This window comes from Pseudomonas sp. A25(2017) (assembly GCF_002001065.1).
GTDB classification, from domain to species: domain Bacteria; phylum Pseudomonadota; class Gammaproteobacteria; order Pseudomonadales; family Pseudomonadaceae; genus Aquipseudomonas; species Aquipseudomonas kilonensis.
Window position 1 is genome coordinate 230,686 of sequence record NZ_MUOA01000046.1, and the last position, 82,845, is coordinate 313,530.

General features: G+C 59.3%; 72 protein-coding genes and 2 pseudogenes (1 of these 74 only partly in view). 31 read left to right on the forward strand and 43 right to left on the reverse strand.

The genetic code is table 11. The features are described from left to right. The 3 genes from B0E42_RS08015 to B0E42_RS08025 all read right to left on the reverse strand — a co-directional run. Positions 1 to 646 carry the 5' portion of a response regulator gene (locus B0E42_RS08015; RefSeq protein ID WP_077506172.1) on the reverse strand. Its footprint begins 3,779 nt before the window's first position, so the window shows 646 of its 4,425 coding nt (coding positions 1-646); it begins with the start codon at positions 644 to 646; the stop codon falls past the left edge of the window. Between the two features lie 55 nt (positions 647 to 701). Further along, entirely contained in the window at positions 702 to 1,859 is a 1,158-nt protein-coding gene (locus B0E42_RS08020; protein WP_077506173.1) for a two-component system response regulator, read from the reverse strand. 148 nt (positions 1,860 to 2,007) lie between these two features. Then, positions 2,008 to 2,883, reverse strand: a complete 876-nt coding sequence (locus tag B0E42_RS08025) for a LysR family transcriptional regulator (RefSeq protein ID WP_077506174.1) — start codon at positions 2,881 to 2,883, stop codon at positions 2,008 to 2,010. Between the two features lie 143 nt (positions 2,884 to 3,026). On the opposite strand from B0E42_RS08025, the gene B0E42_RS08030 reads away from it, so the two are divergent. Then, positions 3,027 to 3,896 carry an NmrA family NAD(P)-binding protein gene (locus B0E42_RS08030; protein WP_077506175.1) on the forward strand — a complete coding sequence of 290 codons (870 nt, stop codon included), beginning with the start codon at positions 3,027 to 3,029 and terminating at the stop codon, positions 3,894 to 3,896. Positions 3,897 to 4,077: 181 nt separating this feature from the next. Here the strand turns inward: B0E42_RS08030 and B0E42_RS08035 are convergent, their stop codons facing one another. Beyond that, positions 4,078 to 4,851 (reverse strand): helix-turn-helix domain-containing protein, encoded by a 774-nt coding sequence (locus tag B0E42_RS08035; protein WP_053178983.1) that lies wholly within the window; start codon positions 4,849 to 4,851, stop codon positions 4,078 to 4,080. 108 nt (positions 4,852 to 4,959) lie between these two features. On the opposite strand from B0E42_RS08035, the gene B0E42_RS08040 reads away from it, so the two are divergent. Further along, positions 4,960 to 5,877: an EamA family transporter gene (locus B0E42_RS08040; protein ID WP_077506176.1), complete on the forward strand. Its 918-nt coding sequence runs from the start codon at positions 4,960 to 4,962 to the stop codon at positions 5,875 to 5,877. Positions 5,878 to 5,926: 49 nt separating this feature from the next. On the opposite strand, the gene B0E42_RS08045 is transcribed toward B0E42_RS08040, so the two are convergent. Then, positions 5,927 to 6,196, reverse strand: coding sequence for a YceK/YidQ family lipoprotein (locus B0E42_RS08045; RefSeq protein WP_018600423.1), 270 nt, complete (start codon positions 6,194 to 6,196; stop codon positions 5,927 to 5,929). A 454-nt stretch (positions 6,197 to 6,650) separates the two neighbouring features. On the opposite strand from B0E42_RS08045, the gene B0E42_RS08050 reads away from it, so the two are divergent. Then, entirely contained in the window at positions 6,651 to 7,883 is a 1,233-nt protein-coding gene (locus tag B0E42_RS08050) for a multidrug effflux MFS transporter (RefSeq protein WP_077506177.1), read from the forward strand. Here the strand turns inward: B0E42_RS08050 and B0E42_RS08055 are convergent. Then, positions 7,880 to 8,071 (reverse strand): hypothetical protein, encoded by a 192-nt coding sequence (locus B0E42_RS08055; protein ID WP_077506178.1) that lies wholly within the window; start codon positions 8,069 to 8,071, stop codon positions 7,880 to 7,882. The genes B0E42_RS08050 and B0E42_RS08055 overlap by 4 nt on opposite strands. Before the next feature lie 627 nt (positions 8,072 to 8,698). On the opposite strand from B0E42_RS08055, the gene B0E42_RS08060 reads away from it, so the two are divergent. From B0E42_RS08060 to B0E42_RS08075, 4 genes and pseudogenes are all read left to right on the forward strand, one after another. Further along, positions 8,699 to 10,180: an anthranilate synthase component I family protein gene (locus B0E42_RS08060; RefSeq protein WP_371915889.1), complete on the forward strand. Its 1,482-nt coding sequence runs from the start codon at positions 8,699 to 8,701 to the stop codon at positions 10,178 to 10,180. After that, positions 10,177 to 10,761, forward strand: coding sequence for an aminodeoxychorismate/anthranilate synthase component II (locus B0E42_RS08065; RefSeq protein ID WP_024618285.1), 585 nt, complete (start codon positions 10,177 to 10,179; stop codon positions 10,759 to 10,761). Before B0E42_RS08060 ends, B0E42_RS08065 begins: the two co-directional genes overlap by 4 nt. A 107-nt stretch (positions 10,762 to 10,868) precedes the next feature. After that, positions 10,869 to 11,033, forward strand: a pseudogene (locus B0E42_RS08070) (helix-turn-helix transcriptional regulator); the annotation flags it as partial. A 190-nt stretch (positions 11,034 to 11,223) separates the two neighbouring features. After that, a complete protein-coding gene (locus B0E42_RS08075; protein WP_077506180.1) occupies positions 11,224 to 11,712 on the forward strand; it encodes a hypothetical protein in 489 nt (162 codons plus the stop codon). 46 nt (positions 11,713 to 11,758) lie between these two features. Here the strand turns inward: B0E42_RS08075 and B0E42_RS08080 are convergent, their stop codons facing one another. Both B0E42_RS08080 and B0E42_RS08085 read right to left on the reverse strand, forming a co-directional pair. After that, positions 11,759 to 14,785 carry an EAL domain-containing protein gene (locus B0E42_RS08080; protein ID WP_077506181.1) on the reverse strand — a complete coding sequence of 1,009 codons (3,027 nt, stop codon included), beginning with the start codon at positions 14,783 to 14,785 and terminating at the stop codon, positions 11,759 to 11,761. Beyond that, positions 14,773 to 15,792 (reverse strand): substrate-binding domain-containing protein, encoded by a 1,020-nt coding sequence (locus B0E42_RS08085; RefSeq protein ID WP_077506208.1) that lies wholly within the window; start codon positions 15,790 to 15,792, stop codon positions 14,773 to 14,775. The genes B0E42_RS08080 and B0E42_RS08085 overlap by 13 nt, the downstream gene beginning before the upstream one ends. A 512-nt stretch (positions 15,793 to 16,304) precedes the next feature. On the opposite strand from B0E42_RS08085, the gene B0E42_RS08090 reads away from it, so the two are divergent. Together B0E42_RS08090 and B0E42_RS08095 are read left to right on the forward strand one after the other, a co-directional pair. After that, positions 16,305 to 16,667 carry a hypothetical protein gene (locus tag B0E42_RS08090; RefSeq protein ID WP_139353114.1) on the forward strand — a complete coding sequence of 121 codons (363 nt, stop codon included), beginning with the start codon at positions 16,305 to 16,307 and terminating at the stop codon, positions 16,665 to 16,667. Between the two features lie 269 nt (positions 16,668 to 16,936). After that, positions 16,937 to 17,671 (forward strand): EthD domain-containing protein, encoded by a 735-nt coding sequence (locus B0E42_RS08095; protein ID WP_018600401.1) that lies wholly within the window; start codon positions 16,937 to 16,939, stop codon positions 17,669 to 17,671. A gap of 98 nt (positions 17,672 to 17,769) precedes the next feature. Here B0E42_RS08095 and B0E42_RS08100 read toward each other — a convergent pair whose 3' ends face one another. The 20 genes from B0E42_RS08100 to B0E42_RS08195 form a co-directional block, all read right to left on the reverse strand. Further along, entirely contained in the window at positions 17,770 to 18,903 is a 1,134-nt protein-coding gene (locus B0E42_RS08100) for an FAD-dependent oxidoreductase (protein WP_077506182.1), read from the reverse strand. Positions 18,904 to 19,155: 252 nt separating this feature from the next. Beyond that, complete coding sequence (locus B0E42_RS31440) at positions 19,156 to 19,290, reverse strand: hypothetical protein (protein ID WP_256578280.1); 135 nt, start codon at positions 19,288 to 19,290, stop codon at positions 19,156 to 19,158. Then, the gene (locus B0E42_RS08110; protein WP_018600397.1) at positions 19,287 to 20,756 is read right to left on the reverse strand and encodes an NAD-dependent succinate-semialdehyde dehydrogenase; all 1,470 of its coding nucleotides are present in this window, start codon (positions 20,754 to 20,756) and stop codon (positions 19,287 to 19,289) included. The genes B0E42_RS31440 and B0E42_RS08110 overlap by 4 nt, the downstream gene beginning before the upstream one ends. A gap of 16 nt (positions 20,757 to 20,772) precedes the next feature. Further along, positions 20,773 to 21,789 (reverse strand): dihydrodipicolinate synthase family protein, encoded by a 1,017-nt coding sequence (locus B0E42_RS08115; RefSeq protein WP_077506184.1) that lies wholly within the window; start codon positions 21,787 to 21,789, stop codon positions 20,773 to 20,775. A 28-nt stretch (positions 21,790 to 21,817) separates the two neighbouring features. Then, the gene (locus B0E42_RS08120; protein WP_018600393.1) at positions 21,818 to 22,828 is read right to left on the reverse strand and encodes an ornithine cyclodeaminase family protein; all 1,011 of its coding nucleotides are present in this window, start codon (positions 22,826 to 22,828) and stop codon (positions 21,818 to 21,820) included. A 99-nt stretch (positions 22,829 to 22,927) separates the two neighbouring features. Continuing rightward, positions 22,928 to 23,842: a LysR family transcriptional regulator gene (locus B0E42_RS08125; protein WP_018600391.1), complete on the reverse strand. Its 915-nt coding sequence runs from the start codon at positions 23,840 to 23,842 to the stop codon at positions 22,928 to 22,930. Further along, complete coding sequence (locus B0E42_RS08130) at positions 23,839 to 24,624, reverse strand: cyclase family protein (protein ID WP_018600389.1); 786 nt, start codon at positions 24,622 to 24,624, stop codon at positions 23,839 to 23,841. Before B0E42_RS08130 ends, B0E42_RS08125 begins: the two co-directional genes overlap by 4 nt. Continuing rightward, positions 24,611 to 25,618: an NAD-dependent epimerase/dehydratase family protein gene (locus B0E42_RS08135; protein ID WP_077506185.1), complete on the reverse strand. Its 1,008-nt coding sequence runs from the start codon at positions 25,616 to 25,618 to the stop codon at positions 24,611 to 24,613. The genes B0E42_RS08130 and B0E42_RS08135 overlap by 14 nt, the downstream gene beginning before the upstream one ends. Then, positions 25,609 to 26,601, reverse strand: coding sequence for a fumarylacetoacetate hydrolase family protein (locus tag B0E42_RS08140; RefSeq protein ID WP_018600385.1), 993 nt, complete (start codon positions 26,599 to 26,601; stop codon positions 25,609 to 25,611). Before B0E42_RS08140 ends, B0E42_RS08135 begins: the two co-directional genes overlap by 10 nt. Further along, positions 26,598 to 27,170: a cupin domain-containing protein gene (locus B0E42_RS08145; RefSeq protein ID WP_053178958.1), complete on the reverse strand. Its 573-nt coding sequence runs from the start codon at positions 27,168 to 27,170 to the stop codon at positions 26,598 to 26,600. Before B0E42_RS08145 ends, B0E42_RS08140 begins: the two co-directional genes overlap by 4 nt. 64 nt (positions 27,171 to 27,234) lie before the next feature. Continuing rightward, a complete protein-coding gene (locus B0E42_RS08150) occupies positions 27,235 to 28,185 on the reverse strand; it encodes a PDR/VanB family oxidoreductase (protein ID WP_018600381.1) in 951 nt (316 codons plus the stop codon). Then, positions 28,185 to 29,222: an aromatic ring-hydroxylating dioxygenase subunit alpha gene (locus tag B0E42_RS08155; protein WP_018600379.1), complete on the reverse strand. Its 1,038-nt coding sequence runs from the start codon at positions 29,220 to 29,222 to the stop codon at positions 28,185 to 28,187. The genes B0E42_RS08150 and B0E42_RS08155 overlap by 1 nt, the downstream gene beginning before the upstream one ends. Before the next feature lie 48 nt (positions 29,223 to 29,270). Further along, complete coding sequence (locus B0E42_RS08160) at positions 29,271 to 30,473, reverse strand: MFS transporter (protein ID WP_018600378.1); 1,203 nt, start codon at positions 30,471 to 30,473, stop codon at positions 29,271 to 29,273. Positions 30,474 to 30,599: 126 nt separating this feature from the next. Beyond that, the gene (locus B0E42_RS08165; protein WP_077506186.1) at positions 30,600 to 33,128 is read right to left on the reverse strand and encodes an RND family transporter; all 2,529 of its coding nucleotides are present in this window, start codon (positions 33,126 to 33,128) and stop codon (positions 30,600 to 30,602) included. 4 nt (positions 33,129 to 33,132) lie between these two features. Next, positions 33,133 to 34,236, reverse strand: a complete 1,104-nt coding sequence (locus B0E42_RS08170) for a YCF48-related protein (RefSeq protein ID WP_077506187.1) — start codon at positions 34,234 to 34,236, stop codon at positions 33,133 to 33,135. Between the two features lie 72 nt (positions 34,237 to 34,308). Then, entirely contained in the window at positions 34,309 to 35,673 is a 1,365-nt protein-coding gene (locus B0E42_RS08175) for a DUF1329 domain-containing protein (RefSeq protein WP_018600369.1), read from the reverse strand. Positions 35,674 to 35,685: 12 nt separating this feature from the next. Further along, entirely contained in the window at positions 35,686 to 37,365 is a 1,680-nt protein-coding gene (locus B0E42_RS08180; RefSeq protein ID WP_077506188.1) for a DUF1302 domain-containing protein, read from the reverse strand. A gap of 128 nt (positions 37,366 to 37,493) precedes the next feature. Beyond that, positions 37,494 to 38,618 (reverse strand): FAD-dependent oxidoreductase, encoded by a 1,125-nt coding sequence (locus B0E42_RS08185; RefSeq protein WP_077506189.1) that lies wholly within the window; start codon positions 38,616 to 38,618, stop codon positions 37,494 to 37,496. 178 nt (positions 38,619 to 38,796) lie between these two features. After that, positions 38,797 to 39,159: a Rieske 2Fe-2S domain-containing protein gene (locus B0E42_RS08190; protein WP_053179363.1), complete on the reverse strand. Its 363-nt coding sequence runs from the start codon at positions 39,157 to 39,159 to the stop codon at positions 38,797 to 38,799. Positions 39,160 to 39,174: 15 nt separating this feature from the next. After that, a complete protein-coding gene (locus B0E42_RS08195) occupies positions 39,175 to 40,113 on the reverse strand; it encodes a VOC family protein (RefSeq protein WP_053178950.1) in 939 nt (312 codons plus the stop codon). A 327-nt stretch (positions 40,114 to 40,440) separates the two neighbouring features. On the opposite strand from B0E42_RS08195, the gene B0E42_RS08200 reads away from it, so the two are divergent. Then, positions 40,441 to 41,352 carry a LysR family transcriptional regulator gene (locus B0E42_RS08200; RefSeq protein WP_053178948.1) on the forward strand — a complete coding sequence of 304 codons (912 nt, stop codon included), beginning with the start codon at positions 40,441 to 40,443 and terminating at the stop codon, positions 41,350 to 41,352. A gap of 25 nt (positions 41,353 to 41,377) precedes the next feature. Here the strand turns inward: B0E42_RS08200 and B0E42_RS31700 are convergent, their stop codons facing one another. Continuing rightward, positions 41,378 to 42,241, reverse strand: a complete 864-nt coding sequence (locus B0E42_RS31700) for a methyl-accepting chemotaxis protein (RefSeq protein ID WP_371915890.1) — start codon at positions 42,239 to 42,241, stop codon at positions 41,378 to 41,380. After that, positions 42,236 to 43,297, reverse strand: a pseudogene (locus B0E42_RS31705) (HAMP domain-containing protein); the annotation flags it as partial. The pseudogene B0E42_RS31705 and the gene B0E42_RS31700, both read right to left, overlap by 6 nt. A 430-nt stretch (positions 43,298 to 43,727) precedes the next feature. Between B0E42_RS31705 and B0E42_RS08210 the strand changes: the two are divergent. Beyond that, on the forward strand, positions 43,728 to 44,885 hold the full coding sequence (locus tag B0E42_RS08210; protein ID WP_077506191.1) for a S9 family peptidase: 1,158 nt from the start codon (positions 43,728 to 43,730) through the stop codon (positions 44,883 to 44,885). A gap of 775 nt (positions 44,886 to 45,660) precedes the next feature. Here the strand turns inward: B0E42_RS08210 and B0E42_RS08215 are convergent. The 4 genes from B0E42_RS08215 to B0E42_RS08230 all read right to left on the reverse strand — a co-directional run bounded on the left by B0E42_RS08215 (position 45,661) and on the right by B0E42_RS08230 (position 49,421). Continuing rightward, positions 45,661 to 46,068, reverse strand: a complete 408-nt coding sequence (locus B0E42_RS08215; RefSeq protein ID WP_077506192.1) for a VOC family protein — start codon at positions 46,066 to 46,068, stop codon at positions 45,661 to 45,663. Positions 46,069 to 46,091: 23 nt separating this feature from the next. Further along, positions 46,092 to 46,517: a YciI family protein gene (locus B0E42_RS08220; protein WP_018600350.1), complete on the reverse strand. Its 426-nt coding sequence runs from the start codon at positions 46,515 to 46,517 to the stop codon at positions 46,092 to 46,094. Positions 46,518 to 46,682: 165 nt separating this feature from the next. Continuing rightward, positions 46,683 to 47,702 (reverse strand): substrate-binding domain-containing protein, encoded by a 1,020-nt coding sequence (locus tag B0E42_RS08225; RefSeq protein WP_024618072.1) that lies wholly within the window; start codon positions 47,700 to 47,702, stop codon positions 46,683 to 46,685. Positions 47,703 to 48,308: 606 nt separating this feature from the next. After that, positions 48,309 to 49,421, reverse strand: a complete 1,113-nt coding sequence (locus B0E42_RS08230) for a GNAT family N-acetyltransferase/peptidase C39 family protein (RefSeq protein ID WP_024618071.1) — start codon at positions 49,419 to 49,421, stop codon at positions 48,309 to 48,311. A gap of 92 nt (positions 49,422 to 49,513) precedes the next feature. Here B0E42_RS08230 and B0E42_RS08235 point away from each other — a divergent pair, with 92 nt between their 5' ends. Next, positions 49,514 to 51,100, forward strand: a complete 1,587-nt coding sequence (locus tag B0E42_RS08235) for a RimK family protein (RefSeq protein WP_077506193.1) — start codon at positions 49,514 to 49,516, stop codon at positions 51,098 to 51,100. A gap of 66 nt (positions 51,101 to 51,166) precedes the next feature. Continuing rightward, entirely contained in the window at positions 51,167 to 52,117 is a 951-nt protein-coding gene (locus B0E42_RS08240) for a magnesium transporter CorA family protein (protein ID WP_013692972.1), read from the forward strand. 30 nt (positions 52,118 to 52,147) lie between these two features. Here the strand turns inward: B0E42_RS08240 and B0E42_RS08245 are convergent, their stop codons facing one another. Both B0E42_RS08245 and B0E42_RS08250 read right to left on the reverse strand, forming a co-directional pair. After that, a complete protein-coding gene (locus tag B0E42_RS08245; protein ID WP_050585377.1) occupies positions 52,148 to 54,049 on the reverse strand; it encodes a potassium transporter Kup in 1,902 nt (633 codons plus the stop codon). Between the two features lie 302 nt (positions 54,050 to 54,351). Continuing rightward, entirely contained in the window at positions 54,352 to 56,343 is a 1,992-nt protein-coding gene (locus B0E42_RS08250) for a sigma-54-dependent Fis family transcriptional regulator (RefSeq protein ID WP_053187412.1), read from the reverse strand. A gap of 194 nt (positions 56,344 to 56,537) precedes the next feature. On the opposite strand from B0E42_RS08250, the gene B0E42_RS08255 reads away from it, so the two are divergent. From B0E42_RS08255 to B0E42_RS08265, 3 genes are all read left to right on the forward strand, one after another. Continuing rightward, a complete protein-coding gene (locus B0E42_RS08255; protein WP_077506194.1) occupies positions 56,538 to 57,560 on the forward strand; it encodes a Gfo/Idh/MocA family oxidoreductase in 1,023 nt (340 codons plus the stop codon). Then, the gene (locus B0E42_RS08260) at positions 57,557 to 58,348 is read left to right on the forward strand and encodes a TIM barrel protein (RefSeq protein ID WP_053178935.1); all 792 of its coding nucleotides are present in this window, start codon (positions 57,557 to 57,559) and stop codon (positions 58,346 to 58,348) included. The genes B0E42_RS08255 and B0E42_RS08260 overlap by 4 nt, the downstream gene beginning before the upstream one ends. 81 nt (positions 58,349 to 58,429) lie before the next feature. Then, on the forward strand, positions 58,430 to 59,356 hold the full coding sequence (locus tag B0E42_RS08265; RefSeq protein ID WP_077506195.1) for a sugar ABC transporter substrate-binding protein: 927 nt from the start codon (positions 58,430 to 58,432) through the stop codon (positions 59,354 to 59,356). 109 nt (positions 59,357 to 59,465) lie between these two features. On the opposite strand, the gene B0E42_RS08270 is transcribed toward B0E42_RS08265, so the two are convergent. Further along, entirely contained in the window at positions 59,466 to 60,341 is an 876-nt protein-coding gene (locus B0E42_RS08270; RefSeq protein WP_053178931.1) for a LysR family transcriptional regulator, read from the reverse strand. A 99-nt stretch (positions 60,342 to 60,440) separates the two neighbouring features. On the opposite strand from B0E42_RS08270, the gene B0E42_RS08275 reads away from it, so the two are divergent. Further along, complete coding sequence (locus B0E42_RS08275; protein WP_024618055.1) at positions 60,441 to 61,610, forward strand: mandelate racemase/muconate lactonizing enzyme family protein; 1,170 nt, start codon at positions 60,441 to 60,443, stop codon at positions 61,608 to 61,610. 101 nt (positions 61,611 to 61,711) lie between these two features. Then, complete coding sequence (gene dctA, locus B0E42_RS08280) at positions 61,712 to 63,019, forward strand: C4-dicarboxylate transporter DctA (RefSeq protein WP_024618054.1); 1,308 nt, start codon at positions 61,712 to 61,714, stop codon at positions 63,017 to 63,019. Positions 63,020 to 63,138: 119 nt separating this feature from the next. Here dctA and B0E42_RS08285 read toward each other — a convergent pair whose 3' ends face one another. Then, positions 63,139 to 63,720: a TetR/AcrR family transcriptional regulator gene (locus B0E42_RS08285; RefSeq protein WP_053179362.1), complete on the reverse strand. Its 582-nt coding sequence runs from the start codon at positions 63,718 to 63,720 to the stop codon at positions 63,139 to 63,141. 121 nt (positions 63,721 to 63,841) lie between these two features. Here B0E42_RS08285 and B0E42_RS08290 point away from each other — a divergent pair, with 121 nt between their 5' ends. The 3 genes from B0E42_RS08290 to B0E42_RS08300 all read left to right on the forward strand — a co-directional run bounded on the left by B0E42_RS08290 (position 63,842) and on the right by B0E42_RS08300 (position 65,955). Further along, complete coding sequence (locus tag B0E42_RS08290; protein ID WP_018605277.1) at positions 63,842 to 64,600, forward strand: SDR family oxidoreductase; 759 nt, start codon at positions 63,842 to 63,844, stop codon at positions 64,598 to 64,600. Positions 64,601 to 64,744: 144 nt separating this feature from the next. Beyond that, a complete protein-coding gene (locus tag B0E42_RS08295) occupies positions 64,745 to 65,188 on the forward strand; it encodes a MarR family winged helix-turn-helix transcriptional regulator (protein ID WP_018605279.1) in 444 nt (147 codons plus the stop codon). Positions 65,189 to 65,220: 32 nt separating this feature from the next. Continuing rightward, positions 65,221 to 65,955 carry an NADPH-dependent F420 reductase gene (locus tag B0E42_RS08300; RefSeq protein WP_077506196.1) on the forward strand — a complete coding sequence of 245 codons (735 nt, stop codon included), beginning with the start codon at positions 65,221 to 65,223 and terminating at the stop codon, positions 65,953 to 65,955. Positions 65,956 to 65,988: 33 nt separating this feature from the next. Here the strand turns inward: B0E42_RS08300 and B0E42_RS31055 are convergent, their stop codons facing one another. Together B0E42_RS31055 and B0E42_RS08305 are read right to left on the reverse strand one after the other, a co-directional pair. After that, complete coding sequence (locus tag B0E42_RS31055; RefSeq protein ID WP_156331360.1) at positions 65,989 to 66,132, reverse strand: hypothetical protein; 144 nt, start codon at positions 66,130 to 66,132, stop codon at positions 65,989 to 65,991. Positions 66,133 to 66,165: 33 nt separating this feature from the next. Beyond that, positions 66,166 to 66,495: a Luciferase-like, subgroup gene (locus B0E42_RS08305; RefSeq protein ID WP_018605284.1), complete on the reverse strand. Its 330-nt coding sequence runs from the start codon at positions 66,493 to 66,495 to the stop codon at positions 66,166 to 66,168. Between the two features lie 661 nt (positions 66,496 to 67,156). On the opposite strand from B0E42_RS08305, the gene B0E42_RS08310 reads away from it, so the two are divergent. Next, on the forward strand, positions 67,157 to 67,519 hold the full coding sequence (locus B0E42_RS08310) for a glyoxalase superfamily protein (RefSeq protein WP_018605286.1): 363 nt from the start codon (positions 67,157 to 67,159) through the stop codon (positions 67,517 to 67,519). A gap of 37 nt (positions 67,520 to 67,556) precedes the next feature. Here the strand turns inward: B0E42_RS08310 and B0E42_RS08315 are convergent, their stop codons facing one another. Both B0E42_RS08315 and B0E42_RS08320 read right to left on the reverse strand, forming a co-directional pair. Further along, positions 67,557 to 68,168 carry a class I SAM-dependent methyltransferase gene (locus B0E42_RS08315; protein ID WP_053178921.1) on the reverse strand — a complete coding sequence of 204 codons (612 nt, stop codon included), beginning with the start codon at positions 68,166 to 68,168 and terminating at the stop codon, positions 67,557 to 67,559. A 33-nt stretch (positions 68,169 to 68,201) separates the two neighbouring features. Continuing rightward, a complete protein-coding gene (locus B0E42_RS08320; protein ID WP_168188499.1) occupies positions 68,202 to 69,116 on the reverse strand; it encodes a DMT family transporter in 915 nt (304 codons plus the stop codon). 901 nt (positions 69,117 to 70,017) lie between these two features. Between B0E42_RS08320 and B0E42_RS08325 the strand changes: the two genes are divergently transcribed. Both B0E42_RS08325 and B0E42_RS08330 read left to right on the forward strand, forming a co-directional pair. After that, complete coding sequence (locus B0E42_RS08325; RefSeq protein ID WP_077506197.1) at positions 70,018 to 70,458, forward strand: hypothetical protein; 441 nt, start codon at positions 70,018 to 70,020, stop codon at positions 70,456 to 70,458. A gap of 31 nt (positions 70,459 to 70,489) precedes the next feature. After that, positions 70,490 to 73,420, forward strand: coding sequence for a DUF4132 domain-containing protein (locus tag B0E42_RS08330; RefSeq protein WP_077506198.1), 2,931 nt, complete (start codon positions 70,490 to 70,492; stop codon positions 73,418 to 73,420). Between the two features lie 20 nt (positions 73,421 to 73,440). Here B0E42_RS08330 and B0E42_RS08335 read toward each other — a convergent pair whose 3' ends face one another. Then, a complete protein-coding gene (locus tag B0E42_RS08335; RefSeq protein WP_038855938.1) occupies positions 73,441 to 74,355 on the reverse strand; it encodes a LysR substrate-binding domain-containing protein in 915 nt (304 codons plus the stop codon). Between the two features lie 186 nt (positions 74,356 to 74,541). Here B0E42_RS08335 and B0E42_RS08340 point away from each other — a divergent pair, with 186 nt between their 5' ends. The 7 genes from B0E42_RS08340 to B0E42_RS08370 all read left to right on the forward strand — a co-directional run bounded on the left by B0E42_RS08340 (position 74,542) and on the right by B0E42_RS08370 (position 82,586). Then, positions 74,542 to 76,062, forward strand: coding sequence for an ABC transporter substrate-binding protein (locus B0E42_RS08340; RefSeq protein WP_077506199.1), 1,521 nt, complete (start codon positions 74,542 to 74,544; stop codon positions 76,060 to 76,062). A gap of 104 nt (positions 76,063 to 76,166) precedes the next feature. Further along, complete coding sequence (locus B0E42_RS08345) at positions 76,167 to 77,084, forward strand: ABC transporter permease (protein ID WP_014338929.1); 918 nt, start codon at positions 76,167 to 76,169, stop codon at positions 77,082 to 77,084. Positions 77,085 to 77,093: 9 nt separating this feature from the next. Then, positions 77,094 to 77,996: an ABC transporter permease gene (locus B0E42_RS08350; RefSeq protein WP_014338928.1), complete on the forward strand. Its 903-nt coding sequence runs from the start codon at positions 77,094 to 77,096 to the stop codon at positions 77,994 to 77,996. Between the two features lie 15 nt (positions 77,997 to 78,011). Continuing rightward, positions 78,012 to 79,028 (forward strand): ABC transporter ATP-binding protein, encoded by a 1,017-nt coding sequence (locus B0E42_RS08355; RefSeq protein WP_077506200.1) that lies wholly within the window; start codon positions 78,012 to 78,014, stop codon positions 79,026 to 79,028. Then, positions 79,025 to 80,014 carry an ABC transporter ATP-binding protein gene (locus B0E42_RS08360; protein ID WP_053178911.1) on the forward strand — a complete coding sequence of 330 codons (990 nt, stop codon included), beginning with the start codon at positions 79,025 to 79,027 and terminating at the stop codon, positions 80,012 to 80,014. Before B0E42_RS08355 ends, B0E42_RS08360 begins: the two co-directional genes overlap by 4 nt. After that, positions 80,011 to 81,435, forward strand: a complete 1,425-nt coding sequence (locus B0E42_RS08365) for a M20 family metallopeptidase (RefSeq protein ID WP_003200498.1) — start codon at positions 80,011 to 80,013, stop codon at positions 81,433 to 81,435. Before B0E42_RS08360 ends, B0E42_RS08365 begins: the two co-directional genes overlap by 4 nt. Continuing rightward, positions 81,432 to 82,586, forward strand: coding sequence for a M20 family metallopeptidase (locus B0E42_RS08370; protein ID WP_077506201.1), 1,155 nt, complete (start codon positions 81,432 to 81,434; stop codon positions 82,584 to 82,586). The genes B0E42_RS08365 and B0E42_RS08370 overlap by 4 nt, the downstream gene beginning before the upstream one ends. Positions 82,587 to 82,845 lie beyond the last annotated feature (259 nt).

The window sequence follows — 82,845 nt, forward strand, 5'->3', positions numbered from 1 at the left end:
CCAGCCAGCAAAGCAGTAGCGCCAGCGCCAAGCCGCCGAGCAGCAACATGTAGGTCAGCGTTGTACTGCGCTCGGCAAAGTCGGCGATGTCCTTGGAGGTGTCGCGGATCGAGGCCTCCTTGACCTCAGCGATTGCGTGCAACAGGGCATCGGCCTGCCGATCGAGGCGTTGGAACTCACTGCTGTTGAGCAATAACATTGCCTGGCCCTGGCGGCCCAGATCGATCAACGCAAAGGCCCGCTCGCCATCGCTCATCAGTTGTTGCAGCAGCAGATCGAATTCGGCGAGGCGCGCCAGATTCTCTTGGCGCCTGAGGGTTGATTTGGCCTCGGCCAGCGACCGGTGCAGCCGGGTCTGGGTGTCACGCAATTGTTGCAGCGACTCGATGCGCACGTCCGCGCTGTCCGTACCCACGGCACGTTGCAGCGCCTGCACCAGATGCGGCAACTGCACCCGTGCCTCGTGCAGGTGTTCCATGCCCACCAGTTCCTGAGTATAGAGATTCTGCATGTCTCGCTTCAGCGACTCTTGAGTACGCAGGCTCTGCACGCCAAGTACCAGCACCAATAGCAGTAGCGTGGAAAAGCCGAGGATCAGTTTGTGGCGAAGCGGGAGACGCTCAAGCAACGTGTGTAATCTGAACATGACATGCCCCAATGGCCACGATAAGAAGTTAGAAAGACGGCTCGCAGTCGTTCGCTCAAGGTTTCTGGGCGATACGCTCCAGGGCGGCCGCCTGCTTGGCCATGTCCTGATCGCTGTCGGCGAAACGCTCGGCAATGGCCTGGAACTGTTCGACATGAGCCAGGAAGGCATCACAAATGTCTGGATCGAAATGCGAGCCTCGCCCCTGACGAATGATCTCGACGGCCTCCTCGTGGGGCATCCCTTCTTTGTAAACCCGTCGACTGATCAGGGCGTCATAGACATCCGCCACCGCCATCAGCCGGGCGCTGATGGGAATGTCGTCACCCGCCAACGCCTGCGGGTATCCACTGCCGTCCCATTTCTCCTGGTGGCTGTAGGCGATCTCCTTGGCCAGGCTGAGGAAGTCCACCGCAACACCCAGTTGGTCTTCGGCACGCTGGATAGCATCGCGTCCCAGCGTGGTATGGGTCTTCATGATCTCGAACTCCTCTGGGGTGAAGCGCCCCGGCTTGAGGAGGATATGATCAGGAATGCCGATCTTGCCGATGTCGTGCAATGGCGCCGACTTGAACAACAGGCGGATCGTTTCGTCGTTGAGAAAATGCCTGAAACGAGGATGGTCGCGCAGCCGCTCGGCCAGGACCTTCACGTAGTGCTGGGTCCGCCGGATATGGTTGCCGGTCTCGTTATCGCGAGTCTCTGCCAGTGAGGCCATGGCCTGGATGGTCACGTCCTGGATGGCCATGACCTCGCGGGTACGCCGCTGCACCTCTTTCTCCAGATAGTCGTTCTGATCACGCAGGAAGTCCGCCGCAGCCTTGAGCTTGAGCTGGGTATCCACTCGCGCCAGAACCAACGGTGGACTGATCGGCTTGGTGATGTAGTCGACCGCCCCCAGCTCCAAGCCATGGATCTCATCCTCGATCGCCGCCAGGGCGGTGAGGAAGATGATTGGAATGTCGCAGGTGCGCGGATCATGCTTGAGCTGGCCCGCCACCTCGTGACCAGACAGCCCAGGCATCATCACATCAAGCAGGATCAGGTCCGGTAGCGAGCCACCCTGCAGCACTCGCAGGGCCTTCTCACCGCTGTTCGCAGCCTTGACCCGGTAGCGATCCTTGAGCAGATCGGTCATCAACAGCAAATTATCAGGCGTGTCGTCGACCACCAGAATGGTGGCCTGGGGATAGTGGCTCTGTTCGGCACTCATGGCTAGCGGCTCCCTTGCCAGAGATGTTGGCATCCCTAGGGGGACTTTTTTTGTCCCCTCAATGGAGGTGAGCTTAGCGGTACTTCTGCGAGGCTGCCGCCCCCTTCACCGGCTCAGCGCGCACCTCCCTGCCTTTTGCAAAGAACGTCTATCCCTTCAGTACCAACGACATGTCCGGGTACCTGGCGCACATGAAATCGACAAATGCGCGAACCTTCGGCGCAGCAAGACGCCTGGACGTGTGCAAGACCCAGAGTTCGGCTTCTTTCCCCGATACCGTGCCCCACTGGACCAACTCGCCACTGGCCAACTGGTTCCATGCGATGGACTGTGGAATGAGGGCAGCCCCACCACCGGCGATGGCTGCATCGCGGATCATCAGGAACGAAGAGAAGCGCAGCCTGGGGATCGGCTCCAGAATCAGGTGACCGCCATCGAGTGCCCAATGGGTGGGCTCGAAACTGGACATCACAATACCGGGAACTGACCGAATGGCCCCGGGTGCAGGCCGAGGTAATCCCGGCGCGGCCACCACCACCAGGCGGTCCTTGGCGAAGCAGCGGCCGACCAAGCTGCTGTCCGGGCTGGGGTTGATCCGGATGGCGACATCAAATTGTTCCTCGACGAGGTCGACCACGCGATCCTCCGAAATGACCTCGATCGTGACGTCAGGATAAGCCGCACAAAACGCTGCGCCGATGCCGCCCATCGCAAGCTGCGAGAACAGGACCGGGGCAGCGACACGCAAGCGTCCGCGAGGCGTCGATACGCCCTCCTTCGCCGCCGCCATGGCTTCCGCCACCTCGGCCAACGGCCCTTCGGCCCTGCTCAGCAGCAGCTCTCCAGCCTCGGTGAGCTTCAGCCCACGTGCACTGCGCTCGATCAGCCTGACGCCCAATTGCTCCTCAAGGTCGGCAATGCGGCGCGACAAGGTTGCCTTGGATATTCCGCTCGCACGGCTTGCCTTGCCCAGCCCCTCATTCGTTGCCACGAGGGTGAAATCGACCAGCGCGTTCAGGTTCATGCTGTTCCACTTTTGAAACGGAGTGTCTACATCCTGGCGCCTTCGTTTTGTTTCTGCAACGGAATATCGTTTGATCATCGCAACGGGCCGACAAGGCCGTAGCGGACTTTTCCGGCTACCCACCCTTTTGCAGGAGATTCAACATGAGCATTCTCGTTACCGGCGCCACGGGCACCATTGGTTCACTCATCATCCAGCGCCTCGCCGACGCAGGCGCCGACGTCAAAGCCCTCGTGCGCCAGGCTGGCAAGGGAACATTCCCGGCGGGCGTGACTGAAGTCGTTGCGGACCTCACCGATGTCCCTTCGCTGCGCGAGGCGCTGGTATCGGTGCGTACGCTGTTCCTGCTCAACGCCGTGACGCCCGACGAGGTGACACAAGCCCTCATCACCTTGAACCTCGCTCGCGAGGCTGGCATCGAGCGCATCGTCTACCTGTCGGTGATTCATGCCGACAAGTTCACCCACGTACCGCACTTCACCGGCAAGCATACGGTCGAGCGCATGATCGAAAGCTTCGACATGGCCGCAACCATCCTGCGTCCGGCTTACTTCATGCAAAACGAATTGATGGTCCAGCAGACAATTCAGAACTACTCGGTGTACCCGATGCCGATCGGCTCGAAGGGCGTCTCGATGATCGATGCCCGCGACATCGCCGACATCGCCGCTGCCGAGTTGCTGCGACGCGACAAGGCACCTTCGGCCCTGGACCGTGTAACCCTGGAGCTGGTCGGCCCACAAGCACTGACCGGTGCCGCCGCGGCGAAGATCTGGAGCTCCGCCCTGGGTCGCGAGATCGCCTACGGCGGTGACGATGTGGCCGCCTTCGAAGCACAATTGGCCGCGTACGGTCCCGCCTGGCTGGCTTATGACATGCGCCTGATGATGTCCGGTATCCAGACATTTGGCATGCAGGCTGCTGAAGGAACCGTGGAACGGCTGCAGGCGATCCTGGGGCGTCCGTTGCGCACCTACGAAGACTTCGTCCGCGAGGCTATCGCCGGGGTTTGAACCGCCGGGGCAGTACTGTCAGGTCATCCTCGTCCAGCGTTGGGCCTCGGTCAGCGGATGACCGACCTGGCGTGCAACGAGGAAGTCTTGCTCCAGCAACGGCTACTCGCTAAGCCAGCTGGCGAACCCCGGAGACCAAGGCGCATTCTTGCCCAGAACCTTAACTGGCGCCCTAAGCCTGTCACACCGGGAAGTAGCGACTGGGGACTTCCCCCAGCAGCTGTTTGAAAACCGTTGTGAACGCACTTGAACTGCTATAACCCAACGCCATGGCGACCTCGGTGACCGGCTGACCTTTCCCCAGACGAACGATCGCTTCGAGCAGGCAGGCTTGCTGTCGCCATTGGAGATAACTGATTCCGGTGTGCAGTCGAAAATGGCGGGTAAACGTCCGGCGACTCATCCCCGCACGGCAGGCCATATCGTCGATACCAACCTCCAGCGAAGGCTGGGTCAGAAACTCGCGACAGACCATCGCAAGGCGTGGTTCTGCCGGCAACGGGGCATTGAGCGAAAGCGCAGGCATGCTGGCGATCTCATGGAGTAGCAGCCCCATCAAATGCCCATCACGTCCCTGGATGGCATATCGCGCGGGGACATCGATTGCTTTGACCAGCAATTGCCGCAACAACGGCGACACGTCCAATACCTGACACTGCCCCGGCAACCCCAGCCGCTGGGCCGCTTGTTTGCGGATATAGGTGTTGTGCAGGGTAACGGGGCCACGCATCTGCATGGAGTGGGCGAGTTGCGCCGGAACCCATATACCGCGTTGGGGCGGAACGACCCAGTTGCCGTCATCGGTAAACACGGTGATGACCCCGCTTGCGGCATAAGCGAACTGACCACGTGGATGGTGATGCATTGGGAACAGCGTTGCGTCTGCGTAGCCACGTTCGGTCACGACGGCATCGCGCGGTGTGTTCTGGTAGGTATGTAGGGTGGTTTCTCGCATGGCCCGATTCTAATGAATATTGGCCTGTGACTGAAAGCAGGCCAGGTCAATTGCTTGCATATTCTTCACGCACGAACACTTCCGTTCTGCGCTGGAGAAAGACTGACAATGCAAAAGAAGCATCTATTACTCGCCATTCTGGTGACGGCCGTCTGGGGGTTGAATTTCCCCGTGACAAAACTCGGACTTGCCGGCATTGATCCGCTGCTGTTGACTGCGTTGCGTTTCGCGCTGGCCGCCTTGCCTTGGGTATTTTTCGTGGAGCGTCCACGCGTTGCCTTCCGATGGCTGGCCGCCTACGGGCTGATTTTTGGCGTGGCCATGTGGGCGTTGATCAACCAGGGAATTGCCATGGGGGTGCCACCCGGTACAGCGTCGCTGCTGATCCAGTGCAGTGCATTCTTCACTCTGGGCTGGGGTGTATTTTTCTTTGGCGAACGCCTGGGGCAACCTCAACGGATTGGCAGCTTGCTGGCAGCCATAGGCTTGGGAGGGATCGTACTGTGCAGCCCTGGCGACTCGTCGAAGGCCGGTTTCGCACTCGTCATTGGCAGCGCAATGGCGTGGAGCATCGGCAACGTGATCATCAAAGTATCGAAGGTGCGTGAGGTCTTCGCTTTCGTGGTGTGGGCCAGCTTGTTTGCACCCATCCCGCTCTTGCTGTTGACGTGGCTGTTGCATGGCTCAGCGCCCTTCAACGCACTCCCTTCGCAGCTCAATGCAACGACGTTGCTTTCGCTCGCGTTCCAGGTCTACGCCGCGACGCATTTCAGTTACTGGGGATGGAATCTGTTATTGCGTGAATACCCACTGTCACGCGTAGCGCCGTTGTCACTGCTGATCCCGTTGTTTGGCATCTTCAGTTCAATGGCGATCCTCGGCCAATACCCAAGCCCCTCTGATTGGGGGCTGATCTTGCTGATTCTACTGGCGATTGCCTTGAGCTCAGGACAATTACAGGAGCTGCGTTGCGCCATCGTACGTGTTGATTGGACGAGGATGAAACGGCAGAAAACAGGCGATTAATGCGGTCGGCCGCCTTGGGTTTTGGATTCAAGCCGTCGAGGCACTACCACTACTCCTCGGCAGGCCTCATATGAAAAATCGTATAAGGCAGGATCAGCGTATCGGCGACGATGCTGAAAGGAAGATCAACGATTGCAAAAGGTGCCAGAGCACGCGCGTATACGTCGTTGTCGTTCGTCGAAGCCTTGATGATCTCGATATCGGTCGCCGCACCGCAGTAAGGATGGCGGCCACAGAGCTGTCCCATGCCAAAGGTTTCGTTGGCCGTGGCGCATCCACCCAGCAACGCCATCGCCAAAGCCATTACTACGATCCGCATGACGCGCCCTCCCCCAGGAAAGGCCGGACTGTAGCATCAAAGCCGCCACAACGGCTCGGCGCTCAAGGCAAGGCCCCAGCAGGGTCGCGAACCACTCGATGAACACCCCGAGCGCGGCTGCACCGATAGAAACGTTGTGGTGACTGTATTCAGACGGCCGTTTAGGGCATCGTTCGATCCGGACCTACCTGATACCGAGGTCACGACGCTTGAAAAGCGTCGATCTCACACCTTTCCCATCCGCTCTACCTCGCCCCCCACTTATTGGCAACAGTGAATCCTGCCTGCGCACGCCAGATATTTAACTTGACGCAAGAGATTACGATCATCATATTCATGAAAATATTATGAGCGTCATGTGCAAGCCTACGTCACGCCGCCGAGATCGCGAACCACAGTCTTGGCGTTTGGCAATCAACGTCTTTGCCCGCCAACCAAACACAGGAGAGGCTGTATGGAAGCCAGAACTTCATTGGCAATTGCCGCTACGCAACCGCACGCCTCCACCCAACCATTGACCGGCAAAGTCGTGGCGCTGCTTGCAGGCCTGGCGGCGATCAGCATGCTGTCTACCAACATCATTCTCCCGGCGTTTGCGGATATCGGCGAAGACCTGGGCGTGACCGCGCGCGAGCTCGGCCTGACGCTGTCCAGCTTCTTCATCACATTCGCCTTGGGCCAGTTGGTGGTCGGGCCACTGGCCGACCGCTACGGGCGGCAGAAACTGGTGCTCGGCGGCCTCTCAGTGTTCGTGGTCGGCACCGTCATCGCCGGCCTTGCCACCACCCTTGATGTGCTGATCGCCGGACGCGTCGTCCAGGCGTTGGGCGTGTGCGCAGCCTCGGTGCTGTCGCGTGCCATCGCACGGGATCTGTTTGAAGGCGAGACGCTCGCCCGGGCCCTGTCGCTGACGATGATCGCCACCGCCGCGGCGCCGGGTTTTTCGCCGCTGGCCGGCAGCGTCCTGTCCGTCACACTCGGCTGGCGTGCCATCTTCATCCTGGTGGGGCTGGCCGCCGTGGTACTGGCCTTTTTCTACGTGCGCGACCTCGGAGAAACCCATCCCGCCGATCGCCGGGCGCCGCACTCGACCAAGAGCGTGGTGCTCGCCTATGGCAGATTGGCGCTGGATAAGCGCTTCATCCTCCCAGCCCTTTCAATGAGCCTGCTGATGAGCGGCCTGTTCGCCTCCTTCGCGGCGGCGCCCGCCATCCTGATGCAAGGTATCGGCCTGACCTCGTTGCAGACCGGCCTGTATTTTGCCGCGACGGTATTCGTCGTGTTCGCAGCCGGCATGGCGGCCCCGCGCCTGGCGCATCGTTATGGCGCGCGGATCATCACGCTCGCGGGCATTGCCTGCGCCATGATCGGCGGCGGCCTGCTTCTGGTGGGTCCAGCCGCACCTGGTCTTGGGTGGTATGCCCTCTCGATGATCACCTTCCTGTGGGGCATGGGCCTGGCCAATCCGCTCGGCACGGCAATCACCATGGGCCCTTTCGGCAAAGAAGCCGGGATGGCCTCCGCGCTGCTGGGGTTTCTCTCCATGGGTGCGGCTGCGCTGACCACCTGGCTGGCCTCGGTCTTGAGCTTCGCGCCGGTCACGACGCTGGGTGGGATTCAGACGACGGCCTGCCTGGTGGCGCTGGTGTTGTTTCTCTTGCGGGGGCAAAAGAATGAATCGTCCTAAACCCTGGACGTCGCAATGAACCGTGTAATGGCCGCCACCACATCGGCGCCCCGTTCAAGATAGAGCACATACCCGCAGTCCTCGATGAACTCGCCGCGTGCATCGGGGAGTTGCTGGAGCAGGTTATCCAGGGTCGCCGGCAGGAACACCACAGGCCGAACCCCAGCAGACCACCATTTCAATGGCATGACAGTTATCCCTTCTGAAATTGAATGGGCCGCAGGACAGAACTTATAAATACCCAGCTGCGCTATCTCGCAGTTGTGCGCGCACGAGCTTCTTGTTAAAAGCACGCGCGGTTACATACGCGCAGGGATAGCTCTTCGCCTCGTCGACATTCAAAAGTGAATGAAAGATTAATATTCCCTCAGCAGTTGACAGCCCCAGGGCTCGCTGATAATTTCGCCGCACTGCCCATTATTCCCGCAGTGCTTAGCCAAGACTGGGATGTCTAAAAATGTACTATCACCTTTCTGCTATCAGTTCCTCCCACAGCTATCCCGACAGCTGTTCCCGGGCCATTCTGGCCATCTTCAAAAGCAATACCTGGCGTCGCTAATCTAGCGAAGACCGGAGCCTGTCTGCTGCCTGCCAGCAACGTCCTGATCTTTCCCCTCTGAAATCGAAGGCGCTCGCGCCTTGTGCCCTGCGCAACCATTGGCTGCAATCCATTGCAAGCTTTTTAGTGCGTGCGACATGAACAGCGTCCGCCCCGTCTATTCAGAATATCCGTCAACACGTATTTAAAGTGCCTGCGCGCTTTATATTCCCGTGGCGCTCTCTTAATCGAGCGCCTGAATCGTTACACCTTGAATATGGTATTAACCGTGAATAAAAATCTAATTGGCGTGAATGTTCTTCGCCGCGAAGAACGTCGACCTACGGATGCACTTCGCATATATGAAAATGCACTGGAACAACTGGGTCGTGAGTCTGTTTTCATTCTTGAATCACTGTCCGGCCCAAGCCGTGATCGCCGGGCGACGATCGTCGGGCTCGAACCGCTTTTCGAAGTGTGTATCAATGAGGGCCAGGCCCAACTGCGAGGCTGCGCCGCCCTGTGTGAACATTTGTCCGCCAGCCTGCGGCAAGCGGGCATGCAGGTCGACCAGGAACACAAGATCCATCTGCCCGACAGCGAGGCGGCGTGGAACCTTCTCCGGGCTATCCAGGCAACGTTCCAGCCTGCGTCCAATGCCCCTTCCAGCCTGGCCTTCTTCGGCTATTTCGCCTACGACTGCGTTCGCCTGATCGAGCGACTTCCCGATCTGGCCAAACAGACCTACGACTACCCGCTCATTGCCCTGTCGGTCTATCAGACCCTGGTTTATTTCCACAGCAATGGCATCGTCGAAACCCTGATCAACAACCACGATCTCTGGTCGCCCCGTACGTTGGAGGACTACCCCTTCCTGAGCACACCCCCGGCAGCCGAGGCGCTGGCTCCGCTACCCTACCCCGAGGCCTTCGAGGAAGAGCGCACGGTGACCCCGGAGCAATTCGTCGAGCGTGTCGAAGTGGCGATGGAGCACATCCGCGCCGGCGACGTCTACCAGATCCAGATCGGCCATGAGATTCGCATCCGCTCGCAGGTTTCGCCGTTCGATGTGTACCAGAACCTGCGCCTGCGCAACCCTTCCCCCTACATGTACCTGGCCCACGTAGGCGGCATCGACCTGATCGGCGCCAGCCCCGAGCTGTTCGTCAGGATCAAGGACGACTTGATCGAGATGCGCCCGATCGCCGGCACCGTGGGCAAGAAGCCTGGCGTCGATCCGACTCAGTTGGTCCTGGAGCTGACCCGCTCCGAGAAGGAGCGCGCCGAACACCTGATGCTCATCGACCTGTGTCGCAACGATATCGGTCGCGTGTGCCAGGCCGGCTCGCTGGAGGTCGATGAGTTCATGCTGGTGGAAGAGTACTCGCACCTCTACCACATGGTGTCGAACGTTCGCGGCTTGCTGCGCCCGGGCCTGGATGCCTACGACGTGATCAAGGCCTCGTTCCCCGCGGGCACCATGTCCGGCGCACCCAAGGTCAGGGCGATGGAGCTGATCGAGGGGATGGAAAGCAACCGCCGGGGCATTTATGCCGGGGCCCTTGGCCTGGTCGGTTTCGATGGCAGCGTCAACACCGCATTGTGCATTCGCTCGACGGTCTTCGACGAGGGCACGTACCACTTGCGTGCATCCGCCGGAGTGGTAGCCGATTCGGTGCCAGCGCTTGAGTGGAAAGAGACGCTGTACAAGATGGGTTCCGTCTATCGGGCAGTGACCGGCCAGGAGATCGCACTGTGAAAGTATTCTTGATCGACGCCTATGACAGCTTCGTCTTCATCATCAGCCAGTACCTGGAACAACTGGGGCTGGAAACCCACGTCGAGCGTCACGACGTACCGGATCTCATCCAGCGCATTGAAGCGTTCTCGCCGGATTTCTGCGTGCTGGGCCCTGGGCCTGGGCATCCGGCGGATGTGGGCTACATCGAAGTGATCAAGCACTTTCAGGGGCGTCTGCCGCTGTTGGGTGTGTGCCTGGGTCACCAGGCCATCGGCCTGGCCTTCGGTGCCCAGGTTTGCCGGGCCCCGCACGTGATGCACGGTAAGGTGAGCACGATCGAGAACGACGGCAAGGGCGTCTATGACCACACCCAGGCACATGCGATTCGGGCGACCCGCTACCACTCGTTGATGATCAACGAGCAGCCGTTACCCGACTGCCTGGAGATCACGTCCAGGTCCACGGACGACGGCTATGTCATGGGCGTACGCCATCGCCACCTGCCGGTGGAGGGCGTGCAGTTCCACCCTGAAAGCATCCTCACCGAAAACGGCCTGGACCTGTTCCGCAGTTTCATCCGGTGTCACGTGCACAAGTGATCCACCCGGAAGGGGCATGCGCCCCTTCTTTCCCCGTGCTGCGACTGCTTCATTCCTGCTACAACTAGAGCGATCCGTTTATGGACAAACACCACTCCCCCGCCTGCGTCAGCCACATCCTGACCTGTTCCGAACGCACCATCGACTTCCACCTGCTCAATGCTCGACGCAAGCTGGGTTCGGTAAGCCGCCAGCAGGCCGTCAGTGCTGCGGTGGCCTGTGGGCTGGTCATGCCGACCGTTATCCCGCCGACTTACCAGTGCCAGAAATGAGCACAAAAGTGGTTTCTACGACAGTCCATCCTCAGGGATAACCTGATGGCATATTCAAGTCAGCAATGGCAAGCTCCCGACCTGCCGCGCAGGCCCGTGTACAGCCGCGCAGCACGTTCATTCCCGAAGCCTGCAGCCCTTGACCTCGGGTATCCATCACCTGTTATTCAACTGAAACAAGGATGTCGGCATGAAAATCTCTCTTGGTCTCGTCGCCCTGGCCGGGTGTCTGTCCACCTTTACTGTTTCGGCCGCTGGCCCGAGCCATAGCGACTTGTTCAAGGCCCTGGCGCAGTGCCAGGCCAATGCGCAGCAGGTGGGCGAGTTCAACGACCTGGTTGACGCCGAGCAACTGACGCTCTCCAAGGATGAAGCGCACAGCCCGTGGGGCGGTGGCGCCTGGCAAGTCACCCCGGCGTTGACGGTGCACGGCGTGTCGTCGACCACTCTGGTGATGACCGACCGCTTCAGCTTCTTTCTCCAGGCCAAAAGCAGCAGCCCGAAGGCCGATGCAGAAAAGCTCGCCAGCACCCTGAAATTGAAAAAGACCCTGGATACCGACGGCTACGTTGACTATCAGCGCAGCCTCGGTAACGGCGCTAGCCTGCGAGTGGTCTCCACGGAAGACAAGGACAGCGATCTCTACGTGGGTTGCAGCTATGAGCAGGATGCTTCCTGAGATCCGGTGATACCCTCTCCCCCGGAAATACAGAAAGGCAGAGTCATCAATGCCCGGACATTGGACCGCTCGGGCGTTTTACATCGCGTTTTTTCTGCCTGACCGAACCTGGACTGGCAAGGCGGCTTGGTTCAGACACTCTGGACGTACGCAGTAACCGGCTGATTTCCTGCGCGCTGACCGCCTTGCTGAAAAAGTGCCCCTGAATTTCATCGCAGCCGTTTTCACGCAGGAAGGTTTGCTGCTCCTCGGTTTCGACACCTTCGGCAATGACCTTGAGGTTCAGCTTGTGCCCCAACGAAATCACGGCGGTGGCGATGGCTTTGTCGTTCTCGTTGTTGGGTAGATCACGCACGAAAGACTGGTCGATCTTGAGCCTCGCGATCGGGAAGCTTTTCAATGCGGCGAGGCTGGAATAGCCGGTGCCGAAGTCGTCAATCGAGAGGCTGATCCCCATGGCTTGCAGGGCCTTCATTTTGCTGATGGCTTGCTGAAGGTCTTGCATGATCAGGCTTTCGGTCAGCTCCAGCTCAAAGTACATCGGGTCCAGCCCGGATTCCTGCAAGGCATGCATGATCCGGTCGATCAGGTCCCTTTCGATGAACTGGCGAGCCGAGATGTTCACCGACATGGTGATCGGCGGCCAACCGGCATCCTGCCACGCCTTGTTCTGTCTGCAGGCGGTATGAATCACCCAGTCGCCGATGGGCACGATCAGCCCGGTCTCTTCGGCCTGAGGAATGAATTTGATGGGAGAGACCATGCCGAGTTCGGGATGCTGCCAGCGGATCAATGCCTCCACGCCGATGATCTGACCTGACTGCAAATCCACTTGTGGCTGGTACAACAGCAGGAACTCGTCATTGTTGAGTGCGCTTCGCAGCCCGTCTTGCATGGCGAGCTTGCCCTGGACCTTGTTATTCATCTCGCTCGTATAGAACTGGAAGCTGTTGCGCCCCAGCTCCTTGGCCCGGTACATGGCGGCGTCCGCATTGCTGAGCAACGTGTCGGTGTCGGTGCCATCGGTAGGGTACGTGGCCAACCCCATGCTGCAGGTGACGTGGAGCGTATGGCCGCTGAGTTGAATCGGCCGCAGGATCGCTTCCTGGATTTTGTGCAGGACGGGCGTCACGCCGTCCAGGTCCGAGGGCTGGTCGAACAGGATGATCACAAACTCGTCGCCGCCCAGTCGCACCACGGTGTCGGTACGCCGTACACACCCCAGCATGCGCTGGGCGACGGTTTTCAGCAGTTCGTCCCCGGCACTGTGCCCAAGGCTGTCATTCACCAGTTTGAACTTGTCCAGGTCGAGAAACACCACTGTCACCAGCCGGTTGTAGCGCTGGGCATAGAGCATCGCCTGCTTGAGGCGGTCTTCGAGCAGCGTACGATTCGGCAGCCCGGTCAGGGCGTCATGGTCGCCCATAAAGCGAATGCGCTTTTCGGTCTGTTGGCGTTCTATCGCAATGCCGGCGAGCGGTGTGGCCATGTCGATCAGTTTCGTCTCGGCCGCGCTGGGGCTGCGCACGGTGTTGGCATACAAGGCAAACGTGCCCAGGACCTTTCGCTCATGGGACAGGATCGGCGTCGACCAGCAGGCGCGAAACCCATAGGGCGCAACGAGTGAACGGTACGCTTCCCACAGTGGATCCTGCTCGATGTCCGTGACGATGACCGGCTCTCGTCGATACGCCGAGGTACCACATGAACCGACGTTCGGACCGATTTCAATTCCGTCGATGAGCTGGCTATAGGCTTTCGGCAAACTGGGTGCAGTCCCGTGCAGCAGGTGCTTGCCCTCCTCATCCAGCAGCAGGATGGAGACCTTCATGCCCTCCAGTTGGGACTCGACCAGGTGCGCCAGGCTATCGAGCACTTCTGCAAGCTCGGTGCTCCTGGCGATCAGTTCCAGGACATGACCTTGTCCGGCACGGACGATGGCTTCTTGCTCCAAGCGGTCGTTTTGCACGGCGAGCCGTTCTGTGGCGATACTTAATTGAACCGTTCTTTTTTCCAGCTGAAGCCGGTCTTCGAGAAATTGGTTCACCGCCCGCGCCATGTTGCCGATCTCGTCGTTCCCATGGTCGGCCATCATCACATGGGTTTTGTTCGTGTGCTCCTGACGCAATTGCCGGCTTATTTCATTCAGGCGCACGAGCACATGACGGCCCATGAACACCCGGGTCACAAACCAGGCGAATACCAGGCTGGCGCCCAACATGATCAGCACCCATTGCTGGCTGCGATTCGAGGCCTCGACCAGGCGCTGCACGGCTTCGCGATAGTCTTCGGTGTAGGCGTTCGATTGCGTACGGGCCACCGAAACCAGGACCTCGGCCTCGTTCTTGAGTTGCTCATTGAAGCGCTGCAAGACGTTGTGTTGATTGATGAGCGTCTGGCGCAAGGAGAAGAGATCCGGCGGCGTCTGCACATCAACGTCGGATAACGTGTCAGCGGCACGTGGCAGGCGCTCATATCGGGCCCGCAGCCGTTGCACGGCCTCACTGTCAACCGCCTGCGGCAGATCGAAAAGCAGCACCGCCAGCTCCAGGCTGGCCCGGGTCTGGGTCGCCGTCAATCGGGCGGTGCGATCCTCCAGGGCCTGCGCGAAGGTGACCTCGGTTTGCAGCAGGCTTTCTCGCAGCTGCGCAACGATGTTGGCGGTGTTGCGGAACATCTGACTCGACTGATGCATGTCGAGTATCGCCACGCCACTGTTCGCGGCAGTCAGTTGCTGCACCCGTTGATCGAGGGCTTCAAGCTGTTCGACGGTTGCCGCATAGCTTGAACGCAGGACGTCCGGGGAACGGGTTGTCAGAAGCTGGTCGGTCTGGCGTTCGATCAACAAGGTGCGCTGCACCATGTCTTGCCCATTTTGCATGCGGACCAGTCGTTCATCCGTCAGCTGGCGAGTGGCGCTGTTAGAGGTGCGCAACGCGTAGACCGCCGTGGCGGCGCCTGCCAGGATCAGCAGCGCCAGCGTCAGAAACGCCAGAGTGAATTGTGCGCGCAGCGATTGTGGCAATAGCTGGCGTCCAAACCGGGAAGTCATATCCAACGTCAGGGGTTCCATTGGTGGCGATAGATGTCTCGATAGCCATTGTCAGGATCGTACTGGAATTTTTTCCCGCCATCGAAGGCGATATTGTCGGCATTGACCAAGTGAATCGGCGCGACGAAGCCGCTCACTGGCTGACCTGCAAACAGCCGGTTCAATTCATCCATCACTTGCCAGCCATGCTGGTTGAGCGGCTCGGCCACAGTAACGGTCTGGTAGGTTTTTGCCTGTATGCGCAAGAAAGCCGAAGCGCTGCCGTCACCGGCAGACAGCAGGCTGATGCCGTCACTGGGTATGGCGGCGCTGGTCAGCGAGGCAATCGAATAGTCGAAATAGATGTCGTTGATGGCCAGCGTGTGAGTCCAGCGTTTGCCATAGCGCTGAAGCAGCTCCTTGGTGATCGCCGGCATCTTCTCGCCACTTTCGGAGATCGCCACATCGCGCACCTCCAGCAACGTACATTCTCGACAGCCCCGAATGACGTCCTCCATGACCTTGGCTTTCGCCATGGCAATGCTGTACTTGGAGTCGGTCAGGATGACCACGCCGGCGCGTCCGCTTGACTGTGCCACTGCCGCCATGGCCGTGAGGCGCGCCACTTCAAGCGGGTCGGTCGTGACGTTCATGGCCACCGGGGTGCCGTCAATCGGCCCCGGGCGTACTCCGGCGTGCCAGCCAACCACCGGTACCTCCTTGTTGGCAAAGAGCAGCAGCGCCGCCTTGTTCTCAAGGGCATCGGAGCCGCACAGGATAAGGCCGTCGGGCTTCGCGGCCAGGGCATCGGAAAAGGCCTTTGCGCGCCCGGCCGATGAGCCGGCACCATCGTATATCTTCAGCGTCCAGCCCAACGCGCTGGCGGCCTCCCGGGCGCCCTGCGCGACACCGACAATGCCGCCGTTACGCAAATCTTCTGCGACAAGCGCGATGCTCTTGCCCCGCTGGGCTTGCGGGCCGGATACAGGGCCGCTCCAACGAACGGCACCGAGGGTGGCCTTGGAAACGATTTCCTGCGCTTGCATCACCGTGACCGTGGCGTTTTCGAGACCCGCTGCGGTTGACAGGTCCTGGCTGTATGCAGAAGTTGCCATGAAAAGACAGGAAACCGTTATTGAAGCCATCCGGAGTAACGAGGATCTTGGAAACCTGGGCCCAATCGAACAGGTTCGATCACCGCATGTGATGCCGTGTCTGGGGCCGGTGGCGCGATCAAAGTCAGGCATGACGTCCCTTTTTGCCAAGAATGCAGTGTTCCGAAAGGATAGTCGGTTCTGCTGCCATCAGGTTCTTTGTGGGTAAAGGGAATTTCCAGCGGGGAGCGAGCCCGTTCCCACAGGTTTCATTTCTTAACTGAGCGGCATTTTCCTTTATCCCACCCTTTTCCTTTTTAACGCCTGAATATCGGTGCCTGCCGGCTATCCCGAACGGCTCCTCAAAGCGTCCATTTCAGCCCGCATGACGCCAACTTATTGGCATAAAAACCGAGCAAATAAAAATAAATTAATACAGTGACGGTTTCCCGACGCACGGTACCCATGTGCCATTGCTGAGGGTTCAAATCGAAGCTCATCATCCGCAGGCAACCCCCGCAAAACGTTTAGGCCGCCAACCTGGACTACAGGAAGTAATCAATCGCATCACTCAATGGAGCGACACCGAGATGATGACTGTCTATTTTGTTGTGATGACGATCTGCAGTGGCTTCGAAGGCTGTGTCGATGAACGACAACCAGGGCCAACCTTTGCTTCCAAGGCGATGTGCATGGAGACGGCCAGAGTCATGGCGCCGCGCAAAGGGGTGAAGTTCAAGTGTCGCAAAGAACGTATGTTGGTGGTCGAGACACCGCCAGCAGAAAATTACGGCAAAATTGTCTCCACCAAGACCGCAGGCCAGCCTTAGCAATATGTTTTTTCGCCGGACGGGTCAGGCAGTGGAAGGTGCCGAGGCTTATCCTCAGAGCATTGGCAGAGGCCTCAGCCAGGTAAAGACGCATCAAGCATGTTCTTACGTGATACCTGCTAGCAGAAACCCTGATTGGTTTGGAGGACAACGTTGGTCTTATCTTGTTTCTAAAACATCACCACGGTGAATACCGCCTGCAAAAGCGCATTCGATGTTTAGAAAGATAAGACCAATGCCATCAACCCCAACCAGACGCGAGTGCCCTCATGATTAAAATGCTAGCTGCCGTACGCCGCAAACCCGGCATGACGCATGCTGAGTTCTTGAACTATATAGAACACCAGCATGGAGAAATCGCCCGGGCTAAACCTTTAGGCGTCAAACGATACGTGCAAAATCATGTCATCGACTCAGCTTTCGGCGTTGACTCTGATAACGCCTACACACAAACATTTCACCGGGACTCCGTCACGGAATTATTTTTTGATGACATGTCAGGTTTGATTCACACCTTCAGCGATCCCTATACCCAACAAACTGTTGGGCCTGATGCAAAAAACTTCGCCGACCTGTCAAAACAGGCCGCTCAGCTGATGGATGAAGTCGAGATTTCCAATGCCGGTGCCGCCCCCTCCAAATGGAAGGCGATCGTCTTCCTGAAGAAGAACCCAACCGTGCAACTGGAGGCCTTTTTCACCGCCTGGGATTCAGCTCACGACACGGTTGCCAATCAATACCCGGACTTCCAAAAGGTGCTACGTCGGCACACTCGCTCCAGATACCTTCCCGAGGGTGACCGAGTAACGTCCTATTTCGGGCCAGACATCGCGGTATACGAAGGCACTTCCAGCCTGTGGTTTGAAAATGAAGCCGATCTTTCTGTTTTTCGTCAGTATCAGCGAGCACTGTTCCAGCAGCTGTCTGACGAAGGAGTCGTGCTGGCGTCGGAATCTTTTTTCGTATACGTCAAGGAGGTCGTCATTTTCGATCTGGGTCAGTAAACATTTAATGAGTTAATTAACTGCATCAAGTCCACTGCCCTTCTTCGAACTGGATGCTGAAGTGATTCAAGGGCATCCAGCCGAAGGGGCTGAATCACTCAGATAGGTTCAGCCAACGTAGCAGTGGACTCTCGCATGATCTGGGCATGCTCATCCTTGTCACCCGCACTTTTTTCTATCTCGCACAGCCGTGCAGAGTTCTCGACCACCAGTTGGCAACGCTCCCAACGCCGCGCTTCGAACCGGCTCAGGGCAGCCTGTAGATCGTTATCGGCGAACAGTTCCTCAGCAAGCACGATGGCACTCTCGATACCAATCCCGGCCCCGGAAGCCAGATGGGGCGTGGTGGCATGCACCGTGTCCCCGATCATCACAACGCGGCCCTTATGCCAAGGCAACGGCACCAACAAATTGGCCAGCGGACGGTAGTCGATATTGGCACCCGGTTCGAACAGTTGCGGCACAAGCGCTTGCAGGATCGGGGCGGGGAACTCACCCAGCAGACGCGCCATTTCGCCTGGCCAACTGGCCGGATCGATCCACTCGGAAAACTCGCGGTTTTCCATGAGGAACATGTACATATGCGTTTCAGAAATCGGATTGACGCCGACCTTGGTGCGCCCCAGCCAATGACTGGGCCGTACGATTTCCTGCGGACGCTTCAACACCGCGCGCCAGACACTCTGGTGAATGGATTTTGGCGAGGGCGCCTCCGGGAAAAACTCCTTTCGCATCCGCGAATGCACACCGTCGGCGGCGATGACCAGGTCGTAGCGCCCGGAGGTGCCGTCAGTGAAAGACACTTCAACGCCATCGGCATGCTCGATGAGGCTGTCAAACGTTATGCCCAGGCGCACGTGGGTGCCCACTTCCCGCGTTTTGTCGGCAAAAATGCGAGCCAGCACCGGGCGCAGGATGCCGCCGCCGCAGGGAATCGGTTTGTCGCTGACCGGCGGTCGAAGCGCCAACTGCACGATCAGTTCGCCAACCGGTGAAAACACATCGAAATTGGTCGACAGATACCCTTCTGCGGCCACCCGTTCAAGAATCCCCACCGTATCAAGCGCTCGCAACGTCGGCCCACTGAGCGTAATACCGGCCCCCAGGGGACACCACAGAGGATCTATCTCGACCAGGTCCACTTCGACGCCCTCGCGGGCGAGCTGGATAGCCGCGGTCATACCGGAGAATCCGCCTCCGATCACCAGGACCTTTTTGACTGCTGCGATCATCACGCTCTCCTAATTATTCTTATTTCAATCGGGCTGACATTGCATGGCGCACCGACGGGCTCTGCAGCGCGATCGACTCAATGCCGCAGACTCATGAAGTTCCGACCGAAATGCCGGATCAACGACGAGACTATCGAATTGGCTATCAGCGCTGAAATCGCTTTCCACAATCCGAGGTATCGCTACAGGAGATGGGTTGCTGAACACCCGCAGTCCCCTTGTGGGAGCGAGCCTGCTCGCGATCGAGGAGAGTCAGTTGGCGGTGATGTTGGATGTGCCGACGCCTTCGCGAGCAAGCTCGCTCCCACAGGCTTTTGTGTTGTTTCCAGGTGCGGTGAACACCCACAAACCCATGTGGAAGCGAGCTTGCTCGCGATAGCGGTTCACACGCTTTCCAGGCCATCCCAGCAGAGGTATTTCACCTCAAGGAACTCGTCGATCCCCAGGTGAGATCCCTCTCGCCCCAGACCGCTCTGCTTCACGCCGCCGAAAGGGGCGACTTCATTTGAAATCAAGCCGCAGTTGATACCCACCATGCCCGACTCGATGCGAGCCGCATTGCGCCAGATCCGGGCCGCGTCACGGCTGTACAGATACGCCGCCAAGCCAAACTCGCTGTCATTGGCCATGGCAATGGCTTCGTCATCACTGTCGAAGCGCACCAGTGGCATGACCGGGCCGAAGATCTCTTCGCGAGCGACCCGCATTTCATGAGTCACATCAGCCAACAAGGTGGGCTGGAAGAAACACCCACCCAGCGCATGAGGCTTGCCGCCGGACAGCAGTCGAGCACCTTGCGCCAGCGCATCATCAACAAGGGCCTGGGATTTTCGTACCGCTGCGTCATCGATCAACGGCCCGACCTGTACACCCGGCTCCAGGCCATTGCCCACCGTCAAGCGTGCCATGCGCTCGAGGATGCGCTCGGCCAGTGCGTCATAGATCCCTGCCTGCACCAGCACCCGGTTCGCGCCGATGCAGGACTGCCCGCCATTGCGAAACTTGGCCAACATCACCCCGTCGGCTGCCGCATCAAGATCAGCATCGTCGAAGACAATGAACGGCGCGTTGCCGCCCAGCTCCATGGAGCATTTCTTGACCGTCTGCGCCGCTTGCGCCAACAGCAACCGGCCCACTTCCGTGGACCCGGTGAAGGTGAGTTTGCGCACCAACGGGTTGGCCGTGAGTTCACCGGCAATGTCGCGGGTGTCACTCCCCGTGATCACACTGAACACACCAGCCGGCACACCCGCGCGCTGCGCAAGTTCAGCGAGGGCCAGGGCGGTCATGGGCGTCTGGCTGGCCGGTTTCACGACCATCGTGCAGCCCGCCGCCAGCGCCGGAGCGGCCTTGCGCGTGATCATGGCCGCGGGGAAATTCCACGGTGTGATCGCAGCGCAAACGCCGATGGGTTCGCGCAGTACCACAATGCGCTGCGTGTCCTTAACGCCGGGAATCAAATCACCGCGCACTCGCGTGGCTTCTTCGGAAAACCAGCGCACAAACGACGCAGCGTAATCGACCTCGCCCCGCGCCTCCTCCAGCGGCTTGCCCTCCTCCAGGGTAATCAGCGTGGCGATATCCTCACGATGTTCCACCATCAACTCATACCAACGGCGCAACACCTCGCCCCGGCGTTTAGCCGTCAAGCGTCGCCATGGGCCAAAGGCCGCATGCGCTGCATCGATGGCGTGCCGGACTTCAGTTTCGCGGCAGCGTGGCAACTCGGCCAGCACCGCTTGATCCACCGGATTACGCAGCGTGTACCGACCGTGCGGCGTCTCGTTCAGCCACTCGCCGGCGATGTAGGCACCGGTGCGCCACAGCGTCGGATCCTTAAGTAAATGCTTCACTTTGCAATCCTCTTAATCAGCAAGGGTGACGCCCGATCATGAACGCGCTATCCGGGTCCGACGTCACCGGCAGGCCCGCCGCAACCAGCCCTTGGCGCAAAGACTTCATGAGGCGATCCGGCACGCGCATCGCCGGGGCACGCAGAGGGCCGCCGTTGAAGCCGGCGAGCCAGTCCTGGTACTTCCACATCGTGCGATTGAGCACCCCGGTGCCGCCGGCATAGCTTTGCGCGGCGGCGCCATTGGCACCGCGTGCCGGGTTGACCTTCCAATACAGCTCCATCGCTTCTTCGAAGCGACCCGTGCGGGCCAGTTCGAAAGCTTTCGGGTAGTAGTCGCTCATCCAGGCGGTGTTGCTGGTGCCGGAAAACTGCAGTTTCATCAGGCTCATCAACGGGATTGCGTCAGCTTCGATCGGGCAACTGATCACCACCTGATCACGGAAGTGGTAGTACATCTCGCAAATACCCGCTGGCAACGGAAACCCTTGCTCGGACTTGATGGCGGCGATATTCGGGCAATCGGCCAGCAGGCGACGGACCAACTCCAACGACATACCCGCCGGATGCACGCGCTCAAAGCCCCAGAGCGGAATCGGGAAGAGCATGACAGCCAGGTCCGTGGCATCGCAGAACGACTTGGTGTAGTCATAGATTTCCTGCTCGCTGGTCGGCCAGAACTGCGGCGGGTAGGAGAGCAGGACGATGTCGGCGCCGGCATTCTCAGCGAGTTTCACCGCCTCAATGTTCTCGGCAAGCGTGCCAAAAGCCGCATGGAAGAACAGGATCAGGTCTTTCCCCGACTCACGCGCCCAGGCGGTGAATTGAGCGTTTTCCTGGGCAGAGATCGCCAGTTCACTGCACAGCAACGTGCTGCTGTAACCCAGTCCAACCGTATGCTCGATGTCGTGGCGTATGCCACGCTCATTGAGACGCTTCAGATCAGCACTGAAGCTTGGGATGGTGACAGCCGAGCAGCCCACCAGGTTTTCACGGGCCCAGGCGCGGGCATCAGCTTTCTTGTAAGTGGCCATGATGATTTTCCTTCGAACAGTGGAGGGGTTATTTCGAGACAGGGACAATGCTGGCAGGCAGCTCGATGCCGAGGCCTTGTTGCCTGGCGCGCTCGTACAACGCTTGTGCGATGACGACATCCTGCAGCGCCGAGCCAACCGATTTGTAGAGAACGATGTCGCTTTCTTTCTGGCGCGGATTGACGCGACCCGCGACCAGATCCGACAGCGCGACTAGTTTGTCGGCGACATAAACACCGGCACTGATCGCAGCAATGGCGTCGCCGGTATCGTGAAGTACCTCTTGCGGCATATCCGCGACGATGCAGACGGCTCGCTCCATCGTGACCGGGTCAACCTCCCGTTGCTCAGGCAAGGTGGAACCCAACGACACGACCGTCACGCCTGCGCAAAGCCATGCCCCTTGCAACACCGCAGACTCGTCACGACTGCGTGCGGCACAAATCACCACATCGCAGTCCTGCACGGCTTCTTGCGCAGTGTTCACCGCTTGGATATCCAGCCCCGGCCTGAAGCTTTCGGCAAACCGCTCACGGCTCGCGGGCGTTGGACTGAACACCCGGACACGGGCGACATCGCGCACGGCCTTGAGGCAGTCAAGCGCGCCACGCGCTTCAAACCCGGCACCAATCACGCCCACCCGCAGTGCTCGTTGAGGCGCCAGCAGATCAACCGCCAGCGCAGCGGTTGCAGCGGTGCGCAAGCCCGTCACCCGATTGCCGTCGATCAGGGCACTGAGCGCCATGGTTTGCTGGTCGAACAATGCAATCAGGTAGCTGGCGCAGCGCGCCCGCATGGACGCCGCGATCAACTTGCAGCCCATTTGGCCGCCAGCGGGAGGTACAGCAGTCAAACTGCGCAGCCAGATACCGTCGCCGCGGGCCATGGAGCGAGGCGGCACCATGGCATCCGTCGTGGGGCAGGCATACGCCTGCGCGAGCGCGGCAACGGCTGTGCTCCAGTCGGCGAGCGAGGCGACATCGGCGTCGCTGAGAAAAAGCGTCGGGGTAATGACTTGGGGCTCTTGGGCATGATGCATAGCGCTAACCTCGCAATCGGGTATCAATCATTGATTGACTGACACCCTACGAGGGGCGCCCCCCACCGGATACTGCTGGGGATCGAAAGCAGCTATCGCTCAAATCGATGGCATGGACAGATTGCAAATCAGCCGTCGCACTTCACGGGAAGCACGGGTCAAGGGGCGACGGGGCGACTCGACCAGCACGACAAAGCGCTCCAGCACGGGCTCGATAATGCGCGATGAAATCAGTCGTTGATCCAGCGAGCCCGGCAGCACAGAGGCAATCGCATAACCTCCGCCTGCCGCGACGACTTCGTACTGGAGCTGGACGGAGTCGGCTTCCACGGCAACGCACAACTCCACGCACTGTTCGGCGGCCAGATGATCGAGCCTGGCCCTTAACAGATGGGGACGCCCCGGGACTACCAGTGGCAATCCGGATAGCCGCTTTAACGCAATGTCTCGCTCGGCAAAGAGGGGATCGCTGGCTGGCCCTATCAAATGCAGCGCCAGCCTGGCCAGTAAATACGCCTCGCCGATACTGGCTTCGTTCTCGCGCAGGACCAGCGCCATATCCAGACGACCATCCTGCAACTGCTCTTCGAGTTGCGCACTCGCGCCCTCGATCAGGTGCAATCTCACACCCGGCATCTGTGCTTGTACCGCCGCGAAAAGCGTACCGGCAAACCGCCGGACCGCCGAAGGCAGCATCCCTACGACCACCTCCCCCACCGGTTTTCCACGCCGGGTACGAATGTCATCGGCCAGGCCTTCGGCGTCCGCGAGAAGACTCGATACGCAAGGTAGCAACTGCTCTCCAAACTCAGTCAGGAGCACCCCACGGCCGGTACGATGAAACAGCCGCTCGCCACATTGCGATTCGAGCTGAGCAATGTTTCGACTGACCATGGACTGCGGCATATCCAGTAAAACAGCCGCTTTACTGAGACTTCCAGCCGCCGCGACCCGCACAAACAATGTCCAGCGAGGATCGACAATCGTCAAAGCAGCGTCCGCAGTCACGCTCATTCCTCGAAAATCGCTACGGCACGGACGAAACCGGCCGAAGCGTGCCTGATCTTGTAGGGGAAACAGGACACCTGGAAACCGTGGGCTGGCAGGCATTCCAGGTTGGCCAGTTTCTCCATCTGGCCGTAGCCGATGTCACGTCCGGCCTTGTGCCCTTCCCAGATGATCGAGGCGTCGCCCGTGGCGGCGAAGCGTTCGCGCGTGTACTTGAACGGCGCGTCCCAGCTCCAGGCATCGGTACCAACCACGCGCACGCCGCGCTCGAGCAGATACAACGTGGCTTCGCGACCGATGCCAACCCCGGCATCCAGATACCCTGGCTGGCCAAACAGCGCCCCGGCGCGGGTGTTGACCAGGACAATGTCCAACGGCTGGAGGACGTGTTCGATGCGCGTCAGCTCAGCCTGCACTTCGGCGGCGCTGACCACATGACCATCCGGCAAATGACGAAAGTCCAGCTTCACGCCCGGTTGCAGGCACCAGTCCAGCGGCAGTTCGTCGATGCCGAAAGCCGGCTTGCCACCGTCCGTGGTCGAGGCGTAGTGCCAAGGGGCGTCCATATGCGTACCGCTGTGCGTCGTGATCTGCAGGCGCTCAGCCGCCCAGGACTCGTCGCCGGGCAGTTGCGCCTTGGACAGGCCGGGAAACATCGCGGCCATCTCCGGCCAGCCTTGCTGATGGTCCATATAGTCGATTTTCGGCAGCAACGGCGGTGGATCGGTGTAGGGGTTGTTATCCAGGGTAACGGACAGGTCCACCAGGCGGCGTTTAGTTGATTGCATTTTCGCTCACTCCAAGCGCCACCCGCCCACGCGCACGACGCGTCGGGGTAGCCGTGTTCAAGCTGTTACGAATCAAGGCGGCTGCCGAGCCGTCATGGCGAAAGCCAAGGGCGCGGGCCAGAGGGGTTTTCATCGCTGGGAAATTGCCGAACAACGCTTGCAGCCCAGCATCCGGAGCGAAGCTGATCAACCCGCGACGTTCCTGGCCATAGGCCGCGGCCAAGGCATCGATGACCTGGGCAATGGACAGGTGCAACAGCGGCAATTGCCAGACGCGTGACTCACCGAGCTCGGCAGCCGGCAGTTCGGCGGCCCGTAGCAGGTTATCCACGCAACACCGCACGGACATCCACCATGCCTGCGCCTGCGGTGAGACCGGGCAGCAATATGGCTGGCCTTCGGCGAAGGCGTGCAGCAGGTCGCTCATGAACGCCGAACGCAGTCCATTGGGTTCACGTGGACGCGCGACAATGCCGGGCAGGCGCACGGCACGACCGTCCACCTCGCCTCGTCGGGCAAGGTCGTTGAGCGCCATTTCCACCATCACCTTGTGCGCGCCGTAACTCAGCTGCGGGCTCGGCACCGCACGTTCATCCATGCGGGCCGGCAGGTCGCCGCCGTACACCGCCACGCTGCTGGCATACACCAGCACCGGCCGGCCCGGCTGTTCGCGCAACTGGTCAAGCAATTCCAGGCTTGCCAACAGGTTGACCTGATAGCCCAGCCAATAGTGCTGCTCGGCCGCGCCGCCCGGGATGCTGACCAAGTGAAAAACCACATCAATGCCATCGGCCAACGCACGGCGCAATAACGCGGCGTCGGTCACACTGCCGCAATGCCGGCGCAGGCGCTTATCGTCAGCAAAGCCCACCAACTCTTTATCCAGCAGAATCAATGCACTGATCGTCCGGCCTTGTAACTCATTGGTTTCGAGCAATCGTTTCACCAGCGCCCGGCCGACAAAACCATTGGCCCCGGTAATCATCACGCGCATGGGAGGCCTCCACGCACGACACGCTGGTCTATCGCTCCGAAGACCGACTGCCCTTGTGAGTCGAAGACTTCCATGCGCACGCGATCACCGAAGCGCATGAAGGGTGTCTGTGGCGCGCCCTGCTCGATCATCTCCACGGCACGACGTTCGGCGATGCAGGCAGCGCCAACCGTGGGATCGGCATTGGAGACGGTGCCGGAACCGATCAGGCAGCCCGCCCTGAGGCGCCGGGTCAATGCCGCGTGGGCAATCAACTGATGAAAACCGAAATGCATGGCGCCGCCATGGGCATGGCCAAACCACTTGCCATTCCATTCAACCTTCAGCGGCAAGTGCACACGCCCATCGCGCCAGGCCTCGCCCAACTCGTCGGGGGTGATCGCCACCGGGGCAAAACTGGACGAGGATTTGGCCTGGATAAAGCCGAAGCCGGTCTTCATTTCACGGGGGGCGAGCGCACGCAGGCTGACATCGTTGACTTGCACGATGAGTCGAATATGGTCGACGGCGTCTTGCGCCGAGCAGCCCATAGGGACCTCATCGACCAACACCGCGAATTCACCTTCGAAATCGATACCATGGGTTTCACTGGGCAGCACGATGTCGTCGTGGGCCCCCAGGAAGTCATCGCCACAGCCTTGATACATCAGGGGCGTGTGTTCAACGCCTTCGATCGGGTCAAGCCCGAAAGCCTTCTGCATCCGCTCGCCATGACTGAGGAAAGACGAGGCATCCAGCCACTGCCAGGCGCGCGGCAAGGGTGCGGCGGCTTGCTGCGGATCAAAGGCGAAGGCACCGCTCAGCGCGCCTTCATTCAAGGCGTCATACCGGGCGCGCAAATCGGTTTCGACGCTCGGCCATTGCTCAATGGCATCCTGCAGCGTCGCGGCAATATCGCTGGCATCCACCGCCCAGGCCAGGTCGCGGGACACCACCAGCAGGCAACCGTCACGGTTGTGATTCTTGAGGGTACTGAGCTTCATGCCTGTTCTCCTTGCAGCTCGGGTGCGAAGCGGCCATCGAGCAGCACGAAGAGCATGCGGGCCATCTGCTCGGTGCGATTGCTCCAGGCGTGGTTGGTGCCGCGCTGCACGACGATGTCACCGCGTTTGAGATGCACCTCTTCGCCATCGAGCATCAGCCAGACCTCCCCCTCCGTGACCACGCCGTAATCGAGGGTTTCGGTGCGGTGCATCAGCTTGTGCTTGGAGTCAGCCTGCCCCGTGCCGGCATGGGCCTGGCCTATTTCGGCGAAGGCCGCCGCCGCATCCTCGGCGCTGACCTGGTTCTGCACGCTGTCAGGCGGAATATCCACCACGCGGATGACACTGCCCAGCGGTGCCGGGCTCAACTGAAGCGGTTTGCAGGTGGGGTCGTCGCCGTTATCCAGCGCGGCCGGGCTGGCGCCACTGTTCCAGATCTCATGGAAGACCGTGCCGGGTACGGCCTTGAGCGCGAAGCTGTTGGGCGTCGGGCCGCTGAGCGCGACCACCGCCTGGCCCTGGGCATCGTGCCCGGTGACCACGCGTTTGAAACCAGGAAGTTGTTGCATGTTCGACTCCTCAATCAGTTGGCGAAGCGCGGCAGCGGGTAAAAATGGATGCATGGAAAAAACCTTAAAGATCGAGCACCAGCCGCGCGCTCCTGGCACGCGAGCAACACGGCGTGAACTGGTCGTTGCGGGCTCGCTCGGCATCGGTCAAAAACATGTCTCGGTGGTCCGGCTCGCCTTCCAGCACGCGCGTGAGGCAGGTGCCACAGATGCCCTGCTCGCAGGACAACGGAATATCGATCCCCGCCTCCAGCAGCACCTGGGCAACGCTGAGCGCGGCCGGCACCTGGAGACACTGTCCCGTGCTGGCCAGTTGCACCTCGAAGCTGCCCGGCTCGCCCGTCGGGACAGCGGCGGTAAAGTACTCACGGTGCAATTGAGCCTCGTCCCAGCCCTGCTCGCGCGCCGTGCCGAGCACGTGCTCCATGAAGCCAGTAGGGCCACAGACGTACAGGTGGCGGTCACTCGCCAGCGCGGACAAGACCCGAGCGCTGTCCAGACGCTGAGCATCCTCACCATCGTCCACATGAACGTGCACGCAATGGGCAAACGCCGAATGGCGGATGTACTCGATAAAGGCCATGCGCCCGGCCGAGCGACCGCAATAGTGCAGCTCGAAAGGCGCGCCGATCCGCGCCAGGCGCTCGGCCATGCAGAGGATCGGCGTAATGCCGATACCGCCTGCGAACAGCACGCTGTACCCGGCCGCATGCTCCAGCGGGAACAGGTTGCGTGGTTCGCTGATGCGCAGCCGACTACCTTCGTGCACGTGTTCGTGCATGGCCTGCGAACCGCCGCGAGACGCCGGGTCGAGCAACACGCCCAGCAGGTAGCGGTGGCGTTCTTCGGGGTGATTGCACAGCGAGTACTGGCGCACCAGGCCATTGGGCAGGTGCACGTCGATATGCGAGCCGGCGCTGAAAGCAGGCAGGATGGAATGCTCGGCCGGGGCCAGTTCAAAGCTGTAGATACCTTCGGCTTCGAGGCGTTTGCGGGTCACGATGACATCGATCATCACTGGCTACCCATCGGCTGTTCAGCGGCGATCAACCGACGCAGAACACGTCGGCAACGCACAGCCCCAGCATCGACTGGCAGCAGCACCGGGTTAAGGCCAAGCAGCTCAACCTCGCCAATCTGACGCTGTTGAGCCTCGACCATGGGCTTGTCTTCACCGGCAAAAATACCGATCAACATGTCCTGGACGAAGGCATTCAGCTGGGCATTGTCCTGCTCGAAACTGCGCGTGTTGGCAAAGAAGTAATGGGTATTGGTCGCGTCCTGCGGTGTCATCAGATGCAGGTTCCACGTGACGGGCCCCTCTTCCCTGGGGCGCCCTGGAGGCGTGGCACCACTGCCCAGCAGCATCAGGCCAGGTGCATGCCAGATGACCTCGGCCCAGACGTCTGCCCGGCTCGGATCTTCCAGGTGAGCGCCAAAAGCCGGTGGCGGCACATCATCAGGCGCCCACCAACTGATGCGCACGCGATCGTTGGGCAGCTCCTCGATAGTGGCGCGCGTGCGGGATAACGCTCCGCCACCGAGCGTATCGGGGTGCAGGAAATCAACGTGGCTCAAGTCCATGATGTTGTCGGCCAGCAGCTCGTAGTGCGCGCGCGTAGGCAAATACCCATGGCCCTTGGCATCGGTTGGCGCCTGCTCGAAGAAGGAAAAATCAGGGATCAGCGCATCGTTGGCCAGGTTCGGATCGCCAGGCCAGACCCAGATCGCACCATGGCGCTCAGCGACCGCGAACGCGCGGACACAGGCGGCCTTGGGGATACTCCCATCGCCATGGGGGTTGTGCGTACATTGACCGCTGCCATCGAAACGCAGGCCGTGGTACGGGCACTGGACGCTATCGCCGACAATCTTGCCCATGTGCAGCGGGGCAAAACGGTGCGGGCAACGATCGACGAGCGCCTGGATCGCCCCCTGGCTATTGCGAAAGAACACGATGGGTTGCTCGACGATGGTTCTGCCCAGCATGCCTCCTTGCGCCAGCTCGTCTGCCCATCCAGCGATGTACCAGGTGTTGAGCAAATAACTCATGATGTTCTCCTCGTTTTTCTTATTTTGATGACACGTCGAATGGACAGATCAGCGATCAGCGTCTGCGGCAACCGCAGCGGGAAAAGCTGACCTGCGGCCACGCAACCGAATGCAGGCCAGGGCCACCAACAGTTGAACACCCGCGACAATTCCCAGTGCGGCAGGCAAAGCGCTGATCATTCCCCCGGTGATCGCCAGCACCACCAGCGGGCTGGCGAACTCACCGGCAAAGAACATCGCCGTGAAGCCGCCGGCGGCGCGGCCGCGCTGCTGGAAGTCGACCAGGCTCATGATCCAGGTAAGCAGGGTCGGCATCATCAGGCCGATGCCCAGGCCGTTGATCAGTACCGCGATCACCACCAGCCCATGACTGTCGGCCACCGCCAGCAGCCCGCCACCGATACCGGCCGCGACGAAAGCCAGGAGCATCTGCCGGTGCGCAGGGACACCACGCAACAGACGGAAACTCAGGGCGCCGACCAGAACGCCAAACTGACTGGCGCCCATGGTCATACCGATCTGCTGCGAGCCTTCGACATGCAGCAGGTTGAGCAGGTAACCGACTTGTACCGGCACGATGAACAGGCTCAAGCCCGCCAGGAATGCCAGGGCATACAACGGCGCCAAGGGGCGCCAGGGGAATGCCCTGCCCGCCGCGGTTGTCGCGGTGACGACCTGCGCCCGCGGCTCCCACAGCAACCAGACCATCAGCGGCAGAAACACCAGCCCCAGCCCATACAAGGCAAACGGCGTGCGCCAGCCGTGTTCGCCGAGCACGCCACCGACGGCAATGAAAATCGCCGCCGACAACGAGGTCGCAACCATTTGCAGGGCGAACATGCGTTCACGCCGCGCGCCGCTGTAGTAGTCGCCCATCATCGTGGTGCAACAGGTCATGATCGCCGCTTCGGCCACCCCGATGCCGGCGCGGCTGATCACGATGACCTCTAGCGACTCCAGCCATAGCGGCAGCACGCCACAGACGGTGTAGAGAAACATCGCACCGATCAGCAACGGCTTGCGCCCAAGCCGGTCGGCGATGATCCCGGCCACGGGTGCCAACAGTGCAATCATCAACGCCGGTAGCGTCAGGGCAATGGGCACCAGCACGGCCACACCCGGCGTGTCGGCGAAGTGCTCCTGCATACGCGGCAGGATGGGAGCCAGCAGCACCGCACCGAGCACCGGCAGGCAACTGCCGAGTAGCAGCAACAACGACTGTGGCAAACCTGCCTGGCGTTCAACGCTCATCACGCACCTCCGGTGGTTGGGTCGCGCAGAACGCCATGCCGAAGGCACTCAGGCCGGCGATAAGGTCAAGCCATAAAGACTGCTGGAACAGCGACACACGAGGCATGGGAAAGTCCTTTCTTGTTGTTATGACGCGACGGGATTGGCGGCTGTTGTCGTTTGATCGTGTCCCGAAGTCAGGCGCAGCGAGTGCTTCACGCAGACCCCCTCCTCGGCTACGGCCGGCATCAGCGGCAGGCTCGTCGAGTGGTTGGGGCCGGCCTCGGCCTGCCCCGTGCTGACACGTTTGCTCGGCAACAGGAAGTGAGCCAGGGCCGGCAACAGAACCAGCGCACCGACCATGTTCCAGACGAACATGAAGGCCAGCAGCACGCCCATGTCAGCCTGGAACTTGATTGGCGAAAACATCCAGGTGGCCACGCCGATCGCCAGGGTCACACCGGTCAGCATCACCACCTTGCCGGTGGACAGCAGTGCCCGGTAATACGCCTGCGACAGGCTGGTGCCCTGGCGCATATGACCGAGCAGGATGCTCATCACATACAGCGCGTAGTCGACGCCGATGCCCACGCCGAGGGCGATCACCGGCAGGGTCGCGACCTTGACGCCGATGTTCAGCCAGACCATCAGCGCCTCACAGAGGATCGACGTGAGCATCAGCGGAATCACCGCACAAATCGTGGCGCGCCAGGAACGGAACGTGATCAGGCACAGCAGGATCACGGCGCCATAGACCCAGAACAGCATTTCGCGGTTAGCCTGCTTGACGACAATGTTGGTCGCCGCCTCGATCCCGGCATTGCCAGCGGCCAGGAGGAACTGGACCTCGTCGGTATTGTTCGCCGCGGCGAATTGTTCGACGTGCTCCACCAGGCGGGTGAGGGTTTGCGCCTTGTGGTCGGAGAGGTAGACGTACAGCGTCAGCAGGCTGCAGTCTTCGTTGTACAGCCCGCGCGGCGCCCCGGCGGTGACCATGTTGAGCATCGCCTGGTTGTTCTGCAGCTCATACCACTTCGGGCTGCCTTCGCTGAGGCCCACCAGCATCCGGCGGTTCAGCAGCGCCAGCGAATTGGTCGAATCAACCCCTGGCAAGGTGCGCAACTGCCAGTCGAGGGCATCGACCTTGCGCAGGATGTCGTAGCGCGAACAGGCGCTGGCTGGCGTCTTGATCATGACCGCGAACAGATCGCTGCTGGCGCCGTAATGACGGGTCAGGAACGCGTCATCCTGGTTGTAGCGCGAGTCGGCCCGCAGCTCGGGCGCGCCAGCGTCCAGATCCCCAACCTTCAATTGCAGGCTGACGATGAAACCGAACATCGCCAGTGCCAGGCTCAGGGCGATGCACAACGCCGCCCAGCGCCGCTGGGTGAACAGGTCGAGAAAGCGCCAGAACCCGTGGCGATTCTGACCGGCCTGTTCAGCGTGCTCGCTTTTCAGGCTCAGTCGCGCGGCGCGGCGGCTGACGCCCACATAGGAGAGCAAAACCGGCAGCAGGATCAAATTGGTGAAGATCAACACCGCTACACCGATACTGGCGATCATCGCCAAGTCCTGGATCACCTGGATCTTGATGATCATCAGCACCGCAAAGCCGACCGCATCACACAGCAGCGCGGTGAGACCGGCGAGAAACAGGCGGCGGAAGGTGAAGCGCGCGGCGACCACCCGGTGCATGCCGCGCCCGATGTCCTGCATGATGCCGTTCATCTTCTGGGCGCCATGGCTCATGCCAATGGCAAACACCAGGAACGGCACCAGCACCGAATAGGGGTCCAGCTGATAGCCCAACAGCGGCAGTAGGCCGAGCTGCCAGACCACCGCCACCAGCGAGCAGAACACCACCAGCAAGGTGCTGCGGATGCAGCGGGTGTACCAGTAGAGCACCACGGCGGTGATCAGGATCGCCACGGCAAAGAACACCAGGATCTGCCGCAGGCCGGCGATCAGGTCACCGACTTTCTTGGCGAAACCGGTGATACGAATGTCGATGCTGTCGCTCTGGTACTGGCTGCGCAGCGATTCCAGTTGTTGCGACAGCCGGGTGTAGTCCAACGGCTGGCCATCGGGGGTGCGCTGCAGCAGCGGTACCTGGATGATGCTCGAGGCCTGGTCGAACGCCACCAACTGGCCGATTTCGTTGGACAGTTGCACATTGCGCCGCAATGCCGCCAGGCTCGCGGCGCCGCCATCATAGTTATCCGGAATGACCGGCCCACCGTCCAGGCCCGCTTCGGTCACCGCCACCCAGCGCGTGGCCGGTGTCCAGAGCGACTTCATGTACGCGCGGTCGACACCGGGCAGCAGATAGATCTTGTCGCTCAATGCCTGCAGCGTCTTGAGGTAGGCGCTGTCGTAGATGTCGCCCCGCTTGTTGACCACCGCGATGCGCACCGAGTTACCCAGCCCGCTCAGTTCCTTCTGGTGCTCAAGGTAGTTGGCGATATAGGGCTGATGGGTGGGAATCATTTTTTCGAAACTGGCGTTGAGCTCGACACGACTGGACTGCCAACCCAGCACCAGCGTGGTCGCCAGGCACAGCAGCAACACCCACAGGCGATGGTTGAACAGGGCTCGCTCGAGCACCGAACCGGAACGCGGATCAAAGTCTTCGAACGCATTCGCGGGGGACTGGGAAAAATTACCAGGGGACGTCATAACCTCACTCCGAAGCGGCAGTGGATGGCTGCGCAAGACGCTGCAGCCCGGTGAAACCGGCAACGATCAAGCTGCCATCGGCGGCCTCGATCACACTTGAAACAGGTTTGCCCAAGGGCTTGCCCAGTGGCTGCAGCGCCGCCCCGGTCTGCTCAGCGCTGAGAAACAGCGCGCCGCCCTGGTTGACCAGCAGCACTTGGCCGCCGGCCAGGCGGGTGGCGTCGTTGAAAGAAATCGGCATAGGGACAGACAGGTGCTGGAAGCTTGCGCCACCGTCATTGGATATGAAGGCATTGCCCCTCAGGCCACCCACCAACAGGGCGCCATCGGCGCGGCTCTGCAAGGTGAAGAAACTGCCTTCATAGGGACTTTCCAACTGACTGAACGACACCGCGTCGTCATCCGAGCGCGCCAGGTAACCCTGCTCGCCAGCCAGAAACCAGCGCGGTCCCTGATGACTGATGGCGTACAAGTGCATCCCGTTCGGGTTGGCGATGTGCCCCATCAGCGACTGCCACGTGGCGCCGCCGTCCGCGGTCCACAGCGCCAGGCCGTAGGCACCGACGATCAGCCCGTGTTGGGCGTCGATGAATTCGAGTGCCAGGAAGGGTTTGTCAGCGCCATCGGCAACGAGACGCTCGGCATTTTGTACACGTACCAATGCGTCATCCGGGTTGGCTGCCGTGGCTTGGTCAGCCTTGGCTGCATCCAGTTCAAGCTGTGCCGCACGCGCGCCGTCGAGTTGCAGCGTCCAGTGCTCACCGCCATCACGCGTGGCCAATACCACGCCAGCGTGACCCACTGCCCAACCCTTTTGTGCATCGACAAACTGCACCGCCGTCAAGCTGACCGAAACCGGTACCGAGGCCTGGCGCCAGCTTTGTCCATTGTCGTCGGAGAGCAGCACCATGCCGCGCTCGCCCACCGCCACCAGACGTGTGCCGGCCCGCGCCAGATCGATCAATACGCTCTTCTGCGCCGCCGGCACCGGCATGGCCGGGGTGCTCAACGGTGCGCCCACGGTAGTCGGTCCTGCCAGGCACTCGCTCGTGGCGAAGGGCAAATACAGGGCCAAGAGCGCAGCGCTCGCCTGACTGATTCTGTTCATAACCTAACCTCGGAAAAACACTCGCACCCCAAGGGCAGACCGACAGGCCTGCCCTTCACGCTCAGCTCAGACTCAACGCACGCCGCGACCGGCCATCGCCGCTGGCGAGAACTCCGAGGCCTTGTAGCGATCGACCGCGTGATACTGATCCGGCAATCCGGCGTAGACGTTCTGGATAAACCACGCCCCCGAAGTCAGGTCATAAAAACCGGCAGACAGTTGCACCAGGCCTGGCAGGTCGGGCAATACGGAAGGCAGGGACCAGAGGGTCTTGGCCAGTTGACCGCTGGCGTCCCAACGGTCGCCGAGCAGGGCTTGCCAGGTGTCTTCGTCGAGGTAGTAACGGCCTTTGGGCAACTGGTGACGCTTACCGGCAGCCAATGTCGACTCGACTACCCAGACGCGGTGCAACTCCCAACGCACGTAGTCAGGGTTCAGATGGTGCTTGGCGAACAGGTCTTGCGGCTGGGCAGCGGTCTGCACCTTGTTGGTGTTGTAGGGAACGTACATTTCCTGCTTGCCCACCAGTTTCCAGTCGAACCGGTCCGTACGGCCCTGCCACACGAACAGTTCGTCGAAGGACATGACCCCGGCGGTGGACGGCGTCGGTGTATCGCAGCAGGCGTTGGGCAACGTGCGCACCCGGCGCTGACCGGCCAGATAGACATGGGCCTGGGATTTTTCGCCGTTGATGTTCTCACGCCCCAGGATCTGTTCGCCGGCACGAATCGCCGGGCCGGAATTGACAAAGTGCACCTGCCAGTAGTCGCCCGAGTAGTTTTCAGGGCCGCCTTCCTCGAAGTAGTAGGGCATCTCCTGGGTCAACAGGCCGTCGCTGGTCATCACCTGGTTGCCGTCGGCCGTCATCAGATAGTGGCGAAAATGCGCCGCCACCGAGGTGCCGCGCCAGTTCAGCAGGTGGTTCCAGATGGCTTCGGTACCGTTCTGTGGAATCGGAAACGGGATCCCGCCATAGGCCCCGTCGGGGATCAGGCCGGCGCTGCTGTCGACCAGTTTGGCGCGGGTCGCGTTCTTGAGCGTGTTGCCATAGACCCACTGCGGCGCGGCGGCTGTGCGCCGGGTCGGATAGACATCGATGCGATAGGTGTCCGGGAAACGCTTGAACAGCTCCTTGGTGCCGTCGCTGAGCTTGTCGGCGTACTTGGCCAGGTTCTGGGCGGTGATGCTGTACAAGGGTTTGTCCGCGGCAAACGGATCGCCACGTTTGCCGCCCGGAACATAGCCTGGATCGACCTTGGTGTAGCCACCGTCCCAGGCCGGAATGCTGCCGTCGGCATTACCCGCCTTCTCGGCACCGAAGGGTGTCAGGGTCTTGCCCAGCGCGGCCGCTTGTTCAGCGCTGGCGGCCAGGGTCATCGGCGCGGTGGCGGCCAGCAGGGTTAAGCACAAGGCCTTTAGAGTGAACTGAATGGTCATGCGCAAATCCTCTTAGAACGTGGTCTTGACGGAGAAAGCCAGGTAGTCCCGGTCCTTCAACGACTGCTTGTAATTGAACTGATTGGCGGCGTTGAGGCTGGTGTCCTCGGGACCGTAGAAGTGGGTGTAGGTCAGCCCCACGGTCACTTGGTCCAGGTAGGTGGCGGAGACGCCGATGTTCATGTCCCCTCCTCTATCGGGGCCGAACCCGCTGATCACCGCCGACTTGCCCATGGGGAAGTAGCTGATACCCACCGGCACGCTGATATCGACGCCCGGGAAGAACTGGCGATAGGTGGGCGTGTACACCAGCTTCAAGCCCAGGCCGTCATCGGTGGCGTTAGGATCGAGGGCGGCGCGATTCTTGGTCACGGCCAGCAAGCGGTTCCAGGCGATCTCCCCGACCAGGCTGGCCTCATTGGCGACGAAGGAAGGGCCCAGCGATGCCAGGACATTGAGGTTGACGTGGGCCGTCCGGCCGACGGCGTACAAGGCGTCATCATTGTTGTCCGCCTCGACGCCCGGCAGGACGGTCTGGGCGTTGGACACCAACGGCATGTTCCAGCGCATGGACGCCTCGCCGGCAAAGCTGTACTCATCCACGGAGGTGGCGAAACTGGCGCCAAGGACACGGATATCCTCCGGGTAGACCCAGGAATATTCGCCAACTTGCCCGGTACTGAAGTTCGGCCCGGTGGCATTCGGCTTCAAGTACAACGTGGGCGTTTTCTCGTGATACTGCAGCGCGTACAGGCCGTAATCCGTCGTCCCGGTGTTGTACTTGAGCTGCAGGCCGCCCTGGCCGGAGCTCCTGGCTTTCTTGTCCTTGCCATGGAAAAACGCGGCCGGGCTGTTGGCATTACCGCCAAGGAAATCCGGGAATGGCCCGCCAGTGATCAGCCGTTCATTGCCTTCACCGATGGTATCGCTGGTGGAGAAATAGCTGCCGGAGCCCGGCAAGCGGGTGGCCTCCCACTCCAACTGGTAAAAGGCGCCCAATGACACATCGTCGGTCAGTTGGTAGGCGGTCGAGAGCTGATTGACCGGCCGGGTGATTTCCTTGAACTGGGTATTGGGTACCGATTGCGCCTTGACCACGTCCACCGGCGCCATGGCCCCGGCAATGCCGTTGCCGCCGAAGAACAGGCTTTCACCCCAGATCAGGCCGTGGCGCCCCGCGCGAACCGACAAGGCACGGTCGGCCAGCTCACCGTTCCAGTAGACGAAGGCATCGAGCAGTTCGCCGTCACCGCCATGCAGATGACGGGTGTCGCTGGTGAATTCGTCGAAACCCACCGAACGTTGGTTGGCACTGGCCGCATCATTATTGTCGTTGCGGTCCTGGTAGACCGTGTCATACCAGGCAGCACCGCTCAGGCGGGCACCGAAGTTGTGATAACCGATGTCCAGTTCGGAAAGAATATCCAGGCGATTGGAGATCAGCCCCTTGCCGAAGTTGTGATCGCCGTCATTCTGGTTCAACGCCGTCTGCCCTTCGCTGAGCTTGCTGCTGGGGTCCTTCAGGCGCCAGGCCGCGCTGTACTTCAGCGTGTTGTCCCAGCGCAAGCTGAGATCGGGGTTGCCGGTATCGATCTGAAAGGCCTGGGCAGCCGAAGCGCCAAGCCCCAGACTGGCCGCAAGGGTCAGGGTGAAGGGGACGCGCCGCGACGCAGCGATCTTGCGAGTAGCCATCGAAGTAACCCTCTTTATTGTTGTTGTATGTCAGCTCTTCTGGTGAAACGGCGCCCGCAGTCGAGCCGGGCCCAGCCTGCACAGGCATGAAGCATCCATGGGAGAGCGAATTCGGTTTTGCCGGCGCCTCAGATAGGCTGTGCCGTGACCTCGAGCATTCGCCTGACCAGGCCGATCCGGTCGAAGCTGCTGTCGTGGGCCATTTCCTTGTCACCGGCCAGCACCGAGCTTTCGCTGATGAATTTGCAGCGTTCATAACGGCGCGCCATAAAGCGCTCGAGCTGCTGTTCGACGCTGCCGCCGGCGACCAGCTCTTCGCCTAGCACGACGGCATCTTCAATGGCCATGCCGGCGCCCTGGCCCAGATGCGGCGTCGTGGCGTGTACCGCGTCGCCAATCAACACGACACGGCCGCGGTACCAAGGCTCACTGACGAACACCACCTCCAGCGGCTTGTAGACCACCCGTTCGCTGTCGCTGATCTGCTCGCGCAGTTCGCCGATCAGCCCGGTGAAACCGCTCAGGCGCTGGCGCATCTGGGTCGCCAGCGTGGCGGTATCCATCCTCGGGTTGGCGGGCTCGTGGGAGGTCACGAACAGGTACATCTGGTCGCAACCCAGCGGCACCAGCCCGGCATTACCGGCAGGTCCCTGGAAGGTGGCCAGATGATCGATCCCGGCGGCACGCGGGAAGTTGTAGCGCCACACCGCCTGGCCGGTGAAGCGCGGCGGGTACTGCTCGCCGAACAGCAAGCCGCGCATTGTTGAGTACAGGCCATCGGCGCCCACGACCAGGTCGTAACGACCCCGACTGCCATCGGTGAACAGCACATCAACGCCCTCGCCCACCTGCTCCAGCGTCTCGACGCTCAAGCCCAGGCGAATCGAAGCGCCCAAGGCAATGGTGGTTTCGCTGAGGACTTGATGCAGGGCCAGGCGCGAGATGCCGACGTTGGCTGGATACTCGGGACCCGCCAGGCGCTGACCGGGTATTCGCGCCAGCTGTTCACCGGCCGTGGTATTGATGGTCACATCCTCGAACGCGTAGGCGGCGTCGAGGTAGCCGTCCAACACACCCAACTTGGCCATCTCGCGCACGACGTTACTCTGCTGGATGATGCCAACGCCGTAGACTGTCCATTGCGTCTTGAGCTCGACAAGATCGACTTCAATGTCCTTGCGACGCAAAGCGATTGCGGCGCATAGACCACCGATACCGCCACCGACAATAAGCACTTTTTTCACTGAGTTCATGCTTGTCTCACTCTTATTCTTGTTATTCACGCTAGTGTTCTGTCGGAGCGATCCCAGGCTTCACTAACGGCTACTTCTGCACGCATTCGCTACCGCGTTGTGTTCACTTTCTCGGCAAAGCAGGCGTTTGACTAATCGCATGTAGGGATACGATGTATCAGCAACCGCGATACGTTAACTAAGGTCCACACGCTTCCAACTGACCCGCTTCGAGCACCAGCCAATCGGCCTCCGTATGCCATTGCAGAGCACTCAGGCGCTCCCCCAGGCACGGTCCGTAGACGCACAGGCCACTGTCCGGAAGGAACCGGGCACCGTGGGCGTAACAGACAATCTGGCTGCCATCGGCGCTGAGAAAACGGTCCTTGCGGTACTCCAGCCGCACCGCCAGGTGCGGGCAACTGTTGCGATAGACCCGCACCTCGCCGCCATGGCGCAGGGCGAACACGCTGTCCTTCCCCGTGCCCAGGGGATCGAACCCGCGGGCCTGCCCTTCGACCACGTCATCCAGGCGACAGAGAACAATGGCGTCGTGACTCATGGACGACATCCGCACTCAGGCCTGCTTCGGTGGCGGGCCGCTGGGGAACCATTTTTCCCGGGAAGTGAACAGGAACAATTGCGAGTTATCCGCCGACAACGGCGCCTGGCGCGCTTGCCAGGCGTCATCGTGCTTGTCCATGTCTGCGTCGTATTCGATGTGGCAGCCCAGCGGGCTGTTGAAATACCAGAACCAATTGGAGCCAAAGAGGTGACGGCCCGGTCCCCAGAAGCTGGTCCAGCCGTGCTGCTCGAAGCGACGCCCGGCCAACAGCACTTCCGTGCCGCTGCCCATGTGAAAGGTGAAGTGCTCGCACCCCTTCATATGCGGTGGCGTCTGGATCATGAACAAACAGTGATGGTCATCGGAACCGGCGGGACGCATGAACGGACCCGCGCCAACAAAGGTGTCGGTGGTCACGAAGCCCAGGCGTTTGTAAAAGGCCTCGGCCTTGGCCGCATCCGGCACGAAATACACCACGTGGGACAGGGTCCGCGGCAGGGCCTGCATATCGGGGCTGATGCCCGGTTGGTTGACCGGGCGCTGGGGGGCATGGCCCGGCGCATTGGTCAGGTCCGCCGGCGCGCTGTACGCACGCCGCACACTGATCTGGAAACCAATGGCAAAGCCCATGTCGTCCACACTGTGCACGGAACCATCGGCACCGCGGGTCACCAGGCGATCGCGCCCCAGTTCATCGGCGATGGCCTCAAGATCAGTTGCGCTGGCCACGCCATAAACGGTTTCACGAATCGAAGGCGCAGGCCCGATGGCCGCCGGCAGACTGGCATCGTCCGCACGACGGATAATCACGGCAGTGCCGTCGAGGGCTTCAAAACGACCGCCCTCGCTGTCGACATCGACAGGCAGCAGACCGTAGTCACGCAGGCAATGAGTACAGGCTTGAATGTCGTCGACGCCAAAAATCAAGGCATCAAGGCCAATGATGTTCATTGAGTTACCACTCCATTGTAATTATTCAGCGCAGGCCAGCCCCCCGCTTACGGGAGCCGTGCCAGGCGGAGCGCTGCCGAGGCTGGTCTTGGAGTCGATAAAGCCTCACGGCCAACCGACTGTGGGCCGATACTGAAGGGGCAAAAACGCACTGACTAATCGCTTGTCGGGATGCGACCTATCGGCAAATGCGATACCTGGCTGCACAGCGCCAAGTGCTGTGAAAAATCGAACAGGCATCGCTCGACTCGCCCACTCATGGGACTTGACGCCGCGATAGGAAGGTCGGAAGGTATTTACAAAATAAATACAAGAATCGAGACCGCCATGCGTTTTAACCACTTGGATCTCAATCTCCTGGTGGCGCTTGATGTGTTACTGGAAGAGCAGAACATCACCCGCGCCGCCGAACGCCTGCACATGACCCAATCCGCCACCAGCGGCGTACTGGGCAGGCTGCGCCTCTACTTTGAAGATGAACTGCTGGCACAGGTCGGGCGCAAGATGCAGCCCACGCCCTATGCCCGTGAACTGGCGGCGCCCGTGCGCCAGGTACTGCTGACGATCCAGTCCTCGATCACCGCCAAACCGGTGTTCGACCCCGCCACCAGCAAGCGCCATTTTCGCCTGATCACTTCGGACTATCTGATCAGCGTCCTGTTTGCCCGGGTGATCCAGAAGATCTCCCTGGAGGCCCCGCACATCACCTTCGAACTGCTGGGCCCCGGCGACACGTCCACCGAGATGCTGATGCGCGGCGAGGCCGACATGATGATCGTGCCTGAGCGCTACCTCATCGAAGGCCACCCATCGCAGCTGCTGTTCGAAGAAGAGCACGTTTGCGTGGTGTGGGACGGCAACACCCAAGTGGGCGACAGCATCACCCTCGATCAGTACATCGAGATGGGCCATGTCTCGGTGATTTTTGGCCGCAACCGGCAACTGAGCGTCGAAGAATGGCTGATGAGCCAGTACGGTTTCACCCGACGCATGGAAGTGGTGACCCACGACTTCAACACCTTGCCGCAGTTGATCGTCGGCACCCAACGCGTCGCCACCATGCTCCAGCGCATGGCCAGGCTCTACGCCAACTACCTGCCGCTGCGCATCCTGCAACCACCGGTGAAAATCCCGGTGATGCGTGAGTTCATGCTCTGGCACCGGACCATGGAGGGGGATCCGATGCACCGTTGGCTGCGGGCGAAAATCAGTCAGATCATCAACGAGCTGGAGCAGTAGTAGCGGCCATTACTCGCAGGCGAGGTCAGGTACGAAAGTGCCCGACAGCCGCCTTGAGCTCGCCGCCAACCTGTTGCAAGTCGGCCGTCGAGACTTGCAGTTGCAGGCTTTCCCTGGCACTGCCCTCGGCCACTTCGCGCACCCGCGTCATGCTCTGGCTGACTTGCTCGGCCACCACACTCTGCTGCTCGGCAGCCGCGGCAATCTGCTGGTTCATCTGCTCGATGCGGGACACCGCCCGGGTAATCCGCGCCAGTGCCTGGGAGGCTTGTGCGGCAAGCACCACCGTTTCATCGCTCAGCACATGGCTGCCTTGCAAGCGCTCGGCGGCTTGTTGGGCAACACTGCTCAGACGAACGATCAACCCTTCGATTTCCGTGGTCGAACGCTGTGTGCGTCGTGCCAGGCCACGCACTTCATCGGCGACCACAGCGAAGCCACGACCATGCTCACCCGCCCGTGCGGCCTCGATGGCGGCGTTGAGCGCCAGCAGATTGGTCTGCTCGGCCACCGCCTTGATGACATCGAGCACACCACCAATCGCCGCGCTCTCCACCAGCAAGGACCGCATGGCCTCGGCACAACCTCTCATTTCCACAGCCAGGTGGTCGATCTTGCCACCCGCCTGGCGCACCAGTTCATCGCCCTCACGCGCTTGTTGGTCGGCATGCGCCACCGCTTCGCTGGCCTCACCCGCGTTGCGGGCGACCTCCTGCGCCGTGGCGGCCATCTGTTGCATGGCGGTGGCGGCCAGTTCGGTTTCCTGGCGTTGATGTTCGACACCACGGCTGTTGCTCAAGGTCACTTCGGCCAAGCTGCCGGCCATGCCATTAAGCGAGCCGACACCACGGTCGATGCGCCCGACCAATCCCCGCAGGCTGCCCAGCATGTTGCCCACAGTGCCCAACAGTTGGCCCAATTCATCACGACGACCACTGTCTGACGGCGGATCACTCAGATCCCCCGCCGCCACGCGCTGGACCAACTGCACAGCCTGGCGCAACGGCTGCACAATCAACTGGCGGATCAGCAGGCTGGCGCCAATGCCCAAGGCCAGCGCCAGAACAGTGATCAAGCCCAATTGGCGATCGGCATTGCGATTATCGTCGAGTACCGCCTGCCTTTGCTGTTCATCGGCCTGGGCCAGTAGCTTGCTCACCTGCTCGGTTTGCGCGTTCATCGCCGCACTGCTTTGCGCACTTTGCTCACGGCTGTCGACGAACTCGACGAAGGCCTTGCGGTAGTCACCCAAGGCCGTGTTCGCCTCCTGCAGCGACTCGCCTTGCTGCTCGCCAAGATCAAGCGCCTGCATGGCGGCCAGCAGATCACTCATGCTCATTTCCCAGTCGCTGCGGTAACGCTCCTCGCCATCGAGCGAGTAGTACAGCTCGCTGTCACGCAGTTTGGCGAGTTTGTCCCGCAACGCGGCCGTCTGCTCAAGTCGCACCATCTGATCGCTGTCCGGCGGTGTCCCCTGCCCCAACCGGGCGTTGAGCGTATCCAGTTGATCGAGAAACAGCAGGGTAAAACTGTCGCCAGCCGTCTGCGCCAGTGCCTGCATGCGCAGGCGCGCTTCCCTGGCTCGACGCAACGAATCGGCATAGCCGAGAAACTGCTCCAGATACGTGCTAGCGGCCATGCGTACTGCACTATTGGCGGGCTCAGCATCGAGTTGCCGGTTCAGTGTGCCGATCGCCTCGCGGACCTGGTCCAGGCGCTGTGGAGCAAGGTCCAGGGCGAATGCTTTCTCGGCGATACGCGCGCGCAGGATCAGTGCTTGGATCGACGACTCCTGACGCGATTGTTCACCGCGCTGCTGCAACACTCCCAGGGAACGAAAAGCAGTGACCGCCACCGCCAACGTCACCAGCAGCACCAGGCCGAAACCCAGCGACAGCTTGGCCCCCACCGATAGGTTGCCAAACACACGGCTCAGTACGGGCATGTCAAACTCCTCGCACGGTCGTGGAAAAACAGCCTGCCCTTGGCGACCAGGCTGATCGCTGTGCCGGGTTTGGACTCACTCATCTGCCGATACCTTATTCTTGTTGTTGTGCGCGCCCGGGACTCCGACCAATAGCGCGGTGTAGCCGCAACTCTAATGAGTCGTACCTCGACGACACCAATCGCATCCTGCGTTATGAGCAATCGCAAAGTACGATGATAGGTATCCGGATTTGCGGCTTGAACGGTGAGAAGAAAACCCTTAGGCCATGGCGCCCATACGCTCTATCAGCGTTCGCAATACCTCCCATCCCGACTCGCGATTGGCCAAACCATTGGCCTCCTCTTAGCCTGCTTCGAACCGTCAGGCCTGGCCATCCCCGCGTCGGACCTGACCGCCTGCCTTTGCTCGCACAAGGACAATAACAATCATGTTCCGCTACTTCCCGACCAACTACGTGTGGAATCTTTCCGTCGACCTGGCCATTGAAATGGGCGCCCGCATCGGCGAAATCGAAGAGATGTGCGCGCCGTTGCAAGAGGCCGCCAAACAACCGGACGCCGCCGGTAGCAAGGCCTTCCGTGAGACCTGGGCGAACATGGCCGACAAGCTGTGCGGCCTGGCTGAAGAAGACGAAGGCAAGGGTCGAATGTTGTCTGCCGGTGAAAAATACAACCGCGCCGCGACCTACTACCTGAGCTGCGAACGCCTGCAGGCCCATGGTGCTCCTGGCCGCACGGAGCTGTACCAGCGCTTTTTGCACACCTTCCAACGCGGTATCGAACTGGCACGAGAGAACTGCGAGCGCGTTGAAATCCCTTACGAAGGCAAACACATTTCCGGCCTGCTGGTCCGTGCCGAAGGCGTCAGCGGCCCAGCGCCGATTCTGGTGCAGGTCAATGGACTGGATTCCACCAAAGAAATGAAATACCGCGTCGGCCTGCCCGCCTGGCTAGCCAAACGGGGCGTGTCGTCGTTGATCATCGACCAGCCCGGCACAGGCGAAGCACTGCGCCTGCATCACCTGACGGCGCGTTTCGACAGTGAGCATTGGGCCAGCCGCGTGGTGGACTGGCTGGAAACCCGCGACGATGTCGACGCCAAACGCATTGGCCTGGAAGGTGTGTCACTGGGCGGCTATTACTGCCCGCGCGCGGTCGCCTTTGAGCCGCGCTTCGCTTGCGGCGTGGTGTGGGGTGCTAACCATGACTGGCGTGATGTGCAGAAGCGTCGCATGGAAAAGGAAGGTAGTTTCCCGGTTCCCCATTACTGGTCGCATGTGGCCTGGGTCTGGGGCGCCAAAGACACCGATGAGTTCATGGCCATCGCCGAGAACGTCCACCTGGACGGCATACTCGATCGCATCAAGGTGCCTTTCCTGGTCACTCACGGTGAAAAGGATTCGCAGATTCCACTGAAGTGGGCACACCGCACCTATGAGCAGTTGGTCAACAGTCCAAAGCGCGAGCTGAAAGTCTTCACCGAACGTGAGGGCGGCGTGCAGCATTCGAGTTTCGATAACAGTATCAATGCCGCTCAGTACATTGCCGATTGGGTGGCTGAAGTGCTCGGTGGTCGTACTGCATGAGGGGGGTTGAACGTCCCGGCACGACTGTAATGCTGTTCACTTAGGAAAAACGGCGCTTCTTTCAGAAATGGGAAGCGCCGTTTTTTTGTTTTTTTAGAAAGCTCGGTGTTTAGTTGCTTTGGTGTGTATATCCGTTTTTTGCGTAACGGCGGCTTAGGGTTCCGCTCTTACAGCGGGTCACTTTCGAAAAGCCCGGAAGCCGGCCCAGTCGAAAGTAACCAAAGCGCTTCTGCCCCACCACTCGGCACCTCGCCTAGGCTCGGTGTGCCCTCACTCCGGCATTGCTCCGTGGGCCCGCCGCGAAGGGCCATCCATGGCCCAGCGCGGCTATCCCGGCATCCATGCCGGGATGCCCACTCCACAATGCCTGCGTTCGGCCAGCGTGGTTAACGGGGCGCCGAGATCAACGTCCACCGCGAGGCGGCCTGGTAGCCGACCTGGTTCTTGGTGGGACCGCGTTTCTCCTGTGGGAGCGGGCTTGCTCGCGAAGGCGATGTGTCAGTTTTCGGTGATGTTGGATGTGCCGACCTCATCGCGAGCAAGCTCGCTCCCACAGGTGATCTTGGGTGTATATCGGTTTGGTGTTTGCTGAAGATCCCTTGTGGGAGCGAGCCTGCTCGCGATGGCAGAGTGTCAGTCTCTATCCCTGTAACTGATCCACCGCCATCGCGAGCAAGCTCGCTCCCACAGGACCACTTAAAACGGCACTTCAATAAGTGAACGCAGTACTGGCGCAAGGTTCACCCGAGTCGTCCATCCATGGGCTGCGCTCGACTTATTTTCCCCCCTCGTAATTGACCATCCAGGCAATCCCGAAACGGTCTTCGAACATGGCAAAGCGTTCCGCCCAAAAGGTCTTCTCCAGGGGCATAAACACACTGCCACCCGCACTCAAGCCATTGAACAGCCGCTCGGCCTCCTCCGCGCTGTCGACATTGAGGGACACCGAAACGCCTTGTGGTTTGCTATATGGCTGGCCTGGCGGGCAATCGGAGGCCATCAGGCTGAAAGCGCCGACGGTCAGGCAAGTGTGCATGATCAGATTGGGATCCTTGGGCATCCCGGTCTCCTCGGGGGCCTCGGCAAAAGACATGGAAAACAGCTCGCCGCCCAGTACCTCCTCATACAAAGCGAAGGCTTGCTTGCAGTTACCGTTGAAGGTCAGGTAAGGAATGATTCTCATGGTGGGATCTCCTGTATCCGGCTTCACGATTGGCCGGACATCTGCGCCCGCAAGCGTTCTTCCTGCTCGCGCAATTCGGGGGTAAAGGACTCGCCGAACTCCTCGAACTCGAAGATCTGGCGGATCTCGATTTCACTGTCGCTGACCATCGGGTTCGGGCAGCGCTTGACCCAGTCGATGGCCTCCTGCAATGACTGGACCTTGAAAATCCAGAAACCGGCGATCAGCTCCTTGGTTTCAGCAAAGGGCCCGTCGACGACAGTCCGGTTCTTGCCGGAAAACTGCACGCGCACGCCCTCGGCACTGGGATGCAGGCCTTCACCGGCGAGCATCACCCCGGCCTTGACCAGTTCTTCGTTGTAGGCGCCCATAGCGGCCAGCAGTTCTTCGCTGGGCATTTCTCCGGCTTCCGACTCTGGACTGGCCTTGACGATCACCATAAATCGCATGCTTTTTTCTCCTGAGAATGGATGGATCAAGCCGTCCGTGTGGCGGCTCTACGGACTAATCGAATGGCAATGGTCGAAATCGACAGGTCGACGCCATTATTTTTCGATAGACCGTTGGCGGCCTGGGAGACCCAGGCTCCCTGGCCGTGTAGCCACGTCCAGCGCTCAGGGATTCCACTGGAATCGATAGATGTCTCGATAACCATTGCTGGGGTCGTACAGGAGCTTCGTCCCGCCGTCCAAGGTGATATTGGCGGCATTGACCAAGTGAACCGGTGCCACGAAGCCGCTCACCGGCTGGCCTGCCATCAAGCGGTTCAATTCATCGATCACCTGCCAGCCATGCACGTTGAGCGGTTCGGCCACGGTGACGGTCTGGTAGTTTTTTTCCTGGATGCGCAGGAACGCCGAAGCGCTACCGTCCCCGGCCGACAACAGGCTGATGCCATCGCGGGGTATCGCGGCGCTGGCCAAGGTGGCCACCGCGTAGTCGAAATAGATATCGTTGATGGCCAGCGTATGGGTCCAGCGCTTGCCATGGCGCTGGAGCAGTTCCGTGGTGATCGCCGGCATTTTCTCGCGGCTTTCGGAGATCGCGACATCGCGCACCTCCAGCAACGAGCACTCCCGACAGGCCCGAATCACGTTTTCCATGGCCTTGGCTTTCGCCATGGCGATGCTGTACCTGGAGTCGGTCAGGATGACCACGCCGGCTTTTCCGTTCGACTGCGCCACTGCCGCCATGGCCGTGATGCGAGCCACTTCGAGCGGGTCGGTCGTGACGTTCATGGCCATCGGCGTCCCATCAATCGGCCCGGGCCGCTCCCCGGCGTGCCAGCCCACCACTGGCACGCCCTTGTCAGCGAAGACGGCCAGCGCCGCCTTGTTTTCAAGGGCATCGGCACCGCACAGAATGAGGCCATCGGGGTTCGCCGCCAGGGCATCGGCAAAGGCCTTTGCACGCCCATCCGGGGATCCGGCGCCATCGAAGACCCTCAGCGTCCAGCCCATCGCCTTGGCGGCCTCACGAGCGCCCTGGGCGACGCCGACAATGCCTCCATTGCGCATATCTTCTGCGACAATGGCGATGCTCTTGCCGCGCTGGGCGCGCGGGCCGGATTCGGGGCCGCTCCAGGGAACGGCGCCGAGAGTGGCCTTGGCAACCATTTCCTGTGCTTGAGTCACCGTAACCGTGGCGTCCGTCGTTGCCGGTAGATCCTGGCCGTATCCGGGCGTGGCCGTGAAGAGACAGAAAGCCGTCATTGAAATTATCTTGAGCAACCGGGACCTGGCCTTACAGGTTCGATCACCACATGTGATACCGGGTCGGGAGCCGATGGCGCGATCGTAATGTGTCATGGCGTCTCTTTTTTTATGGATACAGAGTTCAGATTCAGTGTCCGCAAGGATAGTCGCTTCTGCCGTCATCGACCTGAAAGGGGGATAGTAAGTTTGTAACATCCTTCCAGCCCCGGTCCTCGCGAGAGATGAGGTGGCACTTGCTCCACTGTCTGAAGATATTCGAAAGCGTGCTCAGGTAGATCGTAGAGCAGACCGAAGCTGCAGCATGACCAGGCTCTTGGAACAGACACATAGCGGAGAATCAACTCCATTCAATGTAGCGGATGCTCCAGGGCTGCGAGTTACAACTACCTGTGCATCGTACCCGCAGGCAGCAGCGTCACGGAGTGAAGCCACTGATAGCCCAGACCGAGTTCAGCCGTGAACAAACCGCCAGGCTGATCGCCCTGATGATCGCGATCAGCCGAGCCACCGGGGTTGGGTATCGCTTCATACCTTGGGCATGGATTGACGAGGGTAAATCGTCACGGAGGCGCGTAGCTTATTGCCGCCGAAAACACACATTTTGTCGAATGCCTTGTGGCTGACGGGAAGATGCTGGCAGTCAAGTGCCTGACGGTGCTGACTATGATCAATGTCTGGATCATGCAGGTAGACGAAGTCCTCGTCGTAATCAGTGACAATGACCCAGTGCGGGGCTTTTGAGCGCGTCAGTCGGTAGCTGCTGATCAACACCAGGGGTTGACCGCCCTCCTTCAGTGCCTGAGCCAGGTCCAGTTGGTTGCTGCTCACCTGCTCCACATCACTCTGCGCAAGTTCGCTGCAGAACGCTTCATGTACCAGGCGCATGACTTCTTTTTTATGTTCGTCGCGCACGCCGTCGAGAAATAGCGGACCTGCAATACTCACTTGCAGGCGTACTCGAAACCCTCGACGCCAGGCCGCCAGTGCCAACCCTTGGGGACTGCAACCACCGTGCCCTGAAGTCATGAACACGGTGGTGGCTTCACGCCAGATTTGCAGTTCGTCCCTACGTCCGATTAAACGATCGGGTTGCAATGCCTTCATGGCCATCAAGAGGCAAGCCGGGCCGCAGGTAAACTCAGTGGTCTGTTGGTAGTAAGGTACTTGGAGCTCACGGTTTTCCCGATGCTGCACAACACGCTTTTCCAAGCGCAGTGCATGCAAATGGTCTTCGTAGTAGTCGTTTACCACGGCGAAGCGCCGGTACCCATTGCGCTCATAAAGACTGATGGCAACCGGATTATCCGGTCGGACTTCCAGTCGCAGGTAGGCGCAGTCGTTCGCGCGGGCGCACTCTTCCGCCTGATCCAGTAGCTGTTTCCCCAAGCCCAGGCCACGACTCTGGGTGGCGATGGCGATGGAGTACAGACGCGCCAGCGAGGTGCCGCGGTGGAACAAGACCAGGCAGTAGCCCATCAATTGGCTCTCGGCCTGCGCGACGATCAGGCTGGCATGGGCTCGGCCGATCATCCACTGGAAACTGCGCGGCGTCAGCCGGTCATGGGTAAAGCACTGGTTTTCCAATTCCAGCAGAGACTTCAGATCATCGTGTGTCGCCTTGCGAAATACCAGGTTCATATAGCCGCCGTAAAAGTTGCGTAACGAAACGAGACTTTTAAAAAGTATCGTGCTTAATAGATAAGGACTTGTTCTCCAACGGACCTTCTCATATGTCAGCGGTACAGGGTGATTTGCGTGAAGTATCAGAGCAAAATCGGCTAGCGGCAATATCAAACCTTACTTATTTATCGAGCGCACCCAGGCGGCAAAGCCAAGTCGTTATTATTGTTGAGCGAAAAGAAGACTGGGCGTCTTATTTCCCATCAGACGATGTGATGAGTGCCCAGGAATATCTCGAGCAACCCCTTGAAAGCGAGGCTGGCAAGCGTGTTCAGGTTATTAATCTGTGTCGGAGCTACAAGTACCTAGGACACGGGTATTACTGTTCATTGCTGGCAGAAGCACGCGGCCATAAAGTTATTCCGTCTGTGCGGACCATCAGCGAGTTGACCCGAAAGTCACTGTACAGCCTCGCGCTGGATGACTTGGACAAGGCGCTGGACAAAGCACTGAACAACCACCTTTATAGTAATACCGAAGGATTCACGTTCACTCTTTACTTTGGTAAAACCAACCTTGAGCCCTTGCAGGAACTGGCCCGGCAAATTTTCGAAATATTCCCATGCCCGATCCTCCTGGTGGAGTTCCGTAAAAGCAATAGTTGGCATATCGAGGGGATAAAACCTGGTGTCTTGCAAAAGCTACGCGAAGACCAGGAGGATCAATTTGCCAACTCGCTGGACAGTTTCAGCCGCAAGATCTGGCGAGTACCGCGGTCACCCCGCGTGGCCCGTTACGACCTGGCCATATTGCATGACCCGCAGGAATCGCTGCCGCCTTCCAATGCCAAGGCACTGGAAAGTTTTATCAGGGTGGGCAAAGGCCTGGGCATTGATGTCGATCTGATCGAAAAGAAAGACTATTCACGAATCGCCGAGTATGACGCCCTGCTGATTCGCGAAACCACCAGCGTGGATAACCACACCTATCGCTTCGCCAAGAAGGCGGAAAGCGAAGGCCTGGTGGTGATGGACGATCCCACTTCAATCCTGCGCTGTACCAACAAGGTGTACCTGACTGATCTGCTCAAAAGCCATCATTTGGGTATGCCGGCAACCGAGATTCTCTACAAGGAGCGACCGGAAGACTTCGAGCGAGTCGGTGAACGCCTGGGCTTTCCATTAGTGCTGAAGATTCCCGATGGTTGTTTTTCCCTTGGCGTAATCAAGGTTGAAAGCCAACAGGCGCTGCTGGATGCCACCGCTGAGCTCTTCGAGCACTCGGTATTGCTACTGGCTCAGGAGTTCTTCTACACCGAGTACGACTGGCGCATCGGCGTACTCAACCGCAAACCGATATTCGCCTGCCAGTACTTCATGTCCAAAGGTCACTGGCAAATCTACAACCACAAAGCCAAGGGCCAGGACATCAATGGGGAATGCCGCACCTTGGCGGTTCACGAAGCACCGCGGGCGGTGGTGGAGCTGGCGGTGAAGACCGCAAACCTCATCGGAGATGGTTTGTACGGGGTCGACCTGAAACAGTCGGGGGATAAGGTGGTGGTCATCGAGGTTAACGACAACCCGAACATGGACGCGGGCATCGAAGACGCCTACTTGCAGGACGACCTGTATTCCCTGGTTCTGGAAGAGTTCATTCGCCGTCTTGAGCTGAAACGTCGCGGTCAGGCCTGGTGAATACTTGATCCGCTACACGACCTGCAAGACACTGACTTCCTCTGTCAACAACGCCATAGGTCAGACGTGATCAAGAGTTTTCTGCTCGCCAATGGGGCGCTGGTACCGGTTGAACAGCTCAATGCTGATGTGATGTTGTTCAGTAATCCCGATGCGGCAGAACGAGATCTGTTGCGCAGCGAGTTCAAACTGGACGATCACGCGCTGGCTTCGGCACTGGATCCGGACGAAGTCTCACGCATCGAATTCCATCCGGATAACCTGTTCTTGATCTGGAAGCGTCCGGAAAGTTACTCGGGCGGAGATAGCCTGGCCTTTGAGGTCTCATCGTTCGGCTTGCTCTTCTCTAAAACACGCTTGCTGATAATCGCGACTGACGACTCCCAGTTGAGTGGATTGGGGCAGCGGCACCCCTTGCACACAACGCAAGATGTGCTGCTGGATATACTGTTCAACAACCTCCACCACTACCTGGGCCACCTCAAGGTGATCAAGATGGTGGCTCGCGAGCTGCAGCAGAAATTCAACGCCTCGATGGAGAATCGACATCTGGTCCAGATGTTTAACCTCAGCGAAAGCCTGATCTACTACATCAATGCGATTCACAGCAATGGTGCGGTCCTGACTCGGCTGCGCAACCATGCGGAAAAAGAGCACTTCAGCGTCGAGGCGATTGCGCTTATCGACGATTTGATCATCGAAAACACCCAGTGCAACAAACAGGCGGAAATCTACTCCAGGGTGTTTGCCGGCTTGATCGACGCACGCGGCAATTTGATGAACAACACCATGAACAACCTGTTACGCAAACTGACGCTGATCAATGTGGTTTTCCTGCCTCTCAACCTGATCGCCAGCATTGGTGGCATGTCCGAGTTCAGCATGATGACCTCAGCCGTTCCCTGGTGGGTTGCCTATCCGCTTTTTCTCACGGGAATGGTAGTAGCCGGGGGCCTGATGGTCATCGCGCTCAAGCGTCTGACGCGTGGTTCATCCAGCATGAATGGCCCGCATTGAACGAGCCCCTCTGGATACTCGATGACTCTTTTACATCTCGACCTGTGTGCCCAGCTCTATCACCCGGTTCAACGGCAACTTGAAGTACTTCAGGTTGCTATTGGCGTTCTTCAGCAAAAACGCGAACAGGGTTTCTCGCCAACGGGCCATTCCGATGCGCTTGGTCGGGATCACCGTCTCCCGGCTGAGGAAATAGGTGGTGCGCATCGGACTGAAGTCCAGTTCAGCCAAGTGACAGAGACTCAAGGCCAAGGGGACATCGGGCTCCTCGATAAAGCCAAAGTGCAGACTGACCCGGAAGAACCCTTCTCCATAGGCTTCAACCTCAAACCGTCGGTCAGCACTCACACGAGGGCTGTCTTCGGACACCACTGTGAGCAATACCACTTGCTCATGCAAAACCTGGTTATGCAGCAGGTTGTGCAGCAATGCATGAGGAACAGCATCTGTCCTGGCCGTAAGAAACACCGCCGTACCTTGCACCCGATGGGGAGGCTGCGTACGGATACTGCCGATGAATAGCGGTAGAGGAAGTGCGGTTTCATCCAGCCGCTCAACAATAATCTTTCTGCCCCGCTTCCAGGTCGTCATCAAAATGAACAGGCTGATGCCGGCAATCACCGGGAACGCGCCACCCTGAAAAATTTTGGGTGCATTGGCCGCAAAATACAGACCGTCTACCAGCAAGAATCCGAGCAGCATTGGGACGGCCAGCCAGCGCGGCGTTTTCCACAGGAGCAGGACGACAGCCGAGGACAAGATTGTCGTGATCAACATGGTCCCCGTCACAGCGACGCCATAGGCTGCGGCCAACGCACTGGACGACTCGAAACCAATCACCAACAGCACGACACCCACCATCAACGCCCAGTTAACCGTACCGATATAGATCTGTCCCTGTTCCTGGCTGGAGGTATGCTGGATAAACATGCGAGGGACGTAACCCAACTGGATGGCCTGGCGAGTCAGGGAAAAAGCACCGGAGATCACGGCTTGAGAGGCGATGATGGTGGCCAGTGTGGAGAGCGCGACCATCGGTAACAGTGCCCATTCAGGCGCCAGTAAATAGAACGGGTTGCGCACCGTCTCCGGGTTTCCCAGGATCAGGGCGCCTTGGCCAAAGTAATTGAGCACCAAGCCGGGCAACACGAGAATGAACCAGGCGCGAGCAATGGGCTTGCGGCCAAAGTGGCCCATGTCGGCATACAGTGCTTCAGCACCGGTCAATGCCAACACCACGGCGCCCAGAATGGCCACGCCAATCCCCGGATGCACCACAAAAAACTGCACTGCCCATGCAGGATTGAGCGCCTGCAGAACTTCCGGTCGTTGCAGGATGCCGTAAATGCCGAGCGCACCCAGCACCATGAACCACAGCACCATGACCGGGCCGAACAGGATGCCGATACGCGCCGTGCCATGTTTTTGAATCAGGAACAGCGCTACCAGGATGACCACGGACAGCGGAACGACCCACTGTTCGATTCCATCGAACGCAAGCTGCAGCCCTTCGACCGCCGAGAGCACCGAGATGGCCGGGGTGATCATGCTGTCCCCGTAAAACAGTGCCGCGCCGAAGAGCCCGAGCAATACCAGGACCCTGCTCATTTTGGGAAACGGTGCCGCAGCCCGACGTGCCAATGCGGTCAAGGCCATGATGCCCCCCTCGCCCTGGTTGTTGGCGCGAAGGATGAACAGCACGTACTTGATCGAGACGACCCAGATCAGTGACCAGAAGATCAACGACAGAATACCCAGTACACCGTCCTGGTTGGCCTGGACGCCGTAGTGACCGGCGAACACTTCTTTGAGTGTGTAAAGCGGGCTGGTGCCAATGTCCCCATAAACCACGCCCACCGCGGCGACGAGCAAGCCCACTCCTGATGTTTTGGCATGGGAATCTTCATGGGCGGAAATCGCTGCTTCGCTCAAGGGTTGCGTCTCTCAAATTACGGGGGGAAGTGTATGCCATCCTTGAGCAATACGATTTGCCAGGGCCATTGGAAATGCAAGGCGCTCGGACGATCTGAAAATCGCGGCCAGTATCGTTGTGGGTCAAAACACCTACCGTAAAAAAACCGTAAAATTTTTACATTCCCCGTTGGTCTGTCATCGTCAGGACTGCGCGTTAACGCTTCCCCATCACGGGCAGCTACGCGTTATCGCGCACGCTCTATACCAGCAGCCCAGCTAGGGATCGTGGCAATTATCAGAGCATTTACGACAGCATCCCGCTAGGAACGGAATGCCTCAACCTTGAGTCCAAACCGGCTCATTTTGTTGTACAACCCGCCACGCGACACATTCAGCCGTTGAGCAGCCAGGCGGATGTTTCCGCGCGTGTCTTTGAGGGCGGCGATGATGGCATTCATCTCATGGGTACCAAGATCCGGCGCCATCCGCGGCTCAGGGGCACTTCCCCATGTCGATGAGCGCCCTCGCTGCCTGATATCCAGGGCAAGATCGCTCGGTTCGATCAGCTCGGTCATCGCCAGGTTGGTCGCCCGCTCAATGACATTTTCCAGCTCACGGACATTGCCTGGCCAGTGATAAGCGCCAAGCATATCCAGGGCCGCGGGCGAAAGGTCCTGCATCGACTTGCGCAGCGACCGGGCACATCGCGCGAGAAAATGCCGCGCCAGCAACGGCACATCTTCGCGACGCATCCGCAGTGGCGGCACCGTCAGGTTCAGCACGTTGAGCCGGTAGTAAAGGTCCTCACGAAAGGCGCCCTCGGCCACTGCCTGGCTCAGGTTGCGGTGGGTGGCGGCGATGATGCGCACGTTGACCCGCAGCGATTTTTTCGCCCCCACCCGTGTCACCTCGCCTTCCTGCAGGACACGCAGCAGGCTGACCTGTGCATCGAAGGACATGTCACCGATTTCATCGAGGAAGATCGTCCCGCCATCGGCCAACTCGAACTTGCCTGCCGACCCACCGCGCGCCGACCCGGTGAAAGCGCCTTCGACGTGTCCAAACAGTTCGCTCTGCACCAGGTCACGGGGAATGGCGCCGCAATTGACCGCCACGAAAGGCCCGCCACAACGGTCGCTGCCATTATGGATGGCCTGGGCGAACAACTCCTTGCCAGTGCCGCTCTCACCGAGGATCAGCGTGGTCGAATCACTGCGACTGGCAATCCGCGCCAGGTGCAGTGCATCCTCAATCGCCTGTGAGCGGCCGAGGATGGTTTCGAAGGTGTAGCTGGCCTGGGTGCCAATGATCCGCCGGGTGATTTCCCGGATGCGTCGGTTCTCGCGCAACGACACAATCCGCCCGCCTTGCTCCAGTGGGCAGACCGACACCAGGCAGGCCAGATGGCTGCGGTCGTGCAGCTCAAAGGTGCAGTCCAGGTCGCGCACGCCGTCCCCGCCCGCGAGCAGGACTGCATCGGTCAATTCGCTCTTGCCCAGGCTCTTGAACGGACTGCCGAGCAGGTCATGGCCGACGCGGAACAACTGTCGGGCGTAATGGTTGAGCGCCTTGATGCAGCCCTGCTCATCCAAAACCACCAAGCCCTCGTTGAGCACCTCAAGGACCGTTTGCTGCTCTTCCAGCAAGGCTTGCAGCGCCATCTGCCTCGAGACCGCCTCGGCCGCAGCCTGGACGGTGCCCAGCGTATGGAAATGAAACCAGCCGGGCTCTGCCGTCAAGGTCAACATGCCCAGCGTCCGGCCTTGGGCATCGCGGATCGGCGCAGCGGCGCAATGCATGCGGCGCTGGCGCAGGCCAAGCCCGAAGTTCTCTTCGGCCAGCACATACACCAAACGGTCTTCGACGATTGCCAGCCCGGTGCAATTGGTGCCCTGTACCGACTCCAGCAATCGACTGCCGATGGGTGTGAGGTCCAGGCCACAGAAATACAACGTCGTGCCTTCGGCATCGGTCAGGTTGATATGACCCCTGGGGTTATAGGCGAGCAAACCGCGCATGACTTGCGCCGCAGCGGCGATCAGCACCCGGTTGGCTGCCAGGGTCGCGGTCAGGTCGGCAGGCGCGACAAAACGGTACTCACCGTCTTCCGGATCGAGGCCGGCATCGACGCTGCGCAACCAGGACGCCCAAATCACTCGGCGGATCCCGACAGGCCGATCGATAGCCCCCTGCAAGCACGCTTGCCAGGCCTCATCCAGCGCAGTACCTGGCCCTTCGTTCAACGACGCAGGGCCCAGCGTGGTGAGGTAGTCACGGTCTTCGGCGCTCAACGCTGCAGGTTGCTGATTCATTATTCGGCCACATGTTCATATTTTCGACATGTCAGTATAGACATGTCATTCAAATGAACATCCTTTCCAATTCAAAAGAATTAAATTACTTAAATATCAATAAGTTAATTATTGGCACAGCGCTTGCTCCCTGCCTGGACAGACGAGGACATTCTTACCGCCGAGTCGTAAAAACAATAAAGGGAGTCATGTTCATGAGCACATCCAAAACCCTTCGCCTTGGCCTCATCGGCGCCGGCCGCATGGGCAGTTTTCACGGCCTGACCGCCGCCAGGTACATCCCCGGCGCGTGCCTTGCCGCCATCGCCGACCCTACCCCCGGCCAAGCCGCACGCTTGGCGGCAGAACTGGACGTGCAGAAGGTCTATACCGACCCACAGCAATTACTGGATGACCCGGACATCGACGCCGTGCTGATTGCCGCCCCGGCACGCAGCCATGCCGAACTGGTGATCAGTGCGGCCCGGGCCGGCAAAGGGGTGTTCTGTGAAAAACCGATGGCCATCACCCTGGACGAAGCCGACCGCGCCATCGCCGCCGCGGCCGATGCACGGGTGACGCTGCAAGTCGGCTTCAACCGTCGCTTTGCCAGAAGTTTCCGCACCGCTCACCTGGACGTGGTTGCTGGCCGGATCGGCACCCCACAACTGCTGCGTTCGCTGACCCGCGACCCGGCGCTGAACAACCCGGCCGCATCGCCACAATGGGTGATCTTCCTGGAAACGCTGATCCATGACTTCGATACCCTGCGCTACCTGAATCCAGGCGCCGAGGCGGTTGAGGTTTTTGTGATGGCCGATGCCCTGATCGCACCGGCCTACAAGGACAAAGGGTTTCTCGACACCGCGGTGGTCACGATCCGTTTCGATAACGGCGCCATCGCCACGGCCGAGGCCAATTTTCAAGCCGTGTATGGCTACGATGTCCGCGGCGAAGTGTTCGGCAGCGCTGGCATGCTGACCATGGGCAACGTCAACGACTCTGACTTGCTGCGGTACCTGGCCAATGGGGTCCAGGCCGACACCCAGCGCCTGGACACCGACCTGCTGCGTGATGCCTATGTGGCCGAGCTCAACCACTTCGTCAGTTGCGTGCGCAGCGGTGAAAAACCGCTGGCCAGCGGTGAAGATGCACGGGCGGCACTGGCCATCGCCCGCGCCTGTATCGAATCCTTCCAACAGGGCAAAACAGTGCGTGTGCAAGGAGCTCAGTCATGAGTTTCACACCGTTCAAACTGGCGATCAGTGCCGAGATGGTCTTTCTCGACCTGCCCTTCACCGAGCGGGTCAAACGCATCCATGCGCTGGGCTTCAGCGTCGAGATATGGAACTGGACGACCAAAGACATCCAGGCCCTTGTAGCGACCGGCGCGGATTTCACCTCCATGACCGGCTACATCTCGGGCAACCTGACCGATCCCGAGGGCATCCAACACCTGCTCGACAGCGCCCAGGAATCCTTGGCCGTCGCGGCTCAGTTGGGCTGCCCCAGCTTGAACCTGCATGGCACCGGCCTGGGTGACCTGGGCTTGCCGGTCAAACCCGTGACCCAGACCACCGGTCGCATGTGGTTGAACGCCTGCAAGACGCTGGAAAAAATCGCCCGCCTGGGCGAAGACGCAGGTCGGGTTTTCCTGCTGGAGAACCTCAACACCGAAGTCGACCACCCGGGCACGCCGTTCGCCCGTGCCGACGATACCCTGGCGCTGATCGAGGCCGTGGGCAGCCCGCACCTGAAGATGAACCTGGACCTCTATCACGCACAAATCGGCGAAGGCAACCTGATCGAGCTGATCCAGCGCGCCGGCAGCGCCATCGGCGAAATCCAGGTCGCCGACGTCCCGGGGCGCATGGAGCCCGGTACCGGTGAAATCCATTATCCCGCCATTGCCAGGGCCTTGTTCGGCATGGGATACAGCGGTGTCGTCGGCCTCGAAGGCTGGGCCAGCGGTGACAGCGAGGTCGCGCTTGAACGTTTCAGGCAGGCCTTCACGCTTGATGGATAAAGCCCGCGCCGAATTCAACACGTGCGGCAGATTTTCATCTCTTGATGACGTACAACCCATAACAACAAAAGGAAAACCATCATGCGTCGTTGCACACTGCTTTTCGCCACCCTGCTCTTGTTCTTCAGCCAATGGGCCGCCGCCGACTATCGCATCGGCGTCAGCATCGCCAGGGTCGACGACAACTTCATGACCTACGTGCGTAACGGCCTGGACGAGGCCGCGAAAAAGGAAAACGTGCAGATTCAGTTCGAGGACGCCCAAGGCGATGTGGTGCGCCAACTCAACCAGGTCCAGGGCTTTATCAACCAGCAAGTCGATGCGGTCATTGTCCTGCCGGTGGACACCTCCGCCACGGCCAATATCACCCGCGCCGCGGTCGAAGCGAAGACGCCGCTGGTCTACGTCAACCGCCACCCGGACGAGCGCACCTTGCCCAAAGGCGTGGTCACGGTCGCGTCCAACGACATCGAGGCCGGACAGCTGCAAATGCGCTACCTGGCCGAAAAGCTCGGCGGCAAGGGCAACCTCGCGATCATCATGGGCGACCTGGCGCAAAACGCCACCCACGACCGCACCGAAGGCGTCAAACAGGTGCTCAAGGATTATCCGGGGATCAAGATTGTCGAGCAGCAAAGCGCCGAGTGGCAGCGCAACAAAGGGATGGACCTGACCAGTAACTGGCTATTGGCGGGCAGTCGTTTCGACGCCATCGTCGCCAACAACGACGAAATGGCCATCGGTGCGGCCATGGCCTTGCAACAGGCCGGCAAAGCCAAGGGTGAGATCGCGATTGTCGGCATCGACGGTTTGCCTGACGGCCTGGCGGCGATCAAGCGTGGGATGCTGGTCGCCTCGGTGTTCCAGGACCCCAAGGCCCAGGCGACCAGCGCGGTACAGGCCGCGCTCAAGATGATCAAGGGAGAGCCGGTGGAAACGGACGTCTGGGTGCCCTTTCAGTTGATCAAGCCTGAGCAATTGGCGGTGTTTGAACAACATTACAAGTAGCGACACGCTCGACACTTCGCCGCGGTCCCGGCAAGGGATCAGCGGCGATTTGCACACTCAAATTCTATTTTTATTGAGCAACGCAGCGCGTTACATGAAACGCGCCGGGTCACTGCCCCACCCGAGCCCAGAACGCTTCGGCCGATTGACTGAGTGGCGCTGTTGGACGGGTCAGATGAATTTCCAGCGGTATGTCCCAGCTTTCGTCGAGCGCCCTGACTAGGCGCCCATCCAGCATTTCCTGCTCGGTGAGGCTCTTGGGCAGCCAGGCCACGCCTTTGCTTTCCAAAGCCATGGACATCAGCACCGCGGCAAGGTGGCTGCTGAAAAGTGGCTTGAGGTGCAGGTAATCTTCTTTGCCACGCAGCCTGTGGGCGACGATACGCCCCAGTCCAGACTCATGGGTGTAAGCCAGGTAGGGCAATGCCGCAGGCGAGGTACCGAAGTTGGCAGAAGCACTCGCCAGAGGAACAAGAACGTCTTCACCCACCTTTTTGCCGATGAACTGATCTGGGGCGAGCAAAGGTGGAACATCGGGATGGCGATGGCAGAGCAGAAACTGAACCTGGCCATGTATCAGCATCTGCTCACAGACAGCCATGCTATCGGAGTGCAGTTGCACAGCCTCAATGGGCGCACCGCTCTCCGAGCTTCGAAGCCACCGGGGAAAAAATGTAAACGACAGGGAATGCGTTGCCGCAAATTGAAGCGACCTGGCAGCCATTCCAGCGACCTCTTGCGCCTCGTTGCGCATTCTGTACAAGCGCCTGGCAGCCTCCTGGGCACTGGGCAAAATTTGCCTTCCGGCTTCAGTCAGCGTCGCGCCTTGAGGCGTTCGAACGAACAATTGCACCCCCATCCAGCTCTCCAGCGAGCGCACTCTGCGACTGAATGCCGGCTGGGTAACGTGCCGCGCTTCAGCCGCCCGAACGAAGCTGCCGTACTCCGCAAGCGCTGAAAAATCCTCAAGCCAAACGAGTTCCAAGGGCCATGCCTCCTGTGCATAGGGTGCGGCATTAATAGCATTGGGCGGGTGACATCGCAAAGCCTAACGTGGGGCCACAAACAACAAGAGGACCCCGCCATGCGTATCGTAGACATTCGTGAAAAAACTGTTTCCATTGCCTCCCCGATTGCTAACGCCTACATCGATTTTTCGAAAATGACGTGCTCGGTTGTCGCTGTCATCACTGATGTGATTCGCGACGGAAAGCCTGTCATCGGCTACGGCTTCAACTCCAATGGACGCTATGGCCAGGGCGCATTGATGCGTGATCGTTTCCTGGCGCGCATTACGGAAGCGGATCCAGACACGCTCATCGACCATGCCAACAACAACCTGGACCCGTTCGCCATCTGGAAAACCTTGATGACCAACGAAAAGCCAGGCGGCCATGGCGAGCGCTCGGTTGCGGTGGGCACCATCGACATGGCCGTATGGGACGCCGTCGCCAAGATTGAAGGCAAACCGCTGTATCGCCTGCTGGCCGACCGTTACCGTAACGGCGTGGCCGATGACAAGGTCTGGGTCTATGCAGCGGGCGGCTACTACTACCCAGGCAAAGACCAGACCAAGCTCAAGGCGGAAATGCAGAGCTATCTGGATCGTGGCTACGACGTCGTCAAGATGAAGATCGGTGCGGTGCCGCTGGACGAAGATATCCGTCGCATCGAAGCGGTGCTTGAAGTGGTTGGCGATGGTCGTCGGCTAGCCGTCGATGCCAACGGTCGTTTCGATCTGCAGACCGGTATTGCGTACGCCGAGGCCATCAAGCCGTACAACCTCTTCTGGTACGAAGAGGTCGGCGATCCACTGGATTACGCACTCCAGGCCGAGCTCGCCAATCACTATGAACTGCCCATGGCCACCGGGGAAAACCTGTTCTCCCACCAGGACGCCCGCAACCTGCTGCGCCACGGCGGCATGCGCCCCGATCGCGACTATCTCCAGTTCGACTGCGCGCTGTCCTACGGGCTCGTGGAGTACATGCGCACCCTCAAGGTGATGGAAGAAATGGGTTGGTCTTCCCGTCGCGTAGTTCCGCATGGTGGTCACCAGATGTCCCTGAACATCGCAGCAGGTCTGCACCTTGGCGGTAACGAATCGTACCCCGATGTGTTCCAGCCTTTCGGTGGCTTCGCTGACGGGATCCAGGTGGAAAACGGCTATGTCGGCCTGCCGGATATTCCAGGTGTCGGCTTCGAAGCCAAATCCGCTTTGTATGCCGTCATGCGTGAGTTGGGCGAAGGCTGATCACCCTCGATCTGCGGTCTCTGTCAAAGAGGCCGCAGCACCCGGTGTCCCCTCTCGACGCCAAGCCACAGCCCATCACAAAAATAAAATGAGGTGCTCCCGTGGAAATCTCCAAGTCCCGCTGGTACAGCCAGCTGTATGTGCAAGTGCTGATCGGCATCGTGATCGGTGCAGCAATCGGTTACTTCGTGCCTGATATCGGTGCCAAGCTCCAACCTTTTGCCGATGGTTTCATCAAACTGATCAAAATGCTGTTGGCGCCGATTATTTTCGGTACGGTCGTCGTCGGTATCGCCAAGATGGGCAGTATCAAGGAGGTCGGACGGATTGGCGTAAAAGCGCTGATCTACTTCGAGATTCTTTCCACCATCGCCCTGGTCGTCGGCCTTATCGTGGTCAACATCGTCAAGCCTGGCGTCGGTATGAACATCAACGCTAGCGCGCTGGATGGCGGTGCCATCAGCAAATACAGCCAAGTTGCCAGTGAGCAAGGTGGCGCCATTGAGTTCTTTCTCAATATCATCCCGCAAACCTTCATCGGCGCCTTCTCCAATGGCGTCATGCTCCAGGTCATCCTGCTTTCGGTCTTGATGGGTGTTGCCCTGGTTCAAATGGGCGAAACCAGCAAGCCGCTGATCAACACCCTTGATCTGTTCCTGCAAGGCCTGTTCAAGATCGTTGCAATGGTCATGCGCCTGGCGCCACTTGGTGCCGGTGCCGGCATGGCGTTCACGATCGGCAAATACGGAATCGGTACCTTGCTGTCGCTCGGCCAGTTGCTGGTCGCGCTCTACCTCACGACCTTGATTTTCATCGTGGTCGTGCTGGGTGCGGTTGCTCGCTGGTCGGGCATGCCGCTGATGCAGTTTCTGCGTTATTTCAAAGATGAAATTCTCATCACCCTTGGCACCTGCTCAACCGAAGCCGTGCTGCCGCGAATGATGGTGAAGCTTGAAAAGCTTGGCTGCAAAAAATCCGTCGTGGGCATGGTGTTGCCAACCGGGTACACCTTCAATGCGGACGGCACCTGCATCTATCTCACCATGGCCGCGATCTTTATCGCCCAGGCGACCAATACGCCACTGACTTTTGTGGATCAGATGATTCTGCTGGGCGTATTCCTGCTGACCTCAAAAGGCTCGGCTGGCGTGGCGGGCGCGGGCTTCGTAACGCTGGCTGCCACGCTGACAACCATTCACTCCATCCCCCTGGTTGGCCTGGTGTTGCTCTTGGGCATCGACCGGTTCCTGAACGAAGCGCGGGCGGTGACCAACTTGATCGGTAATGGCATTGGCACCATCGCCATTGCCAAGTGGGACAACTCGTTCGATGTCGAGGCCTGCGAGCGTGAAATCGCCGCCATGAAAAACGAAAAGGCAGCAAGAAAGGCATTGCTGGCGCAAAAGTAATCCGCAAAGCGCCCCGGTCATGCCGCTTCGAATACGGCATGATCGGCCGTGGTGCAGCAGCAGTAATCTTGCGCTTTCGTTTGATAGACGATCTTGATAGTCGCTCTACTTCCCTGCGGTCACTCAGTGCTGGACGGTTCTTTCTTCAGGCTTTCGGGGCTGCCAGCGCATAGACCATCCATGACCAGGTTCATCAATCTGGCGAGACGTGAGCGCCATTCGCCCTGGGAATCTATTTGCCATATTCCGGCAGTGGCTAGAAAAAAGTCGTCGTGGGTCACCCCGCTGCGAATCGTTCCGGCCTTTTCATTTGCCCTCAAAAGCAACTCGGCGGCTGCCTGGACGGGGGCGTATCCCGACTTCCCTGGGAACTCGTAAGTAGAGGCTGCTTGCCGAATCGCGGTCGCAAGTCCGGACTTTGTCATTGCATATTCAACGAGGCAATCCATCCATTCTCGCAGGGCCTCCTTAGGTGGTTTTGTAGCGAGCAGCTGTTCGGCCAGCGAGGCCACTTGCTGCATTTCGAATTGATAAACCTCGAAGACCAGCGCCTCTCTGTTGGCGAAATGGCGATAGAACGTGCCCTGCCCCACGCCGGCTTTCTTCGCAATTGCGCTCAGCGGGACCGCAGGATCGAGTGTCAGCTCCGTCACAGCGACCTTCAGAATTCGTTCTCGGTTTTTCTTGGCGTCAGAACGCATCGCCAATTCGTCATTCCTGGGCAAAGTTTTTCCCTTCGCTGCATTGCAAAGCGGACAGTTGTCCGGTAATTTTTCAATAAGTGGACAGTTGTCCGCTTGAATACCCTTACCGGAGTTTACTATGAACAGCACTGGCAACACGATCCTGGTTACCGGCAGCACCTCAGGCATCGGCCTTGGTCTGGCGCTCAGGCTTCACAAGGCGGGAAACAACGTCATCATCGCGGGACGGCGCAAGGCTCTGCTCGACAAGATTGTGTCGGAACATCCAGGTCTTGAATCGGTATTGCTGGACGTCTGCGATCCACAATCCATCCAGCGCACCAGCGAAGCGCTTGCGATCAGCCACCCGAATCTGAACGTGCTCATAAATAACGCGGGCATCATGCACTGGGAGGATCTGACTGATCCGCAAAACCTAAGCACCGCCGAAGATATCGTGACCACGAACTTGCTGGGCACGATTCGCATGGTGTACGCATTCACTCCCCAACTGATCAAGCAACCCAGTGCAACGATCATCAATGTCAGTTCGGCGTTGGCATTCGTCCCGCTGCCTGCAACACCGACCTACAGCGCAACCAAAGCGGCCGTCCATTCATTCACTCAAAGTCTTCGCGTGCAGTTGGAGGACTCGTCAGTCGAGGTTATCGAGCTTGCGCCACCGGGTGTGCGCACCACTTTGCTTGGGCAGGAAAATGACGAACACGCCATGCCTTTGGACGAGTTCTTGAACGAAATCTTCGAGCTACTCGAGATTACCCCGACCCCACGGGAACTTGTCGTCGAACGCGCCAAACCATTGCGGCTTGCTGAAGCGAACGGTGCGCATGATGAGATATTGAACATGCTTGCGGGATACAAAGCACCGGCAGAATGAGGTTAACCGTGTCAGTGGTACCTGCCTTGATGGGCCACCGCTTGTTTGAATAGCGCCTGAAGGAGATTCTTACCCCGTGTGGTTGAAGCGTTGAGACATGTGCGCTACTTTATGTAGCGCACTAGATAATAGCTGACTAGACAAATGACAAAACAAGGTGATTTCCAGAAACGCGAGGTAGGCCAGCAATTGTCTTTTGCTCTCTACGGCGCAGCAAACCGAATGGCGCGGCTGCATAAGCCGCTTTTGGAGCCATTTGGCCTGACATTCTCCCAGTACCTTGTGATGCTCGAGCTTTTCACTGCACAGCCTCGCGCAGTGGGAGATCTCGGTACAAAGCTCGGCATGGACACCGGAACCATCACGCCGCTTTTGAAGAGGCTGGAGTTGCTTGGCGTTGTGACTCGAACGCGTGACCGAGCCGATGAACGTCGCGTGCTCATCGCGCTCACTCACGCAGGCGAGGCACTTCGGCATGAGCTTTGGGGAATTACTGAAAAGATTGAATCCGCCTGTCAGCTGACGCCTGAAGAATTGCTGGATCTTCGCGACACGCTTAATTCATTCGCACACCCAGCCAAGCGGTAACTGAATAGTGTTTTATGCGAGGAGGTATTGGAATGAAAATCGGAATTATCGGCGCAGGCAACATCGGGGCTACCCTTGCCCGTAAGCTAGCAGCGTGCGGCCATGAAGTTAAACTGGCCAACTCGAAGGGCCCGCAGAGCATTCAGAACCTTGCCAACGAAATCGGTGTACAGGCGGTGGCCAAGAAAGAGGCGGTGTCCGAGGTGGACGTTGTTATCCTCTCGATTCCCTTCGCCAAATACCCTGATCTCAAGCAGACGTTGAGCCATGTTCCCGAGAAAGTCGTCGTCATTGATACGTCCAATTACTATCCGGGACGTGACGGGGCAATCAAGGAAGTTGACGACGGCAAACCCGAAAGCGTCTGGGTAAGCGAGCAAATTGGCCGCCCGGTCATTAAGGCATGGAACGCCCTCCTCGCAGCGACACTTGCCGACAAAGGCCAACCCGCCGGGTCCTCAACACGCATCGCCTTGCCGGTCGCTGGGGATGACATCAAGGCTGAGGCAATTGCGCAGGATCTTGTCGAGGATACCGGCTTCACCGCGCTTGCCGCTGGCAGCCTTGAGAGCTCCTGGCATCAGCAACCAGGCACGCCTGCGTACTGCACAGAACTAACACTACCGGAGCTGAAATCAGCCTTATGCGCGGCTGATAAATTGAGAGCGCCTCAAAACCGGGACGCACTTCTGGCCCAGTTCATGGCCCCCGGCAGTCAGTTCACTCATGAGCAAATTGTTGCCACCAATCGTGCAATGACAGCCTGACGACCTGATCAGACATCACTCTTGCGCGCACCGCTAAAATACAAATGAAAAGCCGCGATGGGTCGCGCTGCGCTCATATTCCAGCAGACACTCATAGTCAGCCTCACTGGCCGGCAAGACTTCCTTGATAGCCAGCGCTCGAGCAACCTCAGGAAGCTGTTTCAACGCTTCGTTCATTGCGCTCCTGATTGAATCTGCGTCCGTCGCCGTTCAATGAATCGACGTGATGTAAGGCAGGCAGGGACTGCGCACACTTCGCGCCAGGATCTTCAGGCCTTTTATCTCGTCACTGTTGTCTCTTGCAAGATAGTCGTAGGTGACGCTGTCGATGGAAGCCAAAGGTTCATATTCCTTGCGGAAAACTCCTTTGGCTTGCAGCAAAGGCACCACGCCGCGCTTGAATACTTCGAAGTCCGTTGGCAAAAACGGAAACATGAGGTTGTAGCCATCGACGGCATTCGATTCGTATAACGCTGAAAGCTTATCGGCAAGGTGTTCCGCCGTTCCGATCAGTAGCCAGGTACTGGAGCTTTTGACCAACGCTCAGTTCGAATGCCATCAAACTCAGACTCCTCCGGCAACGCGGGCAACGGGCTGTCCGGTGAAAGTCCTGTCAAGTCGAGTCGGCGATTCAAATCCGCCCTGTACGCCAGGCCTTCTTCGATCGAATTGATGAAACAGCGACTCAGTCTGGCAGGACGCATGGGCACTCCGCCTTCACCATCGTCGCCGTCACCGTCGTGACAGGAGCCGTCGTCGTACAGGTGCTCGCCATTTTGTCGTTCTATCGGGGCGTATCCGCTCGCCCTTCAAGAAAACCGTTTTCTGACCTCCCCCTGGGCCAGGCAATGTACTGCCAAGTCACCACCCACCCTGGATTTAGTTCGAATGAAGTGAACCCCATGTATTTGACGAATGCCGCTGCTCGTTCGTTGGTGCAACTCTATGGCGAGATATTGGTTTCATAATCCATGGACTTATCACTGCGAGTGGAAAAGTTCATTCGAAGGTGTTTGCCGGGGCTTGACTGACAACGCAGATTTACTCAACGCGGGATTAAGAAGCGCTGATAACGAAAACCGTAGTTTTCGAGCTCACCGCTTAGACCATCATTAGGCACTGCCATTTCGCTCAACGTTACACTTGATCTAATACTTCAATTTAAGTAATCTCCGGAAAGGACAACATCAGGTACGCACGCATGGAACTTGCAACTGCCATACCGGTTTTCAAAATTTCCTCAGAGCGGCTCGCTCGAGAGCACTATGTAGATTGCCTAGGCTTTACAATAGACTGGATCTATCAGCAGCGAAACCACCCTGTGTATTTGCAAATCCGAAAAGACAAACTAGTTCTGCATCTCACCGAACACGAAGGTGATGCAGAGCCAGGCGCGGTAGTAATGGTTCATGTATCAGGTATTGATCAGTTTTATCTTGAGCTTCGCACCCGATTGCCGGCTGGAAAACTTGTCATTGTAAGTCATACCGAGGCATCGACCACACTGCAAATAGCCGACCCGTTTGGCAATCAACTTAGATTGACGGAAAACAAATTGAGCTAATAAAAAACGCTGCTATGAATAGCAGCGTTTTTTTGCTTCAGATTTTTCTAGAAACAAACAATGTGCGTTTATTATGAACTGTAGCCAACGGATATGTAACCTGTAGCACATTGAGAATTTTACTCACCCTCTCTATATGGGCTTGTATCCAAGAGTATCCTTCTATGCATTCAAAAATCAAGATCCCCTCTTCGCTGCAAAACTCACATGTCTTATCAAACAGGTCTGTAAAAGACTGATTGTCGGTCTGCGAATAACCAAATCCGATACCGGCCCATACGACGCAGGTGAAACTTTCCTCGAGAAACCTGACTGTACGAACATCACCAACGGTAAAGCGAGTTCGCTCAAAGTTGGAGTAATTTTTACGAGCGTCTAATATCGCATGCGTCGAAATATCGATTCCATGGTATGCCCTGTGGCGATTCAGAGAAGCTCTTAATCCTCCGGTGTAGCAACCTACGTCAAGTATTCGGTCGCAATCATACTCTTCGATAATTCCGGAAATTACAGAGTATCTTGCAGTCAGAGCAGTGTTTGACAGATACGCATAGGCGCCTTTCAAAAATGCTTCGTCCTGCCTTGCGGGATTAGCTGTCATCGATTCGCGCTCTTCTTCTGACAGCAGCGTTTTCTCTAAAGCGGTCATTGCCCTCTCCTTGGTCTCAAGCGGATAAAAGATTCAGACGCTTTCCGTCACTTGCCTTCCCTCTGCGCTGGGCACGGGGGCTGTACTCAACTGTGCACCGGAAAATTGAGCTATAAGAGTACCCGCCAATATCAGGACGCATCCTAAAACCTCCCTGGTCCCCAGAGTTTCTCCGAGGATGGCCCAGGCTGCGACTGCGGCGATCACGGACTCCGTGCTAAGAATGATCGCGCTATGTGCTGCCTTGATATGTCTTTGAGCCAGAATCTGCAAAGTAAAACCTACCGCGACTGACATCACGCTTCCATATAGCAACGGAATGTAGGCGTCTCGAACCATCTGGCCGGATATAGGCTCCACAAAAAGTGCAAGTACCAACGACATTAGTACGCATGTTCCTGACTGGATTATCGCAAGTTTAATCGGCGGCAGACTGTGACAGAAAGAAGAAAGAGCTATCACTTGCAACGCCCAAAAAATAGAACTGAGCAACGTAAGCAGATCGCCGGGGTTAACTTGCAATGCGCCATGGACACTCAGCAAATACAGACCAATCATCGCTAAAATCACACCAACCCAAAGTCCGGCGCCGTGGCGCTGCCCAGCAAACAGGCAAAGTAAAGGCACGAGCGCGACGTAGAGGCCAGTAATAAAGCCAGTATTGGCTACTGACGCATAGATTAAAGCCACCTGCTGAAGATTTATCCCACCAAAAAGGATTACACCCACAGCAATCCCTTTCATCCAATCCTTTGAGGTGAGCTTGGCGGTGTCTTTCTCAAAATAAAGCAAAGGCAGTATCAGAGTTGTTCCGATAGCAAAGCGTATGGCTGTAAACCAAAAAGGTCCAATTGCATCCATGCCAATTTTTTGAGGAACAAACGCACACCCCCAAATAATCGCAGCCCCCATGAGTAGAACGTTCGACGTAATTGCTTTGTTTTTCATAGTACCAACGTAGCAAGGCGTGCTGCGCTTTTCGAACATGAGCGGTCGCAGGAGCCATCATTAGCGCAGCCATTATTTGCCGCGCATAGTCAACACCCAGGTTCATGCGACCCGTGAAGGACAAGTACAAATATTCAGATAGCTATCACCCACTCCTAGCCCTTGGCGTGCTATAGCTGTCAGACTCAGTATGCATTGGATTCAAATCAACCGTCCCTGGGACTAAAGTCCTCATCCATAAAAGGCCTATGAACGACAATCAGCAGCCTAAGGCTACCGAAGAGCCGAGCTCCATATTGGATCCAATTTTTAACCTTTATTTTTCACGAGCACAAGCTCTTTTTGCCATCGAGAATGGTGATACATAAATTCGATGACAGTGAATGCTTATCGGCGTGAAACCTTTTATGTAACGGTTTGGTGACAACCTAAAGAATACTGTATGAACCATCAAATTGGCTGGTTGTATTTTTATAATGAAAATCAAGAGAAGCTGCTCATAAAGTTATATGGACAGCAGCCCCTCTACCGACATTTGGCACGGGCCCTTGGTAGCTTTCTTGAACGAGTTGCTTCATCTATTTCGTGAATCCTTGAATAGCTGCCGTAGTGCGGCAGTAACGCCCATCTTGCCGACTCCGCTCTCACCGCCTAAGCCCTGAACCTTTAAAGACACATTAAATAGACGTCTCGACCGGCACGCCTGCTCTGGATGTAGTCAGGCACTGTTGAGATCGCAGCCACAACACCGGAGCATGCGATGGATTCATGCCAACCATAATCGTTCACCTATCAGGCTTCTATTACTCCGCCCGAGCGCGCAGCGCGATGAAATTTATTGCAGACCCGGATATGCTAATGCGCCATCCCCCCGGCTGGCCTGGCTTGCAAGGAATGCGTCATGGAGTTAGTGGTTCATAGCTATTGCCTGAAAGGCGCACGCCAGGAGCCTTTGCTGCCCCCTGTCACCCTGACACCGAGTTCGTTGACCTTGACGGTCGCCGAGCTCATTCGCCTGACCGTTGCCGAGCAGATCGCCGCGCTGTCGGTCCAGCACTGGCTGGAACACGTGTCGCTGCGTGAAGTGCTCGACCGCCAATACCTGAGCGAGCGGGACGTTCTTCAGCAAGCCAGTGAAGGCGCGGTGGTCATGCCCCAAGCCAGCACACCTCCAGACCTGGATGTCGGCGTTGAAGTCGAGCGAGCCCTGAAGGGTTTTGAAGCCCGTGCGTTCCGCGTTCTGCACAACGGCGTCATGCTGCAAAGTCTCGATGAGACAATCGAATTGAGCCCCCCTTCCACGCTCGCGTTTATCCGCCTCGTGCCGCTGATTGGCGGTTGATCTTCGTCGTTCACTTCCCTCGGATACCCTCATGCAATCACGCCGCCCTGTGCCCGATCAAGCCACACGCCTCGCTGCGCTGCGAGCATTCTGTGATAGCGCGTTGGATGACTATCCCGAGCTCAGCCAGTATGACGAATTCGAGCCCGATTTCTGGGACGGCATCGACTGCCTGCGCATAGCCGATGACTGGGTCAGGCTGCATCCCCAGGAGGGGCCCAAAGCGCTGGCTGATGGTTTTGTGTTCCCGACCGTTTGGGACGATCTGGAGGACCGTCGCGATCAACAGCGCTATGGACTGCAACATCGACTCTGCGATGCGTGGATCACGGCTCACCCGGATGCCTATTCACTGGCGCAGATCTGCGCGCGACTGCAGCACATGCTGCAATTTGCTTTCGAGGACAGTGACTATCCATTGCCCACTGACGAAGATGGCCCGGCCTATTACCGAAGAAGCCCGGATCAGGCCTGGGCCTTCCCCGACGTCCCGGCGTGCATCAATCGCCTGAGCAATTACCCGCCCACCCCGGCCTTGCAGACCTTCGCCGAATGGTTGCTGGACGGCAGCTGGAACCGCGAGCAGCCCCCTTCAACGCCCGGTGACGAACAAAGGAAAATCGCCGACGCGTATATCTACGTGCACAAGGAAATCCAGCGCATCGCGCTGGGCCTGCTGGAAGCGGGCCGCCTCGACTACCCTCGCTTCGTCCGGGCAGCCAATACCTGGGGCCGCGCCATGATGTTCTATTGCGACGACACCGGGCTGGACAGCGATGATGTGGACCTGGATCGGTACGCCGAGGAAGCGTTCGACGAGGACGATTCAAACGACGAGGCCCCGGAAGACGAAGGCCTCGATGATGAGTCGTCCCAGAGCGATGAGCCCCCCACTGAAGAAGCTGCTGCGGTGCCCCCTGAACTGGTGAACTTCACCGTTCGTTATGTCGAGGACGCCCTGGCTGGATTGCCCGCTAACGCCGAGAAGCTGGCTGACACCTTCCGTTCGGTAGAGGTGTATCAGACCCGCTGGTTGTTGCAGGCCCTGGCGGTCGTCGAACGACTGGGCATGACGCCGGATAACTTTCTCGACGGATTCGGCTACACGGCCGCGGTGCTCGAGCGCTTCCTGTCGCTTCAGCAATTGCCCAGGAACCCATCGGCAGAGCTGCTCGCGGCGCTAACCGGTTTTTCCAGAAATAGCCTGCTGACCGCCCTGCCCTACGCCGGACAAGCCAGCCGAATGGTGCTCGACGCGCTCGGTTGGAGTGATCTGCAAGCCTTCCAGCGTGAATACCTGAACATTGCCCTGGCACCTCAATCCGGCTGGGGCACCGACCTGCCCAATACGCTGGATGAAACCGTGGGTGTGGTGGACCGCTACCTGCTGGACAAGGCACTGGCCGAGGCCGACCCCGACCACCTGCGCGAATACCTCGCGGCGCTCGAACCCTCGCACTGGGCGTTTCCCGAGACGCGTGTGCTGCTCGACGCCTACCAGGGCATCGGTCGACCGGCGCTGGAAAAGAAGTTGTCCCGCCACGCACAGCCGGCAATGCGCATCTATGGCCTGCTGCCCGTCACGGGGCCGGACGACGTACGCCAGCGCTATCTGACACTCAAGAAGCTGCACAAAGAGGTGCGCAAATACGGCGCTCAGCGACAGGCCAACTCCCACGCAGCGGTGCAGGCAGGCCTGGAAAACCTGGCGCGTGCCGCCGGTTACCCCTCGGCGATTCGCCTGGAATGGGCCATGGAATCGCAGATCGCCGAATCCGCGCTGACGGCTGCCACCATCGATGGCTATGACATCACGCTCATCATCGACGGCTTGTCGCCCACGCTGCACATCTGCAAAGCCGCAAAGACACTCAAGACCGCACCGCCGGCGGTGCGCAAAAACCCAGACTTCATTGCCCTCAAAACGCAGCAGACCCAGCTCAAGGAACAGATCGCCCGTTTCTGCCGCACCCTGGAAGCGATGATGAGCAGCGGCGAAACCCTGGCTCTGGACGACCTGAAGCCGCTGTTGAAAATGCCCGCGGTTCGCCTGCTGCTCGAACAGCTGATTGTGCAGGCCGACGACGCTGCGCTGGGCTGGCTCGATGCCGCAACACTGACGGTGACTGACCTGGAAGGCCGCCAACACATCGCTGAAAGGACTCTGCGTATCGCTCACCCTTTTCATCTGTTCACGGCCGGACAACTGTCGGCCTGGCAGAAAGAAGTGGTGACCCATCGCCGCGTGCAGCCGTTCAAACAGGCCTTTCGCGAGCTGTACCTGTTAACACCTGCTGAGCGAGACACCGGCCTGTGGTCCAACCGATTTGCCGGTCACCGCCTCAAAGGTAAAGTCGCCGCCCGGTTGCTGCAGGTCCGCAACTGGTCGACCTCAAGCGTCGAGGACATCTACTACGAGAGCAAAGAGCACGGCATATACGCCACGTTCAACTTTCTGGACACCGGCCATTACCTCTCGGAAACAGAACACTTTACCTTCGACACGATTGCGTTCTACCGCGACCAAAAAGCCCTACCCCTTGAGCAAGTACCACCGCTGCTGTTCTCGGAAATCATGCGCGACGCCGACCTGCTGGTCTCCGTGGCCCACACCGCAGACGACTACAGCACCAGCCAAGAAACCCTGCAACGACGCGCCGAACTGGTCGGTGAGTTGGTTCAGGGGCTAGGGTTGCAAAACGTTAAATGTGAAGGGCATTTTCTGCACATTACCGGCCAGCGTGCGAACTACCGCATTCACCTGGGCAGCGCGGCCATCCATATCGAACCTGGCAACTACCTGTGCATCGTGCCCGCAGGCAGCAGCTCCACGGAGTTCTACCTGCCGTTCGCCGACACCGACAGAAAAATGGCCGAGGTGCTGAGCAAGATGTTTCTGCTGCTGGACGACATGAACATCACCGACAGCCTGATACTGGAGCAGATACAGCGCGGCGGCTGATGTTCAAAAATTCACCCGACTCAGCGCTTCGCTTTCGCCAGATCCGCAATCAGAAAATCCCTGAAGGCACACACCGCTGCCGGTAGATTGCGCCCCGCCATGCTTTGCAGTTCGATGCGGCGTGCCTGCATGCCTTCGTCAAGGATCGGCACGCATTGCAGGACCCCGTCCGCCACCTGCTTTTGCAAGGTCATTTCGCTGGCCAGGCTGATAACGCCTTCTTCGCGAACGAAGCTATAGAGCGCGGCAACGTAGTTGGTGGTCAACACCGGGTCGAACAACAACCCCTGTACACCGCAACAGATGTCGAATAGCTGCCGTATCGTGGTGTCGGCCTTGGGTAACGCAATGGGCCAGGGCTGCAGCTCAGCGAGGCTGACCGCTTCACGCCCGGCCAAGGGATGGGAATTGGCGACCACGGCAAAAATCGCCCCGCTCAGGACATGTTCGACCTTGATTTCCTTTTGCGGCGTCAGGCTGAAGGTCATCGCCAGATCGGCTTCGCCGGAACGCACCTTCTCGGTCGCTTCGGCCGGCGCACAGACCTCCAAGGTGAAATGAATGCCCTGATACTCACGCCTGAATGCGCTGATGCTCCTGGGCATGTACTCCAGTGCAAACCCTTCCGAGCAGGCAACGTGCACATGGCCCCGCTGCAAGCCATGCAGCTCGGTAATCTCCAGCACCACCTGCTCGGCCTCAAGCTGCGACTTGCGCGCATAAGCCGCCAGCCGCGCCCCCGCCTCGCTGAGCACCATGCCTCGGGCGCGACGCTCAAACAGACTGGCATCCAGGGCCAACTCAAGCTTGGCAATTTGTCGGCTCACTGCTGATGCGGCGACATTCAAGCGCACGGAGGCTTCGCTGATCGATCCGCATCGCGCGACTTCCAGAAAATAACGCAGTGCCGTGGACTGCACACCATACAGCTGCATCGGCGCCCCCAAGAATTGCCTTTTCGGCAATGCAAGTATCGAAATTTTATTCTTGTGGCATTGATAGCCTTTCCCTACATTCGTGTCCAGACCAAAAAAACATGACCTGACCTTCTCATCCTCCTTCTACGCATTTGCGATTCGCTGCCCTTTGATTCAACCACTCTCGCCAACGGAGACGACGGCATGGGCATCAAAGGTTTCGCCTGCAGTATTGCGCTGATGGGCTTCATCAGCAGTTTTCCGGCGCATGCCGGTAAAGCCAACGACACCCTGGTTTACGCTTCCGACAGCGAGCCTGAAAACATCAGCCCCTATCACAACGATTTGCGCGAAGGGGTGATTCTCGGCCGGCTGATCTGGGACAACCTGATCTACCGCGACCCCACCAGCGGCGAATACAAACCCATGTTGGCCACTAGCTGGAAGCAGGTCGACGACACCACCCTCGACTTTGAGCTGCGCAAAGGCGTCAAATTTCACAACGGCGACACGTTCACCGCCGACGACGTGGTGTTCACCCTCAACTACGTGGTGTCGCCCGAAGCGAAAGTCGTTACCGTGCAAAACGTAGACTGGATCAAGAGCGCCGAAAAAACCGGTGACTACAGCGTCCGCCTGCATTTGAAAAAACCTTTCCCTCCGGCACTGGAATACCTGTCCAACGCCGTTCCGATGTTCCCCAAGCAGTACTTCGAGAAGGTCGGCCTGGCTGAATTCAGCCGCAAACCAGTGGGTACCGGGCCGTATAAAGCCGTGTCGGTGGTGGCTGGCGAAGGCGTGACCATGGAGATCAACAAGGACTACTTTCCGGACAGCCCACAAGGCAAGCCGCATATCGGCCATCTCAAGTTCCGGGTGATTCCGGATGCAGAAACCCGCCTGGCCGAGTTGATGACCGAGGGTGTCGACTGGACGTGGCGTGTAACCCCGGACCAGGCAGTCGACCTTAAAGGTATGCCGAACCTGACCGTGACCAGCGGCGAAACCATGCGCATTGGCTTCCTGATTCTTGATGCGCGAGGCACCTCCACGGAAAACTCGCCGATGAAGCAGCTCAAGGTGCGTCAGGCCATCAACCATGCGATCAACCGCAACGCGCTGGCCACGCAATTGGTGGGCGGCGAAGCCAAGCCCTTGCAGGTGGCCTGTTATCCAGGCCAGTTCGGCTGTGATACCACCGCGGCCACGGTCTACAACTACGACCCGGCCAAGGCCAAGGCGCTGCTCGCCGAAGCCGGTTACCCCAATGGCTTCGAGACAGAAATCTTCGCTTATCGCGACCGTGATTACGTCGAAGCCATCATTGGCAACCTGCGGGCCGTGGGCATCAACGCCAAGCTGCGCTACTTGAAGTACGCCGCCCTGCGCGATCAGCAACGTGGCGGCAAGGTGCCGATGTCGTTTCAGGCCTGGGGCTCGTTCTCGATCCTCGACACCTCGGCGTCGGCGGGCACCTGGTTCAAGGGCAATCCGGACGACAACATCAAGGATCCGCAAGTCCAGGGCTGGTTGCAGACCGCTGACAACGCCCTCGACCCGCAATTGCGCAAGGACAACTACCGCAAGGCGTTGCAGCGCATCAGCGAACAGGCGTACTGGGCGCCGCTGTTCAACTACTCGATGAACTACGCCTACACCTCCGAGCTGGCGTTCACGTCGTACCCGGATGAGCTGCCGCGTTTCGTTCAGTCCAGCTGGAAGTAATCCGCCACCGAGCGGATTGATCGAGAGGTGCCGTGGCTGCGGACTGACCCGCACCACGGACACGTCCTCACACCTGTCATCCATTGGATATGAGGAAACTTGCCATGCTTGGATTCCTTCTGCGCCGTCTGGGCATCGCCATTTGCGTTGCCATTACCGTGTCGGTGATCAGCTTTTCTCTTTTGCACCTGTCCGGCGACCTGGCCACGGCCATTGGCGGACCGGAAGCCACCAGCGAGCAGATCGAACAGATCCGCGTGCAATACGGTTTGAACAAACCGCTACCGACCCAGTACTTCAACTGGCTGGGCGATTTGTTGCGGCTGGACCTGGGCAACTCGTTTTTCTTTCAGGAGTCGGTCTACAACCTCGTCGCCAGCCGCTTGCCGATTACCCTCGGGTTAGGTGCCATGGCGCTGGCTATCGCCTTGCTGGTGGCGATTCCACTGGGTGTGCTGGCCGCGGTCAAACGCGACACCTGGGTTGACCGACTGGCCTTGAGCATCGCCGTGCTGGGTCAGGCAATGCCCAGTTTCTGGTTTGCGCTGATGTTGATCGTAGTGTTCGCGGTGACGCTCAAGTGGCTGCCGGTGTCCGGCAACTCGACGATGCTGCACTTCGTCATGCCGGCCATTGCCTTGGGCTATTACGCGACGCCGGCAATCATGCGTCTGACCCGTGCCGGCATGCTCGATGTGCTCAGTTCCGATTACATCCGCACCGCCCGCGCCAAGGGTCTGCGCCCGGCCCGCGTGTTGTTCAAGCATGCACTGCGCAACGCCTTGATTCCGGTCGTCGCCCTGGCGGCGGTGGAGTTTGGCTTCATGCTCGGTGGTTCGGTAGTGATCGAAACCGTGTTCTCCCTGCAAGGTATCGGACAGCTCGCCTGGGACGCCATTGCCCGTGATGACTTTCCGGTGGTACAGGCCGTGGTCCTGCTGATTGCGGTGATCTACATCATCCTCACCTTGCTGGCCGATGTGCTCAACGCACTGCTCGACCCGCGCATTCGCGTGCGCTAGGAGGCTTACATGAGCACCCCCACTACCCTCGCGATCAATGACTACCTGCCACCCCCCAGCAGCCTGAGCCGAGTACTTGGCAAGAGCTTTCGTCATCGTGGTTTCGCCATCGGCACGGTGTTGTTGCTGATCATCTTCACGGGAGCACTCTTCGCGCCGTGGCTGGCACCTTATGACCCTTACGCACAAGACGTGATGCTGCGTATGAAGCCGCCGGTATGGATGGCCAACGGCACCTGGGAATACGTCCTGGGAACCGACAAGCTGGGCCGCGATTACCTGTCACGCCTGCTCTACGGCGCACGTATTTCACTGTTCATCGGCATTGCGGCGGCGCTTATTTCCGGCTTTATCGGCACCGTCATGGGGCTGTTGGCGGGTTACTACGGCGGCAAGGTCGATGCGTTCATCAGCTACCTGATCACCACCCGGCTGGCGATGCCGGTCGTGATGGTCGCACTGGCCTCGGCCTCGCTGATGGGCGGCTCGCTGAAAGTGGTGATTGTGCTGCTCGGCTGCCTGCTCTGGGATCGCTTCGCGGTGGTGGTCAGGGCTTCGGTGCAACAGATTCGCGATGCTGAATATGTGGCCTCGGCCCAGGCGCTGGGCTGCTCGACCCTGCGCATTCTGGTCAGCGAAATCCTGCCCAATCTGGTCGGCGCGCTGATCGTCGTCGCAACGCTGGAAATGGCCCACGCGATCCTGCTGGAGTCGGCACTGTCGTTCCTCGGGGTGGGTGTGCAGCCGCCGACGCCGTCCTGGGGCTTGATGATCGCCGAAGGCAAACCCTACATGTTCTTTTCCCCGTGGGTCATCGCCATTCCCGGTGTCGCCCTGATGATCCTGGTGCTGGGCATCAACCTGGTCGGCGATGGCCTGCGCGATCTGATCCTGCCCGACGGCCGTAACTGATAGAAGGTACCTAACATGGCACTACTCCATGTAGAAAACCTGCGCGTGGATATCCCCATGGGCAACAGCCCAACGCCGGATGACACGCTGCATGCTGTGCGCGGCCTGAACTTTGAAGTCGAGCGCGGTGAAATGCTGTGCATCGTCGGCGAATCCGGCTGCGGTAAATCCTTGACGTCGCTGGCGCTGATGGACCTGTTGCCACGCAAGGCCAAACGTACGGCGTCCCGACTGACGCTGGACGGTATCGACATGATCGGCCAGAGCGAACGGCACATGTGCGACCTGCGCGGCAATCGCCTGGCGATGATCTTCCAGGAACCGATGACCTCGCTGAACCCGGCCTACAGCATTGGCGATCAACTCAGCGAAGTGCTGACCCGGCATCGCCAGGTGTCGCGCAAGGAGGCCCTGGTTCGCGCCGGGCGGATGCTGGAGAAAGTCGGCATCAGCAATGCCACCGAGCGCTTGCGGCAGTATCCGCATCAACTGTCTGGCGGTTTGCGCCAGCGGGTGATCATCGCCATGGCGTTGATGTGCGAACCGGACCTGATCATCGCCGATGAACCAACCACGGCACTGGACGTGACCATTCAAGCGCAGATCCTGCGCTTGATCCGCGACATTCAGAAAGAACTCGGCCTGGCGGTGATCTTCATCACCCACGACCTTGGGCTGGTGGCACGGATCGCCGATCGGGTCGCCGTGATGTATGCCGGGGAAATCGTCGAAACCGCCCCTGCCCTGCAACTGTTCGAGAACCCGCAGCATCCGTACACCCGTGGTCTGCTGGCCAGCATTCCAATCCCTGGCCGGACCAAACCGGGTGAGGCGCTGGGTTCGATTCCAGGCCTGGTGCCGAGCCTGGTAGGCGAACAGCAAGGTTGTGCGTTCCGCAATCGTTGCGCTCAGGCGATACCGACCTGCGCGCAGAACATCCCCGAAGTCGAACAGGACGGACACATGGCGCGCTGCCTGTTCGCCGCACCGGCCCCGGCACCGATTCGCCTTCAGGAGCGTGCACGGTCATGAAAAAAGACATCGCTTTGGAGCTGTGTGACATCCGCCGCGAGTTTCGGATCAACCAGGGCTTTTTCAAACCCGCCGCCACCCTGAAAGCCGTAGATGGCGTTTCCCTGCGTCTGATGCGGGGCGAGACCCTCGGTCTGGTCGGTGAGTCCGGTTGCGGAAAAAGTACCCTGGCCAAGCTACTGCTCGGTCTGCTGCCGCCTACCAGCGGCGATGTACTGGTCAACGGCAGACATCTGGCGGCGACTGATCGCAAGGCAATGTCCCGGCACATCCAGCCGATATTCCAGGACCCGTATTCCTCGCTGAACCCACGCAAGACATTGCGCGAAATCATTACCCTGCCGCTGATCGTGCATGACATCGGCAGCCCTGCCGAGCGGCGCAAGAAGACCGAAGCGATGCTTGATGTGGTCGGCCTGCCCAAGCGGGTGATCGACAGCTACCCGAGCCAGCTGTCCGGCGGACAACGCCAGCGAGTCGCGATCGCACGAGCGCTGATCATGCGCCCCGATGTGTTGATCTGCGACGAGCCCACCTCAGCACTGGATGTGTCGGTGCAGGCGCAGATTCTCAACCTGCTGCAAGACCTCAAGCGCGAATTCGGCCTGACCTACCTGCTGATCAGCCATAACCTGGCGGTCATCGAACACCTCGCCGACCGGGTCGCGGTGATGTACCTGGGGCGCATCGTCGAAGAACGTACGCGCGAATCGTTGTTTGCTGAACCCGGCCACCCTTATACCCGCGCCTTGCTGGATTCGGTGCTCACGCCCGATCCACACCTGGGCATTCCCGATATCGGCCTGCACGGCACCTTTCCCAATCCGATGTCACCGCCGTCCGGTTGCGCCTTCCACCCGCGCTGCCCGAGCTGCTTCGCACCGTGCAAAACGGCCTACCCGGCCAATGATTCCATTATCGGCGGCAACGTGCGTTGCCACCTTCACGACAATCCTGCCCAAACACTGGAGCTTGTCCACTCATGAGTCGTTCATTGGCCATCAGCAACACCACAGAGCAATTCGACAACGGCGCCTTTTTCAATCTGCTCGAACGTAGCGTCGCCTTGCCCACCGAAAGCCAGGCAACGGACAGCCAGCCCGAGTTGTATCGCTACCTCAATGACTTCATCACCCCGCATGTCAAGGCCATGGGCTTCAGCGTCAAGATCTATGACAACCCGGTGGCAGAGCGTGGTCCCTTCATGATCGCCACACGCATTGAGCATCCAGAACTGCCGACCGTACTGAGCTACGGCCACGGAGATGTGGTGCGCGGCTATGAAGCGCAATGGCGTGAAGGCCTGTCACCGTGGCAAGTCACGGTCGAAGGCGATCGCTGGTACGGCCGCGGCACGGCGGACAACAAAGGCCAGCACCTGATCAACCTGACCGCGCTGGAACAAACGCTCAAGGCTCGCGACGGCAAGCTGGGTTTTAACGTCAAACTGCTGCTGGAAATGGGCGAAGAAGAAGGCTCGCCGGGCTTGAATGCGTTCTGTGCCGCCCACAGCGAAGAGCTCGCGGCGGATGTTTTCATCGCCTCGGACGGCCCGCGCCTGGCGGCATCCCGACCGACGATTTTTCTCGGTTCACGCGGGGTGTTCAACTTCGAGCTGGTGGTCAATTTGCGCGAAGGCGCCCATCACTCTGGCAACTGGGGTGGGTTGCTGGCTAACCCTGGCATCATTCTGGCCAATGCCATCGCCAGCATGATCGATGAGCAGGGCCGGGTGAAGGTGGCCGGCCTGCAGCCCGAAACACTGCCGGAGCCGGTTCGCCAGGCGCTGGCTGATATTGACGTGGGTGGCGGGCCAGGCGATCCGGACATCGACGCCAACTGGGGTAACCCGCAGCTCTCGCTGAGCGAAAAAGTGTTCGGCTGGAACACCCTCGACGTCATCGCCTTCAAGACCGGCAACCCGGACGCCCCCGTGCATGCGATCCCTGGTAAAGCCAACGCCCACTGCCATATCCGCTTCGTGGTGAACAGCGACTACACGACCTTTATCCCGGCTGTGCGTGCCCACCTGGATGCTCATGGCTTCAGCAATGTCGAGGTCAAGCAAAGCCGTATCGATGTGATGCATGCCACTCGGCTGGACCCGCAAAGCCCGTGGGTCAATTGGGCACTCAGCTCTCTGACACAGACCACCGGCAAAAAACCTGCGCTGCTGCCAAACCTCGGGGGCTCGCTGCCCAACGACGTGTTCGCGGACGTGCTCGGCCTGCCAACATTGTGGGTGCCGCACTCGTACCCGGCCTGCTCGCAACATGCGCCGAACGAGCACCTGCTGGCACCGGTGGTCAAGGAAAGCCTGCAAATCATGGCCGGTCTGTTCTGGGACCTGGGCAACGATGCGGCACGCCTGACCCAGGAGCATCAGTTGCGGGAGCAGGCGCAATGAGCGCCACGCCACAACAGGCGCTGGACTGGCTTGCCGGCCAGCGCCACGCCATGGAAGCGCTGCTGCAGCGTATCGTCGACACCGACTCCAACAGCTATGACAAGGCGGGCGTCGACGCGGTGGGCGCACTGCTCGCGGCTGAACTGGAAGCCGACGGCATCCTGCTCAAGCGCATGCCGGTCGATGGTTTTGGCGACGTGATGCTTGCCGAAGTGCCAGGCGCCTCTGGAAAGCCGGTGCTGTTGCTGGGCCATCGCGACACGGTGTTCCCCAAAGGCACCACCACGACGCGCGGCTACAGCCGCGACGCCAACCTCGCCTATGGCCCCGGCGTCGCCGACATGAAAGGCGGCCTGGTGCTCAATTGCTTCGCGCTCAAGGCACTCAAGCGCGCCGGTCAGTTGCCCTATCCGGTGCAGGTCCTGTACACCGGAGACGAAGAAATCGGCTCCGGCAGCGCCAGAACCCATATCGAAAAAGCCGCCCGTGGCGCGCGTGCCGTGCTCAATACCGAACCCGGCCGGGCCAGCGGCAACGTGGTCAGCGCACGCAAAGGCGGCGCCACGCTGATCATCGAAGTCAGCGGCCGCGCGGCGCATGCCGGGGTCAACCATGCCGACGGCGCCAGTGCCATCGAAGCCCTGGCACGCAAGATCGTCAAGCTGCATGCCTTGACCGATTACGCGGCAGGCATCACGACCAATGTTGGCCTGATAGACGGTGGCACCTCCAGCAACACCGTCGCGCCTAGCGCCTCTGCCCGGCTGGACGTGCGCTTTATCGAACTCGAGCACTGGGATCAGATTTTTAGCGCAATCCTGGGCATCGTCGCGGAAGAAGAGCTGATCGGTACCTGCGCCATTCTCAAGGAAGCGACCACCTTTCTACCGATGGAAGCCTGTCACAGCGAACGGCTGCTGCGCATCTACCAACAAAAGGCCCTGGCGCTGGGTTTCAGCGTTGAAGGCGAATTCACCGGTGGTTGTGCCGACTCTGGATTCACTGCCAGCCTGGGTATTCCAACCCTGTGTGGGCTGGGGCCGGTGGGGGGTAAGGTCCATACCGATCGTGAGTATCTGGAACTGGATACGCTGGTGCCTCGGGCTCTGGCGTTGGTGGCGACTATTCTGGCTGTTGGCGAGGGTAGTTGAGGCTTTTTTTGGGGAAGAATCTATTTGCGTTTTTCTGGATGGGTGGTGTGTATATCCGTTTTTTTGGTAACGGCGGCTGACGGTTCCGCTCTTACAGCGGCTCACTTTTGAAGAGCGCAAAAGTAAGCAAAACGCTTTTGCCCCACCACTTGGTGCCTCGCCTAGGCTCGGCATGCCCTCACTCCGGCATTGCTCCGTGGGCCCGCCGCGAAGGGCCATCCATGGCCCAGCGCGGCTATCCCGGCATCCATGCCGGGAT

Coding starts and splice junctions, on each gene's coding strand:
- B0E42_RS08210 (WP_077506191.1), top strand. CDS start 43,728: ATGTTCCGCTACTTCCCGACCAACTACGTGTGGAATCTTTCCGTCGAC.
- B0E42_RS08095 (WP_018600401.1), top strand. CDS start 16,937: ATGATTAAAATGCTAGCTGCCGTACGCCGCAAACCCGGCATGACGCAT.
- B0E42_RS08025 (WP_077506174.1), bottom strand. CDS start 2,883: ATGAACCTGAACGCGCTGGTCGATTTCACCCTCGTGGCAACGAATGAG.
- B0E42_RS08195 (WP_053178950.1), bottom strand. CDS start 40,113: ATGAACATCATTGGCCTTGATGCCTTGATTTTTGGCGTCGACGACATT.
- B0E42_RS08370 (WP_077506201.1), top strand. CDS start 81,432: ATGAGCGCCACGCCACAACAGGCGCTGGACTGGCTTGCCGGCCAGCGC.
- B0E42_RS31700 (WP_371915890.1), bottom strand. CDS start 42,241: ATGCTGGGCAGCCTGCGGGGATTGGTCGGGCGCATCGACCGTGGTGTC.
- B0E42_RS08115 (WP_077506184.1), bottom strand. CDS start 21,789: ATGGCCACTTACAAGAAAGCTGATGCCCGCGCCTGGGCCCGTGAAAAC.
- B0E42_RS08160 (WP_018600378.1), bottom strand. CDS start 30,473: ATGAGCGTTGAACGCCAGGCAGGTTTGCCACAGTCGTTGTTGCTGCTA.
- B0E42_RS08075 (WP_077506180.1), top strand. CDS start 11,224: ATGAAAATCTCTCTTGGTCTCGTCGCCCTGGCCGGGTGTCTGTCCACC.
- B0E42_RS08325 (WP_077506197.1), top strand. CDS start 70,018: ATGGAGTTAGTGGTTCATAGCTATTGCCTGAAAGGCGCACGCCAGGAG.
- B0E42_RS08275 (WP_024618055.1), top strand. CDS start 60,441: ATGCGTATCGTAGACATTCGTGAAAAAACTGTTTCCATTGCCTCCCCG.
- B0E42_RS08140 (WP_018600385.1), bottom strand. CDS start 26,601: ATGAAGCTCAGTACCCTCAAGAATCACAACCGTGACGGTTGCCTGCTG.
- B0E42_RS08150 (WP_018600381.1), bottom strand. CDS start 28,185: ATGATCGATGTCATCGTGACCCGCAAACGCCTCGAAGCCGAAGGTATC.
- B0E42_RS08215 (WP_077506192.1), bottom strand. CDS start 46,068: ATGAGAATCATTCCTTACCTGACCTTCAACGGTAACTGCAAGCAAGCC.
- B0E42_RS08315 (WP_053178921.1), bottom strand. CDS start 68,168: ATGACCGCTTTAGAGAAAACGCTGCTGTCAGAAGAAGAGCGCGAATCG.
- B0E42_RS08125 (WP_018600391.1), bottom strand. CDS start 23,842: ATGAGCGTGACTGCGGACGCTGCTTTGACGATTGTCGATCCTCGCTGG.
- B0E42_RS08250 (WP_053187412.1), bottom strand. CDS start 56,343: ATGAATCAGCAACCTGCAGCGTTGAGCGCCGAAGACCGTGACTACCTC.
- B0E42_RS08255 (WP_077506194.1), top strand. CDS start 56,538: ATGAGCACATCCAAAACCCTTCGCCTTGGCCTCATCGGCGCCGGCCGC.
- B0E42_RS08330 (WP_077506198.1), top strand. CDS start 70,490: ATGCAATCACGCCGCCCTGTGCCCGATCAAGCCACACGCCTCGCTGCG.
- B0E42_RS08230 (WP_024618071.1), bottom strand. CDS start 49,421: ATGAACCTGGTATTTCGCAAGGCGACACACGATGATCTGAAGTCTCTG.
- B0E42_RS08320 (WP_168188499.1), bottom strand. CDS start 69,116: ATGAAAAACAAAGCAATTACGTCGAACGTTCTACTCATGGGGGCTGCG.
- B0E42_RS08100 (WP_077506182.1), bottom strand. CDS start 18,903: ATGATCGCAGCAGTCAAAAAGGTCCTGGTGATCGGAGGCGGATTCTCC.
- B0E42_RS08290 (WP_018605277.1), top strand. CDS start 63,842: ATGAACAGCACTGGCAACACGATCCTGGTTACCGGCAGCACCTCAGGC.
- B0E42_RS08340 (WP_077506199.1), top strand. CDS start 74,542: ATGGGCATCAAAGGTTTCGCCTGCAGTATTGCGCTGATGGGCTTCATC.
- B0E42_RS08040 (WP_077506176.1), top strand. CDS start 4,960: ATGCAAAAGAAGCATCTATTACTCGCCATTCTGGTGACGGCCGTCTGG.
- B0E42_RS08335 (WP_038855938.1), bottom strand. CDS start 74,355: ATGCAGCTGTATGGTGTGCAGTCCACGGCACTGCGTTATTTTCTGGAA.
- B0E42_RS08285 (WP_053179362.1), bottom strand. CDS start 63,720: ATGCGTTCTGACGCCAAGAAAAACCGAGAACGAATTCTGAAGGTCGCT.
- B0E42_RS08145 (WP_053178958.1), bottom strand. CDS start 27,170: ATGCAACAACTTCCTGGTTTCAAACGCGTGGTCACCGGGCACGATGCC.
- B0E42_RS31055 (WP_156331360.1), bottom strand. CDS start 66,132: ATGAACGAAGCGTTGAAACAGCTTCCTGAGGTTGCTCGAGCGCTGGCT.
- B0E42_RS08200 (WP_053178948.1), top strand. CDS start 40,441: ATGCGTTTTAACCACTTGGATCTCAATCTCCTGGTGGCGCTTGATGTG.
- B0E42_RS08310 (WP_018605286.1), top strand. CDS start 67,157: ATGGAACTTGCAACTGCCATACCGGTTTTCAAAATTTCCTCAGAGCGG.
- B0E42_RS08220 (WP_018600350.1), bottom strand. CDS start 46,517: ATGCGATTTATGGTGATCGTCAAGGCCAGTCCAGAGTCGGAAGCCGGA.
- B0E42_RS08300 (WP_077506196.1), top strand. CDS start 65,221: ATGAAAATCGGAATTATCGGCGCAGGCAACATCGGGGCTACCCTTGCC.
- B0E42_RS08235 (WP_077506193.1), top strand. CDS start 49,514: ATGTCAGCGGTACAGGGTGATTTGCGTGAAGTATCAGAGCAAAATCGG.
- B0E42_RS08120 (WP_018600393.1), bottom strand. CDS start 22,828: ATGCATCATGCCCAAGAGCCCCAAGTCATTACCCCGACGCTTTTTCTC.
- B0E42_RS08035 (WP_053178983.1), bottom strand. CDS start 4,851: ATGCGAGAAACCACCCTACATACCTACCAGAACACACCGCGCGATGCC.
- B0E42_RS08170 (WP_077506187.1), bottom strand. CDS start 34,236: ATGAACAGAATCAGTCAGGCGAGCGCTGCGCTCTTGGCCCTGTATTTG.
- B0E42_RS08135 (WP_077506185.1), bottom strand. CDS start 25,618: ATGCGCGTGATGATTACCGGGGCCAATGGTTTTGTCGGCCGGGCGCTG.
- B0E42_RS08165 (WP_077506186.1), bottom strand. CDS start 33,128: ATGACGTCCCCTGGTAATTTTTCCCAGTCCCCCGCGAATGCGTTCGAA.
- B0E42_RS08265 (WP_077506195.1), top strand. CDS start 58,430: ATGCGTCGTTGCACACTGCTTTTCGCCACCCTGCTCTTGTTCTTCAGC.
- B0E42_RS08345 (WP_014338929.1), top strand. CDS start 76,167: ATGCTTGGATTCCTTCTGCGCCGTCTGGGCATCGCCATTTGCGTTGCC.
- B0E42_RS08045 (WP_018600423.1), bottom strand. CDS start 6,196: ATGCGGATCGTAGTAATGGCTTTGGCGATGGCGTTGCTGGGTGGATGC.
- B0E42_RS08360 (WP_053178911.1), top strand. CDS start 79,025: ATGAAAAAAGACATCGCTTTGGAGCTGTGTGACATCCGCCGCGAGTTT.
- B0E42_RS08080 (WP_077506181.1), bottom strand. CDS start 14,785: ATGGAACCCCTGACGTTGGATATGACTTCCCGGTTTGGACGCCAGCTA.
- B0E42_RS08355 (WP_077506200.1), top strand. CDS start 78,012: ATGGCACTACTCCATGTAGAAAACCTGCGCGTGGATATCCCCATGGGC.
- B0E42_RS08060 (WP_371915889.1), top strand. CDS start 8,699: ATGGTATTAACCGTGAATAAAAATCTAATTGGCGTGAATGTTCTTCGC.
- B0E42_RS08175 (WP_018600369.1), bottom strand. CDS start 35,673: ATGACCATTCAGTTCACTCTAAAGGCCTTGTGCTTAACCCTGCTGGCC.
- B0E42_RS08365 (WP_003200498.1), top strand. CDS start 80,011: ATGAGTCGTTCATTGGCCATCAGCAACACCACAGAGCAATTCGACAAC.
- B0E42_RS08295 (WP_018605279.1), top strand. CDS start 64,745: ATGACAAAACAAGGTGATTTCCAGAAACGCGAGGTAGGCCAGCAATTG.
- B0E42_RS08155 (WP_018600379.1), bottom strand. CDS start 29,222: ATGAGTTATTTGCTCAACACCTGGTACATCGCTGGATGGGCAGACGAG.
- B0E42_RS08185 (WP_077506189.1), bottom strand. CDS start 38,618: ATGAACTCAGTGAAAAAAGTGCTTATTGTCGGTGGCGGTATCGGTGGT.
- B0E42_RS08020 (WP_077506173.1), bottom strand. CDS start 1,859: ATGAGTGCCGAACAGAGCCACTATCCCCAGGCCACCATTCTGGTGGTC.
- B0E42_RS08050 (WP_077506177.1), top strand. CDS start 6,651: ATGGAAGCCAGAACTTCATTGGCAATTGCCGCTACGCAACCGCACGCC.
- B0E42_RS08350 (WP_014338928.1), top strand. CDS start 77,094: ATGAGCACCCCCACTACCCTCGCGATCAATGACTACCTGCCACCCCCC.
- B0E42_RS08260 (WP_053178935.1), top strand. CDS start 57,557: ATGAGTTTCACACCGTTCAAACTGGCGATCAGTGCCGAGATGGTCTTT.
- B0E42_RS08190 (WP_053179363.1), bottom strand. CDS start 39,159: ATGAGTCACGACGCCATTGTTCTCTGTCGCCTGGATGACGTGGTCGAA.
- B0E42_RS08055 (WP_077506178.1), bottom strand. CDS start 8,071: ATGCCATTGAAATGGTGGTCTGCTGGGGTTCGGCCTGTGGTGTTCCTG.
- B0E42_RS08130 (WP_018600389.1), bottom strand. CDS start 24,624: ATGCAATCAACTAAACGCCGCCTGGTGGACCTGTCCGTTACCCTGGAT.
- B0E42_RS08180 (WP_077506188.1), bottom strand. CDS start 37,365: ATGGCTACTCGCAAGATCGCTGCGTCGCGGCGCGTCCCCTTCACCCTG.
- B0E42_RS08030 (WP_077506175.1), top strand. CDS start 3,027: ATGAGCATTCTCGTTACCGGCGCCACGGGCACCATTGGTTCACTCATC.